The sequence below is a fragment of the Roseateles cavernae genome, from assembly GCF_040187885.1.
GTDB lineage: Bacteria > Pseudomonadota > Gammaproteobacteria > Burkholderiales > Burkholderiaceae_C > Roseateles_E > Roseateles_E cavernae.
The window spans coordinates 383,588-485,852 of the sequence record NZ_JBDPLH010000001.1; the positions used below are offsets into that span (position 1 = coordinate 383,588).

General features: G+C 69.8%; 97 protein-coding genes (1 of these 97 only partly in view). 44 read left to right on the top strand and 53 right to left on the bottom strand.

Annotated elements, in window-relative coordinates; all coding sequences use genetic code 11:
* The 8 genes in view from ABGI63_RS01870 to ABGI63_RS01905 are tightly spaced (at most 38 nt apart) and all read right to left on the bottom strand, a layout consistent with a single transcriptional unit that may run on beyond the window.
* Window positions 1-680, bottom strand: the 5' portion of a protein-coding gene (locus ABGI63_RS01870) for an SDR family NAD(P)-dependent oxidoreductase (protein ID WP_349740764.1). Its footprint begins 52 nt before the window's first position; only the first 680 of its 732 coding nucleotides appear in the window; it begins with the start codon at window positions 678-680; the stop codon falls past the left edge of the window.
* 38 nt (window positions 681-718) lie between these two features.
* Window positions 719-2,191: an amidase gene (locus tag ABGI63_RS01875; RefSeq protein ID WP_349740765.1), complete on the bottom strand. Its 1,473-nt coding sequence runs from the start codon at window positions 2,189-2,191 to the stop codon at window positions 719-721.
* Complete coding sequence (locus ABGI63_RS01880; RefSeq protein ID WP_349740766.1) at window positions 2,188-3,678, bottom strand: ABC transporter substrate-binding protein; 1,491 nt, start codon at window positions 3,676-3,678, stop codon at window positions 2,188-2,190. Before ABGI63_RS01880 ends, ABGI63_RS01875 begins: the two co-directional genes overlap by 4 nt.
* A complete protein-coding gene (locus ABGI63_RS01885; protein ID WP_349740767.1) occupies window positions 3,672-4,736 on the bottom strand; it encodes an ABC transporter ATP-binding protein in 1,065 nt (354 codons plus the stop codon). The genes ABGI63_RS01880 and ABGI63_RS01885 overlap by 7 nt, the downstream gene beginning before the upstream one ends.
* Complete coding sequence (locus tag ABGI63_RS01890; protein WP_349740768.1) at window positions 4,690-5,664, bottom strand: ABC transporter ATP-binding protein; 975 nt, start codon at window positions 5,662-5,664, stop codon at window positions 4,690-4,692. Before ABGI63_RS01890 ends, ABGI63_RS01885 begins: the two co-directional genes overlap by 47 nt.
* A complete protein-coding gene (locus tag ABGI63_RS01895; RefSeq protein WP_349740769.1) occupies window positions 5,664-6,488 on the bottom strand; it encodes an ABC transporter permease in 825 nt (274 codons plus the stop codon). The genes ABGI63_RS01890 and ABGI63_RS01895 overlap by 1 nt, the downstream gene beginning before the upstream one ends.
* Window positions 6,485-7,450, bottom strand: a complete 966-nt coding sequence (locus ABGI63_RS01900; RefSeq protein ID WP_349740770.1) for an ABC transporter permease — start codon at window positions 7,448-7,450, stop codon at window positions 6,485-6,487. Before ABGI63_RS01900 ends, ABGI63_RS01895 begins: the two co-directional genes overlap by 4 nt.
* The gene (locus tag ABGI63_RS01905; RefSeq protein ID WP_349740771.1) at window positions 7,447-8,202 is read right to left on the bottom strand and encodes a GntR family transcriptional regulator; all 756 of its coding nucleotides are present in this window, start codon (window positions 8,200-8,202) and stop codon (window positions 7,447-7,449) included. Before ABGI63_RS01905 ends, ABGI63_RS01900 begins: the two co-directional genes overlap by 4 nt.
* 333 nt (window positions 8,203-8,535) lie before the next feature.
* Here ABGI63_RS01905 and ABGI63_RS01910 point away from each other — a divergent pair, with 333 nt between their 5' ends.
* Entirely contained in the window at window positions 8,536-9,186 is a 651-nt protein-coding gene (locus ABGI63_RS01910) for a PEP-CTERM sorting domain-containing protein (RefSeq protein WP_349740772.1), read from the top strand.
* A gap of 93 nt (window positions 9,187-9,279) precedes the next feature.
* On the opposite strand, the gene ABGI63_RS01915 is transcribed toward ABGI63_RS01910, so the two are convergent.
* A complete protein-coding gene (locus ABGI63_RS01915) occupies window positions 9,280-11,421 on the bottom strand; it encodes an MHFG family PEP-CTERM protein (protein WP_349740773.1) in 2,142 nt (713 codons plus the stop codon).
* A 244-nt stretch (window positions 11,422-11,665) separates the two neighbouring features.
* Window positions 11,666-11,920 (bottom strand): hypothetical protein, encoded by a 255-nt coding sequence (locus ABGI63_RS01920; protein ID WP_349740774.1) that lies wholly within the window; start codon window positions 11,918-11,920, stop codon window positions 11,666-11,668.
* A gap of 107 nt (window positions 11,921-12,027) precedes the next feature.
* On the opposite strand from ABGI63_RS01920, the gene ABGI63_RS01925 reads away from it, so the two are divergent.
* Window positions 12,028-12,948, top strand: a complete 921-nt coding sequence (locus ABGI63_RS01925; protein WP_349740775.1) for a LysR substrate-binding domain-containing protein — start codon at window positions 12,028-12,030, stop codon at window positions 12,946-12,948.
* Here the strand turns inward: ABGI63_RS01925 and ABGI63_RS01930 are convergent.
* A complete protein-coding gene (locus ABGI63_RS01930) occupies window positions 12,869-14,314 on the bottom strand; it encodes a heavy metal sensor histidine kinase (RefSeq protein ID WP_349740776.1) in 1,446 nt (481 codons plus the stop codon). The genes ABGI63_RS01925 and ABGI63_RS01930 overlap by 80 nt on opposite strands.
* On the bottom strand, window positions 14,311-14,991 hold the full coding sequence (locus tag ABGI63_RS01935) for a heavy metal response regulator transcription factor (protein WP_137943824.1): 681 nt from the start codon (window positions 14,989-14,991) through the stop codon (window positions 14,311-14,313). Before ABGI63_RS01935 ends, ABGI63_RS01930 begins: the two co-directional genes overlap by 4 nt.
* Window positions 14,992-15,130: 139 nt before the next feature.
* Between ABGI63_RS01935 and ABGI63_RS01940 the strand changes: the two genes are divergently transcribed.
* Complete coding sequence (locus tag ABGI63_RS01940) at window positions 15,131-15,376, top strand: DUF4148 domain-containing protein (protein ID WP_349740777.1); 246 nt, start codon at window positions 15,131-15,133, stop codon at window positions 15,374-15,376.
* A 4-nt stretch (window positions 15,377-15,380) separates the two neighbouring features.
* Here the strand turns inward: ABGI63_RS01940 and ABGI63_RS01945 are convergent, their stop codons facing one another.
* Together ABGI63_RS01945 and ABGI63_RS01950 are read right to left on the bottom strand one after the other, a co-directional pair.
* Entirely contained in the window at window positions 15,381-21,158 is a 5,778-nt protein-coding gene (locus tag ABGI63_RS01945) for a DUF7379 domain-containing protein (RefSeq protein ID WP_349740778.1), read from the bottom strand.
* A gap of 114 nt (window positions 21,159-21,272) precedes the next feature.
* Complete coding sequence (locus ABGI63_RS01950; RefSeq protein ID WP_137943821.1) at window positions 21,273-21,545, bottom strand: hypothetical protein; 273 nt, start codon at window positions 21,543-21,545, stop codon at window positions 21,273-21,275.
* 112 nt (window positions 21,546-21,657) lie between these two features.
* On the opposite strand from ABGI63_RS01950, the gene ABGI63_RS01955 reads away from it, so the two are divergent.
* Both ABGI63_RS01955 and ABGI63_RS01960 read left to right on the top strand, forming a co-directional pair.
* A complete protein-coding gene (locus ABGI63_RS01955; RefSeq protein ID WP_349740779.1) occupies window positions 21,658-22,380 on the top strand; it encodes a P-loop NTPase family protein in 723 nt (240 codons plus the stop codon).
* 82 nt (window positions 22,381-22,462) lie between these two features.
* Window positions 22,463-22,885 carry a cupin domain-containing protein gene (locus ABGI63_RS01960; RefSeq protein ID WP_349740780.1) on the top strand — a complete coding sequence of 141 codons (423 nt, stop codon included), beginning with the start codon at window positions 22,463-22,465 and terminating at the stop codon, window positions 22,883-22,885.
* A 48-nt stretch (window positions 22,886-22,933) separates the two neighbouring features.
* Here the strand turns inward: ABGI63_RS01960 and ABGI63_RS01965 are convergent, their stop codons facing one another.
* On the bottom strand, window positions 22,934-23,590 hold the full coding sequence (locus ABGI63_RS01965; protein WP_349740781.1) for a glutathione S-transferase: 657 nt from the start codon (window positions 23,588-23,590) through the stop codon (window positions 22,934-22,936).
* Between the two features lie 107 nt (window positions 23,591-23,697).
* On the opposite strand from ABGI63_RS01965, the gene ABGI63_RS01970 reads away from it, so the two are divergent.
* Entirely contained in the window at window positions 23,698-24,888 is a 1,191-nt protein-coding gene (locus tag ABGI63_RS01970) for a polyhydroxyalkanoate depolymerase (protein WP_349740782.1), read from the top strand.
* 13 nt (window positions 24,889-24,901) lie between these two features.
* Here ABGI63_RS01970 and ABGI63_RS01975 read toward each other — a convergent pair whose 3' ends face one another.
* Complete coding sequence (locus tag ABGI63_RS01975; RefSeq protein ID WP_349740783.1) at window positions 24,902-25,642, bottom strand: Crp/Fnr family transcriptional regulator; 741 nt, start codon at window positions 25,640-25,642, stop codon at window positions 24,902-24,904.
* A gap of 169 nt (window positions 25,643-25,811) precedes the next feature.
* Here ABGI63_RS01975 and ABGI63_RS01980 point away from each other — a divergent pair, with 169 nt between their 5' ends.
* Both ABGI63_RS01980 and ABGI63_RS01985 read left to right on the top strand, forming a co-directional pair.
* Complete coding sequence (locus ABGI63_RS01980; protein WP_349740784.1) at window positions 25,812-26,087, top strand: hypothetical protein; 276 nt, start codon at window positions 25,812-25,814, stop codon at window positions 26,085-26,087.
* 79 nt (window positions 26,088-26,166) lie between these two features.
* A complete protein-coding gene (locus ABGI63_RS01985; RefSeq protein WP_349740785.1) occupies window positions 26,167-27,330 on the top strand; it encodes a glycosyltransferase in 1,164 nt (387 codons plus the stop codon).
* 16 nt (window positions 27,331-27,346) lie between these two features.
* Here the strand turns inward: ABGI63_RS01985 and ABGI63_RS01990 are convergent, their stop codons facing one another.
* Genes ABGI63_RS01990 through ABGI63_RS02005 form a run of 4 tightly spaced genes read right to left on the bottom strand, consistent with a single transcriptional unit; the run spans window position 27,347 to window position 30,778 of the window.
* Complete coding sequence (locus ABGI63_RS01990; RefSeq protein ID WP_349740786.1) at window positions 27,347-27,982, bottom strand: YitT family protein; 636 nt, start codon at window positions 27,980-27,982, stop codon at window positions 27,347-27,349.
* A 29-nt stretch (window positions 27,983-28,011) separates the two neighbouring features.
* Window positions 28,012-29,370: an MATE family efflux transporter gene (locus ABGI63_RS01995; RefSeq protein ID WP_349740787.1), complete on the bottom strand. Its 1,359-nt coding sequence runs from the start codon at window positions 29,368-29,370 to the stop codon at window positions 28,012-28,014.
* 58 nt (window positions 29,371-29,428) lie between these two features.
* Window positions 29,429-30,232 (bottom strand): MipA/OmpV family protein, encoded by an 804-nt coding sequence (locus ABGI63_RS02000; RefSeq protein ID WP_349740788.1) that lies wholly within the window; start codon window positions 30,230-30,232, stop codon window positions 29,429-29,431.
* Between the two features lie 9 nt (window positions 30,233-30,241).
* Window positions 30,242-30,778 (bottom strand): peroxiredoxin, encoded by a 537-nt coding sequence (locus ABGI63_RS02005; protein ID WP_349741693.1) that lies wholly within the window; start codon window positions 30,776-30,778, stop codon window positions 30,242-30,244.
* Between the two features lie 75 nt (window positions 30,779-30,853).
* On the opposite strand from ABGI63_RS02005, the gene ABGI63_RS02010 reads away from it, so the two are divergent.
* From ABGI63_RS02010 to ABGI63_RS02040, 7 genes are all read left to right on the top strand, one after another.
* Window positions 30,854-31,357, top strand: a complete 504-nt coding sequence (locus ABGI63_RS02010) for an ureidoglycolate lyase (RefSeq protein WP_349740789.1) — start codon at window positions 30,854-30,856, stop codon at window positions 31,355-31,357.
* 264 nt (window positions 31,358-31,621) lie between these two features.
* On the top strand, window positions 31,622-34,435 hold the full coding sequence (locus ABGI63_RS02015; RefSeq protein ID WP_349740790.1) for a TonB-dependent receptor: 2,814 nt from the start codon (window positions 31,622-31,624) through the stop codon (window positions 34,433-34,435).
* Window positions 34,436-34,563: 128 nt separating this feature from the next.
* Entirely contained in the window at window positions 34,564-35,301 is a 738-nt protein-coding gene (locus tag ABGI63_RS02020) for a GntR family transcriptional regulator (protein WP_349740791.1), read from the top strand.
* A 45-nt stretch (window positions 35,302-35,346) separates the two neighbouring features.
* Window positions 35,347-36,228: an N-acetylmuramic acid 6-phosphate etherase gene (locus ABGI63_RS02025; RefSeq protein ID WP_349740792.1), complete on the top strand. Its 882-nt coding sequence runs from the start codon at window positions 35,347-35,349 to the stop codon at window positions 36,226-36,228.
* Window positions 36,229-36,286: 58 nt separating this feature from the next.
* On the top strand, window positions 36,287-37,573 hold the full coding sequence (locus ABGI63_RS02030) for an AmpG family muropeptide MFS transporter (protein WP_349740793.1): 1,287 nt from the start codon (window positions 36,287-36,289) through the stop codon (window positions 37,571-37,573).
* Window positions 37,570-38,703 (top strand): acyltransferase family protein, encoded by a 1,134-nt coding sequence (locus tag ABGI63_RS02035; RefSeq protein WP_349740794.1) that lies wholly within the window; start codon window positions 37,570-37,572, stop codon window positions 38,701-38,703. The genes ABGI63_RS02030 and ABGI63_RS02035 overlap by 4 nt, the downstream gene beginning before the upstream one ends.
* A gap of 2 nt (window positions 38,704-38,705) precedes the next feature.
* On the top strand, window positions 38,706-40,241 hold the full coding sequence (locus ABGI63_RS02040) for a glycoside hydrolase family 10-like protein (RefSeq protein ID WP_349740795.1): 1,536 nt from the start codon (window positions 38,706-38,708) through the stop codon (window positions 40,239-40,241).
* A 22-nt stretch (window positions 40,242-40,263) separates the two neighbouring features.
* Here the strand turns inward: ABGI63_RS02040 and ABGI63_RS02045 are convergent, their stop codons facing one another.
* The 5 genes from ABGI63_RS02045 to ada form a co-directional block, all read right to left on the bottom strand.
* Window positions 40,264-40,551 (bottom strand): hypothetical protein, encoded by a 288-nt coding sequence (locus ABGI63_RS02045; RefSeq protein WP_349740796.1) that lies wholly within the window; start codon window positions 40,549-40,551, stop codon window positions 40,264-40,266.
* A gap of 91 nt (window positions 40,552-40,642) precedes the next feature.
* Entirely contained in the window at window positions 40,643-41,461 is an 819-nt protein-coding gene (locus ABGI63_RS02050; RefSeq protein WP_349740797.1) for a substrate-binding periplasmic protein, read from the bottom strand.
* 87 nt (window positions 41,462-41,548) lie between these two features.
* The gene (alkB, locus tag ABGI63_RS02055) at window positions 41,549-42,193 is read right to left on the bottom strand and encodes a DNA oxidative demethylase AlkB (protein WP_349740798.1); all 645 of its coding nucleotides are present in this window, start codon (window positions 42,191-42,193) and stop codon (window positions 41,549-41,551) included.
* A complete protein-coding gene (locus ABGI63_RS02060) occupies window positions 42,190-42,885 on the bottom strand; it encodes a 2OG-Fe(II) oxygenase (RefSeq protein WP_349740799.1) in 696 nt (231 codons plus the stop codon). Before ABGI63_RS02060 ends, alkB begins: the two co-directional genes overlap by 4 nt.
* On the bottom strand, window positions 42,882-43,961 hold the full coding sequence (ada, locus tag ABGI63_RS02065; protein ID WP_349740800.1) for a bifunctional DNA-binding transcriptional regulator/O6-methylguanine-DNA methyltransferase Ada: 1,080 nt from the start codon (window positions 43,959-43,961) through the stop codon (window positions 42,882-42,884). Before ada ends, ABGI63_RS02060 begins: the two co-directional genes overlap by 4 nt.
* A gap of 92 nt (window positions 43,962-44,053) precedes the next feature.
* Between ada and ABGI63_RS02070 the strand changes: the two genes are divergently transcribed.
* The 10 genes from ABGI63_RS02070 to ABGI63_RS02115 all read left to right on the top strand — a co-directional run bounded on the left by ABGI63_RS02070 (window position 44,054) and on the right by ABGI63_RS02115 (window position 56,631).
* Window positions 44,054-44,554: a GAF domain-containing protein gene (locus ABGI63_RS02070; RefSeq protein ID WP_349740801.1), complete on the top strand. Its 501-nt coding sequence runs from the start codon at window positions 44,054-44,056 to the stop codon at window positions 44,552-44,554.
* 3 nt (window positions 44,555-44,557) lie between these two features.
* A complete protein-coding gene (locus ABGI63_RS02075) occupies window positions 44,558-44,947 on the top strand; it encodes a hypothetical protein (protein ID WP_349740802.1) in 390 nt (129 codons plus the stop codon).
* Between the two features lie 85 nt (window positions 44,948-45,032).
* Complete coding sequence (locus tag ABGI63_RS02080; RefSeq protein ID WP_349740803.1) at window positions 45,033-45,968, top strand: N-acetylglucosamine kinase; 936 nt, start codon at window positions 45,033-45,035, stop codon at window positions 45,966-45,968.
* Window positions 45,965-46,816 (top strand): N-acetylmuramoyl-L-alanine amidase, encoded by an 852-nt coding sequence (locus tag ABGI63_RS02085; protein ID WP_349740804.1) that lies wholly within the window; start codon window positions 45,965-45,967, stop codon window positions 46,814-46,816. Before ABGI63_RS02080 ends, ABGI63_RS02085 begins: the two co-directional genes overlap by 4 nt.
* Before the next feature lie 174 nt (window positions 46,817-46,990).
* Window positions 46,991-50,020 carry a TonB-dependent receptor gene (locus ABGI63_RS02090; protein WP_349740805.1) on the top strand — a complete coding sequence of 1,010 codons (3,030 nt, stop codon included), beginning with the start codon at window positions 46,991-46,993 and terminating at the stop codon, window positions 50,018-50,020.
* A 220-nt stretch (window positions 50,021-50,240) separates the two neighbouring features.
* Window positions 50,241-51,137, top strand: a complete 897-nt coding sequence (locus tag ABGI63_RS02095; protein WP_349740806.1) for a LysR family transcriptional regulator — start codon at window positions 50,241-50,243, stop codon at window positions 51,135-51,137.
* A gap of 2 nt (window positions 51,138-51,139) precedes the next feature.
* The gene (locus tag ABGI63_RS02100) at window positions 51,140-51,742 is read left to right on the top strand and encodes a M15 family metallopeptidase (protein WP_349741694.1); all 603 of its coding nucleotides are present in this window, start codon (window positions 51,140-51,142) and stop codon (window positions 51,740-51,742) included.
* Between the two features lie 8 nt (window positions 51,743-51,750).
* A complete protein-coding gene (locus ABGI63_RS02105) occupies window positions 51,751-52,800 on the top strand; it encodes a S66 peptidase family protein (protein WP_349740808.1) in 1,050 nt (349 codons plus the stop codon).
* Between the two features lie 71 nt (window positions 52,801-52,871).
* Complete coding sequence (locus ABGI63_RS02110; protein WP_349740809.1) at window positions 52,872-54,758, top strand: ATP-binding protein; 1,887 nt, start codon at window positions 52,872-52,874, stop codon at window positions 54,756-54,758.
* 22 nt (window positions 54,759-54,780) lie between these two features.
* Window positions 54,781-56,631 (top strand): ATP-binding protein, encoded by a 1,851-nt coding sequence (locus tag ABGI63_RS02115; RefSeq protein ID WP_349740810.1) that lies wholly within the window; start codon window positions 54,781-54,783, stop codon window positions 56,629-56,631.
* Window positions 56,632-56,641: 10 nt separating this feature from the next.
* On the opposite strand, the gene dacB is transcribed toward ABGI63_RS02115, so the two are convergent.
* Together dacB and ABGI63_RS02125 are read right to left on the bottom strand one after the other, a co-directional pair.
* Window positions 56,642-58,078 (bottom strand): D-alanyl-D-alanine carboxypeptidase/D-alanyl-D-alanine endopeptidase, encoded by a 1,437-nt coding sequence (dacB, locus tag ABGI63_RS02120; protein ID WP_349740811.1) that lies wholly within the window; start codon window positions 58,076-58,078, stop codon window positions 56,642-56,644.
* 13 nt (window positions 58,079-58,091) lie between these two features.
* Window positions 58,092-59,000, bottom strand: a complete 909-nt coding sequence (locus ABGI63_RS02125) for an ornithine cyclodeaminase family protein (protein ID WP_349740812.1) — start codon at window positions 58,998-59,000, stop codon at window positions 58,092-58,094.
* Between the two features lie 308 nt (window positions 59,001-59,308).
* Here ABGI63_RS02125 and ABGI63_RS02130 point away from each other — a divergent pair, with 308 nt between their 5' ends.
* Window positions 59,309-62,086 carry a TonB-dependent receptor gene (locus ABGI63_RS02130; protein WP_349740813.1) on the top strand — a complete coding sequence of 926 codons (2,778 nt, stop codon included), beginning with the start codon at window positions 59,309-59,311 and terminating at the stop codon, window positions 62,084-62,086.
* A 72-nt stretch (window positions 62,087-62,158) separates the two neighbouring features.
* On the opposite strand, the gene ABGI63_RS02135 is transcribed toward ABGI63_RS02130, so the two are convergent.
* The 6 genes from ABGI63_RS02135 to ABGI63_RS02160 form a co-directional block, all read right to left on the bottom strand.
* A complete protein-coding gene (locus tag ABGI63_RS02135) occupies window positions 62,159-62,545 on the bottom strand; it encodes a hypothetical protein (protein WP_137943779.1) in 387 nt (128 codons plus the stop codon).
* A 92-nt stretch (window positions 62,546-62,637) separates the two neighbouring features.
* A complete protein-coding gene (locus ABGI63_RS02140) occupies window positions 62,638-63,537 on the bottom strand; it encodes a S66 peptidase family protein (protein WP_349740814.1) in 900 nt (299 codons plus the stop codon).
* Window positions 63,534-64,793: a D-amino acid dehydrogenase gene (locus ABGI63_RS02145; protein ID WP_349740815.1), complete on the bottom strand. Its 1,260-nt coding sequence runs from the start codon at window positions 64,791-64,793 to the stop codon at window positions 63,534-63,536. The genes ABGI63_RS02140 and ABGI63_RS02145 overlap by 4 nt, the downstream gene beginning before the upstream one ends.
* A gap of 104 nt (window positions 64,794-64,897) precedes the next feature.
* Complete coding sequence (locus tag ABGI63_RS02150) at window positions 64,898-66,085, bottom strand: amino acid aminotransferase (RefSeq protein ID WP_349740816.1); 1,188 nt, start codon at window positions 66,083-66,085, stop codon at window positions 64,898-64,900.
* A gap of 30 nt (window positions 66,086-66,115) precedes the next feature.
* The gene (locus ABGI63_RS02155; RefSeq protein ID WP_349740817.1) at window positions 66,116-66,859 is read right to left on the bottom strand and encodes a substrate-binding periplasmic protein; all 744 of its coding nucleotides are present in this window, start codon (window positions 66,857-66,859) and stop codon (window positions 66,116-66,118) included.
* A gap of 84 nt (window positions 66,860-66,943) precedes the next feature.
* Window positions 66,944-68,044 carry a DUF2332 domain-containing protein gene (locus tag ABGI63_RS02160; RefSeq protein ID WP_349740818.1) on the bottom strand — a complete coding sequence of 367 codons (1,101 nt, stop codon included), beginning with the start codon at window positions 68,042-68,044 and terminating at the stop codon, window positions 66,944-66,946.
* 57 nt (window positions 68,045-68,101) lie between these two features.
* Here ABGI63_RS02160 and ABGI63_RS02165 point away from each other — a divergent pair, with 57 nt between their 5' ends.
* Entirely contained in the window at window positions 68,102-68,764 is a 663-nt protein-coding gene (locus ABGI63_RS02165; RefSeq protein WP_349740819.1) for a Crp/Fnr family transcriptional regulator, read from the top strand.
* On the opposite strand, the gene ABGI63_RS02170 is transcribed toward ABGI63_RS02165, so the two are convergent.
* Both ABGI63_RS02170 and ABGI63_RS02175 read right to left on the bottom strand, forming a co-directional pair.
* The gene (locus ABGI63_RS02170) at window positions 68,754-69,242 is read right to left on the bottom strand and encodes a glutathione peroxidase (RefSeq protein ID WP_137943773.1); all 489 of its coding nucleotides are present in this window, start codon (window positions 69,240-69,242) and stop codon (window positions 68,754-68,756) included. The genes ABGI63_RS02165 and ABGI63_RS02170 overlap by 11 nt on opposite strands.
* Before the next feature lie 35 nt (window positions 69,243-69,277).
* Window positions 69,278-70,141, bottom strand: a complete 864-nt coding sequence (locus ABGI63_RS02175; RefSeq protein WP_349740820.1) for a DMT family transporter — start codon at window positions 70,139-70,141, stop codon at window positions 69,278-69,280.
* Between the two features lie 227 nt (window positions 70,142-70,368).
* Between ABGI63_RS02175 and ABGI63_RS02180 the strand changes: the two genes are divergently transcribed.
* The gene (locus tag ABGI63_RS02180) at window positions 70,369-71,331 is read left to right on the top strand and encodes a hypothetical protein (protein WP_349740822.1); all 963 of its coding nucleotides are present in this window, start codon (window positions 70,369-70,371) and stop codon (window positions 71,329-71,331) included.
* 45 nt (window positions 71,332-71,376) lie between these two features.
* Here the strand turns inward: ABGI63_RS02180 and lplT are convergent, their stop codons facing one another.
* A complete protein-coding gene (gene lplT / locus ABGI63_RS02185) occupies window positions 71,377-72,642 on the bottom strand; it encodes a lysophospholipid transporter LplT (RefSeq protein WP_137945716.1) in 1,266 nt (421 codons plus the stop codon).
* Between the two features lie 168 nt (window positions 72,643-72,810).
* Between lplT and alr the strand changes: the two genes are divergently transcribed.
* From alr to arfB, 3 genes are read left to right on the top strand one after another with little or no spacing between them, the layout of a single operon-like run.
* The gene (gene alr / locus ABGI63_RS02190; protein WP_349740823.1) at window positions 72,811-73,929 is read left to right on the top strand and encodes an alanine racemase; all 1,119 of its coding nucleotides are present in this window, start codon (window positions 72,811-72,813) and stop codon (window positions 73,927-73,929) included.
* A gap of 5 nt (window positions 73,930-73,934) precedes the next feature.
* Window positions 73,935-74,423 carry an acyl-CoA thioesterase gene (locus ABGI63_RS02195; protein WP_137945714.1) on the top strand — a complete coding sequence of 163 codons (489 nt, stop codon included), beginning with the start codon at window positions 73,935-73,937 and terminating at the stop codon, window positions 74,421-74,423.
* Window positions 74,420-74,824 (top strand): alternative ribosome rescue aminoacyl-tRNA hydrolase ArfB, encoded by a 405-nt coding sequence (arfB, locus tag ABGI63_RS02200; RefSeq protein WP_349741696.1) that lies wholly within the window; start codon window positions 74,420-74,422, stop codon window positions 74,822-74,824. Before ABGI63_RS02195 ends, arfB begins: the two co-directional genes overlap by 4 nt.
* Here the strand turns inward: arfB and ABGI63_RS02205 are convergent.
* Together ABGI63_RS02205 and ABGI63_RS02210 are read right to left on the bottom strand one after the other, a co-directional pair.
* Window positions 74,814-75,704, bottom strand: a complete 891-nt coding sequence (locus ABGI63_RS02205; protein ID WP_349740824.1) for a DMT family transporter — start codon at window positions 75,702-75,704, stop codon at window positions 74,814-74,816. The two genes, arfB and ABGI63_RS02205, sit on opposite strands and share 11 nt — an antisense overlap.
* Window positions 75,705-75,769: 65 nt before the next feature.
* Window positions 75,770-76,402 (bottom strand): LysE family transporter, encoded by a 633-nt coding sequence (locus ABGI63_RS02210; protein ID WP_349740825.1) that lies wholly within the window; start codon window positions 76,400-76,402, stop codon window positions 75,770-75,772.
* Window positions 76,403-76,606: 204 nt separating this feature from the next.
* Between ABGI63_RS02210 and radA the strand changes: the two genes are divergently transcribed.
* A complete protein-coding gene (gene radA, locus ABGI63_RS02215) occupies window positions 76,607-77,983 on the top strand; it encodes a DNA repair protein RadA (RefSeq protein WP_349740826.1) in 1,377 nt (458 codons plus the stop codon).
* On the opposite strand, the gene ABGI63_RS02220 is transcribed toward radA, so the two are convergent.
* The 4 genes from ABGI63_RS02220 to ABGI63_RS02235 all read right to left on the bottom strand — a co-directional run bounded on the left by ABGI63_RS02220 (window position 77,970) and on the right by ABGI63_RS02235 (window position 81,924).
* Window positions 77,970-79,946: a sensor domain-containing diguanylate cyclase gene (locus tag ABGI63_RS02220; RefSeq protein WP_349740827.1), complete on the bottom strand. Its 1,977-nt coding sequence runs from the start codon at window positions 79,944-79,946 to the stop codon at window positions 77,970-77,972. The two genes, radA and ABGI63_RS02220, sit on opposite strands and share 14 nt — an antisense overlap.
* A gap of 17 nt (window positions 79,947-79,963) precedes the next feature.
* Window positions 79,964-80,725, bottom strand: coding sequence for a substrate-binding periplasmic protein (locus ABGI63_RS02225; RefSeq protein WP_349740828.1), 762 nt, complete (start codon window positions 80,723-80,725; stop codon window positions 79,964-79,966).
* An 82-nt stretch (window positions 80,726-80,807) separates the two neighbouring features.
* Entirely contained in the window at window positions 80,808-81,326 is a 519-nt protein-coding gene (locus tag ABGI63_RS02230) for an SRPBCC family protein (protein ID WP_349740829.1), read from the bottom strand.
* Between the two features lies 1 nt (window position 81,327).
* Window positions 81,328-81,924, bottom strand: a complete 597-nt coding sequence (locus ABGI63_RS02235; RefSeq protein WP_349740830.1) for a 3-hydroxyanthranilate 3,4-dioxygenase — start codon at window positions 81,922-81,924, stop codon at window positions 81,328-81,330.
* Between the two features lie 33 nt (window positions 81,925-81,957).
* On the opposite strand from ABGI63_RS02235, the gene ABGI63_RS02240 reads away from it, so the two are divergent.
* Window positions 81,958-82,941 carry a LysR family transcriptional regulator gene (locus tag ABGI63_RS02240; RefSeq protein ID WP_349740831.1) on the top strand — a complete coding sequence of 328 codons (984 nt, stop codon included), beginning with the start codon at window positions 81,958-81,960 and terminating at the stop codon, window positions 82,939-82,941.
* Here ABGI63_RS02240 and ABGI63_RS02245 read toward each other — a convergent pair.
* Genes ABGI63_RS02245 through ABGI63_RS02265 form a run of 5 tightly spaced genes read right to left on the bottom strand, consistent with a single transcriptional unit; the run spans window position 82,910 to window position 88,121 of the window.
* Window positions 82,910-83,701, bottom strand: coding sequence for an aspartate dehydrogenase (locus ABGI63_RS02245; RefSeq protein ID WP_349740832.1), 792 nt, complete (start codon window positions 83,699-83,701; stop codon window positions 82,910-82,912). The genes ABGI63_RS02240 and ABGI63_RS02245 overlap by 32 nt on opposite strands.
* A 17-nt stretch (window positions 83,702-83,718) precedes the next feature.
* Complete coding sequence (locus ABGI63_RS02250; protein ID WP_349740833.1) at window positions 83,719-84,528, bottom strand: FAD binding domain-containing protein; 810 nt, start codon at window positions 84,526-84,528, stop codon at window positions 83,719-83,721.
* Window positions 84,521-85,003: a (2Fe-2S)-binding protein gene (locus ABGI63_RS02255; protein ID WP_349740834.1), complete on the bottom strand. Its 483-nt coding sequence runs from the start codon at window positions 85,001-85,003 to the stop codon at window positions 84,521-84,523. The genes ABGI63_RS02250 and ABGI63_RS02255 overlap by 8 nt, the downstream gene beginning before the upstream one ends.
* 5 nt (window positions 85,004-85,008) lie before the next feature.
* Entirely contained in the window at window positions 85,009-85,968 is a 960-nt protein-coding gene (locus ABGI63_RS02260; protein ID WP_349740835.1) for a dihydrodipicolinate synthase family protein, read from the bottom strand.
* Window positions 85,965-88,121, bottom strand: a complete 2,157-nt coding sequence (locus ABGI63_RS02265; protein ID WP_349740836.1) for a xanthine dehydrogenase family protein molybdopterin-binding subunit — start codon at window positions 88,119-88,121, stop codon at window positions 85,965-85,967. The genes ABGI63_RS02260 and ABGI63_RS02265 overlap by 4 nt, the downstream gene beginning before the upstream one ends.
* A 182-nt stretch (window positions 88,122-88,303) precedes the next feature.
* Here ABGI63_RS02265 and ABGI63_RS02270 point away from each other — a divergent pair, with 182 nt between their 5' ends.
* A complete protein-coding gene (locus tag ABGI63_RS02270; protein ID WP_349740837.1) occupies window positions 88,304-89,431 on the top strand; it encodes a porin in 1,128 nt (375 codons plus the stop codon).
* 26 nt (window positions 89,432-89,457) lie between these two features.
* On the opposite strand, the gene ABGI63_RS02275 is transcribed toward ABGI63_RS02270, so the two are convergent.
* Window positions 89,458-90,207, bottom strand: a complete 750-nt coding sequence (locus ABGI63_RS02275; RefSeq protein ID WP_349740838.1) for a GntR family transcriptional regulator — start codon at window positions 90,205-90,207, stop codon at window positions 89,458-89,460.
* 209 nt (window positions 90,208-90,416) lie between these two features.
* Here ABGI63_RS02275 and ABGI63_RS02280 point away from each other — a divergent pair, with 209 nt between their 5' ends.
* Window positions 90,417-90,890 carry a VOC family protein gene (locus ABGI63_RS02280; protein WP_349740839.1) on the top strand — a complete coding sequence of 158 codons (474 nt, stop codon included), beginning with the start codon at window positions 90,417-90,419 and terminating at the stop codon, window positions 90,888-90,890.
* A gap of 2 nt (window positions 90,891-90,892) precedes the next feature.
* Here the strand turns inward: ABGI63_RS02280 and ABGI63_RS02285 are convergent, their stop codons facing one another.
* The 5 genes from ABGI63_RS02285 to ABGI63_RS02305 all read right to left on the bottom strand — a co-directional run bounded on the left by ABGI63_RS02285 (window position 90,893) and on the right by ABGI63_RS02305 (window position 94,930).
* Window positions 90,893-91,669: a hypothetical protein gene (locus tag ABGI63_RS02285; RefSeq protein WP_349740840.1), complete on the bottom strand. Its 777-nt coding sequence runs from the start codon at window positions 91,667-91,669 to the stop codon at window positions 90,893-90,895.
* A 41-nt stretch (window positions 91,670-91,710) separates the two neighbouring features.
* Window positions 91,711-92,085 (bottom strand): hypothetical protein, encoded by a 375-nt coding sequence (locus ABGI63_RS02290; RefSeq protein ID WP_349740841.1) that lies wholly within the window; start codon window positions 92,083-92,085, stop codon window positions 91,711-91,713.
* A gap of 11 nt (window positions 92,086-92,096) precedes the next feature.
* Window positions 92,097-92,948 (bottom strand): ankyrin repeat domain-containing protein, encoded by an 852-nt coding sequence (locus ABGI63_RS02295; protein WP_349740842.1) that lies wholly within the window; start codon window positions 92,946-92,948, stop codon window positions 92,097-92,099.
* 128 nt (window positions 92,949-93,076) lie between these two features.
* Window positions 93,077-93,601 (bottom strand): hypothetical protein, encoded by a 525-nt coding sequence (locus ABGI63_RS02300; protein WP_349740843.1) that lies wholly within the window; start codon window positions 93,599-93,601, stop codon window positions 93,077-93,079.
* A 342-nt stretch (window positions 93,602-93,943) separates the two neighbouring features.
* On the bottom strand, window positions 93,944-94,930 hold the full coding sequence (locus tag ABGI63_RS02305) for a 2-hydroxyacid dehydrogenase (protein ID WP_349740844.1): 987 nt from the start codon (window positions 94,928-94,930) through the stop codon (window positions 93,944-93,946).
* A 108-nt stretch (window positions 94,931-95,038) separates the two neighbouring features.
* Here ABGI63_RS02305 and ABGI63_RS02310 point away from each other — a divergent pair, with 108 nt between their 5' ends.
* Genes ABGI63_RS02310 through ABGI63_RS02350 form a run of 9 tightly spaced genes read left to right on the top strand, consistent with a single transcriptional unit; the run spans window position 95,039 to window position 102,051 of the window.
* Complete coding sequence (locus ABGI63_RS02310) at window positions 95,039-95,965, top strand: fumarylacetoacetate hydrolase family protein (protein ID WP_349740845.1); 927 nt, start codon at window positions 95,039-95,041, stop codon at window positions 95,963-95,965.
* Window positions 95,966-95,992: 27 nt separating this feature from the next.
* Window positions 95,993-96,994, top strand: a complete 1,002-nt coding sequence (locus ABGI63_RS02315) for an ABC transporter substrate-binding protein (RefSeq protein ID WP_349740846.1) — start codon at window positions 95,993-95,995, stop codon at window positions 96,992-96,994.
* A 31-nt stretch (window positions 96,995-97,025) separates the two neighbouring features.
* Complete coding sequence (locus ABGI63_RS02320) at window positions 97,026-97,610, top strand: VOC family protein (protein ID WP_349740847.1); 585 nt, start codon at window positions 97,026-97,028, stop codon at window positions 97,608-97,610.
* The gene (locus ABGI63_RS02325; RefSeq protein WP_349740848.1) at window positions 97,610-98,365 is read left to right on the top strand and encodes an ABC transporter permease; all 756 of its coding nucleotides are present in this window, start codon (window positions 97,610-97,612) and stop codon (window positions 98,363-98,365) included. Before ABGI63_RS02320 ends, ABGI63_RS02325 begins: the two co-directional genes overlap by 1 nt.
* An 11-nt stretch (window positions 98,366-98,376) precedes the next feature.
* The gene (locus ABGI63_RS02330; RefSeq protein ID WP_349740849.1) at window positions 98,377-99,174 is read left to right on the top strand and encodes an ABC transporter ATP-binding protein; all 798 of its coding nucleotides are present in this window, start codon (window positions 98,377-98,379) and stop codon (window positions 99,172-99,174) included.
* Window positions 99,174-100,145, top strand: a complete 972-nt coding sequence (locus tag ABGI63_RS02335) for an alpha/beta hydrolase (protein WP_349740850.1) — start codon at window positions 99,174-99,176, stop codon at window positions 100,143-100,145. Before ABGI63_RS02330 ends, ABGI63_RS02335 begins: the two co-directional genes overlap by 1 nt.
* Window positions 100,146-100,190: 45 nt before the next feature.
* Complete coding sequence (locus ABGI63_RS02340) at window positions 100,191-101,090, top strand: dihydrodipicolinate synthase family protein (RefSeq protein ID WP_349740851.1); 900 nt, start codon at window positions 100,191-100,193, stop codon at window positions 101,088-101,090.
* Entirely contained in the window at window positions 101,087-101,464 is a 378-nt protein-coding gene (locus ABGI63_RS02345; RefSeq protein WP_349740852.1) for a RidA family protein, read from the top strand. The genes ABGI63_RS02340 and ABGI63_RS02345 overlap by 4 nt, the downstream gene beginning before the upstream one ends.
* The gene (locus ABGI63_RS02350; protein ID WP_349740853.1) at window positions 101,464-102,051 is read left to right on the top strand and encodes a malonic semialdehyde reductase; all 588 of its coding nucleotides are present in this window, start codon (window positions 101,464-101,466) and stop codon (window positions 102,049-102,051) included. Before ABGI63_RS02345 ends, ABGI63_RS02350 begins: the two co-directional genes overlap by 1 nt.
* The last annotated feature ends 214 nt before the right edge of the window (window positions 102,052-102,265 follow it).

Sequence of the window (102,265 nt, forward strand, 5' to 3'; positions counted from 1 at the left end):
GCGACAAAGCTGGCCGCCGGGCTTGAGACGAAGGCCACGACGCGGGCGATCTCCTCGGGCGTGGCCAGGCGCTGCAGCGGGTTGCGCTGCACAACCTTCGCGAACTGATCCGGCTCCTCGCGACGCACCCGGTCCCAGAAGCCATCGACCGCCAGGGTATCGCCAGGCGACACGGTGTTGACGCGCACGCTGGGCAGCAGGCGAGCCGACAGCGACTTCATGTAGTGCGCCAGCGCCGCCTTGGCCGCACCATAGGCCGCCGAGTTGGGCGCCGCCAGCGAGCCGGCCTTGGAGCCGATATAGGTGATGGCCGCATGCGGTGAGCGCTGCAACCAGGGCACGGCGGCCTCGGTGGCCTCCACCGTGGCGCGGATATCGCTGCGTATCGCCTGCTCCCAGTCGCCGCTGAGCGCGCTGACATTGGGCACAAAGATGTCGAAGCCGCCCAGCGAGCCCAGCCAGTCGCGCAGCGCTGGCGTGTCGGTGATATCGAGCGCGCGGGCGCTGACCCGACCGGGCAGGCACTCCAGCGCTCGCAGCGCGGCCTCGATGCGGCCCGGATCACGCGCGCAAAACATCACCTCGCAGCCCTCGGCGGCCAAGGTGCGCACGATGGCCGCGCCTATGCCCGAGGAGCCGCCGGTGACCACAGCCCTCAGGCCTTTGAGTTGCAGATCCATCGTTGTTGAACCCGATCATGCGGCGGTGCCGCGCCTCATCAATACCCCGCCCGTCCCCGATTCGCCATCGGCTTGGAACGGCGGATCAGCGGCACATCGTCGGCCTCATCGTCAGCCAGCGCCTCGGGCGGCTGCGGCCAGTCGCGCTGCGCGGGCCGCATCTGCTCAAAGGCCCGCGCCACTTGCAGCACGCCCAGATCGTCGAAGCGCTGGCCGATGATCTGCAGGCCGATAGGCAGGCCGGACTTGGTGTAACCGCAGTTGATGGACGCAGCCGGCTGCTCGCTCATGTTGTAGGGCAGCGTGAAGGCGATGTGCTCGAAGGGGCGCTGCGGGTCGTTGATCGGGCTGGCCCATTCGGCCGGGAAGGCCGGCACCGGGCTGACCGGCGACAGCACATAGTCATAGGGCTGGCAGGCCGCGACCGCCGCCTCGCGGAAGGCCGCCATCTGGCTGTAGCCGTGGAACAGCTCGGCCGCGCTCAAGCCCCCGCCGGTAGACACCCACTCGCGGATATAGGGCAGGACCAGCACCTGGCGCTCCGGCGGCAGGGCCGAGATGTCCAGCCAGGAGCGCATGCGCCAGAACTTGTCGAGCCCGTCGATCATCGCGCGCGTGCTGAATGCAGGCAGCGGCTGTACCCGGGCGCCGGCGGCCTCGAAGAGCCGTGCGGCGGCCTCGACGGCGGCGCGGGTCTCGGGCTCGACATCCAGGCCCCAGCCGGCGTCCAGCATCAGGCCGATGCGCAGGCCTTTGACATCGCGGTCCAGCTTCATCCAGGCGATGTCCTGGGCGGGCAGGCTCATCGTGTCGCGCCAATCGGGGCGGGACAGCGCGGCCATCATCAGCGCGGAGTCGGTCACCGTGCGCGTCATCGGACCGGCGACGCGGCCGGCGAACGGTGGCTTGATCGGGATGCGGCCCAGGCTGGGCTTCAGCGTGAAGATGCCGCACCAGGAGGCCGGCAGGCGCAGCGAGCCGCCGATATCGGTGCCCAGATGCAGCGGTCCATAGCCGGCCGCCGCCGCCGCTGCCGCACCGGCGCTGGAGCCGCCCGGGTTGCGGTCCAGGTTCCAGGGATTGCGGGTCAGCGGATGAAAGCTCGACAGCCCTGAGCTGAGCATGCCGTAGTCCGGCATCGTGGTCTTGGCCAGCAACACGGCGCCGGCCTCGCGCATGCGGGCCGCCGGCGGCGCGTCGTCGGTGGCCGGGCTCAGCACCGTGGCGGCCGTGCCCAGCGGCATCGGCGTGCCGCGCGTCGCGATGTTTTCCTTCAAGGTCAGCGGCAGGCCGTCCAGCGCCAGCGCCTCGCCCTTCAACCAGCGCGCCTCGGACGCGCGGGCCTGGGCCAGCGCGGCCTCCGGGTCCGGCGCATAGAGCGCGCAGAGCTGCGGCTCCCAGCACCCGATATGGTCCAGCACCGCGTGTGTGACCTCGACCGGCGAGAAGGCGCGGCGGCGGTAGCCGTCCAGCAGCTCGACGGCGCTGAGCGAGAACAGCGGCGCGCTCATTCCCAGCTCAAGGCAGAGATGTCGTTGACGAAGACCGGCATGTCCGTCCACAAGCCCTTGAGCTGACGCTTGGCCACCGTCAGCCAGACCGGCTGGTACAGATAGGCGTTGACCGCGTCCTGCGCCAGCAGGCGCTGCGCCTCGCCCAGCAGCTTGGCGCGCTCGGCCTCGCGCGGCGTGTTGTTGATGCGCTCCAGCAGCTTGGCGAACGCCGGGTTCTCGTAGCCCCAGTAGTAGCCGGGCTTGGCGTAGTTGTTCAGATCAAAGGGCTCGACATGGCTGATCAGGCTCAGGTCGTACTGCTTGTTGGTGTAGACACCCGACAACCACTGCGCCCACTCGACGTTCTCGATCTTCGCGACGATGCCCACCTTGGCCAGCTGGGCCGCAACGACCTCGCCACCCTGGCGCGCATAAGGCGTGGGCGGCAGCTTCAGGCTCAGCTCCAGCGGCGTCGCCACGCCCGCCTCCTTCAGCAGCGCACGGGCCTTGTTGGGGTCGAAGGGGTTGAGGGCTGTCGTGTCCAGATAGCCCAGCGCGCCGGGCACGCAATGGCTGCCGATGGGCACGCCGAAGCCATCGGCGGCCGCCTCGATGATGGACTTGCGGTCCAGCGCGGCGGCGATCGCGCGGCGCACGCGCACATCGTCGAGCGGCTTTTTCTTGTTGTTGATCGCCAGTATGGTCTTGGCCCGCGAGCCGGCCTTGATGACCTGGAAGCGCTTGTCGCTGCTGAACTGGCCCAGGCTGCGCGCTGCGGCCACACGCGGGAAGGCATCGACATCGCCCGACAGCAGGGCCGCCACCTGGGCGGCCGGGTCGCTGATGAAGCGGAAACTGACGCGGCGTATCTTCAGCTGCGGCGCGGCGCGGTAGCCGTCCCAGCGGGTCAGGGTGACGGCCGAGCCCTTGGCCCAGTTCTCCAGCTTGTAGGGACCGGTGCCGACCGGCCGCACGGCATTGCTCTCGGCACTCTTGGGCTCGACGATGATGGCCGTGGCCTGGCCGATCAGGAACAGGAAATCGGGCTCTATGGTCTTCAGGCCGATTACCACGGTGTGCGGATCGGGCGTCGCGATGAAGTCCATCGCGGCGAACAGGCGCTTGTCCTTGTTGACGCTTTTCTCGGCGGCCGCGCGCTCGAAGCTGAACTTCACCGCCGCCGCATCGAAGGGCTCCCCATTCTGGAACTTGATGCCGCGCCTGAGCTTGAAGGTGTAGGTCTTCAGGTCCGGCGAGACCTCCCAGCTCTCGGCCAGCAGCGGGCTGACCTTGCCGTCCGGACCGATCTTGCTCAGGGTCTCGAAGATGTTGTACTGGACGATCTCGGCAATCGCCGAGGCCGCGCCGGCGGTCGGGTCCAGGCCCGGCGGTTCCAGCGTCATTGCCAGCACCAGGCTGTCCTTCCTGGCCTGAGCCTGGACGCCCGCACTCAGCAGCCCCAGCGCGGCCAGACTCGTGGCCAGTATCAATTGCTTCATCAACATCTGGAATCCTCCGCTGCAATCCGGGTTTGCAAAATCCGCTCGGCATGATGGCATGCCGCGCGCTGCCCCGCCCCCAGTTCGCGCAGCGGCGGCGGCTCGGCCATGCAGCGCGGGCTCGCATGCGGGCAGCGCGGCGCGAAGTCGCAGCCGGTGCCAGGTCTTGCCATCGGCTGCGACTGTATCGGCACTACGGCAGGCCTGCCGCGCCGCCGCTGGCCCGTCGGCCGCGCACGCGGCACCGCGTCCAGCAAGGCCTGCGTGTAGGGATGGGCGGCCAGGCGGAACAGCGCCTCGGGGCGGCCCTGCTCCACCACCCGGCCCTGGTAGAGCACGATGAGCTGGTCGCAGACATGGTCGACCACGGCCAGGTCATGGCTGATCAGCAAGTAGGAGAGCCCATAGCGCTCGCGCAAGTCCTGCAGCAGGTTCAGCACCTGGGCCTGCACCGAGACATCGAGCGCGCTGACCGGCTCGTCGGCGATGATCAGCTGCGGCCGCGTCACCAGCGCGCGCGCGATCGCGATGCGCTGGCGCTGGCCGCCGGAGAATTCGTGCGGATACTTGTCCAGATCGGCCTCGCGCAGGCCCACGGCCACGAGGCTGTCGAGCACCCGCTCGCGCTGCTCGGCCGGCCCCGTGGCGGTCAGCGACACCAGGGGTTCGGCGACGATGCGGCCGACCTTGCGGCGCGGGTCCAGCGAGCCATAGGGGTCCTGGAACACCATCTGGAAATCGCGCCGCGCCGCCCTCAGCGCGGCCGGCGGCAGCGCATGCAGGTCCTGCCCCTTCAGCAGGACCCGACCCTGGTCGGGCGTCTCCAGCGCCATCACCGCCCGCGCCAGGGTGCTCTTGCCCGAGCCCGACTCGCCGACCACGCCCAGCGACTGGCCGGCCCGCAGCTCGAAGCTGACGCCGCGCAGCGCCTGCAAGCTCGGCGCCGGCGCGAACAAGCGCTCGCGGGGCAGCCGGTAGTGGCGATGCAGGTTCTCGACCTTCAGCAGCAGCGACGCATCATCGATCACGCAGCGCCTCCTCCAGATGCAGGCAGCTGACCTCATGCCCCGGCTGCGGCATGGCCAGCGCAGGCGGACGCGTGCCTGCGCACTCGGCCGTCGCCAGCCGGCAACGCGCGCTGAAGGGGCAGCCAGCGGGCAGGTCCGCCAGCTCGGGCACGCTGCCGGCAATCGTCTGCAGCCGCGCGCCGCGCGCCGTGCCCAGCCGCGGCCGGGCGGCGAACAGGCCTTGCGTATAGGGATGGCCGATGCGCGCGAACACCGCCGCAGTGGGCCCGCGCTCGACCACGCTGCCGCCATACATCACCAGCATCTGCCGGACGTTTTCGGCGATCACGCCGAGGTCGTGCGAGATCAGGATCAGGCCCATGCCGCGCTCCTCGACCAGCTCGGCCAGCAGGTCCAGGATCTGGCCCTGTATCGTCACGTCCAGCGCGGTGGTCGGTTCGTCGGCGATCAGCAGGTCGGGCTCGCAGGCCAGCGCCATCGCGATGCTCACCCGCTGGCGCTGGCCGCCGGACAGCTCGTGCGGATAGGCCCCGGCACGCCGCCTCGCATCGGGCAGGCCGACGCGGTCCAGCAGGCGCACCGCCTCGTCCAGCGCCGGCGCCGCGCCCCAGCCCCGGTGCAGGCGCAGCGGCTCGGCCACCTGGGCGCCGACACGGTGCAGCGGGTTCAGCGCCGTCATCGGCTCCTGGAACACCATGGCCATGCGGTTGCCGCGCAGCACGCTGCGCTCCCGGTCACTCAGCGCCAGCAAGTCCTGACCCTGGAAGCGGATCGCGCCGCTGACCTGGGCACTCTCGGGCAGCAAGCCCATCAAGGCCAGCGCGGTCAGCGACTTGCCGCAGCCCGATTCGCCGATCAGGCCCAGGGTCTCTCCGCGCCCCAGCTCGAAGCTCAGACCGCGCACCGCCTCGGCCGGGCCGCGCCGGGTCTGCAGCTGCACGCGCAGGTCCTTGACTTCCAGCATCAGCGCGCCCTCGCCAGCTTGGGGTCGAGCAGATCGCGCAGCCCGTCGCCCAAGAGGTTGAGTCCCAGCACGGCCGCCATGATGGCCAGGCCCGGAAAGACCGCCAGCAGCGGCGCCTGGAACATCAGCGTCTGCGCCTCGGCCAGCATGCGACCCCAGCTGGGCTCGGGCGGCTGGGTGCCAAGGCCCAGATAGGACAGCGCGGCCTCGGCCAGTATCGCCAGCGCGAACTGGATGGTCGCCTGCACGATCAGCACCGAGGCGATGTTCGGCAGCACATGCTCGACGCTGATGCGCCAGGCGCCCTTGCCGCAGGCCCGCGCGGCCAGCACATAGTCGCGCGCCCATTGCGCCTTGGCGCTGGCGCGGCTGATGCGGGCAAAGGTCGGGATGTTGTGGATGCCGATCGCGGTGATGGCGTTGACGATGCCGGGACCGAACACCGCCGTCATCATGATGGCCAGCAGGATGGCCGGGAAGGCGAAGCTGAAGTCCGAGAAGCGCATCACCGCCTCCTCGACCCAGCCGCGCCGCGCCGCCGCCCACAGGCCCAGCAGGGTGCCCAGCCCCAAGCCGATGCCCACCGCGATCACGCCGACCAGGATGGAGTTGCGCGCGCCCAGCAGCAGCAGGCTGGCGATGTCGCGGCCCAGCGCGTCGGTACCCAGCCAGTGGGCCGCGCTGGGCGCCTGCAGCTTGGCCGGGATGTCGATCTCGTAGGGCGGCCAGGGGGTCCAGATCAGGGACAGCAGGGCCGCCAGCAGCAGCAGCGCGGTCAGCGCGGCGCCAAGAACAAAGCTGGGGTGTTTCAGCGCGCGCCTCATAGATCCGCCGCCTTGATGCGCGGGTCTATCCAGGCATAGAGCACATCGACGACGAAGTTGACGACGATCACCATGGCCGCCAGCAGCAGCACCGCATTGCGCACGACAATCAGGTCGCGGTTGGCGATGGCCTGGAAGATCAGCCGGCCCAGGCCCGGCAGATAGAACACGTTCTCGACCACGATGGTGCCGGCCAGCAGATTGGCGAACTGCAGGCCCATCACGGTCAGCACCGGAATCATCGCGTTGCGCAAGGCATGGCCCCACAGCGCGCCGCGCCGGCTCAGGCCCTTGGCGCGGGCGCTGCGGACGAAATCCTCGCGCAAGACCTCCAGCATCGCCGAACGCGTGATGCGGGCCAGGATGGCCGCCTGCACCACAGCCAGGGAGACGGCCGGCAGCAGCAGGGCCTGCAGCGCCGGCCAGACCCCACCGCCCTCCTCCGCGCGCCAGCCCGGAAAGCCACCGGCCGGCAGCCATTGCAAATGCACCGCGAACAGCAGGATCAGCAGGATCGCGAACCAGAAATTCGGCACCGCGATGCCCAGCTGGCTCAGGGCCATGGTGCCGACATCGCCGGGCTTGTTGTGGCGCGAGGCCGCATAGACGCCGGCCGACAGCGCGATCACCGTGGTCAGCGCCATCGCGATCAGCGCCAGCGGCACCGTCAGCGCCAGGCGCTCGGCCATCAGCTCGGCCACCGGCGTGCTGTAGGCGTAAGACAGGCCCATATCGCCGCGCAGCAGCAACCCCACCATCCAGGCTCCATAGCGAGTCCAGGCGCTGTCGTTCAGGCCGAGCTTCTCGGCCAGCGCGGCCACCGCCTCGGGCGCGGCGTCCGGCCCCATCAAGAGCTGGGCCGCATTGCCGGGCAACACCTCCAGCACACCGAACACCAGCAAGGAGGCCGCCAGCAGCGTGGCGATCAAGGTCGCGAAGCGCTTGAGCAGGAAAAGACTCATGCCCGGCCGGCCGGCGCTCGCCCGACCACGGCCGGCGGTACGGCGCGGCGCGGCCCGGTCTGCAGCTCGCCCTGCAGCTCGCGCTTCAGGCACAGAATCGTCTCGTGGATATGGGCGCGACCCAGGCGCTCGGCGGCGTCGCCATCGCCTGAGGCAATCGCCGCGACGATGCGCTCATGCTCCTCGATGGCCGGGCCGGCGCGCTCATGGCTGATCAGCACGGCCGGCGCAAACACCTGGGAGGTCTTGCGCACCAGGGCCAGCTGGGCATTGAGAAATTCGTTGTCGGCCAGCGCGATGATGGCCGAGTGGAAGTCCACATTGAAGCGGGTGTAGTCGGCCGGCGACCAGGGCTCCAAAGTGCGGCGCTGGGCCGCGATCATCGGATCGAGCAGCGCGTGCGCGCGCTCGGCACCGCGCTCGGCGGCCTGGCGCGCGGCCAGGCCATCCAGCATCTCGCGCATCGTGTAGGCATCCAGCAGCCGGCGCCGGTCGGCCCGCGCGACGCTGACGCCGCGCACCCCGTCGGCCTCCACCAGGCCCTCGCTCTGCAGCATGCGCAGCGCCTCGCGCAGCGGCGTGCGGCTGACCTTCAGGTCTTCCGACAGCTGCACCTGGCGCAGCAGCTCGCCGGGCGGGTAGAAGCCGGTATAGATGCGCTGGCGCAGCACCCGCGCAACCTCGTCGACCAAGCGCACGCGGCTCTGCCATTCAAACGCTTCCGGGGCATCCCCACCGCTCACAAGATTCATCGACCGCACCGCTGGCTCTGCTTACAACAGCCGCCATTCTGACGCGAGTCGGCCGGCGCTTCGCTCGCGTATTGGACTTTGGATACAAAGTACAGACAGGGGTTTGCCCCAGTTGGCCAGAAAACCAATGGCCATGATGGACGAGCGATCCGCGTGCTGACGTCCGGCAGGCCCGTCGCCCGCTCCCATATTTGTCGATTGACTTTACAAATTCCGACACGCGTCGCCCGAGCAAGTTACAAAGTGATTACAAAACAATGACTTAGAGAAATGGCATCAAGTTTGCTTACCTTGGGTCACCAGTCAGCACAAAGCCAGCCAAGGAGAACAGCCATGAAGTCCCAGGTCCTTTCCAAAGCCCTCAGAGGTCCGCGCTTTGCGCTGGCCACGCTGGGTCTTGCGCTGGCAGCGGCCAGCATGCCCGCCCAGGCCACCCTGACCTTGACGCCCAGCTCGGTCGGCATGATCGGCGTCATGGTGGATCCACCCAAGAATTGCGAGCCGGAATGCGTCTACACGGCGCTGGGCCTGAGCGCCGCCGATGGCGCCCTGTCGCTGCTCTACAAATCGGATGTCTCCGGCGGATCCGGCTTGGGTTCGGACTCCGGCACGTTTGCGAGCAGCTACACAACCACTTTCTCCAACTCGGCTGCAGACCCGGCCGATGCCTTGATCGAATATCTCAGCGGCGCCAGCATCGCTTGCCCGGACTGCTATCTGGCGATCAAGGACGGCAAGCACGAGCCCTCCTACTATTTCTACGATCTCAGCGCCTGGGACGGCATTGAGGACATCTTCCTCGACGGCTTCTGGCCCAACGGTGGCGCCATCTCCCATGTGTCGATCTGGGGTCGCGAGGGTGATGACGGCGGCGGTGGTGGCAGCGGTGGTGGCGGCTCCACCGTGCCGGAGCCGGGCAGCCTGGCCTTGGCCGGTCTGGCACTGCTGGGTGCGGCCGCCAGCCGTCGTCGCAAGCCCGACTGAGCATCCCTACCCGCCAATGCAAAAAACCCGCCTTTCGGCGGGTTTTTTTGACTCCTGAGCCGGCAGGCTTTCAGCCGGCCCGCCCTGTGCCCCTCAGAGGCTGACCTGGATGCTGACGCTGCGGGTATTGCCGGCTGCGTCCTTGGCAGTGGCGCTGATGCTGTGGGCGCCGGCCCTGAGCTTGCGGGTGTTCCAGCTGTAGCTGAGCGCGCCACCCTTGACCGTGGCCACCACCTGGCCGTTGATGGCCAAGGTCTGCGTGATGCCGGCCGCACCGGAGTCATCGGAGGCCTGCACCGTGATACCGACCGTGCCTGACACCTTGGCGCCGTTGGCAGGGTTGCTGATGGTCAGCACCGGTGGCGTGCTGTCGACCACCGCCACGGCCGGCGCGTTCGACACCATGACGGTCAGCGCCGCCGAGGCAGCGCTGTTGCCGGCCGCATCGAAGGCCTGGGCGCTCAGGCTTGCCGAACCGTTGGCCACCTTGCTGGAATCCCAGCTGAAGGCATAGGGCGCGCTGGTGTCGCTGGCCACCAGGCTGCCGTTGGCGCGCAGCTCGACCCGCACGACGCCGATGTTGTCGCTGGCATTGACATCCACCGCCACCAGGCCGCTGACCGTGCTGCCGCCCTGCGGGCTGGCCATCGCAACGGTGGGAGCCTGGGTATCCGGGGCCTGCGCCGCCAGGCTGGCCTGGACCGCCGCCGCCGCATTGACCCTGCCATGGCCGTAGAGCTTGTCGCGGCCGGCCGTGCCCAGATCCAGCGCGGTCGAGTAGAGCAGGCTTTCAATCTGGTCGCTGGCCAGCGAGGGCTTGGCCGCCATCATCAGCCCGACCACGCCGGCCACCACCGGGCTGGACAGCGAGGTGCCCCACCAGGCCTGATAGCCACCGCCGCGGGTGGTGGTCCAGATGTCCTGGCCGGGCGCGGCCAGGGTCACGTAGCTGCCGTAGCTGGACCAGCTGCTGCGCTGGTCGTTGGCATCGGTGGCCGAGACCGTGATCATGGTGGAGCTCGCCCCGGTGGTTTCCTCGATGCCGGTATTGCCGGCCGACACCACCACCAGGCCGCCCTTGCTCTTCATGTACTGGGCGGCGCTGCGCACCGAGGAACTGCCGGTCACGCCGCCATAGCTGATATTGGCCACCCGCGCCCCGTTGTCGGCGGCCCAGATCAGACCCTGAGCCACCGTGCTCCAGTAGGCATAGGCATTGGCGTCGGCGATGCGCACCGGCATCAGCCGGGCCAGGCCGGCCACGGCCGCAACGCCGGTGCCATTGTTCAGCGTCGCCGCCGCCGCGCCGGCGACGGCCGTGCCGTGGCCATGGACATCGGCGGTGTTCGAATTGCCGTCGATCACATTCCAGCCGGCCACCAGGCGCGCGGCCAGGTCAGGGTGGGCGGCGTCGATGCCGGAGTCCAGCACCGCAATCGTGATGCCCGCCCCCTGGCTGCTGTCCCAGGCCTGGGGCACCCCGATCTTGCCAAGATGCCACTGGCTGCCGGCATAGGGATCGTTGACGGCGAAGGCCGGCGCGACGCGCTGGTCCAGCTCGGCAAAGCGCAGCTGCGGATGCTTGCTGAGCAGGGCCTGCACGGCCTTCTCGGACGCATTGCCGGGCAGTTCGACGACATAGAGATCGCTGCGCCCCAGGCGCCGCGCCTTGCCGCCATGCAGGCCGCTGATCTTGCCGAGCTCGCCCTCGGCCAGCCCGGCCCGCGCGCCGACGATCAGGCGGCCGGGCGCATGCTGCGGCACGCCGGCGGCCGGCGGCTGTTCGTTGAGCACCTGCTGCGGGTCCAGACCGGCCAGGGTCGCTTCGGTCGAGAGCCCGGTCCGTGCCACGCGCAGCACATGGCGGCCATTGAGCGTGACCAGCAGGCAGTGGCGTGCCTCGCAAAAGCTCAGCGCCGGCTCCGCCGTCGCCGCGCTCCACTGCGAGCGATCGGGCTGGGCGCAGACCGAGTTGCCGGACATCTGCAAGCCCTGCAGCTCCTGGCCATAGCTCTGGGCGCCGAACACGCCGTCGCGCCGGATCCAGACCAGCTCGTCGAAGCGCTGCCGGTCCATGCGTTGACGCAGCTTGGCGCGGAGCTCGGGCGAGAGATCCTGGAAGCGATCAACCACGCTGGCCACATCGCCATCGAAAGCCTGCTGGGAAGCGGGGTCCCAGGAACAAGTCCCGCTGCTGGCCAGACTGGCGGCCAATGCAATTGCTGTAAGCGCCATGGTGGCTGCTCCGTACAGAACGAGATACCTGCGCGGACTCCATGGCCCGCATCATCGCTCTCGCAAACTCCCTGTTACTGCCGGCCCGGGGTATTCAATCCAGACCGGCGCCCAGCTTAGGGACGGGGCAACACCGGCGTCTGTAAGCCATTGTTGCTTCGCGCTATGCAGTTGACGACTTCGTGCATTAGTGCCCAAAGCGATGGCGCTGGCAAGCGTCGCCCCCGCAATCCGGGGGCGCCGATCAGAGAAAAAAATCGATGCGGTGGCTGGCCAGGTTTTCGTGTGAGACGCGCCGCCGTCCGACGCACCACCAGCCGATATCGCGCAAGCTGCGGGCATCCAGGTCATCGAGCCGCTCGGGCTCGCTGGGCCGGGCGGCGGTACCGAAAAACAGCGCCCACAGCCCTTGCCCCCAGCGGCGCTGAACGCCGGGGGTGGCTGCGGGGGCGGACCGGGCGGGCGAGTCGGGGCAAGCGCTGATGGCAGGGTGAAGCATGGCGGATCTCCTATCGAGTGAGCTCAGGATAGGTCGCCGCATTGGGCAATGGAATTGATTGTTTTTCTCTGATATGGTCGAAATATCTAACCAGCAGAGAGCCCGCCATGGCGCGCCTGCCGCTCAATACCCTGCCGACCTTCCGCGTCATCGCCCAGACCCAGAATCTGCGCGCGGCGGCCGAGACCCTGCATCTGACACACAGTGCGCTGAGCCACCAGCTGCGCGCGCTGGAGACGCAGCTGGGCCATGCGCTGTTCGAGCGGCGCGGCCGCCGCCTGCTGCTCAACAACGCCGGCGAGGCCTTGCTGGCCAGCGTCAACAAGGCCCTGGCCGAGCTGGATCGTGGCGTCAGTGCGGCGGCGGCGGCGGCCGGGCTGCAGGCGCAGAGCCTGCGGCTGTCGGTGCTGCCCTCGTTCGCGCAGCGCTGGCTGCTGCCGCGCATGCAGCGCTGGCGCGCGCGCCATCCGAACCTGGCACTGGAGATCAGCGCGACGGCCCAGCTCAGCGATCTGGGCCGCGAGGGTTTCCATGCCGGCATCCGCCAGGGCCGCGGCCCCTGGCCGGGGCTGGAGGCCGAGGAACTGATCGGCACCGAGGTGCCCTTGGTCGTGGTCGGCTCACCGGCTGCGGCCAAGCGCCTGGGCCTGGGCCGGCGGCGCAGCGCGGCGGACGCCGGTGCGCTCGGCGAGGAGCCGCTGCTGGGCCAGGCCGAGCCCTGGGAGCAATGGTTCACGGCCGCCGGCGTGCAGCGCACGGTCACGCCGGTGGCGCTGTTCAACGATGCCGGCCTGATGCTGCAGGCGGCCGAGCAGGACCTCGGGCTGGCGATCTCGCGCGAGATCCTGGCGATGGACGCGCTGCGCGAGGGCAAGCTGGTGCGGCTCTCGCCGCTGGCCATCCACTATGTGCATGCCAAGCCCTACCACCTGGCCTATCCGCCGGCCCTCAAGACCTGGCCCCCGCTGCTGGCGCTGCGGGACTGGCTGCAGGAGGAACTGCATCGGGGAAGCGCAGCCGGAAGCTGATGTCGCCGGCGGCCGGCTGGACCACCGTCGCACTGCCACCGTGCAGCGTCATGATGGAACGCACGATGGCCAGGCCCAGGCCGCTGGAGCGGGCCGAGTCGGCGCGCGCCGGATCGGCGCGGTAGAAGCGCTCGAACAGCCGGTCCAGCAGCTCGGCCGGCAGCGGCTCGCCGCTGTTGTCGACGCTGAGCTCCCAGGCACCGGTCCGCCGCCGTGCGCCCAGCCGGACCTCGCTGCCGGGCTTCGCATGCTGCACGGCATTGGCCAGCAGATTCGCCAGCGCGCGGCGCAGCAGCATGGTGTCGGCCTGCAGCGGCCCGCTACCGACGACGGCCGTGGCCAGGCGCAGCCCGCGCTCCTCGGCCAGGTCCTGGAAGTAGTCGGCCTGGCGCGCCAGCTCCTCGGCCGGGTCCAGCGCCTGGCGCTGCAGCGCCACCGCGCTGTGCTCGGCGCGGGCCAGGAACAGCATGCTGTCTATCATGCGGTTCAGCCGCTCCAGCTCCTCGATGTTCGAGCCCAGCAGGGCCTGGTACTCCTCGGCGCTGCGCGGGCGCGCCAGCATCACCTGGCTCTGGCCCAGCAGATTGCCGACCGGCGTGCGCAGCTCATGGGCCAGATCGGCGGCGAACTGGTTGACCTGGGCAAAGCCCTGCTCCAGGCGCAGCAGCATCGCGTTGAAGGCGGCGATCAGGCCGCGCATCTCGGCCGGGGCTGCCCGCTCGGACAGCCGGGTCGAGAGCCGCTGCGCGGTGATGCGGCCGGCTTCGCGCGCCAGGCGGCGCAGCGGGGCCAGGCCTTGCCACATCAGCCCCAGCGCCAGCGCGCCGCCCGCGACGGCGAAGAACAGCACGCTGAACCAGATGCGGCGCCGGTAGTCGGCCAGCAGTTCGGCGCGCTCGTTGCAGATGCGGGCCACCATGATCTGCACGGTGCGACCCGAGCCCAGCGGCGACAGCGCCGCCACCGCCGCAGCCGGCACGCCGGCGGCGGTGGTCCAGTAGCGGATGTCAGCCAGTCCCGCCGCGCGACCCAGCGGCACCGGGGCAGGCAGCTGCAGCGGCTCATGGCCGGGGTGGACATCGAGCAGCAGCCGGCCCTGCGTGTCATGGACCCGCACATAGACATTGCTGTCGGCACTCATCGTGTCGCGCAGGTATTGCGGCTGGTCCAGCAGCAGCCGGGGCGCGGCGGTGTGGGCCAGCAGCTGGCGCAACTGGCGCAGATGGCTCAGCAGCTGCAGCTCGTCGCGGCGCTCCAGCTGCTGGGCGAAGGATTGGTAGAGATAGATGCCCAGCGAGCCGCAGCTCAGCGCCACCAGCGCCGCGAACAGCAGACCCAGGCGCCAGCTCAGCGGCAGGCGGCTCATGGGCGCAGCTCGCAGACATAGCCCATGCCGCGCACCGCATGGATCAGCCGGCCCGGCACCGGGTCGTTGATGCGCAGGCGCAGGCGCCGCACCGCGACATCGACGACATTGGTGTCGCTGTCGAAATTCATGTCCCAGACCAGCGAGGCGATCTGGCTGCGCGACAGCACCTCGCCCTGGCGCCGCATCAGCAGATGCAGCAGCGCGAACTCGCGCGCGCTCAGATGCACGCGCTCGCCGGCCCGGGTCACGACGCGGGCCGGCACGTTCAGCAGCAGATCGTCGACGGCCAGCAGCTCCTCCTCGCGCAGCGGCCCGCGCCGCAGCAGCGTGCGGATGCGGGCCAGCAGCTCGGCGAAGGCAAAGGGCTTGACCAGATAGTCGTCGGCGCCCTGCTCCAGGCCCTGGACCCGGTCTTCCAGCGCGTCGCGCGCGGTCAGGAAGATCACCGGCGTGGCCCGCGTGTCGCGGCCCTCGCGCAGCCGGCGCAGCACGCGCCAGCCGTCCATGCCGGGCAGCATCACATCGAGCACGATCAGGTCATAGCCCTGCTGCTGGGCCAGGTGCAGGCCGGTGATGCCGTCGCTCGCGACATCGACCACAAAGCCCGACTCGCCCAGGCCCTTCTTCAGATAGTCGCCCGTCTTGGGCTCGTCTTCGACCACCAGGATGCGCAAGACCTTCTCCTGTTTGCAAGGTCGCCAGCATGCCTGAAGCGCCAGAGCGGCGGATGACAGCTTTGTCATCGCGCCGTCAGCGCCCGGCCAGCGACGTGTTTCTACAGTGAGGTCTCCACTTCATGCAAAGGATCACCCGATGAACAAGCTCACCCTGATCTCCCTGTGCAGCGCCACCCTGCTGCTCGCCGGCCCCGCGCTGGCCGCGCGCGACGCTGGCGAGAAGAGCCGCGAGCAGGTCAAGGCCGAGCTGGCCGAGGCCAGGCTCCAGGGCACGCTGCCGGTCGGCGAGGACGGCCTGACGCCGCGCCAGCGCCACCCCCAGCTCTACCCGGCGCAGACCCGGCTGGCCGCCAAGCAGGACGCGAACAGCACCGCGCGCTGAGCACTCAGCCATCGTGCCGGCGCTCGTGCGCGGCCAGCAGGGCCAGCGCGCGCTCGGCGGTCGCGACCAGCTCGTCCAGTGCCGGCCCATGGTCGCCGCTGCGCTGCGCCACCTGGCCGACGCCCAGGATGGCGCGGAAGCGGTGCTGGATGCTCTCGATCTCGCTGGGCGAGGGCCAGCGCACCAGCGCCGCTTCCAGCAGCTGCAGCGCGCGCTGCAGGTCGGGCCGGGTCGCGCAGCCCGCAGCGTCGGGCGGGGCCGGCGGCGCACTCACGGCGGCCCCGGGCCCGGCCAGCGCGATGCGCAGCAGCTGGCGCGCCACCAGCAGCTCGAAGGTGTTGGTGTAATGCCAGAAACGGGTCGACAGGCCCAGCGACTCGATCTCGTCGAGCAGGTCACGCACCTGGCGCTCCCAGTCGCAGTGCTGCTCCAGCAGCATGTCCACCCCTTGCGGCTCGGTGCCGCCCAGCCGGGCCAGGCCCCAGCACAGCAGCGCGTTGGAGAGGGCGAAGGCGCGCCGGTCGGCGTGGTCGCGGCCGGCCGCATCCTGCAGCCCCTGACCGTTCAGCGGCGCCAGCTTGTCCACATAGCCGGCGGCGAAGAACTGCGCCGCCTCGGCCAGCAGCGCGATGTTCCAGCCCTGCGCCTGACCGGGCACGGGCGCGGCGCGGCGCATCTGCACGCTGCCGCGCAGGCAGCGCCGCTCCGAGGCCGCGCTGGCGGCACCGCCGATGCCGCCGGGCTCGGGCCAGAGCAGCTGCGGGTCGTCGATGGCTTCCAGCCGCTCCAGGATGTCGCGGCCCATGATCTGGGCGCGCTCCTCGCCGAGCCGGGCCAGCGAGTTGACCATCAGCTCGATATGGCGCAGCTGCACCCGCGAGTAGGCGGTGCGGGCGCCCAGCTGCAGCCACTTGACCGCATCGTCGTGCGCGCCCAGCTCGCGGTAAGCCTCGCCAAAGGCGGCGCGCACCCGCGAGCTGTGCAGCCAGGCCCGGCGCAGCGGATCGGCGCGCAGACGCAGCTCCAGCGCCTTGAGCTGGCTCAGCAGCGCCGAGCAGCGCTTGTCACCGGCCACCGCGACCACCTGCAGGATGCGCTCGGACAGCTCCATATGGCTCATGCAGTCCTCGGCACCGCGCAGCCGCGAGGTGCCGTTGAAATCGCCATAGCCGCTGCCGGCCAGGCCCTCCAGCCGCCAGGCCGGGTCGCCATAGCATTGGTAGGCGCCCCAGGTGTTGCTGCCGCCGCCGGGCTGGTAGATGGCCGCTCGGGCGTCGCGCACCGCGCTGCCGAAATCGGCGCCGTCACGCAGCAAGGCGGTGTAGAGCGTCTGGGCGAAGCGCAGGCCGTCGGCATCGTTGACCTGCCAGCCGGCCGCGACCACCGCCTTGGCGCCCATCTTGATGAACTGCAGCGCCAGGCTGGAGGCCAGCAGCGGATAGTTGCGCTGGCCCAGCACCTCGGCCTCGGTGCCGTCGCGGCCGGAATAGCAGCAGTTGATGAAGACGAACTCCGGCACCGGGTCCATCTGCTCGACATCGGCGGCCGCCAGCACCTGCTGGTGGCTCAGCAGCATGCCGGTCTTGCGCAAGGCCTGGCCGGCACCGATGTCCGACACCCATTGGTCGACCACGCCATGGCCGGCCAGATGGACGATGCGGTAGGGCCGCTCCAGCAAGGCGGTGCGCACCCGCTCGAAGGACACCGTCTCGCCCACCAGCTTGTGCACATGCCAGGGCCGGGCATCGCCGCCCAGCCACTCGGCCACGCCCTCGGCCTCGTCCCGGGCGCCGGCCAGCGGCTTGAAGTCCAGCGGCTCGCCGCGCGCATCGCGCCAGCCGGCCGTGCAGGGCGCGCCCACCACCAGGGCCTGCCAGCCGACCAGGCCGGGCGGCGGCAGGCTGCGGAAGTCGTCGGTGACGCGCTGGCGCACCATGCCGGCCTGCACCGCCAGCGGCCGCGCCGGGTCGCCCTGCAGGCCGTCGTCGGGCGGGGTCAGCAGCTCCCAGGGGTAGGTGGCGGTCTTGTCGTCCAGCACCAGCACGGTGTTGTCGAAATTGTTGAGCCGGCCCTTCAGGTTCTGCGGCAGCAACAGCTGGTACAGCACCCGGCCCATCGCCGCCTCTTCCTCGGGGTCGCTGCGGCCGACTGCGCCCTCGTCGCTGACGCGGGCGATGTAGTCGCTCAGGCTGGCCACATCGGAATAGACCCGGGTCGACTCGACCCGGGCGCGCTCGGCGATCAGCTCGAACTTCAGGCCGCCGCCAACATCCTGGCGCACCGCCAGGCGCTGCCAGACGCCCTCGTTGTCGCCCGGCCGAAAGCCGCGCAGGCCGCCGTCGCGGGTCTCCAGCAGCTGGGCCACCCAGAAGGCGCGCTCGCGCCACTCCTCGCGGTTGAGCAGGCGCTTGAGCTCGTAGGCGGCCTCCAGCGCGGCCTGCTCCTCGATCTCGATGATCTCGAGCTCGGCGATCTCGATCTGCCGGCCCAAGGCCTGCTCGTTCTGCACGATCTGGGCGGCGCGCCAGATGCCGTTGAGCACGCCGGCCAGGCTGTCGCGGATGCTGACCGCCTGCACATGGGTGCCGATCAGCAAGGACGAGAGCCGCAGCACCACCTTGCCCTGGGCCGGCACCCAGGGGTCGCGCGTCAGGTGCTCGAAGGCATAGCGCAGCACCGCCCGGGTCACCGTGTCGGCCAGGCTGCCCGGCGTCAGCTCGCCGACCCCGCCCAGGCCGACGACCAGGGCGCCGGGATAGGCGCTGGCGCAGCCCTGCTCGCTGGGCGGGCGCAGATACATCGCGGTGCGGTCGGCGCCGACGAACAGCCGCGTGTCGATCAGGCGCTGCAGCTGGCCGCCCAGCTTCTCGTCCACCCGCTTGCTGCCGCCGGCCAGGCGGTCGTGCTGGTAGTGGCCGACGATCAGCGGGAAGCGCGCGTAGTCGAGGCTGCCATGCACGACCCGCAGCTCCAGGCGCGGCGTCAGCGCGGCGGCCGGCAGGCGCTGCGTCATGCCCAGCACATAGGCCAGCGGGTCCTCGGGCAGGCTGGGCAGGGCCAGCGGATCGGCCGTCACAAAGGCCGGCTCGGCGCCGGCGCGCGCCTGCGGCGGCTGGCGCGACAGCGCACTGCTGCGCCCGTTCTGCAGCAGCTCGAAATAGGCCTTGAACGAGGCCGTGTGGTCGGCCAGATCGCCATGGCTGGCGCGCACATACCAGCAGCGCTCGGCGCTCAGGCAGGAGTCCCAGCCCACCGTGCCGTCGCCCTGCGGCGAGGTCTGCAGCGCCAGGCGCTGGCCCACCCCGCCCTCGCCCAGCAGGGTCAGCCGGCTGGGGGTCTGGCCATGGCCGGCGACGTAGAACACGCCCTCGGTGCGCTCGCTGCCGAGGCGCTCGAACGAGCGCTGCAGCGCGCCGCGCACGGCACGCGCCCGCGCCAGCAAGGCCGGCTCAGGCAGCGGCAGCCCGGCATCGAACTGCTGCAGCGCCTGCCAGGCGGCCGGCTGCAGCAGATCGCCGAATTGCGGGTCGGGCGCCAGCGGCAGCATCTGCAGCAGGCCCTCGAAGCCCGCGCCCCAGCGCGCCAGATCGGCCGCCGTGACCGCACGCGACAGGCCGGCCACCAGCTTGGACAGGCCGTGCTGGCGCAGCAGCAGCTGCAGCGGCGCATAGGAGCCGGCATTGGGCGTGCCCAGCATCAGCAGCCGGCCGCCGCGCCGGCACAGGCGCTGCCAGCGTGCATCGTCGTCCGCCAGCATGCCCTGCGCGTCGACCCGATGGAACAGCGCCGCGCGGGCCACCAGACCGCCCATCGAATGGGACAGCAGATGCAGCGGCAGCTGCTGGGCCTCGGCATGCTGGAGCAGTGCGTCGAGCCGCGCGCCCAGACGCTCGGCGCTGCGCGGTATGGCCTCGCGCCAGTCATAGGCGAAGGCCTGCACATTGAAGTCCTTGGCGGCCGCCACCAGCAGACGCTCATAGGCCAGCGGCGTCAGCCCGGTGGGCTCCAGGCGGCGCGGGCCGGCGAGGTTCAGCGCCGCCAGTGCGCCGTTGACCATCGCGGCCGTCGACAGCCAGACCGCTGCGCCGCCGACCTCGCCGAGCTCGCTGCCCATGATGCCCGGCAAGACCAGCAGGATGGGCTTGCCGCGCTGGGCCGGGTCGCTCAGCGACTCCTGCCACTGCGCGGCGCTGCGGCGCGCCAGCGGGTCGGGCTTGAACGCCTGGAACAGGCCACGGGTGATGGCTTCGTCCTCCCGCAGCGCGCGAAAGCCTTCGTCATGCCCGTCCAGCGCCAGGAACAGCGGCTGGCGCGACAGCGCGGCGCTCTTGAAATAGCTCAGGTGCGTGACCGTCTTGTCGGCCAGGCGCAGGCTCTTGGCATCGGCGCGGGTGAAACCGCCGAACATCGAATGGGTGTGGACGACGAAATCATGGTCGTGCAGACCGTAGAACACATCGCCGACCAGGCTCAGGATGCCGCCCCAGCCCAGGCCCTGGGTGTCGCCGGCGATCACGCGCAGCCGCCCGGGCAGCGCCGGCAGGCCCGGCGCGTTCAGCGCCAGGGTCAGGGCCGAACCGGGCATCATCGCCTCCAGCCCCGGGATGCTGCGGGCATCGGCGCGCGCCGCCACCAGCGCCCGCACAAAGCCGTTGAGCCGCTCATACATGGGCACGCCGTTGCTGCCAAAGGCCAGGCCGACGCTGCGCAGCAGCAGGGACAGGAACAGATCGGTGCGGCGGTCCGCCAGCAGGGTGCCGCGCGAGGGGCTGGCCACCCGCACGAACACGCCCAGCTCCAGCGCCGGCGCGGGGTTCTGCAGCAGGCGTTCCAGCTCGGGACGGTCCGGATGCTCGGGTGCATAGGCCTGCTCGAAGGCGGCGCGGAACCTGGCCTTGTCACCCTGACTCAAGCCCAGCGCCAGCAGATCGCCGACCATGCCACCGCGCGAATGCGAGACCAGATGCAGGCGCTGGCCGGCGCGCAGCGGCGCCAGCGCACGCAGCAGCTCCACCGCATTGCGCAGCGGGCTGACGGTCAGCGTGCGGTGCTCCCAGGCATAGAGCTCGCAGCGCTGCGCCAGCGCCTGGAAGTCGGCCTCGCCCACCGTCTCGCCCTCCCAGAGGCCGGAAAAGCTGCCCGCCGTGCTGGAGGCCGTGCCGTGCAGGAACAGCACGGCATCGCGCGCGCCGCCTGCCGGGGCAGCCTCGGCCGGCTGCCAGCGGCCGGCGCGCCAATGCAGCAGCGCCCCGTTGCGCTCGGGGCCGACACCGTCGAGCTGGGCGGTCTCGAAAGCGCGGCAAAGCTTGGCCGCCACCAGTCGGGCGGCGCCGCTGTCGCTGCTGCCGAACCAGCGGTCCAGCCCGTCGCTGAACAGGGCGCCGAACTGGTAGACCCGGTCCAGGGTGCTGGGCTCGGTCAGGCGGGCCATCGCATAGCTCTGCACCCGGCTCGTGCCGGGCGCGCCGCGGGTCAGGGCGGCAGCGCCGACCAGATCGAAGGGCAGCAGCACCCGGCCGGGCCGGGCGGCCGAGCGCGTCGCGGCCACGCCCCGCTCGTCCAGGCCGGCCAGAAAGGCCTGCGGATCGGTGTGCAGCACCGAGCCGTCGGCCCACTCGACGCTCAGCACATCGGCTGCGGCGAAGTCCTCGGCCGAGAAGTCGCTGGCGCCCTGCGCCGCGCTGCGGCTCGCGCGCGTGATGCTGGCCAGCTCACGCACATGCTCGCGGCTCCAGTAGTCGAACGGCGTCTGGTTGTCGCTGCGGGCAGGCGTATCGCTCATGGCGCGGCTCCTCGGGAAGCAAGCCGACCATACTGAGGCAAAGCTTCGACGCTGAACAGGGCCGCGCGTCCCCTGAACTCAGGAAGCGTTGCGCGGGCCCTTCATCCCGTCAGATCAGGCCAGGCTCTTGCGCAGCAGCTCGGCCACGAGGCCGTTGATGCCCTCGGGGTGGGCGGCGGCGCGCTCGCTCAAGGTCTTGGTCAGCTCGGAGGGCAGCTTGCAGGCAAAGGGCACCAGGCCGGCCGCGGCATCGAGGCGGCGGCGCTCCTTGCGGTCGGGCAGCTGGGCGGCGCCCTGGCCGAAACGTCCGGGCACGGCGGCGCCGCGCATCTGGCCGTCCAGCTTCATCGCCGCGTGGCGTTCGAGGTCGGTCTTCTTCATGCTCATGGTCAGGCCCGCTTACTGCTATGGATAGGAAACAGCCGCGATTGTCCGTCATGCCCGTGTGCGACGGCCTGCCGCACAATCGCCCCACCCTCTGCTCTGCCCGGACCCCACCATGGATGTGCCTACGCTAGACAAGAACCCCAGCTCCAAGATCCACCTGATCGGCGGCGAGAAAGGCGGCGTCGGCAAGTCGCTGCTGGCGCGGGTGCTGGCCCAGCACTTCATCGACCAGCAGCTGCCCTTCATCGGCTTCGACACCGACCGCTCGCATGGCGCGCTGCTGCGCTTTTATGGCGACTATGCCTCGCCGGTGCTGGTCGACCGCTACGAGATGCTGGACCATATCATCGAGCGCGCCGTCGAGCAGCCGGGCACGCGCGTGCTGGTGGACTTGGCGGCGCAGACGCATGAGCCGCTGGTCACCTGGATGGATGATTCGGGCGTGCTGGACATGGCCGATATCTCGGGCTTCTCGCTGAACTACTGGCATGTGATGGACGCCGGCCGCGACTCGGTGGACCTGCTGGCGCGGCTGCTGGACCGCTTCGGCCAGCGCCTGCGCTATGTGCTGGTGCGCAACCAGTTGCGTGGCAATGATTTCTCCCAGTTGGAGAAATCGGGCCAGCTGGAGCGCGCCCAGGGCCTGGGCGCCACGGTGATCGACATCAAGCATCTGCAGGACGCCGTGGTGCAGAAGATCGACGCGCGCAACGCCAGCTTCTGGGCCGCCAAGAACGGCGGCGCCGATGGCCCGAGCCTCGGCTTGATGGAACGCCAGCGCCTGAAGCTGTGGCTGCACCACGCCTATGCGGAGCTGGCGCGGGCCCAGGCCTAGCAAACCTCCGGTCGTTGCCGCACTGGAACGGTAAATGCTTGAGCTTGGGAGTGTCCGTGTTCATGCACCGAAAGGAGCGTTCATGCTGGATCGAAGCGATACCCTGTTCTCGCACGTCAAGCCCACCGACACCGGCTATGTCAGCGGCGGCCTGCGCGACTTCTTCCTCTATCGCGACCTCGGCATCGCCGCGGCCACCCAGGGCCGGGTGATCGCCCATCTGGTCAAGGCCAATATGGCGCCCGAAAAAGGCACGGGCTGGCACCGCCACGAGGCGGACTTCCAGATCGTCATCATGCTCAAGGGCTGGGCCCGCTTCATGTACGAGGACCGCGAAACCCTGGTCGAGGCCGGCGACTGCGTGCACCAGCGCCCCGGCATCCGCCACTATCTGTTCGACTACTCGCCAGACATGGAGTACCTGGAGATCGTCTCGCCGGCGGACTTCAAGTCCATCGACGTGGAGCCGGTCTGCCCGATTCCGGACCCGACGCCCTGGAAGTGAGCACGGCCGCACCAAGGCGGACAGCGGTCCTCGGACGCCGCTTCAGCCTCAGAACTCCGCATCCAGTTCGTCGATCTCGTCGGGCTCGACCCGCGCCGCCCTGACCCACTCCTGCATCGCCGGCAGCGCCATGATCAGCTGGCAGTAGGCGGCGCAGGCCGGATCGAGCTTGACGTCGTAGCTGAGAAAGCGGGTCACGACCGGCGCGAACATCGCGTCGGCGATGCAGGGCTTGGCGCCGAACAGATAGGGGCCGCCATAGGTCTGCAGGCATTCGTTCCAGATCATCACGACGCGGTCGATATCGCTTTGCGCGCGCGACCAGAGCTTGAAGTTCGGGAAATAGGCCTTGATATTCATCGGCAGCGAAGACCGCAGCGCGCTGAAGCCCGAGTGCATCTCGCCGCAGATCGCGCGGCAGTGTGCGCGCGCCGCGATATCGGCCGGCAGCAGGCCGGCCTTGGGCTTGATCTCGTTGAGGTACTCGCCGATGGCCAGCGTGTCCCAGACCTTGACGCCCTCATGTTCCAGGGTTGGCACCCGCATCGACGCCGACAGCAGCAGCATCTCGGCCTTCATCTCCGGATCGTCGGGCGGGATCACGCGCTCGCTGAACTCCAGCTTGGCCAGCCGGGCCATCAGCCAGCCCCGCAAGGCCCAGGCGCCGTAGTTCTTGCTGCTGATCGTCAACACCGCTTTGCTCATTGCCGTCCCCTGCCGCTGTGCACAGGGCGACGCAAGCCCTGTGCCAAGACGCACCGCCTTGGCCCGCTACTTGCTCAAGCTCAAGCAGACTCCGAGAGGCGAGCACCATGCTGTATCAGGCGTATCAACTGCAGTCTGACCTGACGTCGCCGCTGCGCCTGATGGCACAGCAGCTGGCGGCATCGCTGTGGTTGCAGAAGACCGAGAAATCGGCGCTGCGCAGCATTGCCGCCGCCAGCGATGTGATCTCGCGGATGCGGCTGACTCACACGCGCCCGCCTTATGCGATCGCCGATGTCGACGAGTTGCCCCTGCTGAAGCTGCCCTTCGGCACCCTGCTGCATTTCCGCAAGACCGGCCCGGCGCCCGAGACCCGGCCGCGCGTGCTGCTGGTGGCGCCGCTGTCGGGCCACTTCGCCACGCTGCTGCGCGAGACCGCCCGCACCCTGCTGCAGGACCATGATGTCTTCATCACCGACTGGCACAACGCCCGCGATGTCGCGCTGCGCCACGGCGCCTTCAGTCTGGACGACTACATCGACTACATGATGCAGTTCATCGCCGCCATCGGCCCCGACACCCATGTGATCGCGGTCTGCCAGCCCTGCGTGGCCGCGCTGGCCGCCACCGCGCTGATGGCCGAGGACATGCATCCCGCCCAGCCGCGCAGCCTGACACTGATGGCCGGGCCGGTGGACTGCCGTGTCAATCCCACCGAGGTCAACCGCCTGGCGATCAGCAAACCGATCGAGTGGTTCGCGCAGAACCTGCTCAGCCATGTGCCGCTGCCGCACACCGGCTTCGGCCGCCGCGTCTACCCCGGTTTTCTGCAGCTGAGCGCCTTCATGAGCATGAACCCGGAGCGGCACAAGGCCTCGTTCCGCCAGATGTACGAGCATCTGCTGGAGGGCCGGCGCGAGGAGGCCAAGGTGATCCAGGACTTCTACGAGGAGTATCTGGCCGTCAACGACCTGCCCGCCGAGTTCTATCTGGAGACCGTCGAGAAGGTGTTCCAGACCTATGACCTGGCCAAGGGCGAGCTGATGTACCGCGGCCGCCCGGTGCGGCCGGCCGCGATCCGGCGCACCGCGCTGATGACGGTCGAGGGCGAGCGCGACGATATCTGCGCGGTCGGCCAGACCGTCGCCGCGCAGGACCTCTGCCCGAACGTGCGTCCCTATCTGAAGACCCACCACATCCAGACCGGCGTCGGCCACTACGGCGTGTTCAGCGGCCGCAAATGGATGCAGCAGATCTACCCGAGGGTGCGCGAGCATATCCACGCGAGCGCGGGCTGAGGCCGTCCCGCCCTCACACCAGCGGCCGCTGCGGCGGCCGGCCGTCGCCGTAGAGATCGGCAATGCGCGCCAGCGCCTTCACATCGCGCAGATAGAGCCGGCCGCCCTTGATCTGGTGCAGGCCACGGCGCTCGAGCCGGCGCAGCGTGCGGTTGGTGTGGACCAGGGACAGGCCCAGGCCGTCGGCCACATGCTGCTGGGTCAGCGGGAAGGGCACACCATCGGCGCCGCCATCGCGCTGCAGTGCGGCGGCGCGCTTGAACAGCAGGATCAGCAGGCTGGCGATGCGCTCCTCGGCGCTGCGCCGGCCGACCGACAGCAAGGTGTCGTCCACCATCGATTCCTCGTGCGCGGTCAGCCAGGTGATGTTGAAGCCCATCGACGGGCTGCGCCGGTGCAGCTCCCACAGCGCGTCGCGCTGGAACACGCAGAACACCGCCTCGGTCAGGGTCACGACGCCATGGGCGGCGGCGTCGCTCATCTTCTGCTGCACGCCGATGAAGTCGCCGGCAAGCAGGAAGTTCAGGATCTGGCGGCGGCCGTCGCTGAGCGTCTTGAAGCGATAGGCCCAGCCGCTCAGCAGGGTGTAGAGCGGCGCGTCGGTCTGGCCTTCGTCGATCAGGGTCTCGTCGGGGCCCAGGCGCTGCTCGCGCCGCTTCAGCGACTGCACCAGCTCCAGCTCCTCATCGTTATGGCTCAGGAACAGCGGCAGCGGCCGCAAGGGACATTGGCTGCAGGGCAGGACGTCGCTCATTCTTGTTGATCCCTCTCTTGGGGGTACACACCAACCGGGCCGGTGCAACACATCTTTTGACACAGGGCCCGCTGGCACGGGACCCTACATTGCGTTGCGCTGGCCGGATTCTGCTGCATCGGCAGGCCACATCCCAGCATCCACGATTCGCCACCCCGAGGGCCGCCCGATGATCCGACTTGTTCCCGCTCCCGCACCGGCCCAGACCGGCTCCCCGCAGAGCGACGCGCGGCCGCCGCCGGCCGCGCTGGATATCTCGATCGAGGACTGGGATGTGCTGTTCCGCGCGGTGCAGGCCCGCCTCAGCCTGCTGGCAGACACGCCGCCCGGCGGCGCACTCAAGGACGCGATGCTGGACTGCATCCAGGCCCTGGACCAGCTGCGGGCAGCGATGGTGGAGGAGTTTGCGCAGGCCCAGCCCGGCAGCTCGGCCTGCAGCGGCTGAGGTCGGCTCAGGCGGGCTGTCACGGCCCGGTCATTCCCTGCGGCGAGCATGGGCTCAGCCCGGCCGATCCGCAGCGACGATGACGACAACGCTTGACCTGATCTACCTCAACGCCGGCGGCGGCCACCGCGCCGCTGCCCAGGCCCTGGAGGCCGTGATCCGGCAGCAAGGCCGCGCCTGGCAGGTGCGCTGCGTCAATCTGGTCGATATGCTGGACCCGCAGCAGCGCTTCCAGCGCCTCACCGGCATCGCCCCCGAAGACCTCTACAACCTGCGGCTGGCCCGGGGCTGGACCCTGGGTCTGGCGCAGGAGCTGAGGCTGCTGCAGGCGCTGATACGGCTGAGCCACGCGGCCATCGTCAAGCGCCTGCGCCGGCACTGGCAGGACGCGCCGCCCGACCTGGTCGTCTCGCTGATGCCCAATTTCAACCGCGCGCTGGCCGAGGGCCTGGCCGAGGTGATGCCGGGCGCCCCCTTTGTCACCGTGCTGACCGATATGGCCGATCTGCCGCCGCATTTCTGGATCGAGCCCGGCGGCCGCGGCCATCTGGTCTGCGGCACGGCCAAGGCCGTGGCCCAGGCCCGCGCCGCCGGCTACCCGGAGGCACAGATCCACCGCAGCTCGGGCATGCTGATACGGCCCGACTTCTACCGCCCGCTGGCGCTGGACCGCCGCGCCGAGCGGGCCCGCCTCGGGCTCGACCCGGACCGGCCCACCGGCGTGGTGCTGTTCGGCGGCCACGGCTCGATGGCGATGGCCGCGATCGAGCGCCAGCTCCCGGATGTGCAGCTGATCCTGCTGTGCGGCCACAACCAGGCCCTGGCCGAGCAGCTGCGCGGCCAGGCCGGCGCGGCCCCGCGCGCGGTGCTGGAGTTCACCCCCGAGGTGCGGCGCTATCTGCAGCTGGCCGACTTCTTCATCGGCAAGCCCGGCCCCGGCAGCCTCAGCGAGGCGGTCCAGCAAGGCCTGCCCATCGTCACCTTCAGCAATGCCTGGACCCTGCCGCAGGAGCGCTACAACGCCGAGTGGGTGCAGGAGCAGGGTCTGGGCGTGGTCAGCCGCTCGGCGCGCCTGATCCGGCCGGCGGTGCTGGAGCTGCTGGCGCGGCTCGACGAGTTCAAGGCCAATCTGCGCCTGATCGACAACCGCGCCGTGTTCGAGCTGCCCGAGATCCTGGCCGACGTTCTGCAAGCCCGCGCCCAGGCCTGGCAGACGGCGCCGGCACCGCTGCTGGCGGTCTGAGGCGCGTGCGTCCGGTTCACAGCACCGCGTAGCGGCCCGGCTTGTGGTTGACCGCGATGAAGAGATTCATCACGACGGCCGCCAGCACCGAATAGGCGACGCGCGAGGGCTCGACCACGGTCAGCGCCAGCAGCACGATGGCGCAGTCGATGCCCATCTGTACCTTGCCGGCCCGCCAGCCCCTGGCCTGCTGCAGATAGAGTGAGACGATGGTGGCCCCGCCCAGGCTGGCGCGATGCCGGGCCAGGAACAGGCAGCCCGAGCCCAGCAGCAGCCCGCCCAGCACGGCCGCATAAGCCGGGTGCAGGCGCTCGATCGCGAACAGCTGGGGCGACCACTCGGTCAGCGCCGACAGCAGGCTGATCGCGACAAAGGTCTTCAGCGTGAACTCCCGTCCCATGCGCACCCAGGCGAACCAGTAGAACGGGATATTGATCGCGAAGAACAGCTTGCCCAGGCCGATGCCGGTGGCGTAGTGCAGCACAAAGGCCGCGCCGGCCGTGCCACCGGTCAGCAGCCCCACCTGGGCGAACAGGATCAGCGCCAGCGAGACGAAGAGCACGCCGGTGAAGATGGCCTGGGCGTCCTCGAACAGAGTGTGGCTGCGGATGCCGGGGTCGGCATCCGGGGTCGGTGCGGCAGTCGGGTCCATGGCGGAGTTTTGCATGAAGCATGCCAGGCTCAGCCGCTCCGGCCGGCCCGCAGCCGCCGGTGCACGCCGCGCGCATGGGGCACCCAGCCCTGGGTGGCCCAGCGCCGCCACATCAAGAGGCCGCGTATCCATTCGTCGGCCGCATAGGCGATCCAGATGCCCACCAGGCCCAGGCCCATCACCTGGCCCAGCAGCCAGCTGCCGCCGGCCAGCACGATGAGCATCGAGCCGGCACCCACCATCACCGGGTAGCGCGCATCGCCGGCCGCGCGCAGCGCGTTGATGACGACCAGATTGAAGGTGCGGCCCGGCTCCAGGATCACGGTGAGCCACATCAGCGTGGTGCCGGCCGCGATGATGGCCGGGTCGGCGGTGAACAGGCGCAGCAGCCAGGGCGCGGCCAGCGCCGCCGCGGTGGCCACCGCAACGCTGACCACCAGGCCGCGCGCCAGCGCCCGTCGCACCAGGCGATGGGCCGCGTGCAGCTGGCCGGCGCCTATCAAGTGGCCGACCACGATCTCGGCCGCGAAGCCGGTGGCCAGGCCGAACAGCAGCACGAAGTACATCAGCTGCGAGGCATAGGAATGGGTGGCCAGCGCCGTCGCGCCCAGCTGGCCGGCCACCGCGACGCTGACCATGAAGGCCAGCCGGTAGGCGATGTTCTCGGCCGCGCCGGGCAGGCCGATGTGCAGCACCGCCGCCAGCTCGCGGCGCGGCAGCCGCCACCAGTCGCCCCAGGCCGGATGGATGTCCAGCCGCGCGCGCCACAGCCACAGATGCAGACCCAGCGCCAGCGCGCGGCTCAGGACCAGGGCCAGCGCAAAGCCCGGCAGGCCCAGCCAGCCCATCAGCGGGATCGCCAGCGCCAGCTGCACCAGCTGCATGGTCACCAGCACGGCCAGTGTGTCGCGGGTGCGCAGATGGGCGCGCATCACGCTGGCCATCGAGGCGTTCCAGGCATCGAGCAGCAGGGCCGGCGCCAGCGCCATCAGGAAAGGCAGGGCCAGCGGCAGCACCTCGGCCGGCGCATTCATCAGGCGCAGCAGCGGACCGGCGCCGACCAGGGCCGCGCCGCCGGCGATGCCGCCGATCCAGCTGCTGGCGCCCAGGGCCGCACGCGACAGGGCCTGGGCCTGGTCGCGCCGCCCGCCGCCCAGGCTTTGCGTGACCACCACGCTGACGCCGGCGCCGATGATGCGAAACAGGATGAAGAGCGTGGCCGAGACATGGTTGGCCAGCGCGAAGGCGGCACCGGCGGCGTCGGACACGCGCGCGGCCAGCAGGGTGCCGACCATGCCCACCGCAATGCCCAGCAGCAATTCGATGAACAGCGGCCAGGCGAGCGAGAACAGGCGGGGGCGGGCAAGCGGGGCGGCGGGAGTGGACATCGGCGGCGGGAGCGGGCAGCCCGGCATGCTAGCCGCTGCGGCCGGTTACCGGCGGGTTTCAGCGCCAGCGATAGGCCAGCCCCAGCGCGGCCGTGACGCCACGTTCCCGCTCGGTCAGCGGGCTGGCGGCCGCGTCGGCCAGCAGCCGCGACATGCCCAGGCTGGCGAAGGCCACCCAGTGCGGCCCCAGCACGGTGGTCAGCCCCAGGCCGGCATGCAGATCGGTGGCGCCGGCGCCGGGGCGGTACAGCGCCAGCCCGCTGGACTCGGCGGCCTGCGCGCTGATGCCGTAATAGCTGCGCAGATGGCGGCGGTCACCGACATTCAGGCCGACGCCGGCGCTCCATTCGCTGCGCTCGCCCAGCCGGGCCCGGTAGCCCAGGCCCAGCCCCAGCGTCGCGCCGCCACCGCGCCCCATCAGATCCTGCGACAGACCGACCGACAGCGACCACTGCGGGTTCAGCGCATAGCCCGCATACAGCCGGCCGCGCAGCGTTCGCCGGACATCGGGCAGGCCGGCCAGTCGCGGCGAATCGCCGCTGCTGCGGCCGCCATCGACCCGCAGCGCCAGCCCCAGCTTGATGCGCTCACCGCTGATCAGTTCCGCGCTGGCGCCCGAGCCGCCGGCTTCGCCGCCAAAGCCCAGCAGGCCGCCGGCCCGCGAGGTGCTGATGCGAAAACGCCCATGCTGATAGGCCCACAAAGGTCGCAGCCTGGCCTCGCTGTGCCTGGCCCCCGAATACTCGGGCGCGCTGAGCAGCGAGGCGCCGAGCAGAAAGCGCGGCGGCGGGGCCGGCGCCGTCTCGGCCAGCCCGGCCCCGTGCAGCAGCAGCAGGGCCAGCAGGAGCGGGGCACTGGGCATCGCGGTGGCCTACTTGGCGCTGGCCTTCCACTGCTGCGCGGCCTTCAGCATCGCGTCGACATGGCCGTCGGGGCTGAGGCTTGAGAACACCGCACCGATGCGGCCCTCGGGCGTGATCAGGTAGGAGATGCGGTCGGCCGTGCCGGGCAGCAGGCGCAGCGCGGCGTCATAGTCCTTCATCACCTTGCCGCCGGCATCGGCCGCCACCGCGAACTTGCTGCGGCAGGCCTCGACCGAGAACTTCTTCAAGGTCTCGATATCGTCGGTGGAAATGCCGATCACGGTGGCGCCCAGCGCCTTGAAGCGATCACTGGCCTCGGCAAACTGATGCGCCTCTATCGTGCAGCCCCCGGTGAAGGCCTTGGGATAGAAGTACAGCACCACCGGCCCCTTCTTCAACTCGGCCGCCAGGCTGAAGCGAAAGGGCTGGCCGCCGATGGCGGCCTCGGCCGTGAAGTCGGGTGCCGGCGCACCGGTCTTGAGCGCCGCCTGGGCGGCGGGCAGGCCCGCCAGCAGAGCGGCACAGAGGAGCAAGCGGCGGATCATCATGGGGGCCTTCGCAGCGATGACATCAATGCCCTGATGATCGCCGAAATCGGCGCCGGCGCTAGAGTCGTGGCCATGAGCACGCCCCTCCTGCTGACGCCGCAGCCGCTGACCGCCGCCGCCTTCGCCCCGTTCGGCGAGGTGATCGCCACCGACGCGGCCGCCCGGCACTTCCCCATCAACGGCGGCACCACCGAGCGCTATCACGACCTCGCGCAGCTGCAGCCCGGCCCCGAGGGCCGGCTGATCCTCAGCATCTTCCGCGGCCAGCCGCGCGCCCTGCCCGCGACGCTGACCCTGATGGAGCGCCACCCGCTGGGCTCGCAGGCCTTCGTCCCGTTGTCCGGCCGGCCCTATCTGGTTGTCGTGGCAAGACCTGGCACCGCGCCACGGGCCGAGGACCTGCACTGCTTTGCGGCCCGGGCCGATCAAGGCATCAACTACGCGCCGGGCGTCTGGCACCACCCCTTGCTGGCACTGCAGGCGCCGAGCGATTTCCTAGTGATCGACCGGGCCGGGCCGGGCGGCAATTGCGATGAATGCGAGCTGGTACCAGCCGCCCTCATTCCAGACTGCTGACGCCGCAGAGCCATGGCGCCCGTGCGCGCCAGACCGGCAGGCATTGGCATAGATTTTCATTTCATTGGTATCCAAAATAGATACCTTTAAACACCACGTTTCACTGAAATTCCTGCTAATTCAATGATTCATTGAACAATCATTCCAAGATCTTCTAGTGGTTTTCATGGGGTGGATTGCACTTTGGTATAGAAAAAGGTCTACTAACGTTGCGGCAACAAGGTCCAGACATGCAGGCGCCGCGCCATCCAGGAGACCGAAACGATGAAGAGCTTCCCCCTCACCCAGATCGCCAGCGCCGTGTCGCTGGCCTTGCTGCCCGCCCTGGCATTGGCCCAGCAGGCCGCCCCCACATCGGACACCGAGACCGGCAAGAACCAGCAGCTTGAACAGGTCGTCGTGACCGGCATCCGCGCCTCGATCCAGAAGTCGATCGACACCAAGCGCATGGCCGACACCAATATCGAGGTGGTCTCGGCCGAGGACGTGGGCAAGATGCCCGACAAGAACATCGCCGACGCACTGTCCCGCCTGCCTGGCGTGAACGTGCAGTTCGGCGGCGCGCTGGCGATGGACGAGGCCGAGCGCGTCGCGATCCGCGGCACCAGCCCCAACCTGAACCTGGTGACGGTCAACGGCCATGCGCTGAGCTCGGGCGACTGGCACGTCGGCGACCAGGGCAGCAGCGGCCGCTCGGTCGGCTTCGGCCTGCTGCCCTCGCAGCTGATCGGCCAGTCCATCGTCTACAAGACCCAGCGTGCCGACCTGACCGAGGGCGGCATCTCGGGCAGCGTGGACATCCTGCTGCGCAAGCCGCTGGACTTCAAGCAGCGCCTGAGCGGCGAGCTGGCGGTCGGTGCCGTCTACGCGGACTTGCCCGGCAAGACCGACCCGCAGCTCAGCGGCCTGATCTCCTGGAAGAACGAGAGCAACACCTTCGGCGTGCTGCTGCAGGCCTACAAGGAAGACCGCCACCTGCGCCGCGACGGCGAGGAGACCTTCAGCTACGGCGTGATCACGCCCGCCCAGGCGGCCGCCTCGGGCAACCCCGAGCTGGCCGGCAAGCGCATGCCCGGCAGCATCAACAACGCGATGTTCGAGGGCGTGCGCGAGCGCACCGGCTTCTCGACCGTGCTGCAGTTCAAGCCCAGCGACAAGCTGGAGGCCTCGCTGAGCGGCTTCCGCAGCGTGCTGAAGGCCGACAACTACAACACCTCCGGCTTCGCGCTGCCGACCGGGCTGGTGGGGGCCGGCTGGCTGATCAAGGACGCCAAGATCGACGGCAACGTCATCAGCAGCGCGCGCCTGGAGCGCCCGGCCAATGCCCCGGCCGCCCAGCGCGTGATCGGTTTCGAGTACGACAAGATCCTGCGCGACGGCGCCGAGTCGCTGAGCTCCTTCTACGACTTCGACCTGAAATTCACGCCCACCGACAAGCTGACCCTGCGCAGCCGCATTGGCACCACCAAGGGCCAGGGCGAGACCAAGCAGCAGCCGCAGCTGACCTTCGGCCTGATCAACCCGAATATGAGCTACAGCATCGACGCGTCCAAGGGCACCAGCTGGACGATGCTGAACGCGGCCAACCAGCCCATCGACATGGGCAATGTGTCGAACTTCGTGATGATGAGCAACACCGCAGCCGCGGTGGTGTCCAAGGACAAGGAGGACTACCTGCACCTGGACGCCGAGTACGCGGTGGGCGGCTCGCTGATCACCAACCTGAAGTGGGGCCTGCGCAGCGCCAAGCACAAGCGCAGCTATGACGTCATCGGCGCCCGCTGGAACGCCACCGATCAGGGCGTGGCCTTCATCTCCGTCACCGGCGGCCAGCTGGTGGACAACATCATCCCGCCGGGCACCTTCCCGCCGCCGGCCGGCGCCTACCCCTCGGACTGGGCCTCGGGCGTCAAGGCCCAGCTGCCGCAGGGCCTGTTCCGCTACAGCGCCGAGCAGCTGCGCGCCTTCGGCGCCCAATACATGAACTGGGATCCGGTACTGAACCGCTCGCTGACCAGCGGCTACGCGGTCGACGAGAAGAACGACGCGCTGTACTTCATGGGCGAGTTCGAGTTGAGCCCGCAGATCAGCGGCAACGCCGGCCTGCGCCATGTCAGCACCACGGTGGACTCGCTGTCCTACCAGGCGCTGACCCAGTGCGTGGCCTTGCAGCCCTGCGCCGTGCCCGGCGCCATCGTCGGCTCCAAGCTCGGCACCTATCTGCCGCGCCTGACCAGCACCAAGCATTCGGCGATCCTGCCGAGCATGAACCTGCGCTGGGACCTGCGCAGCGACCTGATCGCGCGCGCCTCGGCCTCGCGCTCGCTGGGTCGCCCGAACTACAACGAGCTGGCCGGCGCCGTCTCGCTGAACGACACCCTGCTGACCGGTACCAGCGGCAACCCGCAGCTCAAGCCCGTGCTGTCCACGAATATGGACGCCACCCTGTCTTGGTACTTCGCGCCGCGTGCCGTGCTGTCGGGCGGCCTGTTCACGCAGCGGCTGCAGAACTACGTCAAGGCCGGGACCTCGGCGATCGAGTACTTCAACATCAGCCAGGGCAAGAACACGACGTACACCGTGACCTCGCGCGTCGGCGTCAAGGCCAAGCTGCAGGGCGCCGAGGCCGCGCTGGAGATGCCGATCGCCGGCGGCTTCGGCTTCGGCGTCAACGCCACCTATATCGACTCCGAGGACAAGGACGGCGTCGAGATGCTGGGCACCTCGAAGTGGACCTACAACCTGCGCGGCTTCTACGAGGACGACAAGCTCTCCGCCAGCCTGGCCTGGAACTACCGCACCGACTACAGCTTCGGCTTCGTCGGCAACGGCACCAATGTCCAGCCGACCACGCCGGCCGGTGTCGTCACCACCTACAACGGCTTGCGCTACTACAAGGGCTCCGGCTCGCTGTCGGCCTCGCTGGGTTATCGCATCAACAAGGACATCAGCATCCACCTGGACGGCAACAACCTGCTGAACCCGGTGCGCCACACCTATGACCTCAGCGAGAACGCCCCCGGCTACTGGCATGAAAGCGGCCGCCAGTTCTACCTGAACCTGCGCATGAAATTCTGACGTCCGACATCAGTCGCAACCAAAGCGTCGGAATCCTGGCGGGGCCTCGCGCCCCGCCCCTTTTCTCCTACGATGTCCGGACCCGGCCGCTTCCGTCGCGGCTTCCTCTCCCCTCATCAAGACCCGCCATGGACCGCGCCCAGAAACGCCAGCAGATCAAGCAGCAACTGCTGGCCATGATCAAAAGCAATGCCAACGGCGGCCGCCTTCCGCCCGAGCGCGAGCTCAGCGAGCGCTTCGCGGTCGCGCGTGAAACCCTCCGACGCATCCTGCGCGAGCTGGAGCAGGATGGCGTGCTGGAGCGCAAGCAGGGCGCCGGCACCTTTGTATCCGGCCAGCCGGTGCTCAAGCAGCCGCAGCTGCGCTCGTTTTCCGAGGAGATGCGCGAGCGCGGCCTGACCCCGTCCAGCGAGATCCTGTCGTGCCGGCGCGTGGCGGCCGGGGCCAAGCTGGCGAGCCGGCTCAAGCTGATTCCGGGCTCGTCGGTCATGGAACTCAGGCGCCTGCGCATGGCCAACGACGAACCGATGGCACTGGAAACCACCTATCTGGTGCCGAGCCAGCTGCAAACGCTGGAACCGGCCGAGCTGACCCGGCACTCGCTCTACGAGCTGCTGGCTCAGCGCTTCGACATCCATGTCCGCTCGGCCATGCAGCAGGTGCAGGCCACCGTGCTGTCCGAGGAGGAGGCCGATCTGCTCGAAGTGCCGGCCTTTTCACCCTCGCTGCTGGTGGAGCGCCTGACGCTGGGTGACAGCGGCGAGATCATCGAGTTCGCCAAGAGCCTCTATCGCGCCGACCGCTACCGCTTCGAGCTGCAAGTGCGCCGCCCCCCGACGGCCGCCGACCCGGAGCCTGCCACCTGACCCGGCACCCGGCCACCAGAGTTACCGCCTCAGCCAAGAAGTCCCATGCTCAAGACAGAAACCCCCAACAGCGACCATTCCGACCTCGACCTCTATGACAACGCCCGGCTGCTGCAGGTGCTGGCGGACGATCAGCTGCAGGCCGTCGCCGCGCTGCGCGCCGCACTGCCGGCGCTGCAGCAGGCGGTCGAGGCCGCGCTGCCGCGCATCCAGGCCGGCGGGCGGCTGATCTATGCCGGCGCCGGCACCTCGGGGCGGCTGGGCGTGCTGGACAGCGTCGAGCTGGGCCCCACCTTCTCGTGGCCACGCGAACGCGCCCTGGCCCTGATCGCCGGCGGCGAGTCGGCGATGTTTGTCGCGGTCGAGGGCGCCGAGGACGACGAAGCCCAGGGCGAGCGCGATCTGCAGGGCCTGGCCCTGGGCCCGAACGATGTGCTGCTGGCGCTGGCCGCCTCGGGCGGCACGCCCTATGTGCTGGGCGCTCTTCGGGCCGCGCGCGCGGCCGGTGCGCTGAGCCTGGGCTTTGCCAACAACGCGGGTGCGCCGGTGCTGGCGGCGGCGGAGATCGCCATCCTGCTCGACACCGGGCCCGAGGTGATCTCCGGGTCAACCCGGCTGAAGGCCGGCAGCGCGCAGAAGATGGCGCTGAACACCTTCTCCAGCGCGCTGATGGTCAGGCTGAACAAGGTCTACGGCAATCTGATGGTCGATCTGCGCGCCAGCAATATCAAGCTGATCAAGCGCGCGGTGGCGCTGACGATGCAGGCCAGCGGGGTCGACGAAAAGGCAGCCCGGGCGGTGCTGGAACAGTGCGGTTTCCATGTCAAGGTGGCCGTGGTGGCGCTGCGCCGCGGCTGCAGCGTCGACGAGGCCCGCGCGGCACTGGCGCGCCACCAGGACAGCGTGCGCCAGGCCCTGGCGGGCTGAGCCCGTCATTGCGCCGAGAATGGCGACGCCACCAGCTCCCCACGCCCCCGCCCCGCGCATGAACAGCCACCCGCAAGACCCGACCCCACGCAGCCCCTGGACCTGGATCCCGACGCTGTACTTCGGCCAGGGCCTGCCCTATGTCGTCGTGATGACCCTGTCGGTCATCATGTACAAGAACCTCGAGGTCTCCAACACCGAGATCGCGCTCTACACCAGCTGGCTCTACCTGCCCTGGGTGATCAAGCCGCTGTGGTCGCCGCTGATCGAGCTGTTCGGCACCAAGCGGGTGTGGATCGTCGCGCTGCAGTTCGCGGTGGGCGCCTCGCTGGCCCTGGTGGCCTTGACGATACCGGCCGAGCGCTTCTTCCAGCTGACCCTGGCGATGTTCTGGCTGATGGCCTTCTCCTCGGCCTCGCACGACATCGCCGCCGACGGCTTCTACATGCTGGCGCTGAAGCAACACCAGCAGGCCGCCTTCGTCGGCGTGCGCTCGACCTTCTACCGCATCGCCAACATCGGCGGCCAGGGCGGCCTGGTCTATCTGGCCGGCGAGCTGCAGGAGCGCACCGGCAGCATGCAGACCGCCTGGAGCCTGGTGTTCGGCGTGCTGTGCGGCCTGTTCCTGCTGATGGGGGCCTATCACGCGCTGATGCTGCCGCGCCCGGCCAGCGACCAGCGCGCCGCGCCCCAGCATGACTGGGTCGGCGAGTTCTTCCGCGTCTTTGCCGAGTTCTTCCGCAAGCCCGGCATCTGGGTCATCCTGGCCTTTTTGCTGTTCTACCGCTTCCCCGAGGCCCAGTTGCTGAAGCTGGCCACGCCCTTTCTGCTCGACAAGCCCGAGCTCGGCGGCCTGGGCCTGAGCAATAAGGAGGTCGGCATCGCCTACGGCACGGTCGGCCTGACCGCGCTGACCCTGGGCGGCCTGGCCGGCGGCTGGGTGATCTCGAAGATCGGCCTGAAGCGCGCGCTGTGGCCGCTGATCCTGAGCATGCATGTGCCCAATATCGCCTTCCTGGCGCTGGCGCTGGCGCAGCCGGGCAATCTCTGGCTGATCAGCACGGCCCTGGCGGTCGAGCAGTTCGGCTACGGCCTGGGCTTCACCGCCTACCTGATGTACATGATCCTGGTGGCCGACGGCCCGCACAAGACGGCCCATTACGCGATCTGCACCGGCTTCATGGCCCTGGGCATGATGCTGCCGGGCATGTGGAGCGGCTGGCTGCAGGACCAGATCGGCTATCTGAACTTCTTCATCTGGGTGCTGGTCGCCACGCTGCCCTCGTTCGCGGTCGCGGCGCTGGTGAAGATCCCGGCGGACTTCGGCAGGAAGGTCGACGAATGAGCGCCGGCCGGCTGCTGTCCCTGGATGCGTTCCGGGGCTTCACGATCGCCGCGATGCTGCTGGTCAACAATCCCGGCGACTGGGGCCATCTCTACGGCCCGCTGGCCCATGCCAGCTGGCATGGCTGGACCTTCACCGACTGGATCTTCCCCTTCTTCGTCTTCATCAGCGGCATCGCGATGACGATCAGCCTGGGCCGCCGCGCGCAGCAGGGCGCCGACAAGCCGGCCCTGCTGGCCCAGACCGCGCGTCGCGCCTTCGTCATCATCCTCATCGGCCTGCTGCTGAACCTGATTCCCAGCTTCAATCTCGCCGAGCTGCGCATCCCCGGCGTGCTGCAGCGCCTGGGCCTGTGCACCCTGCTGGCCGCGCCCATCGTGCTGTGGTGCGGCTGGCGCGGCCAGCTGGCCTGGGCCCTGGGCCTGCTGGCGGCCTACAGCCTGGTGATGCTGCTGCTGCCGGTGCCCGGGCCTGACGGTATCTGGCGCGCCGGCTCGCTGCAGCCTGGCGAGGATGTCGGCGCCTGGCTGGACCGGCTGCTGATGGACGGTCATCTTTGGAAGCAAAGCCGGACCTGGGACCCCGAGGGCCTGCTGTCCACCGTGCCGGCCGTGGCCAGCCAGCTCTTCGGCGTGCTGGCCGGCCATCTGCTGGCGGCCCGGCGCGATCCGGGCGAGAAGGCGATGTGGTTGATGGTGTCGGGTCTTGCCGGGCTGTGGCTGGGCCAGCTGCTCGATGCCTGGCTGATGCCGATCAACAAAAGCCTGTGGACCCCGTCCTATGTGTTCGCGATGGCCGGCTGGGCCCATCTGATGTTCGGCCTGTGCTACTGGCTGCTCGATGCGATGCCGCTGCCGCTGCTGCGCGCACGCATCGCCCGGCTGGCCCATCCGCTGATCGTCTTCGGCATGAACGCGCTGTTCCTGTTCGCGCTCTCGGGCCTGCTCGCCAAGCTGCTGGGCTTTCTCCAATGGCAGGGCCGCTCGCTGAAGGCGCTGATCTATGCGCCGATCCAGGCCCTCGGGCTGGCGCCGGTCAATGCCTCCTTGCTGTTTGCGCTGCTGTTCCTGAGCCTGATGTATGGCATCGCCTGGCTGATGTGGCGCCAGCAATGGTTTGTGAAAGTCTGAACATGCTCACTCGTCGTACCGTTCTCGCCAGCGCCGCCGCACTGGCCGCCTGCTCCTCGAACCCGCCCCTGCCGGCCGGGCCGCGGCTGCGCGCCGCGCCCGAGCTGCTGGCACAGGCGCCGGCCGCGCCGCGCGAGTTCCGCGCCGCCTGGGTCGCCACCGTGGCCAATATCGACTGGCCCAGCAAGCCGGGCCTGAGCGCCGCCCAGCAGCAAGCCGAGATGCACGCCATGCTGGACCGCGCCGCCGCGCTGAAGCTCAATGCGGTGATCCTGCAGATCCGCACCAGCGCCGATGCGCTGTACGAGTCGGCGCTGGAGCCGTGGAGCGAATACCTGACGGGCGTGCAAGGCCGGTCGCCGGGCTATGACCCACTGGCGCTGTGGATAGACCAGGCCCACCAGCGTGGCCTGGAGCTGCACGCCTGGTTCAATCCCTTCCGGGCACGCCAGAACGGCGCGAAGTCGGCCCATGCGGCCAGCCATCTGAGCCAGACCCAGCCGCAGTGGGTCAAGCGCTATGGCGAGCAGCTCTGGATCGACCCGGGCGAGCCGGCCGCCGCCGAGCACACGCTGGCGGTGTTCCGGGATGTGCTGCAGCGCTACGAGGTCGACGGCATCCATATCGACGACTATTTCTACCCCTATCCGATTCCCCTGCCCGGCAGCGACCCCGCCGCCAAGCTCGAGCTGGACTTTCCGGACGACCCCGCCTGGCAGCGCTACAGCCAGGCCGGCGGCACCTTGGCCCGCCATGACTGGCGGCGCAAGAACGTCGACGACCTGATAGCGCGCCTGCACGGCATGATCCGCGCGACCAAGCCCTGGGTGCGTTTCGGCATCAGCCCCTTCGGGCTTGGCAAGCCGGCGCTGCGCCCCGAGGGCATTGCCGGCTTCAGCCAGTACGACAAGCTCTATGCCGATGTCGAGCACTGGCTGGAGCGCGGCTGGCTGGACTATCTGGTGCCCCAGCTCTATTGGCCGATGGCGCAGAAGGCGCAGGCCTTTGTGCCGCTGCTGGACTACTGGCATGGCCAGAACCCGCACCAGCGCCATGTCTGGCCCGGCCTGTTCACCAGCAAGATCACCGACAAGGCCGACAGCTGGCCGGTGGCCGAGATCCTCGGCCAGATCGAGCAGGTGCGCACACGCTATCCCGGCAGCGGCCATGCCCACTTCAGCATGATCGCGCTGCAGCAGAACCGCCGCGGACTGGCCGACGCGCTGGCCGCCGGCCCCTATGCACAGGAGGCGCTGCCGCCGGCCTGCCCCTGGCTGGAGTCGGATGCGCCGAGCGCGCCGCTGCTCAGCCTGGTGGGGCTGGACGAGCAGACGCTGCGCCTGGCCGTCCAGCCCGGCCCTGGCAAGCCGGTGGTCCGCCATGCGCTGTGGCTGCGCTACCGGGACCAGGGCTGGCGCTTGCGCCTCATCAGCGGCAACGAGCTGAGCCTGCCGCGCGCAGGCCTGCTGGGCCTGGTGATCTCAGCCATAGACCGGGTCGGCAACGAGAGCCCGCGGCTGGCACTGGCGCTGGACTGAGCGCCCTCAGGCTCTCAGGCTCTCAAGCGAAGGTATCGACCAGCCCGCCTATCGTGCCGCCCCGCGCGGTGTGAAACCACAGCAGCGGCCCGAGCTCGACACTGATGCGCAGCTGCTCGTCGGCATACAGCGTCATGCTGCCCCGGCTGTAGGCCGGTGTGCTGGAACTCTTGATCGGCTGCGGCGCGCCCCCCAGCGGCTGATAGTCATGCGCCAGCGCGTCCTTGGCCCGCTGGCGATGCTGCTGCAAGGGGTCGACGGCGAAGGCCGAGGTCTGGACGGGATAACGGTAAATGTCGCCGGCACGCAAGCAGACGCTCCTCCATCGATGCAAGAAAACCCGGTCAAGACTCCGGGCCCAGCACCGACAGGCGACCGCCGTGCGGCAAAACTTAAATCGCTCAGCGGCCCGAGAACTGCGCCAGTTCGGCGCGCCGCAGCGCCTCCAGCCGGCCGGCCGCGATCAGCGTGTCCAGCGCCTGCTGCAGCGCCGCCACCAGGGCCGGCTCGCTGTTCTTGCTGATCAGCAGCCACAGCGGCGCGCTGAGCGCCTGGATCTGCAGCACCGGCTCGAAGTCCTCCGTCCGCAGGCCCGCCTCATGGACCCGGTAGGCAAAGCTGACATCGGGATGGGCGAAGAAGTCGATGCGCTGCAGCTGGGCCTTGCGCAGGTTCAGCGCATTCGTGCGCACCGGATCGATCACGCTGTTGTCCGGGGGCTGGCCCACCCCTTGGGCGCGCAGCCATTCCTGGAAGTTGGACTGGTCCTGCACGCCGAAGCGCAGGCCGCGCCCCTTCAGCTCGGCCAATGTACGCACCGGCGGCGCACCCGCCGTGCGCAGCCGGTACAGCCAGAGCTGATAGGGCGAGACCTCGCGCAGCCAGCGGTAGGCCTCGGCGCGATCGGGCGTGCGGGCGACGCTGAGCACCAGCACATTCGGTTCGGTCTGGGCCTGGGCCAGGGCCCGCTTCAGCGGCAGGAACTGCAGCGGCTGGGCCGCCAGGGCATGGTTGCGGCCGGCGCGCTGCACCACCTCCTGCACAAAGGCATGGACATAGCCGGCCGGCACACCGCCCGGCAGCTCGTACTGCAGCGGCGGGAAGCTGTCGGCCAGCAGCTTCAGCACGGTCGGCTCGGCTGCGGCGGACAAGCCGGGCAGGATCACGCCCACCAGGCTCAGCCCCAGGCCCATCACACGGCAGGCGCGACGCAACAGCATTCCGGAGTCCCTCCCTTGAGCGATCAAACCGCGCCCCCGGGGACATCGAGGCGTCGGGCCACTGTGATGATAGTGGCTGCGGCGCGCTCAGCCAGCCTTGCGCAAGGTCAGATTGATGCGTTGTTCTCCCCACAAGGGATGGCTGCCCGGTTGCAGCGCCGCAACGCCGTGATAGCGCAGCCGCGCCGGCCCGCCCCAGACCACCACATCGCCATCGCGCAGCGCCAGCCGCAGGCAAGGATCGGCGCGCCGCAGGCCGCCGAACAGGAACAGCGCCGGCAGGCCCAGCGAGATCGAGACGATGGGCTGGCCCAGGTCGCGCTCGTTCTTGTCCTGGTGCAGCGACAGCGCGGTGCCCGGCTGGTAGCGGTTGACCAGGCAGGCGTCGGGCACGAAGCCGGCAAAGCCGGCCGCCGCCGCCGCCTCGCCGGCCAGCCGGCAAAGCCGCTCATCCAGCGCCGGCCAGGGCCGGCCGCTGTCGGGGTCCAGCGCGGCATAGCGGTAGCCGCGCTCGTCGCTGACCCAGCCCAGCGGCCCGCAATTGCTCATCGCCACCGCCATGCGCCGCCCGCCGGGCGTCAGCCAGCGGCGCGGCGGTGCGGCCGCATACACCTGCTCGACCACCGCCCGCAGCTCGCAGGCCTGCGCCAGCGCGAAGCCGGGCAGCAGGCAGGCGCCGGGGGCCAGCTCTTGCCGCTGGCCGGGCTCGGGCGCGAACAGCTCGGCGTTCATGTCGCGTCGTGGAAGATCAGGCCCAGGGTATGGCGCCGGCCGGCGCGCAGCCGGCTGACGCCGTGCCGCATCGCGACCCGGTAGACCCCGCGCGTGCCGCTGACCGGCCGCTGGTTGACGGCGAACAGCACCGCATCGCCGCGCCGTTGCAACGGCACCACCTCGGGGCGCGACTGCAGACGCGGGCGCTGCTCGGTCAGCACGAACTCGCCGCCCTCGAAATCCTCGCCCGGCTGCGACAGCAGCACCGCGATCTGCAGCGGGAAGACCTGCTCGCCATACAGATCCTGGTGCAGGCAGTTGTAGTCGCCCTCGCGGTAGCGCAGCAGCAGCGGCGTCGGCCGCAGCTGGCCGGCCGCATGGCAGCGCGCGATGAACTCGGCATGGCTAGTCGGGAACCGGGGCCCCAGCCCCAGGGCCTGCTGCCAGCGGTTCGCGATCGTCGCCAGCTTCGGATAGACCGTGGCGCGCAGCGCGGCCACCGGCTCCGGCAGCGGGTAGGCGAAATACTGGTACTCGCCCTGGCCATAGCCATGGCGCTGCATCACGACCTTGCTGCGGAACAGCTCGGGCCGTTCGTAAAGCGCGATCAGCTCGGCGCAGCGCTCGGCGCTGAGGAATCCCGGCAGCAGCGCATTGCCGCGCTCGTCCAGCGCCCGTTCGGCGGCGGCCCAGTCGATGGCCGGCCTCATCGCTTGGCCTCGCGGGCCAGCAGCTCGCGCTTGCGCTCGACGCCCCAGCGATAGCCGCCCGGGCTGCCGTCCTGGCGCAGCACGCGGTGGCAGGGGATGGCCACGGCCAGGGTGTTGGCCGCGCAGGCCGAGGCCACCGCACGCACCGCACGCGGCGCACCGATGCGCTGGGCGATCTCGCTATAGCTGGCACTGCCGCCCGGCGGGATCTCGCGCAGCGCCTGCCAGACGCGCTGCTGAAAAGCCGTGCCGCGCACGTCGAGCGGCAGGTCCAGGCCCAGGCCGGGCGCTTCGACAAAGCCGACCACCCGCGCCACCAGCTGCTCGAAGCCGGCATCGCCGCCGATCAGGCGGGCCTTGGGAAAGCGGTCCTGCAGCTCGCGCAGCAGGACCTCGGCATCGTCGCCCAGGCTGATCGCGCACAGGCCGCGCTCGCTCTGCGCCACCAGGATCGCACCCAGCGCGCACTGGCCCAGCGCGAAACGGATCTCGGCCGCCGCGCCGCCGTCGCGGTAGCGCCGCGGCGCCATGCCCAGCAGCGCGTCGGCCTGGGCATAGAAGCGGCTGCTGGCGCCGTAGCCGGCGCCGTAGAGCGCGTCGGTCACGCTGCCGTACTCCTGCAGCAGCTCGCGCAGCCGCCTGGCCTTGTGGGCATCGGCATAGGCCTTGGGCGTCAGGCCGGTCTGGGCCTTGAACAGGCGGTGCAGATGGTGCGGGCTCAAGGCCACACGCTCGGCCAGCGCGTCGAGGCTGGGCGGGTTCGGCGCCTGCTCGATGAAGCGGCACAGCCCGGCCACCAGCGCGGCCTGGCGCTGGGCCAGCGGCGGCTGATCGGGCTTGCAGCGCCGGCAGGGGCGGAAGCCGGCGGCCTCGGCCTCGGCCGCCGTGGCATGAAAGGCGATGTTCTCGGGCCGCGCCGGCCGCGCCGCGCAGGAGGGCTTGCAATAGACGCCTGTGGTCCGGACGGAATAGAAGAACTGCCCGTCCGCCGCCGCATCGCGCGTGCGCAGCGCAGTCCAGCGCGGGTCGTCCAGCGCGGCCAGGGCCCGGGTTTCGGTCTTGCTGCTCATATTCATCATCGATCTCCGTTGCATGATGACCGAAATCTAGGCCAGCTCGCTCGGGCCGGCATCCCGCTGCTTGCTTTTGAATTCGCTACAGTCGGCCCATGCAAGCCGCCCCCATCCCTGCCAACGACGCCGAGCGCCTGCAGGCGCTGCGCGAGCTGCTGATCCTGGACACGCCGCCGGAGCAGCGCTTCGACCGGCTCGTCGCCTTCGCGCAGGCCGAGTTCGAGGTCGCGACCGTGCTGATCAGCCTGGTCGACGCGAACCGCCAGTGGTTCAAGGCCAAGGTCGGGCTGGAGGCCTGCGAGACCGGCCGCGACATCTCCTTCTGCGGCCACGCCATCCTGCAGCCCGACATCTTCGTGATCGAGGACGCGATGGCCGACCCCCGCTTTGCCGACAACCCGCTGGTGACCGGCCCGCCCTTCATCCGCTTCTATGCCGGCGCCCCGCTGGAGCCGCGCCCGGGTCTGCGCGTCGGCACGCTATGCCTGCTGGACCCACGCCCGCGCGCGCTGGACCGTGCCGATCTGGCCATCCTCGGCTCGCTGCGCGACCTGGTGCAGGCCGAGCTGCTGGGCCTGCGGCCGCTGGAGGACTGAGCGATGGCGAGCGCACGCAAGCAGCTGTTGCTGGTAGATCCGCACTCGCTGTTCCGCCGCACCGTGGCGATGGTGGCGCGCGAACTCGACCTCGCCGATGTGCACGAGGCCAGCAGCATCGAGCTGGCGCAGCGCCAGCTCGAGGAGCGCCGCTACGACGCGCTGCTGCTCGACATCAGCGACGGCCTGGCCAGCCTCAGCCTGATTCAGAGCCTGCGCCAGGGCACGCTGCGCAGCAGCGCCGACCTGCCGGTGGCGCTGACGGCCGAGGCGGTCGATGCCGGCACGCTGGGCCTGTTCAAGCCGCTGGGCATCCGCCGCGTGATGCTGAAGCCCTTCAAGGTCAAGACCGCGCTGGAGGTGGTGACCGCGCTGACGGGGCCCGGGCATTGACCGCGGTTATGCCCGCTGCGCGCATTGACATTGGCGAGCCGGCGGCCGCGCCCCTAAGCTGAGCCGCCCACACTTCGTCCGACGCATGCCTGTTGTTCCGCTAGACACTCCCCGCGATGCCCGGCTCGGCCTGGGTCTGGACGCCGGCGGCACCCAGACCCGCTGGGCGCTGTCCGATGCAGCCGGGCGCTGCCTGGCCGAAGGCCATGTGGCCGGCCTCAGCGGCCTGCAGCTGGCCAGCGTCGAGGGCCGGGTGGCGCTGGCGCAGACCGCCCACCAGCTGGCCTTCGCGACCCTGGCCCACGGCCGGCCCAGCGGCCTGTACGCCGGCATCACCGGCCTGGGCGAGGCAGACGGCCCGGCCGCCGCCCAGCTGAAGGACATCCTGTCCCAGGCGCTGGGGCTGAAGCCGGCCGCGATGGTCTGCGGCAGCGATATGGACATCGCCTACCGCAGCGCCTTCGAGCCCGGCCAGGGCTATCTGCTCTATGCCGGCACCGGCGCGATCGCCGCCTTCATCGACGCGCAGGGCCGCATGCAGCGGGCCGGCGGCCGCGGCGCGCTGCTGGGCGACGAGGGCAGCGGCTTCTGGATCGCCCGCGAGGCGCTGGCCGGCGTCTGGCGGCGCGAGGACGAGGCGCCCGGCAGCTGGCAGGACTCGGCGCTGGCGTGTGCGCTGTTCGAGGCCATAGGTGGCAGCGACTGGGCCCTGACCCGCCAGTTCATCTACGGCGGCGAGCGCGGCACGATAGGCCGGCTGGCGCTGGCCGTGGCCGCCGCCGCCGAGCGCGATGCGGACGCGCGCGCGCTGCTGCGGCGCGCCGGCGGCGAGCTGGCCCGGCTGGCGCTGGCCCTGCTGCGCCGCTACGGGCCGCGCCCGGTGGTGGCCGCCGGCCGCGCGCTGCAGCTCCATCCCCTGATCATCGAAGGGCTGCGCGCAGCGCTGCCCGAGCCCATTGCACTCAGCGTGCAAGATCTGCAACCTCACCACACCGCCGCCCGGCTGGCCGCCCGTCTATGAAAAACACCTTGCTCGTTCTCGCCAGCACTCTGCTGCTCGGCGCCTGCGCCACTGGCCCCAAGAGCCTGCACATCGACACCAGCCACACCTCGCAGAACCAGGACAGCCGCGCCCTCTTCCTGGTGCTGCACTACACGGTGCTGGACTACGAGAAGTCGCTGCGGGTGCTGACCACCGGTGGCCAGGTCAGCAGCCACTATCTGGTGCGCGACGAGCCGCCGACGATCTACCGCCTGGTCGACGAGAACCGCCGCGCCTGGCATGCAGGCCCGAGCTTCTGGGCCGGCCACAGCAATCTGAACGCCAGCTCGATCGGCATCGAGATCGTCAACCCCGGCTACAAGGACACGCCCGAGGGCCGCGTCTACGCGCCGTTCTCGCAGCCGCAGATCGACGCGGTCATCAAGCTCAGCCAGGACATCGTCGCGCGCCACGGCATCAAGCCCGAGCGCGTGATCGGCCATGCCGACATCGCACCGGGCCGCAAGCAGGACCCGGGCCCGATGTTCCCCTGGAAGCAGCTCCACCAGGCCGGCCTGATCGCCTGGCCCGACGCCGCCCAGGTGGCGGCCAAGATCAGCGGCTATGCCGCGCTGCTGCCCGACACCGCCTGGGCCCAGGACAAGCTGGCCCGCATCGGCTACAACGTGCCGCGCCACGGCGAGCTCGACGAGCTGACCAAGCAGACCCTGGTCACCTTCCAGATGAAGTACCGCTCGACGCTCTACGACGGCGTGCTCGACGCCGAAACCGCCGCGCTGCTGGACACCGCGACAGCACCCGGCGGCATGCGCATGGCCGCCACCCCGCTCGAAGGGCCGCCCCAGCCCTACACCTCGCGCTGGTGAACATCGGCCCATAACACCGAGGCATGCAACACCGCCAACAAGGAATTGTTGTGCGGCGGCGCCGCTGACCATGATTCATGCGCCAGCAACAGTTCGCGTGTAGCGGGGGCACAGCCGCCCTCCCGGCCCGGATGCTGGTCGCAGAACCAAACGTCCGAACCGGGGAGCCTTCGCATGACCTTCACACCCACCCAGATTGCCCAAGCCGTGGCCCTGAGCCTGCTGCTGGGCAGCCCGCTGATCGCGGCCGCGCAGACGCCGGACAGCACGGAAACCACCGAGCAGCGCAAGGCACGCGAGGCCGCCGAGGAGAAGCTCAAGGCCCAGCAGCTCGGCACCGTGACCATCACCGGCATCCGCGCCTCGGTCGAGCAGGCGATCAATCTGAAGCGCATGGCGTCCAGCAATGTCGAGGTGATCACCGCCGTCGACGTGGGCAAGATGCCCGACAAGAATCTGGCCGACTCGTTGCAGCGCCTGGTCGGGGTCGCGGTGCGTAGCGACTATGACGAGGCCGAGAAGGTCTCGATGCGCGGCACCAATGCCGATATGAGCCTGATCCTGTTCAACGGCCACACGGTCAGCGGCGGCGACTGGTATGTGGCCGACCAGCTGTCCAGCTCGCGCAGCACCTCGCTGAGCCTGATGCCCTCGTCGGTGCTGAACCAGGCCACCGTCTACAAGACCTCGCAGGCCAATATCGTCGACGGCGGCCTGGCCGGCACCATCGATGTGACGACGCGCAAGCCGCTGGACGAGAAGTCCCGCTTCGGCGGTGTCGCCAGCGCCGGCGCGGTCTATGCCGACCTGCCCGGCAAGACCAGCCCCCAGCTCAACGCCAGCTTCAACTGGAAGAACGAGGCCAACAACTTCGGCGTGATCGGACAGGTCTTCAAGGAGAAACGCCACATCCGCCGCGATACCGCCTCGCGCTTCGCCTACGGCACCAGCAGCGGCTGGGGCGAGATCAACACCGCGACAATGAAGGGCATCACCGATGCATCGCTGGCCGGCACCGGCTACAAGGCGGCGGACCTGAACGGCGTGCGCCTGCCGGGCTCGATGTCCAGCGAGTTCGTCGAGGGCGTGCGCGACCGCAGCGGCGGCATGCTGGCGCTGCAGGCCCGCCCGACCCAGAACCTGGATATCGGGCTGACGGGCTTCTACTCGTCGATGAAAGCCAACAACTTCGGCCGCCTGAACTCGGGCGCGATGTACAGCATGCTGCTGGGCAAGGCCGACTCGGTCGGCGCTACCGGCGCTGCGGCCGCCAACACCAATTCCAATGGCCAGCAGGTGTTCGCGCAGATCCGTAACCCGGTGATCGTCGAGCAGACGACGATGTACGGCCACAAGCTGCGCGTGCTGAAGAGCGCCGACATCGTCTTTGCCGACGGCACCAGCCCGCAGTACATCGGCAATTCCGAGGCCTTCTACCGCGACGGCGCGACGGCCAGCAGCGGCTTCCTCGATCTGGACGCCAAGTGGCAGCTCAGCAAGGACCTGGTGGTCAAGGGCCTGTTCAGCACCACCCGGGGTGTCGGCGAGACCCAGCTCGACCAGGGCCTGACCTATGCGCGCTACGGCACCGGCGTGTCCTATGCGCTGGGCAAGGTCGACGAGGCGCCGTTCGTCCAGTACCACGGCGCCGGCGCCAATCTTCCGGTTCTCAATGCCGATGGCAGTGGCTACAAGCTGGTCGGGCGTGCCGCCTCCAGTACCAAGACGGTGGACAGCGAGCAGAGCTTGGCGATCGACGCCGAGTACACCCAGGACAGCGGCATGTTCACCAGCCTGGCCTTTGGCGCCCGCCATGCCGAGCACAAGCGCGACCTGCGCCGCTGGGCCCCGACCTTCCGCAGCGCCGCGCTGGCCGGCCCCGACCCCTCGCTGGCGGTCGGCTATCCCGGCAATTTCGGCCAGGAGCTGGGCGGCGGCAACTGGGACCGCAGCGGCTTCTACTTCCCGAAGGACGTGCTGACCGGCTTCATGGCCTCGCAGTTCAAGGCCACGACGCCCGAGTTCGAGCGCCGCGTCGCCTCCGAGATCGAGATGCGCGAGAAGCAGAGTGCGCTCTATCTGATGCAGAACCTGGAGGGCCCGAACAGCCGCTGGTCCGGCAATGTCGGTCTGCGCCTGGTGCGCACCACGGTGGACGCGCAGATCGTCACGCCGCTGCCGGCCGGCACCTGCGCCAAGATCGAACCCGGCAAGCCGGCCACGCCCTGCGCGGCCTTCCCCGGCGCGATCAACACGGCCGGCGACGGCAGCACCTTCTTCGACGGCGCGACCTTCAATCCGGCCCAGGGCACCGTCTATTACAAGGTGCCCAGCCACAAGCAGTTCGACCATCTGCTGCCCAGCATGAATCTGCGCTATGAACTGAGCCCTCGCCTGATCGGCCGGCTGGGACTGAGCCGCACGATAGGCCGGCAGAACTACAACGTCTATGGCTCCGGTTTCAGCGGCCAGAGCTGCGGGCCCGCCGGCTGCACCGTCACCGGCCCGAACCCGAACCTGGCGCCGCTGACGGCCAACAACACCGATGTCTCGCTGGCCTGGTACTTCGCCAAGCGCTCGATCCTGGCGGTCAACCTGTTCAGCTCGCGCATGCAGGGTTACCCGAAAACCGGCTCGGTGCGCCAGGACAGCACGGTGGATCTGGTCGACCCGGTAGACAACCGCGTCAAGACCTATTTCATCAACACCGCCTCGCAGCAGAAGGCACGTATCCACGGCATAGAGATCAGCTACGAGCAGCCGATCGGCGCCGGCTTCGGCTTCAGCGCCAATGCCAGCAGCGCCAGCACCAAGGTGCAGGACGGCCGGCCCATGGTCGGCGCCTCCAAGTACGCGGCCAATCTGGGCGGCTACTTCGAGAACGATGTGTTCAGTGCCCGTCTGGTCTACAACTACCGCAGCGAGTACGTGTCCAGCTCGACCGCGCCCTCGCCCACTGCCAACAGCCAGGGCCAGAGCGTGATCAACGGCGTCGCGATGCCGACCGCGCCGACCATGGCCGCGCCGGTCTCCAATCTCGCGTTCTCGATGAACTACAACATCAGCGATGCGCTGCAACTTTCGTTCAACGCCACCAATCTGCTGAACCCGGTACGTGCCACCTACCGCTACAGCGAGGCCGAACAGCAGAAGGTGGATGCCAGCGGCCGCCAGTACTACCTCGAGGCGCGCTACAAGTTCTGAGGCAGGGTCAGGCTTGAAGCGCCGGGCAGGTCACCGACCTGCCTTTTTCATGGCCGTGCGGGCTGCGCCCGGCAGCGGATAACCAAAAGTTATATTCTGTCCAGCCCTATTCAGTTGCGAGCGTCGGCACGCTCTCCGACCATTGCTCCCGCGCCATGAAGCCCTCCCCGTCCCTCGCCCGCCCCTTGAACCGCTGCTGTCAGCACGCACGGGCCTGACCATGCGGCTGCGCCATATCGAGGTCTTCCACGCGGTGATGCAGGCCGGCACGATCAGCGGCGCCGCCCAGCTGCTGCATATCTCGCAGCCGGCCGTCACCAAGGTGCTGCAGCACTGCGAGCTGCAGCTGGGCATGGCCTTGTTCGACCGCGTGCGCGGCAAGCTCTATCCGACCCCGGAGGCCGAGCGCCTGTTCGTCGAGATCGACAAGCTCAACCGCGACCTCGTGGCGATCCGCCGCCTGGCCGCCAATCTGCGCAGCGGCGAGTCCGAGCAGGTGCGACTGGTCGCGACGCCGACCCTGGGCGCCTCGGTGATCCCGGCGGCAATGACGCATTGGTGCCGCGCCTACCCGGCCGGCCATTGCACGCTGGCCACCAACCACACGCGGGAAATCGTCTCGGCCCTGCTGCTGGGTGAGGCCGATCTGGCGCTGTCGCTACAGGACCCGCGCCACCCCGGCATCAAGACCGAGGTGCTGGCCAGCGGGCCGATGATCGCGCTGTGTCCCGTCGGCTCGCCCGAGGCGGCCGAGGACGGGCCGCTGCCGCTGGAGCAGATCCGCACCGAGCTGGTGGCGCTGCCGGCCGAGGACCCGCTGGGCAATGTGGTGATGAATGCCTGCGAGGCCCTGGGCCTGCAGCCGGTCAGCCGGCTGACGGTGCAGACCTACCAGCTGGCGCGCTCCCTGGTCGAGGCCGGCGTCGGCATGAGCATCGTCGACCCCTTCACCGCCGCCAGCGCCGACCGCAGCCGCGTGCGCCTGCGTCCGCTGGCCCCGGCTATTCCCGTGCAGCTCTATCTGCTGACCGCCGCCAACGCGCCGCTGGCGCAGAGCGCGCGCCGCCTCGTCAAGTACCTGGGCGAGGCCGCCAAACAGAACTTGGAAAGCCTGTGACGATGATTCCCTGCGAGAACGTGCCGGGCCACCCCGACTTCCGCGCGCTGCTGAGCATTCCCGGCATCGAGGTGGACCTGCGCTACGCCACGCGCGACAACTTCGTCGGCCGCAATGTCTATGGCGGGCTGGACTGCAGCTATCTGCGCCGCGAGGCCGCCGATGCGCTGGAGCGCGCCGCCGCCTGGCTGGCCGCCCACCGCCCCGGCTACCGGCTGCGGGTGCTGGACGCGCTGCGGCCGCAGCGGGTGCAGGAAGTCTTGTGGGCCGAGCTGCAGGGCACACCGCTGACCCTGTATCTGGCCAACCCCGAGCGCGGCTCCATCCACAGCTTCGGCATGGCGGTCGATGCAACCCTGCTGGACCCGCAGGGTCAGGAGGTCGATATGGGCTCGGGCTTCGACGAGATGGCGCTGACCTCGCACCCCGACCACGAGGCCGAGCATCTGGCGCGCGGCCTGCTGAGCGCCGCCCAGCTGACCGAGCGCGGCTGGCTGCGCGCGGCGATGCGCGAGGCCGGTTTCCAGGGCATCGCCACCGAATGGTGGCATTTCGACTTCGGCGACCGGGTCGCGGTGCGCCGCGACCTGCCGCGCGTTCTTTGAGGCAAGACATGACCCTGCCACGGCGCCAGTTTGCTCAGTCGCTGATCGCCGGCGCAGGACTGGCTACAGCCCCAGTACTGGCCCCGGCACTGCCCCAGGCCCGTCGCCCCGCGATCTACGCCAAGCGCCTGCAGCCCGGCGACACCATGGCCCTGGTCAGCCCGGCCAACGCCACTTACGAGCGCGAGCCCATCGCCATTGCCACCGAGGCCTTGCAAGCGCTGGGCTTCAAGGTCAGGCACGGTGCCCATCTGCGCGGCCGCTACGGCCAGTTCGGCGGCAGCGACGCGCAGCGCGCCGAGGACATCAACACCCTGTTCGCCGACCCGCAGGTGGCCGGCATTCTCGCGATGACCGGCGGCTCCGGCTGCAACCGCATCGTCGACCGGCTGGACTATGCGCTGATCGCGCGCCAGCCCAAGTTCTTCGGCGGCTTCTCGGACCTGACCAGCCTGGTCAACGCGATCCATCAGCGCAGCGGCCTGGTGACCTTTCATGCGCCGGTGGCGGGGTCGGAATGGAATGCCTTCAGCGTCGCGCACTTCCGCGCGCTGGTGATGGACGCCGAGGCCCCGCTGCTGAAAAACCCGACCGGCGAGCGCGGCGACCATCTGGTGCAGACCCAGGACCGCATCACGACCCTGCGCGGCGGCCGCGCGCGCGGCCCTCTGGTCGGCGGCAATCTGGCGGTGCTGGCCTCGCTGGTCGGCACCCCCTACTTCCCCGACTGCCGCGGCGCCATCCTCTTCCTCGAAGAGATCAACGAATACATCTACCGGGTCGACCGCATGCTGTCGACCCTGCGCCTGGCCGGCGTGCTGGAGCAGCTGGCCGGCATCGTGATCGGCAAGTTCACCAAATGCGAACCCGGCGACGGCTTCGGCACGCTGACCTTGGACGAGGTCTTCGACGACTATTTCCTGCCGCTGAAGGTGCCGGTCTATCGCGGCGCGATGATCGGCCACATCAAGCGCAAGTTCACGATACCGGTCGGCGCCGACGCCGAGATCGACGCCGACGCCGGCACACTGCAGATCCTGAGGCCGGTGGTGACCTAGGGTCTGCCTCAGCCAACGGCCCGGCGCAATGGCGCAGAATCGACCTGAGCTCCAGCATCACGAACAGGTCCATGTCCGAGCGCAGTGCCAGCCCCTCATCGCCCGAGGCCCGCGCGCGCTGGCTGCAAGGCCAGCGCGAGGCCTATCTGGCCGAGCCCTGCGCCGCTGATGTGCTGATCGAGCCGGCGCGCGCCTTGCTCGATCAGGTGCTGGCCGAGGGGCCCAGCGACTTCGCGGTCGATCTGGCCCAGCACCTGGCCGAGATGCTGGGCGAGCTGTGGCGCTCGGAGCAGATCGAGGCGGTGCTCGATCCGGTGCTGCCCTGGCTGCTGGCCGGCCATGGCTCGCTGAGCAGCCGCGTCGCGGCGCTGTCGCTGCGCTGCCGCATGCATCTGCGCTTTGGCCGCCTGAGCGAGGCGCTGGCCCTGCTGGAGCCGCTGACGGCGCTCAGCGAGGCCAGCCCGCAGCCGGCCGACCAGGCGCACCGCGCCCGCGTGCTGGGCCAGGCCCTGTCGGCCCAGCGCGAATGGCGGCGCGCGATCGCCTGCATGCGCGAGGCCTTGCGGCTGGCGGCCAGCGGCGGCGATGGCGGGCGCTGGGTGGATCTGCTGGTGTCGATCTCGGTGGCGCACCGCGCTTTAGGTGAGCCCGAGGCCCAGCTGGCGGCGCTGCGCGAGGGCGCGCAGATGGCGATGGCGCAGCGGCGCTGGATCGCGGCGGTCAACAGCTGGTCCGGTGTGGCCGAGGAGAGCCTGGCCCGCGAGGACGAGGCGGCCGCCGAGGCCGCGCTGCTGGAGGGCCGGCGCTGCCTGGCGCTGGCCGGCCCCGGGGCCGAACGCATCGTCAAGGAGCTGCTGGCGGCCGAGGCCTTGCTGGCGGCCCGGCGCGGCGAGTTCGCACGCGCGGTCGAGCTGATGCAGCAGGTGGTGGCGCAGAGCCGGCAATGGTCGATGCGGCGTCAGGTGGCGCGGCGCATCCGCCAGACCGTGCCCTGGCTGCTGCAGGACGGCCGGGCCGCGGCAGCCTGCGCGGCGCTGGAGCAGGCCCACGCGTTGGAGCTGGAGGAGGTCAGCGAGGCCGGCCGCCAGGACGCCGCCGCCCAGCTGCAGCGCGCCGAGCTGGCCCATGCGCGCAGCCAGCAGGCCCATAGCGAGACCCATGCGCTGGAGCTGGAGGCCAAGAACGGCGCGCTGGAGCAGGCGCTGGCGCTGCAGCGCGAGCTGCAGGCCGAGCTGCTGGAGGCCGGCAAGCTGGCCAGCCTGGGCCAGCTGCTGGCCGGCATGGCGCATGAGCTGAACACCCCGCTGGGCACCGCGCTGACCGCGCTGAGCACGGCCGCCGACCTGAGCCGCGCGCTGGGCAGCTGCGTGGCCGGCGGGGCCGTGTCGCGCAGCCGTTTCCTCAGCGATCTGCACAGCTGCGAGCAGGGCGCCGAGCTGGCACGGCGCAATATCGAACAGGCCCTGGCCCTGGTGCAGGCCTACCAGGCGGCCGGCCAGGCCCCCGATCTGCCGCGCCGCCTGCGCCTGGACACGCTGGTGCGCTCGGCCTGGGAGCGGGCGCTGAGCCCCGGCACCCGGCTGTGCCTGGAGCTGGACGCGGCGCTGGAGCTGCACACCCATGCCGAGGCCCTGGGCGAGGTGCTGGTGCAGCTGTTCCAGAACGTCGAGCGCCATGCCTATGCGCCCGGTGCGCCGGGCCATGTGCGGGTGCAGGCCGGCGTGCGCGAGGGGCAGGCGCGGCTGCTGGTGCAGGACCAGGGCGCCGGCATCGCGCCGGAGTTGCTGCCGCGCGTCTTCGATCCCTATGTGTCCAGCCAGTTCGGCCGCGGGCGCAGCGGCCTGGGCCTGTTCATCGCGCAGGCGGCCGTGATGCAGCGCCTGCGCGGCCGCATCCGCGTCGAGAGCCGGCCGCGCCAGGGCTGCCGCTTCGAGATCGAGTGGCCGGTGTCTGCCTGAGCTGCAGGCAGAATCACTCGACATGAGCCCTGCAGACTCCCTCTCCGACTGGCTGGCGCAGCAGCGACCGCGCTATCTGGCCCAGCCCACGCTGGCGTCCGAGCTGGTGGAGCCGGCGCTGCAGTATTTCGCGGCGCTGCCGCCCGAGCCGGCCAGCGCGGCCGGGGTCGATCTGGCGCTGCTGCTGGTGGAGCTGCTGACCGAGACCATGCGCTATCCGGAGCTGGACGCCTTGGTCGCCAGCGCCCTGCCCTGGGCCGAGGCCCTGGGCGACCGGGCGGCACAGAGCACGCTGCAGGTGGCGCTGGGCCGCAGCCATGTGCGCGGCGGCCGCTTCGAGCCGGGCCTGCAGGCGCTGGAGCGCGGCATGGGTCTGGCGCGCGCCGATGGCAGCCCCGCCCTGCTGGCCCAGGCCCTGATGCAGCTGGGCTTTGCGCTGCAGCGCCTGCAGCAGTTCGAGCGCTCGATCGCGGTGCGCCGCGAGGCGATCGCGCTGTGCCGCGCCAGCGGCGATGCCGGCCCCTGGGCGCAGATGTTTGTCGGCATCGCGCAGTGCGAGCGCGCGCTGGGCCGGCCGGCGGCGGCGCTGGCCGCGCTGGACGAGGGCGTGGCCGTCAATGCCGCGCAGCAGCGCTGGGGCGCGGCGGCCAATGCCTTGTCCGGCGTGATCGAGGAGAAGGTCGCGCTGGGCCAGCTGGAGGCGGCCGCCGCCGATCTGGCGCGCGGCTTCGACTATGTGGCCCGCGGCGGCGACAAGGTCTCGATGGCGCGCACCGAGATGCGCTGCGCCGAGGGCGTCTGGCTGGCGGCCAGCGGCCGGACCGAGGCGGCGGTGCAGGCCTTGCAGGAGGTGCTGGCGCATTACGAACAGCGCCATGCGCTGCCGCAGATCTCGCGCCGGCTCAAGCAGCTGGCGCCGCTGCTGGCCCGGCTGGGTCGGGTCGACGAGGCCCTGGCCGCGCAGGCGCGCGCCTACGAGCTGCAGCTGGACGATGTGCGCGAGGCCGCCCGACAAGACCTGACCCTGCATCACCAGCGCCTGCAGCTGGAGCATGCCCAGGCCGAACGACTCAGCGCCGAGCAGCATGCGGCCGCCCAGGCCGAAGGCATGCGGCGCCTGCAGGCGCTGCAGCAGCGCCTGGTCGAGGCCGGCAAGCTGGCCAGCCTGGGTGCCCTGGTGGCCGGTGTGGCCCATGAGCTGAACACCCCGCTGGGCTCGGCGCTGACGGCCGCCAGCACCGCCGCCGAGCAGCTGCAGCAGCTGGCCGGCGACAGCGCGGCCGGCCGGCTGACGCGCAGCCAGTTCGAGCGCCTGCTGCAGCAATGCCAGCAGTCCTGCGCGCTGGTGACGCGCAGCCTGGAGCGCACCATCGCCCTGCTGTCCAGCTACGGCAAGCTCAGGGTCGATGCGGAGCCGCGCCAGCCGGTGCAGCTGGCGGCGCTGCTGCAGTCGATCTGGCAACGCGGCCGGGCCGAGGATGGCGAGGAGGCGCTGCAGCTGCGGCTGGACTTCGACCCCGACCTGCGCGCCATGGTCGCGCCCGAGGCCCTGGGCGAGGTGCTGACCCAGCTCTTCGACAACGCCCGCCAGCACGCCTACGGCGGCGGGCCCGGCGAGCTGCGGGTCGAGATCGACGCCGCCGCCGGGACACTGCAGCGCCTGCGCGTGCGTGATGCCGGCGCCGGCATCGCGCCCGAGCTGCTGCTGCGCATCTTCGACCCCTATGTCTCCAGCCAGTTCGGCCGCGGCCGCAGCGGCCTGGGTCTGTTCATCGCCTATGTGACCTGCAGCCAGCGCCTCGGGGCACGGCTGAGCGTGGACAGCGAACCGGGCCGTGGCAGCTGCTTCGAGATCGAGTGGGCGCCCGCCTGAGCCGCCGCGCTCAGCGCCGCGCCAGCCACTCGATCAGCGCATCCAGCACCGGCCGCCCCTTGGCTGCGGCTTGCTCGTCGTTCAGCAAGGCCACCACCACCCACAGCCGGCCGCGAGCATCAGGCAGATAGCCGGCCAGCGCCATCGCATTGCGCAAGGTGCCGGTCTTCAGGCGTGCCCGGCCCTCGGCCGGCCCGCCCTTGAAGCGCCGCGCCAAGGTGCCGTCGACGCCGGCCACCGGCAGGCTCACCAGCAGCTCGGGGCCATGGCGGCCGCGCTGGGCCGCTTGCAGCAGGGCCGCCAGCTGGGCCGGCGTGATGCGCTCGCTGCGCGACAGGCCGGAGCCGTTGTCCAGCACCAGGCCCTGGTCGGCAATGCCCTGCTCGGCGAACCAGGCCCGCACCACGCGCTCGGCCGCCACCGCCGTGGGCTCGCCGGGCGCCGCTGCGGCCGCACCCAGGCGCAGATAGGTCAGCCGGGTCAGCGCGTTGTCCGAGCGCTTCATCATCGGAAACAGGTCCTCGATCAGCGGCCGGCCCTGGTGGCTGGCCAGCACGACGGCGCCGGCCGGCGTCGCGGCCTCGCGGTCCGGGCCCTCGATCACGCCGCCCAGCTCGCGCCAGAGCTGGCGCAGGGACTGCGCCGCCAGCCATTGGCGGTCGACCAGATTGAGATCGGGCGCGACGCGGCAGTGCTTGGGAAAGGCACCGCGCAGGAAGACGACCTCGCCGCCCGCATCGCGGCCGAGCTCGGGCACCCGCCAGTCGCGCTCCCAGTCCTTGCAGGACCGCTCATTGAGCGTCAGCCGGCTGGTGTCGACCCGCATGCCGGGCCAGGCCGGGAACAGCCGGGCCTGCACCCGCTCGCCGTCGGACTGCAGCAGGTAGCGCAGCAGCTGGCCGTTCAGGTTCAGCGCATCGGGGATCACGTTGTAGGGGAACTCGGGCGCCTCGTCGAAGGGCGCGGCACCCAGGTCCGCACGCGCCGGATGGAAGAGCTGGCGGTCCACCACCAGGCCGCCCTGGATCTCGCGCACGCCCTGCTCGCGCAACTGGCGCAGCATCAGCCCCAGCGCCCCCCAGTCGAGGTCGCTGTCGGCGCCACCGCGCAGATACAGCGGGCCGGCCAGCCGCTCGCCCTGCGGCGCGGCCTCGGCCAGCAGCTCGCTGCGACCACGGCTGTGCGGGCCCAGCCGGTCCAGCGCGACGATGGCCGTCACCAGCTTCATCGCCGAGCCGGGTTGCATGGAGCGATCCGGCTGCAAGCGCAGGCCCTGCTCCGGCGCGTCGAGCGCAAAGGCCACGACGCCCAGCGCGCTCTCGGGCATGCCGGCAGCGTCCAGCGCCGTCCTGACCTCGGTGGGCAGCGCCGGCGCGGCGGGCTCCAGGCTGGCGCAGCCGGCCAGGCTCAGCGCAGCGAGCAGCAGGCTCAGGGATATCTTCCACATCGTCGCGGCCTCCTCAGCCGGTCGTCAGGGACTGATGGACCAGGCGTGCCAGCGCCACGTCTTCCAGCCCGATGCCCACGCTCTTGTAGACGGTGATGGCCTGCGGGTCGTGCGGTCGCGGCGCGGCCAGCAGGCTGCCCAGCTCGATCAGGCGCTCGGGCGCGATCACGCCGGGTGCGGCGCGCACCAGCTCGCCGGCCTCGGCCCGGGCGGCCGGCAGCCACTCGACCACGATGGCCGCCGCTCGCGCCAGCAAGGTGTCGTCCAGCTCGCGCGCCGCCGGCTTGCTCGAACCGACCGCCGCGACCAGGGCGCCGGGCCGCACCAGGGCGCCGTCAAACAGCGGCTCGCTGGCGCGGGTGCAGGTGACGATGACATCGCCCTGGGCGGCGGCGCTGGCGGCATCGACAAGCTCGGCCCCGAGCTCGGCGGCAAAGGCCTCGCCACCGCTGCGCGCGCACACCAGCACGCGCTCGAACCGGCGCAGCCCGCGCAAGGCCTGGGCATGGGCGCGCGCCTGGATGCCGGCGCCGAACAGGGCCAGCACCCGGGCGTCGGGCGCGGCCAGCGCGTCGACCGCCAGCGCCGTGGTGGCCGCCGTGCGCAGCCGGGTCAGCTCATTGGCCTCCAGCGTGGCCAGCGGCGCGCCGCTGGCGCTGTCGAACAGCGTGATGACGAACTGGAACTGGCCGTTGTGGGTCGAGTAGACCTTGGTGCCCAGCACATCGCCCTGCACAGCGCCCATCGCGCTGACCATCAGCGCCGCGCCATCGGCGGCACTGGCACCGGCTCGGCCGCGCGCCAAGACGGCGGCCCGGCCTTCGGCCAGTTGGACAAAGGCCTGGCGCAGCGCCGCGTGGACGGCGGCGGCCGGGGCCAGGCTCAAGGCCTGAGCGACCTGGGCTTCGGTGATCAGCAGCATGGGTGGGCTCGATGGATTCAGCAGCCCGCCGACTTTATCGGCACCGCGCGCCCCGGGACGCCGCCTGCTCATAACTTATTGCGCCCCCACCCGAGCCGGCAGGAATGGCCCGGCAGACGCGACAATCCCGGCCCGCATTCCAACAGGTTATATGCGGGCGACAAGCATTCATCGGGGCCCGCGCAACAAACAGGTGCCAGCCCTATGGTGGCAAACCCGGGGTGTGCTTGATCATGAATGCAGTCAGCAATCCATCCATCGTTCGGGGGCGCTCCAGCAGCGCCGCACAAGTCAAAAAAGGAGTAACCGTGAAACTGAAGAAACTCGCGCGCAGTCTTGCGCTGATCGGTATCGGCGCCCAATTCGTTGGCATGGCTTGGGCGCAAGGGGCGTCCGAAGTCCAGAAGGTGGAGCGCGTCGAGATCACGGGCTCCAGCATCAAGCGCATCGCCAGCGAGGGCGCGCTGCCGGTACAGGTCATCAGCAAGGAAGACATCCAGCGCGCCGGCATCTCCAGTGCCGAGCAGCTGATGGAGTCGCTGGCGATCAGTGGCACCGGTCTGGACAATATGACCTCCCAGGTCGGCATCATGTCGACCGCCGAACGCGGCAACAACGGCGCCGCCAGCGCCAATCTGCGCGGTCTGGGCGCCGGCAGCACCCTGGTGCTGCTGAACGGCCGCCGCACCTCGGTGCACGGCCTGAAGGGCGGCGCGGTGGATCTGAACTCGATCCCGATGGCGGCGGTCGAGCGCGTTGAAATCCTGACCGATGGCGCCTCCGCGATCTACGGCACCGATGCGATCGGCGGCGTCATCAACTTCATCCTGCGCCGCAACTACAGCGGCGCCGAGGTCCGCATGTTCACCGACCTGCCCACCGAGGGCGGTGGCAGCATCACCACGGTGTCTCTGCTGGGCGGCAAGGGCGATCTGCAGAAGGACCGCTACAACATCCTGGTCAACCTGTCCTTCGACGACCAGGACAAGCTGATGCCGGGCCAGCGCAACTTCGTCAACGGCTATCAGCCGGCTCGCGGCATCGCGCCCGAGACCGTCGGCACGCCCTTCGCATCCCAGGTGGTCGGCACCGGCAGCGCGCTCCAGAACTTCACGCTGGCCGGCAGCGGTGCCAACAACAAGAACACCGCCAACCTGCTGAGCCTGCAGGGCAACTGCGATAGCGGACCGGGCATGATGCAGTACCGCGCCGATCTGTGGACCAGCAATGTCGGCCGTACCCATGGCTGCACCTACGACTACAACGGCGCGGCGGTGCTGATCCAACCGGTGCAGCGGCAGAATCTGGTGTCGCGCGCGATGTTTGCGATCAACGACGAGACCACGGCGATTCTGGAATTCGTCAACTCCCGCACCACCTCGCGCAAGTCCTTCGAGCCGGTGCAGATCAACAACTCCACGCTGGCCTTCCGCAATTCGAATGGTGGCAAGGGCGCCTACTACCCGGTGAACGGCCCCTACTACCAGGATCTGACCGGCCTGGTGCCAGGCTTCGACAAGACCAAGGGCATTGCCTATGCCTGGCGTTGCGTGGAGTGCGGTGACCGCATCATCGAGACCGAATCCGAGGCCAGTCGTCTGCTGATCGGCTTGGAGGGCAGCCTGAAAGGCTGGGACTACAAGCTGGGTGTCTCCACCGCCGAGAGCGAAGCCAAGTCCCAGTTGGCCGGTGGCTATATGTTCTTCGACAAGCTCGCCGCAGCCATGGCGTCCGGCAAGCTCAATCCCTGGCTGAAACCCGGCCAGACCCAGACGCCCGAGGCCATGGCCCTGCTGGCCGGCGCATCGGCCACCGGCACCACCTTGTACGGCGGCAAGTCCAAGCTGAGCCAGGTCGACGGCACCATCACCGGCGATCTGTTCACGCTGCCGGCCGGTCCGGTGGGCGCGGCCTTCGGTTTTGACCTGCGCCGCGAAACCTACAACTTCAACGGCAGTGCCGACCTGATCTCGAATGTGTTCCTGGCGCCGGGCGATGGCTCGATCAAGCCAGGCAAGCGCGACATCAAGGCCTTGTTTGCAGAGCTCGCGATCCCGATTTTCAAGAACCTGGAAGCGACCATCGCGGTCCGTCACGACGAGTACAGCGACTTCGGCGGCACCACCAACCCGAAGTTCGCGCTGCGCTACCAGCCCTTGAAGTCGCTGATGTTCCGCAGCTCCTACACCGAGGGCTTCCGCGCGCCCAGCTTCAACCAGCTGAACAGCCCGACCCTGGAATCCCAGACCACCAGCGACCGGGTCGACCCGGTGATGTGCCCGGCCAACCCGGGCAACCCGCTGTACTGCACACCCAAGCGTTATGCAGTGTTTGCGGGCGGCAATCCCGATCTGCAGCCCGAGACCGCCAAGATGGCGACCTTCGGCGTGGTCTTCGAACCCACCGACTGGATCACCGCCAGCGCCGACTTCTGGAAGGTCGAACGCGTCGGCCGCATCCTGGCCTTGACCGACACCCAGGTGCTGGACAACCCAAGCCAGTTCCCCGGCAGCTTTGGGCGCGCGCCCGATGGCAGCCTTGTGGCCATCCGTGCAGGCCTGATCAACGCCGCCGGCGACATCGCCCAGGGCGTCGATCTGGCCCTGACCTTGCGCGGCGCGCTGGCCGGCGGCCGTGTGACCGGGCGCATCGGCGGCACCTATATGGACAGCTACAAGACGCGCACGCTGGAGAGCCAGCCCTATGTGGACATGGTCGGCAAGTTCAGCAGCCGCGATCTGTATATGCGCTGGAAGCACAACGCCAGCCTCAGCTACACCCGCGGCCCCTGGAGCGGCACGGTGTCGCAGACCTACTCCGATGGCTACGAGGACGATGTCTCGGGTCGCACCATGCCCTCGACCTTCAACCCCAAGGTCAAGGCCTACCTGCGCCACAACCTCTCGACCAGCTACGAGGGCTTCAAGAACACGACGATCACGCTGGGTATCAAGAATCTGTTCAACCGCGATCCCTCGTTCTCGGCTCACCACCCCGACAATGTCGCGGGCGCGGGCTGGGACGCGCGCGTCGGCGACCCGCGTGGCCGCGCACTGACGGCCGCGATCAGCCACAAGTTCTTCTGATCACGGGCCCGGCGACGGCCGGGCATCGAGCGAGAAGCCCTCACGGCGCAAGCGGTGAGGGCTTTTTTCCCCTCAGTTCGCCAAGCTGATCGTCGAGCCCACCACGCCCTCGGCATTCAGGATCTCCAGCTGGTCGCCCTGGCGGCGCACGGTGAAGCAGCCTTCCTTGCCCTCGCGCATCTTGCGCCAGATCGTGCAGTAGCCCTTGTCGTCGAGGCGCCAGGTGCCGCTGTCATTGCCGCCCGGATAGAAGAGCTGCATCGTGCCGTCGGCGCGCATCTCCCATTGGGTGACTACGCCGCTGGCCTTGATGGTCGAGCGGTGCTTCTTGCCGACCAGGGTCTGCTGGATCTCCTGCGGCGTTAGCAGTCCGTCCTGGGCCCAGCAGACCGGCGCAAATAGCGGGGCGAACAGCGCTGCGGCCAGTCCGAGCGCACGTGTGGGATGGTGGGGCAGCATGGCGATCTCCCGGACATCAATGGGACAAGGCTGCCATTCTTGCGGCCGGGCGGCCGGCCGCCATCCCCAGAACAGCGTAGCGCGCGGCCCGCTCAGAGCAGGGTCAGGCAGCCTGCCGCGACATCCATCTCGACCTGCAAGCCCAGCGGCAAGGCGATATGCGGACGGCAATGGCCCGAGGGCCAGCCGGCCAGCATCGGTTTGCCCAGCGGGCTCAGCAGATCGGCCAGCACCGCGTCGGGCGATTCGGCGTCGCTGAAGCTGCCGATCAGGAAGCCGGCCGCCGCGTCGAGCACACCGGCTTGGCGCAGCTGCACCAGCAGGCGGTCGACCCGGTACGGCGCCTCGCCGACATCTTCGATGAACAGGATCGCGCCCTCGGCGCGCGGCGCCCAGGGTGTGCCGAGCAGGGCCGCGAAGACCGCCAGATTGCCGCCGATCAGGCGGCCCGCCGCGCGCTCACCCTGGTTCAGGCCATGGACCGGCAGGGCCGGTGCGATCTGCTCGCCGGCGCTGAAGCCCCGATGCAGCAGGCTGAACAAGGCATGGGCGTCAGCGCTCGCGTCGGCGTCGAGCAGGTTGGAGGCGGGCATCGGCGCATGCAGGCCCGGCAGCCCCAGCCCGTCGCGCAGCCCGTGCAAGGCGGTGATGTCGCTGAAGCCGATCAGCAGCTTGGGGTGACGGCGCAGCAGGTCGGTGTCGATCCGCTCCAGCAGCCGCGCGCAGCCATAGCCGCCGCGCAGCGCCAGCACCGCGTCGACCTCGGGGTCGGCGAAGGCGGCATGCAGATCGGCCAGGCGCTGCGCGTCGCTGGCGGCCAAATAGTCCAGATGCGTGGGGCCGGCGCAGCCGGGAAACAGCTTGGCCTTGAAGCCATGGGCGGCCAGCAGGGCCGGCACCTGCTCCAGGCTGCCCGGGGCGGGCGGGCCGGCCGGCGCGATCAGGCCCAGCGTCGCGCCGAAAGGCAGCGCGGGGATCAGCCGAGCGCTCATGCCGGCAGCCGCAGGCCGTCCAGCGCGATCGGGCTGGGCCGGCCGGAGATCAGCTCGGCCAGGATGCGGGCCGAACCGAAGGAGAAGGTGAAGCCCAAGGCGCCATGGCCGACATTGAGCCAGAGATTGCGCACCGGGCTGGCGCCCAGGATGGGCGCGCCGCTGGGCGTGGCCGGGCGCAGGCCGGCCCAGGTGCTGGCGGCCTCGTAGTCGGCAGCCAGCGGGAACATCGCCCGCACCGCGCGCTGCAAGGAGGCGATGCGCTGCGGATCGATGCGGGCATCGTTGCCAACCAGGTCCACCATGGCCGCCACGCGCAGCTGCTCACCGATGCGGGCGTACAGCACCTTGCGCTCGAAGTCGGTCACGCTGACCTCGGGCGGGCGATGCTGGGCGCCGATCGGCGCGGTCAGGCTGTAGCCCTTCAGCGGATAGATCGGCAGGTTCAGGCCGGCACTCTTGCCCAGGCCGCGGCTGTGCAGGCCGGCGGCCAGCACAAAGGCATCGGCCGGCAGCTCGCCGGCATCGGTCTGCAGCGCCACCGCCCGGCCTTGCGAGAGCACAAAGCCCTGGGCCTGCGCCCGCACGACGCCTTGGAACTGGCCATGCCGAGCCAGGCGCTCGGCCAGCTGCAGGCACAGCCGGTGGCAGTCGGCCACGGCCTCGCCCTCGGTGAAGATGCCACCGGCCAGCTGGGCATCGCCGTCGGCCAGCGCCGGCTCCAGCGCCACGCATTCCTCGTGGCTCAGTGCCCGCTCGGCCGCGTCACCATGAGCGCGCACGCGCGCGGCCACCCGTGCGAATTCATCGGGCTTGCGGTAGACCACCAGCTTGCCGGGCGCACGCAGCGCGATGTCGTCGGCGTCGAGGCGGGCGCTGCGATGCAGCTCGGCGAACGCGGCCTGGCTCAGCGCGCCGAGCTCCAGCAGCCGCGCCGTCGTGCGGCGGTTCACCGGGCCGCGGCAGGCGCGCAGGAATTGCAGCATCCAGGCCCATTGATGCCAGCGCAACTCGGGCTTGAAGCGCAGCGGCCCGTCGGCATCGAGCAGCCAGCGCAGCGCCTTCAGCGGCACGCCCTCGTCGGCCAGCGGCGAGACATAGCGGTAGCTGAGCTGGCCGCCGTTGGCACGGCTGGCCCCTGAGGCCAGCGCGGCTTCGCGCTCCAGCAGTGTGACCTTATGGCCGCGCTCGGCCAGGGCCCAGGCGGTCGTCAAGCCGACCACCCCGCCCCCGATCACCACAATATATTGACTCATCCCGACTCTTGGACACTGATCTGCCGGCAGAGTAAGGACAAGCCGGGCTCAGGACCAATGAAAGCGCGAGCGCCGCCTATAACCTGGCCACATGTGGCCCGGCGTCAGCCGAGCACGGCGGCCATCGCCACGGCCGTGGCCTCGACATTCTTGCTGTTGAGCCCGGCCACGCACATGCGGCCCGAGCGCACCAGATAGACGGCGAACTCGTTCTTCAGTCGGTCCACCTGCTCGGCCGACAGGCCGGTGTAGCTGAACATGCCGCGCTGGGTCAGGAAGTAGTCGAAATTGCGGCCCGGCTGCTTGGCGCTGAGCACCTCGAACAGGCTGTTGCGCATCGCCATGATGCGCTGGCGCATCTCGGCCACCTCGCCCTCCCACAGCGTCCGCAGCGTCGCATCGCTGAGCACGCGGGCCACGATCTGGCCGCCGTGCAGCGGCGGGTTCGAGTAGTTGCGGCGGATCATGAATTTCAGCTGGCCCAGCACGTTGACGGCCTGGGCCGCGTCGGGGCAGACCACGCTCAGCGCGCCGCAGCGCTCGCCATACAAGCTCATGCTCTTGGAGAAGCTGTTGGCGACGAAGAAGGACAGGCCGGCGTCGGCCATCGCGCGGATCGCGAAGGCGTCTTCCTCGATGCCCTCGCCATAGCCCTGGTAGGCCAGGTCCAGGAAGGGCAGTAGCTCGCGCTCGGCCAGCACCGGGATCAGCTCGTCCCACTGCAAGGGGGTCAGGTCGACGCCAGTCGGGTTGTGGCAGCAGGCGTGCAGCAGCACGACACTGTGCTTGGGCAGCGCACGGATGGCTTCGAGCATGTCGGCGAAGCGCACACCGCCGGTCTTGGCGTCGTAATAGGGATAGGTCTTGACCGCTATGCCCGAGCCTTCGAACACCGCGCGGTGGTTGTCCCAGGTCGGATCGGAGACATAGATGGCGCTGTCGGGGAAGTAGCGCTTGATGAAATCGGCGCCGACCTTCAGGCCGCCGCTGGAGCCCACGCTCTGGATCGTCACCGTGCGTGCGCGCACCGGATGGTGCTCGCCGAACAGCAGGGCCTGCACCGCGCTGCGGAAATTGGCCGCGCCCTCCATCGGCAGATAGGGCCTGGCCCCGGCCTCGGCCACCACGGCCAGCTCGGCGCGACGCACCGAGTCCAGCATCGGGATGCGGCCGTCGTCATCGAAGTAGATGCCGATCGACAAATTGATCTTGCCCGCGCGCTCGTCCTTCTGGAAGGCTTCGTTGAGGCTCAGGATGGGGTCGCCTGCGTAGGCGTCGACGTGCTTGAACATGGTGTGCAACTCCAATCGGGACAGCCGGCATTATGGGCCGGCCCGCAGGCCGTAGCGCTCCAGGATGCGGCGCCAGGCGCCGTCCTCGCGCATCGCCAGGAAGGCGCGCTCCAGTTCGGCCTGGCGGGCCAGCCAGGGCGAGGCCCGCGCCAGCACCACATGGGGCGGCTCGCCGGCGAGCAGCCAGGGCTGTTTGATCAGGCCCAGCCCGGTTTCGCGCAGCAGCAGATCGCCCTCGCGCTCCGGCGCCACCGCGATGTCGAGCCGGCCGCGCGCCACCATCTCCAGCGCCGCCCGGTAGTCGTTGACCTCCTGGCGCTGCAAGCGGGTATCGGCATCGAAGGCGCGGCCGTAGCGCTTGCCGCGATGCACGGCAATGCTGCGGCCGCCCAAGTCGTCCAGGCTGCGCACCGGCGCGGCATCGGGCCGGGTGTAGAAGGCCTTGTCCTCGCTGGGCAGCACGATGCGGGTGTAGCTGAGAAAGAGCTCGCGCTCCGGCGTGCGCAGCGGGCCCAGCATCAGATCGGCCTCGCCCTGCTCCATCAGCTTGAAGGCCCGTGCCGACGGCACCTCGGCATAGCTGACACGCCAGCCCAGGCGGCGCGCCGCCTCGTTCATCAGATCGTAGTAAAGCCCGGTCGCCCCACCCTCGGCAAAGATGCGGAACGGCGGATCGGCGCTGCCCACCACACGCAGCAGCGCCGGCTGGGCCTGCAAGGCCGGCAGCAAGAGCAGCGCACTCAACAGCAGACAACAGTGACGGCGGACTCGCATCGTGGCGGGTGGATCTCCCTGACGATCCAGCATACAGGCCGGAGTCTGCTTTGCCGGCGCGCGCCACTGACAACTCTTACAGGGTCACCCGCGAATCGGTGGGGCCAGCCAGCGCAGCCAGCGACCGTGCGGATGCGAGCAGGCCAGCGCCGCCTGGCACAGGGCGCCGGCGGCCCATTGCAGGGTCCACAAGGTGTCGCTGGCTCCGCAAGCCGCCGGCAGCGCCAGCCCCGGCGGGCGCAACGGCGCGGCCTCGGCGCTGAGCCAGATCAGGCCGCGCTCGCGCAGCAGGTGCTTGACCTCGGCGCGATGCCGGGCCAGCGCTGCGCTATCGAAATAGCTCAGCACCCAGCTGTTGAACAGCACCGGCTGCACGCCGCTCGGCAGGCCGTCCAGCCAGGGCTCGATCTCGGCCAGGCAGTCCTCGGCCCGGCGCAGCGGATGGGCGGCCGTGCGCGCCAGCACCAGGGCCTGATCGAGCCGGCGCGCGCGCTCGCGGTCATGCGGCCACAGGCAGGCGCGCAGCCAGCGCACCGCAGCCTCGTCCCGCACATCGATGGGCGCCGGGTCCAGGCCCAAGCGGCTGTGCAGCCGCCAGGGCTTTAGCGGCGGCGGCGCTGCATCACCGAGCCAGTCGCAGCCGATGGTCGGCCGCTCGGCGGCCGCCGGCGCGCCGAGCGCAAAGCCGCCGTAGTCATAGCGGTAGGCGTCGACGCCCAGATTCAGCCCGGCGCTGCAGCCGAAGTCCAGCAGGGCCAGGTCTTGCCGGCCGCTCAGCGCGCTGATGTGCTGCAGCGCCGGCCACAGCACCGCGCAGCGACCGATCTCGTTGGTCTGGGTGCTGCGCGAGCGCAGCTGCGCGACCAGCGCCGACCGCTGCCGGCGCACGAAGTCCAGCAGCCGGACCGGCAGCTCGGCATCGGGCAGGCGGGTGCCGCCGACGCTGGGGTAGTAGGCGGCCAGCCCATGATCCGCGCCAGAGAGAATCCGTTCGTGCAGCGCCGCCAGCAGCAGATTGGGCCGGCGCTGCGTGGCCGGCGCCTCGGCCATCAGGGCCAGCAGCTCGGGCGAATCGGCGACGCTACGGCAGATCGCCACATAGAGCGGGTCCTGCGGGCATTCGACCTCGGCGAAGTGACGGTACTGAGCCGCCCATTGATCCAGTGTCTGGCTTTCTTCATTCATGACGCAAGCCTAAGGCCGGGCCGCCGCGATCAATGTCGGGTACCCGACAATTGGGCCATGTCAGACGATCTGCCGACCCTGCTGCGCGCCAACTTCCCGGCGCTGACGCTGAGCGCCCTCCCGTGCTCGAGACTGAACAGCCTGGTCACCGAGCGCAGGCTGGCGCACGGCCGCAGCCTGTTCGTCCAGGGCCAGTCGACCGCCGCCTTCTATGGCCTGGCCGAGGGCGAGATCGAGACCCGCTTCACCGCAGCCGATGGCACGATCTCGGTGCTGGAACATGTGCAGCCGCCCCAGCTCTTCGGCCTCGCCGCCTTCGCCACCGGCCGGCCCTCGGCCTACGAGGCGCTGGCACGCCGGCCCAGCCGGCTATGGGTGTTCGGCCCGCAGGCCTATCGGCTCCTGATGGATGAGGTGCCGGGTTTTGCCCGCGCCCTGCTCAGCGAGTTCGCCCAGCGCTACGCCGGCACCCTGGGTCTGCTGGAGGCCTCGCGCCACCGCAGTGCGGCCCAGCGCTTCGGCCTGGCCCTGGCCCAGCTGGCGCGGGAGCGTGCCGACGGCCCGCCCGATGCCGACGGCTGGCAGGCCATCGCCGCTACCCAGGCCGATCTGGCCGCACTGGCCAGTCTGTCGCGCCAGACCGTCAACGCGCTGCTGCGCGAGGCGGTGGCCGAGGGGCGGCTGCGCAGCGGCTACCGGCGCCTGTGGCTCAGATCTTGAGCGCCGCCTCGATGTCCTCGCGCAGCTTCTCGGGCGCGTCATTGGGCGCGTAGCGCTTGATCACCTGGCCGTCGCGGCCGACCAGAAACTTGGTGAAGTTCCATTTGATCGCCTCGGTGCCGAGGATGCCGGGCTTCTCTCCCTTCAGCCATTTCCACAAGGGGTGGGCCTCGGCGCCATTGACCTTGATCTTGGCCATCATCGGGAAGCTGACGCCGTAGTTGAGCTCGCAGAAGGAGGCGATCTCCTCGTTGCTGCCGGGATCCTGGCCGCCGAACTCGTTGCTGGGGAAGCCGACCACGACCAGGCCGCGTGCCGCATAGTCTTCCCAGAGCCGCTCCAGCCCGGCGAACTGCGGCGTGAAACCGCAGGCGCTGGCGGTGTTGACGATCAGCAGCACCTTGCCGCGCTGGCTGGCCAGATCGGCCGGTTCGCCCTTGATGGACAGGGCCTGGAAGTCGTAGACGGTCTGGCTCATGGCGGTCTCCTCGGGTCTGGGCGCCAGATGCTAGCTCAATGGCCGCTGTTGCGCTCAAGCGCCGCCAGCACGGCGGCCGCGACGATGCAGGCGCCGCCGATGGCGGTCTTCAGGTCCAGGCTGCCGCCGCCCAGCCAGAGCGCCGAGATGGCCGCCGCCGGCACCTCGACCAGCATCACGATGGCCGTCACATTGGCCGGCAGCCGCCCGGCCCCGTACTGCAGCGCCAGGTTCGAGAAGAAGAACAGCACGGCCATGCCGGTCAGCGGCAGCAGCCAGATCCAGCCCGGCAGGCTGGGCCAGGGCACCAGGCCTTGGGCCCCCATCAGCAGCGCCGCCGAACCGGCCACCAGCACGCCGCCGCTGAACATCGCCAGCGCCCGGGCATGGGCGCCCCGGTGTGATTCGCGCTTGAGCATCACATTGTTCAGCGCGAAGGTGAAGCCGCCCAGCACGCCCAGCCAGTCGGCCAGGCCGGAGGGCAGCGGGAAACCGCCCGCCTCGGGCGCCAGCACCACGGCCGCCCCGCCCAGCGCCAGCGCCATGCGCAGCAGGGCCAGCGCGGTCAGCCGTTCGCCCAGGATCAGCCGCGCCAGCAGCACGGCCCACAGCGGCATCAGATAGAACAGCAGCACCACCCGCACCACATCGCCCAGCGCCACGCCCCAGTTGAAGGCGGTATTGGTGGCGCCGGCGGCCAGCATGATCAGCCACAGCGAGGGGGTGCCGAGGAACTCGCGCCAGGCACGGCCGGCGCTCAGGCTGATGACGCCCAGCGAGATCAGATAGAGCGTCACCGTGGCCCACAAGGGGTGCAGGCCGGCGGCCTGGAACTGCCGGAACGGCCACCAGGAAAGCCCCCAGATCAGGGCATTGAAGATCAGCGCGAGGTAGGCCAAGTGAACAGAAGCGGCTAGGGGTAGGCAAGCCCGGTTGGCTGGCCGCAACATCCTGGCCCAAAGCACGGGGAAAACTCTGCAAATTGCTGGCTAGACGGTGCGCCGCCAGCCAACAATGCCCAGGGTTTATAGCATGGCGAAATGCCGGCCCTAGGCCTTCCAATCGGCGGGCGCACGCGGGTCGCCCCGGCGCGCCGGCACCAACACTATCTATGGGAGAACAGCTCTTGGATCATCTGGCCTGCTTCACGCCGGGGGACTTGCGGTCGAACCCGGCGCCCACACTGGACGGCTATCGCTGGCGTTTGCTGGCGCAGGGGGACTCCTGGTTCTCGAACGCCGCCGCCAAGCTGGATGCCCATGCCAATCTGCTGCAGGAACTGGTCTTCAAGCAGCCGGCGGCGGCCGTCAACTGCGCCGGCCAGGGCGAGGGCCTGGCCCATCTGGTCGATCTGCAGGCCCAGCCCGATTTCGTGCGGCTGCTGACCGGCGCCGACGCGCCGGCCTGGGACGGCGTGCTGCTGTCGGTGGGCGGCAATGACCTGATCGCCGCCGCCCGCGTGCTGGCCCACCCCGAGACCCGCCCCGGGCAAGACCCGACCCCGGCGGCCGAGCTGACCCCGCTGCAGCTGCGCCTGCTGCGCCACCAGACCGAGTGGGGCCCGCCCTCGCACGGCGTGGCGCGCTATTTCTCGGAGCCGGGCTGGCAGACGCTGGCGGCCTATCTGAGCGCCAATCTGCGCCATCTGCTGAGCCTGCGCGACCAGGGGCCGGCCGCCGGCAAGCCGGTCTTCATGCACTGCTATGCGGTGCCGATGCCGCGTCCGGCCGGCACCGAGGGCGCCGGGCCCTGGCTGTACCCGGCCTTCAAGGCCTACAACATCCCCAGTGCCGACTGGGCGGCAGTCAGCCGCCTGATGGTGATGCATCTGGCCCAGCTGCTGAAGGGCCTGGCGGCCGATACGGCGGCCTACCCGGGCCTGCATGTGTTCGACTCCACCGCCGTGCCGCTGGCCCTGGCCACGCCCGGCAGTGCCGGCATCAGCGGCGACTGGCACAACGAGATCCACCTGAACCACAGCGGCAGCTTCAAGATCGCGCGGGCCTGGTCGGAGCATATCGAGGCGGTGCTGGACCGCGCGGGTCTGCCGCTGCCGCGCAGCCCGGCCCAGTCCCGGGCTCGCTCCTGAGCCAGTTCTAGGTATCCGGTCGTCGGCAGACGGCCGGGCCTGGCCTCAGTGGCAGTCGCTGCGCGCCAGCTTCAGCAGGCGTTCCAGTTCCTCGGGGTGGCGCAGGCAGTTGTTGTGGTGCCAGCGCTTGATCAGCCACATCGTGCCGGCGACGACGATGCCGAAGATCGTGATCGCGCCGAAGGCCGACATGCCGAACTTGGTCATGCCGGTGTAGAGCGCGCCCAGGCCCAGGATGCAGGCCTGCTCGTTGAAGTTCTGCACCGCGATCGAGCGGCCCGCGCCCATCAGGTTGTGGCCGCGATGCTGCAGCAGCGCATTCATCGGCACGACCAGGAAGCCGCCGATGCCGCCCAGCACGATCAGAAAGGGTGCGGCCACCCAGACATTGCTGATCACATTCATCAAGATCACCAGCAATCCCATCGCGATGCCCAGCGGGATCACCGCGGTGGCGCGCTCCAGCCGCATATACATCGAGGCGACGACGGCACCGACCGCCGTGCCTATCGCGACCACGCCGACCAGGCTGGAGGCCTGGGTCGTGCCATAGCCCAGCGCGGCGGCGGCCCAGGCCAGCACGATGTAGCGAAGATTGCCGGAAACGCCCCAGAACAGCGTCGTCGTGGCCAGCGAAATCTGACCCAGCTTGTCCTGCCAGAGGCGGGAATTGCAGTTGGCGAAATCGCGCACCAGGCCCAGCGGCCCCAGACCCACCGGCTGCAGCGGCGCGTCGGTGCGCGGGATGCGCAGATTGAACAGGGCCGCGATCACATACAGCCCGACCAGGCTGGCGATCGCCGCCTGCGGCGCGCTGTGGATGCCGGGCAGGCCGAGGCTCAGCAGCCAGGCCGAGGCATGCGGGCCGACCAGCTGCCCGCCCAGCAGCACGCCCAGGATGATGGAGGCAATCGTCAGCCCCTCGATCCAGCCATTGGCCTTGACCAGCTGGGAGGGTGGCAGCAGCTCGGTCAGGATGCCGTACTTGGCCGGCGAGTAGGCCGCCGCACCCAGGCCGACGATGGCATAGGCCATCAGCGGATGGCTGCCGAACAGCATCATCAGGCAGCCGACGACCTTGATGCTGTTCGAGTAGAACATCACCTTGCCCTTGGGCACCGCGTCGGCAAAGGCACCGACAAAGGGCGCCAGGATCACATAGAACAGCGCAAACATCGGCACCAGGGCGGCGCGCTGCCACTCCGGCTCGCCCGAGGTGCGCAGCAGTTCCACGGCGGCGACGAACAGCGCGTTATCAGCCAGCGAGCTGAAGAACTGCGCCGACATGATGGTGTAGAAACCTTTTTTCATCTGCCCGTGAGTGAACTGCGTAGAAATGCTGCGGGAACTGGGGCCAGCCTGGCCCCCGGAAGCAAAGTTTCACAAATGGGCAAGAGCGCGGCTTTATAGCATGCACCCCTTTTGGGGGACAGCGGGCCTGCACCATCGGCGTGCCGGGGCGATGCCACAATTCGGCCCATGCCGCGTCCTATCGAAGCCCTGATCCATGTCCCCGCCCTGGCCCACAACCTCGCCCGCGCCCGCGCCTGCGCGCCGGACGCCAAGGTCTGGGCCGTCGTCAAGGCCAATGCCTATGGCCACGGCCTGGCCGCGGCCTATGAGGGCCTGCGCGGCGCCGACGGCTTCGCGCTGCTGGATCTTGCCGAGGCCCAGACCCTGCGCGAGCTGGGCTGGCGCGGTCCCATCCTGCTGCTGGAAGGCTGCTTCGAGACCCGCGATCTGGAGCTGTGCTCGCGGCTCAAGCTCTGGCATGCGGTGCACTGCGAGCAGCAGATCGACTGGCTGGCGATGCACAAGACCCATGAGCCGCACCGCGTCTTCCTGAAGATGAACAGCGGCATGAACCGCCTGGGCTTCACCCCCAGCGCCTTGCGTGCCGCCTGGAACCGGCTCAACGCCCTGCCCCAGGTCGACGAGATCTCGCTGATGACGCATTTCTCCGACGCCGATGCGAATCGCCTGGGCGGCGACGGCATCGCCCACCAACTGGCGGCCTTCGACGCCGTCGCGGCCGACCTGCCCGGCGAGCGCTCGGTCAGCAACAGCGCCGCCACCTTGCGCCACACGGCCCGGGTGCGCAGCGACTGGGTGCGCGCCGGCGTGATGAGCTATGGCGGCGTGCCGGACTACCCCGAGCACGACGCCGCCCACTGGGACCTGCGCCCGGCGATGACGCTGCGTTCCAAGATCATCGCCATCCAGAACCTGCAGCCCGGCGACACGGTCGGCTACGGCAGCAGCTTCACCGCCGCGCGGCCGATGCGCATCGGCATCGTCGCCTGCGGCTATGCCGACGGCTATCCGCGCCACTGCCCCAGCGGCACGCCCATCCTGGTCGGGGGCCAGCGCACGAGCACGGTGGGCCGGGTCTCGATGGACATGCTGGCGGTCGACCTGAGCGAGCTGCCAAACCCCGATTCGGCCGGTTTCGGCAGCGAGGTGACGCTGTGGGGCTGCGGCCCCAAGGGCGCGGTGCTGGCGATCGACGAGGTGGCCAAGGCCGGCGGCACGATAGGCTACGAGCTGATGTGTGCGCTGGCACGAAGAGTGCCTGTGACGATTCAACATATGGAGTGAATCAGATGGACATGCCCGCACATCAACTCAGCATGACGGTCCTGATGACGCCGGACATGGCCAATTTCTCCGGCAATGTGCATGGCGGCACCATCCTGAAGCTCCTGGACCAGGCCGCCTATGCCTGCGCCAGCCGCTATGCCGGCCGCTATGTCGTGACCCTGTCGGTCGACCAGGTGATGTTCCGCCAGCCCATCCATGTCGGCGAGCTGGTGACCTTTCTGGCCTCGGTCAACTTCACCGGCAGTTCCTCGATGGAGATCGGCATCAAGGTGGTGGCCGAGAACATCCGCAGCCAGATCGTGCGCCATGCCAACAGCTGCTTCTTCACGATGGTGGCGGTCGACGACGCCGGCAAGCCGGCCAAGGTGCCGCCGCTGAAGCCGGTGACGCCGGACGAATGCCGGCGCTTCGCCTCGGCCCAGCTGCGCCGCGAACTGCGCCAGGAGCTGGAGCAGCGCTTCCAGCAGATCCGTCAGCCGGGGGCTTGTTGAAACTCGACTGGCAGCCACAGCCCTGGGAACTGGAGCTCAGCTTCATCCGCGCCCAGGGGGCCGGCGGCCAGAACGTCAACAAGGTCTCCAGCGCCGTCCATCTGCGCTTCGACATCCAGCGCTCCAGCCTGCCGGTGCTGATCAAGGAACGGCTGCTGCACTTAAGCGACCAGCGCATCAGCGGCGAGGGCGTGGTCGTGATCAAGGCCCAGGAGCACCGCAGCCAGGAGATGAACCGTGCCGACGCGATCGAGCGCCTGGTCGCCCTGGTGCAGAGCGTGGCCCACACGCCGAAGGCACGCCGCGCCACCAAGCCGACCTATGGTTCGCAGCAGCGCCGGCTGCAGGGCAAGTCGCTGCGTTCGGGCATCAAGGCCGGGCGGGGCCGGGTCACCGAGTAGCGACGCGCGTCGCGAAGTACAGGCTAACCAGGCTCAGCCCCATGCCGGCCAGCGACATCGCCGTCGGCTGCCAGCCCTCGAAGACCGCCGAGATCAGCAGCGCGATCACCGGGATCACGACCCCGGTCAGCGCCGCCCGCGCCGGCCCTTGCGCCTGGGCCAGCTTGAAATACAGCACGAAGGCGAGCACCGAGCCGAACACCGCCAGATAGAGCAGGGACAGCAGATAGGCCGGTCGGGTGTCGAACTGCAGGCCGGCCCCGCTGCCCAGCGACAGCGCCAGCAGGAAGAGCGCGCCATAGCCCATGCTCCAGGCCAGGATGGGCACCAGGGGCAGCTGGCGCCGGGTCAGGGTCAGGGTCAGCACATTGCCTATGCAGGCGCACAGCACCGCCAGCAGGCCCAGGCCCAGACCGAGCGCCGCCGTCGGCCGCGCGCCGGTGGCGGCGATCTCGGGCCAGAAGATCAGCACCACGCCCAGCACCCCGCCGCTGGACGCGAGCAGAAAGCGCCGCGTCACCGTCTGGCCGAAGAACAGCCGGCCCGACAGCGCATTGCCGAACACCATCAGCGAGAACAGCACGGCCACCAGGCCGCTGGGGATGTGGCGCTCGGCCTCGTAGACCGACCAGTAATTGCCGCTGTACTGCACGATGCCGGTGGCCGCCATCAAGAGATGGGCCGAGGCCGGCAGGCCCAGGCTCTCGCCGCGCCAGCGCGCCAGGGCCACCAGCAACAGGGCCGCCAGCGCAAATCGCCAGGCCACCGAGTTCAGCACCGGCACCGGCGAGGCCAGCTGGTAGAGGATCACATGCCAGGTGCTGGCCCAGATCAGCGTGGGAATCCAGAACAGCCAGCGTTGCTGCGCGATGGTGGGCATCAAAAAATCGGGCCGCCCGATTGCCAAGGCGCCGGCGGCCCGCCTTCAAAGATAGGGGAAGGGGTTCAAGCCACGCGCTTGAAGGTTGCCAACAAGGCGCCGGCGGCGATGAAGAGCGAGCCGAAGGTCTTGTTGAGCAGCTTCAGATGGGCTTCGGAGCGCAGCGCCGCCAGCACCTTGGCGGCCAGCACCGTGTAGCCGGCCATCACGACCAGGTCGGTGAAGCACAGCGTCGCGGCGATCACCAGGTATTGCGGCGCCAGACTGCGGCCCAGATCCAGGAACTGCGGCACGACGGCGAGCAGAAAGACCGTGCCCTTGGGATTCACCGCATTGATGGCCCAGCCACGCAGCACCAGGCGGCCGCGCGTCGTCACTGCGGCGCCCTCGGCATCGGCCGCCACCATGGGCTTGGCCGGCGCGCGCCATTGCTGCACGCCCAGAAACACCAGATAAGCCACGCCCAGCCATTTGACGATGGCAAAGCCCATCGACGAGGCCGCGATCAGCGCGCCCAGGCCGGCGCCGACGACGACGATCTGGGTCAGGATGCCCAGCACCAGGCCGAAGGTCATGAAGTAGCCGCGTTTGAAGCCATGGTTCAGCCCCGCGCTCATCGCCGCGATCGCCCCCGCACCGGGCGACAGGCTGATCGCCCAGGACGCCGCAAAAAAAGCCAGCCACACCGACAAGTCCATCACCACTGCTCCTGAACGCAAGACGGCGGGCTCATCGCCCGCCGCAGGCAAGCTTTGTAGCACGGGCGGGCCCGCAAGCGTTGTCGCGGGCTTTAGCGTCGTGCGGCAAACGAGCGCAAACCGGGCCAATCTTCCATCGCTTGGAAGATCTGCAGGCCCGCGCCTGGCGGCCAGACGGCCTCAAGCGCCAGCGACAATCCCCCCATGGCCAAAGACAAAACCATCTTCACCTGCTCCGACTGCGGCGGCACCAGCGCCAAATGGCTGGGCAAATGCCCGGCTTGCGGGGCCTGGAATACCTTGATCGAAGGCCCGGCCGAAATCGGCGGCAGCGGCGGCAAGAACCGCTTCCAGGCCCTGGCCAAGAGCCAGCCGGTGGCCACGCTCAGCGAGATCGAGGCCAGCGACTTCGAGCGCACCCCCACCGGCCAGGAGGAGCTGGACCGGGTGCTGGGCGGCGGCATCGTGGCCGGCGGCGTGGTGCTGATCGGCGGCGACCCGGGCATCGGCAAGTCCACCCTGCTGCTGCAGGCGATCGACGATCTGTCGACCCGGTTGCCGGTGCTGTATGTCACCGGTGAGGAATCCGGAGCCCAGATCGCGATGCGCTCGCGCCGGCTGGGCCTGGCCGGCGCCAAGGTGCGGGTGCTGGCCGAGATCAGCCTGGAGAAGATACTGGCGACCATCGAGGTCGAGCAGCCGGCGTTCTGCGTGATCGATTCGATCCAGACCGTCTACTCCGAGCACCTCAGCTCGGCGCCCGGCTCGGTGGCCCAGGTGCGCGAATGCGCGGCCCATCTGACCCGCACGGCCAAGGCCAGCGGCTGCGCGATGGTGCTGGTGGGCCATGTCACCAAGGAGGGCGCGCTGGCCGGGCCGCGGGTGCTGGAGCACATCGTCGACACGGTGCTGTATTTCGAGGGCGACACCCACAGCAGCTTCCGCCTGGTGCGCGCGATCAAGAACCGCTTCGGCGCGGTCAACGAGATCGGCGTGTTCGCGATGACGGACAAGGGGCTCAAGGGCGTGGCCAACCCCAGCGCGATCTTTCTGTCCACCCATGGCGAGCCGGTGCCGGGCAGCTGCGTGCTGGTGACGCTGGAGGGCACCAGGCCCATGCTGGTCGAGCTGCAGGCCCTGGTCGACAGCGGCGGGCCGAGCCCGCGACGCCTGAGCGTCGGCCTGGACCGTGACCGGCTGGCAATGCTGCTGGCCGTCTTGCACCGCCATGCCGGCGTCGCGACCATGGACCAGGATGTGTTCGTCAACGCGGTCGGCGGCGTGCGCATCAGCGAGCCGGCGGCCGATCTGGCCGTGCTCCTGGCGATCCAGAGCTCGCTGCGCGGGCGGCCGCTGCCCAAGGGCTTCATCGCCTTTGGCGAGGTCGGGCTGGCCGGCGAGGTGCGGCCGGCGCCGCGCGGCCAGGAGCGGCTCAAGGAGGCGGCCAAGCTGGGCTTCAGCGTCGCCGTCGTGCCCAAGGCCAATATGCCAAAGGGATCGCCGAAGAAGGATCTCGAGGGGCTGACCGTGCATGCGGTCGAGCGCATCGAGGACGCGATGGATCTGGTCAGGGGGCTTTGAACTCGCCCGGCGAGCGGGCCTCGCCGCCCATCAGGCGCCGGCCGGCGCGCTTGTTGCGGTACATCGAGTCGTCGGCCGCCTTGGTCAGGCTCAGTTCGTCCTGACCGTCCTCGGGGTAAAGCGCCAGGCCCAGCGAGCAGGTGATCTCGATGTGCAGGCCGTTCAGCTCCATCGGCAGCGCCACCTGGTTGAAGATCTTGTCGGCCACCAGCTGGGCGGTCTCACGCGTCACCGGGCCGGTCAGCAGCACGACGAACTCGTCGCCGCCGATGCGGCCCACCGTGTCGGTCTCGCGCACCGAGCTCTTGATGCGGCGCGCCACGGTCTGCAGCAGCTGGTCGCCCACCGCATGGCCGAACTGGTCATTGATGGGTTTGAAGCGGTCCAGGTCCAGCAGGATCAGGCCCAGGTTCTCGTTGTAGCGGCGCGAATTGGCCAGCGCGAAATGCATGCGCTCGTCGAAATGGGCGCGATTGGCCAGCTCGGTCAGCGGGTCGTGCAGGGCCATGAAGCGCAGCCGCTCCTCGGACTGGCGGCGCGCATTGATGTCGGACAGCGTGCCGATGATGCGCAGCGGCCGGCCCTGCTCGCCGCGCTCGACCACGGTGGCGCGCGCCAGCACCCAGTTCCAGCCGCCGCTGCCACCGGCCACCCGGTACTCGCTGACCAGGCTGGGGCTGTGCCCATCCAGGCAGCGCTGCAGCTCGGACTGCAGGCGCGGCAGATCCTCGGGATGGGTGCAGGCCAGCAGCTGCGACAGATTCGGCTCGCCCTGGCCGGGCCGCAGCCCCATGATGGTCTTCCAGCGCGCCGAGCTGCTGATGCTGCCGTCGGCGGTGTGCAGATCCCAGACGCCGTCGCCGGCGCCTTCCAGCGCGAAGGCCCAGCGCTGCTCGCTCTCGCGCAGCGCCCGGGTCATGCGTTCGGCCAACGCCAGCGCGCGGCCCCGCGAGGTGGCCAGCAACCAGGCCAGCAACGACAGCAGCCCCGACAGGCCGGCGCCGGCCAGCAAGACGGCTTCGGTGCCGAGCGCGCCGCGCAGGCTGGCAAAACGCGGCTGGGCCTGCAGGCTCACCGTCCAGGTGTGGCCGCCCACCACCAGAAACTCCTGGGCCTGCAGCAGCGGCCGGACGGGCTCGTCCGCGCTCGCCAGCACCGAGCGGTACAGCAGCCGGTCCGCGGCCAGCTCCTGGCCGTCGTACAGCGTCAGCCGCAGGCCGGGCGGCAGCTCGCCGTAGAGGCTGGCCATCAGCTCCTGCACCAGCACCGGCGCCACCACCCAGCCGCGCAGCCGCTCGCGCCGCTGCGTCACCGAGACCGGCGGCTCATTGCCGCGGTAGATCGGCAAGGCCATCAGGAAGCCGGCCGGGTTGCCGGTCTGCGGGCCAGGCAGGGCCAGCTTGGTCGACAGCGCCAGCCGGCCGGAGTCGCGCGCCGCCTCCAGCACCTCGGCCAGCAGCGGCTCGGCCAGCAGATCACGCCCCAACATCAGCTGGTTGCGCGCGACGCCGGGCTCGATCTGCACCACCGGGGCATGGCGCGGGCGCTGGCCCTCGGGCCAAACCCGGAAGGCCTCGTTGCCGGCCAGGCGCTGCTGGCGCAGCAGCTCGGGCAGCTCGGTGGCATCGACCAGCAAGGCCAGGCCCAGGCCCTGCAGCCCGGCATAGTCAGCCCCCAGCGGCAAGGCATCGACATAGCGGCGCAGCGCTGCCGCATCGGTCTGCGGATAGGCCTCAACAAAACCGCGCAGCCCCTGCAGCAGATGCTCATGGGCCGCCATGCGCTGCTCGACGCGCTGACCGACATCGCGCAGGCTGGCATCGAAGGCGGCGCGCAGCTGCCGCTCCTCGTGGCGGCACTGCTGCTGCCAGACCAGCAGACTCAGGCCCAGGCCAGCGGCCAGCACCAGCCACGGCAAGCCGCGCCAGCGCAAACCCATGGCCTGTGGACCGATTGTGCTCAAGGTGTGGACCCTCGATGTCAGAACCGAACCATAGCCCTTGCCAGCTCGGCTTTGAAATATTTCTCAAATATGCGCTGCACCGAGCCGTCGCGCCGCATCTCGTCGACCAGGGCCCGCCAGTGGCCCTGCTCGGCCTCGGACAGGCTGGCGCGCGACATGATCAGCCCGTGCGGCACCGGTGGATCGCCGAATTCGATGATCTGGCTCAGCTCGCGGATGCGCTCCGACTCCAGCGTCGGGTAGTCGAAGGGCTCGACGATCATGGCCTGGATCTGATTGGCCTGCAAGGCCTTGAACAGCGGCGCCAGGCCTGCGGACAGGGTCAGGCCTTGCCGGGCATCGACCAGATCGACCAGGCGATTCGCACTGGCGCTGTAGCGGAAGCTGCGGATCACGCCCAGCTTCAGCCGGGGGTTGCGCTCGAAGTCCTCCAGCCGCGCGACCTGGGCATCGCGGCGCACCAGCAGGTAGTACTTGTTGGAGAAATACCAGGCGAAGGCGGCAAATTTCTCGCGTTCGGCGTTGCTGATGCCCGACAGGCTGAAGTCCAGCGCGCCCGATTCGATCAGCTGCCAGATGCGTGCGCGTGGCAGCAGCGAGACATGGAAGCGGCAGCCGCTGCGCCGCGCCAGCTCGTCGGCGATGTCCTTGTCTATGCCTTCGCCGGTCTCGGCCGAATAGAGCAGGCCGTGGTCATGCAGGGCCAGGCTCAGCGGGCGCGAACAGTCGGGCCCGGCCTGCGCCAGGCCCAGGCAGCCGGCCAGCACGAGCAGCAGCATCCAGCGCTTTTTCTGACGATACACAACGGCCTCCCGCCGCAGCCCAGACGGGGCCAAGAATACGGCAAGCCGGGTTACCGGCCTAGAACAGCCGGCCGCGCAGCCAGCGCAACAAACGGGCCCACAGTCCGATGCTGGTGGGCGCAGGGATCGCGACCGGCGCCGCCAGCTGGGCCTCGAAGCGGCCGAAGAACTCGCCGATGATCTTCTGCGCGGCGGCCTCGATCACGCGCGAGCCGATCTGGGCCAGCTTGCCGCCGATCTGCACCTGGGCCTCGTAGCTGAGCAGGGTCTGGTCCGGGCCTTGCGGCGTCAGCCGCACGCTGGCCGTGCCCTTGCTGAAGCCGGCCGGGCCGGCCTGGCCCTCGAAGCTGAGCCGGTAGCCGTACGGCGCCTCGATGTCAGCAAAGCTGAGGCGGCCGGTGAAGCGCGCCCGCACCGGGCCCAGCGCTGCGGCGACCACGGCCTCCAGCTGCTCGGGCGCGCTGCGCCGCAGACTCTCACAGCCGGGGATGCTGGCCTGCAGCACCGCATCGTCGTTCAGCGCCGCCCAGGCCGCGGCCTGGCCGCAGCGCAGCAGTTTCTCGTTCTTGATCAGCATCTCAGGGCAGGTCCTTGGAAAGGGGCACGGCGGCGTGGCCATGCGTGGCGGCCAGCACCGCATGCCAGTCACGCCAGGCGCGGCCGGGGTGGGTTTCGCCGCAGCCCGGGCAGCGGCGCTGCTCGGCCGGGGTGTCGTAGAAGGCCTGGTAGACCATGGGCAAGTCCTTGACGATGCTTTGCAGCTGCACTTCGCGGCGCAGCACCAGGCTGCCGCAATGGGCGCAGGTCCACTCGAAAGCGTCGATCACGCCCTCGGCGCGCTGGCGCTCGATCACCAGGCAGACGCTGCCGGCCTCGGGTCGCTGCGGCGAGTGGCGCACATGGGGCGGCAGCAGAAAGATGTCGCCCTCGCGCAGATCGACGCGCTGGTACTGGCCGCGCTCCCACAGCAGCAGATGGGCCGTGCCCTTGAGCTGGTAGAAGAACTCCTCCTGCGGGTCGTCGTGGAAATCGGTGCGCTGGTTAGGGCCGCCGACCACGGTGCAGATGAAATCGGCGTCCTGCCAGATCTGCTGATTGCCCACCGGGGGCTTCAGCTCGGCCGCGTGCGCGGCGATCCAGCGCTGCAGATTCAGCGGGGGTCCAAATTTAAGCATTTAGAAAAGTCTCCATCTATGATCCGGCCGCCCATGTCGAACGACCTTCCCAACTCGGCCGCCCACAAGCTGCGGCCCGCCAATGTGTCGCTGAAGCAGCTGCGCGGCTTTGCCGCCGTCGCACGCGAGGGCAGTTTCACCCGCGCGGCCCAGCAGCTGTTCCTGAGCCAGTCGGCGCTGTCGGCCTTGATACGCGCGCTGGAGGCCGAGCTGGGCCTGCGCCTCTTGGACCGCACGACGCGCCGGCTGGAGCTGACCGAGGCCGGCCACGAGCTGGTGCCCACCGTCGAGCGGGTGCTGGCCGACCTCGACCACGCCGCCCATGACCTGCGCGCGGTGGCCGAGGCGCGCCGCGGCCGGGTGCGCCTGGGCACGACGCCGCTGCTGGCCGCCAGCATGATGCCCGAGCTGATGCAGAGCTTCCAGGCCGCCCATCCCGGCATCGCGCTGAGCCTGCTGGACGCCAGCGCCGACCAGCTGGTCGGCCAGCTGCGCCTGGGCGAGCTGGACCTGGCGCTGGCCACCTTCGACGACGCGGCCGAGCCCGATCTGCAGTTCGAGCCGCTGCTGGCCGATCCCATGGTGCTGGTCTGCGCCGCCGGCCACGCGCTGGCCGGCGCCAGGCAGCTGCGCTGGGCCGATCTGCTGGACCAGCCGCTGCTCTTGATCAAGCCCGGCAGCGGGCTGCGCGCCCTGGTCGAGCAGAGCTTTGCGCCGCTGGGCGGCTGCCCGCGGCCGGCCCAGGAAGTGGCCCATATCAGCACCGCGATGGCGATGGCCGCCGCCGGCCTGGGTGTGGCCATCCTGCCGGCCTATGCGCTGAAGGCCGGTGGCGCGGCGCCGCAGGGTCTGGTCGGCGTGCCGCTGATCGAGCCGCAGGTGCTGCGCCAGCTGAGCCTGGCGCAGCTGAAGCAGCGCTCGCTGTCGCCTGCGGCGCGCGCCATGGTCGAGCATCTGAGGACGCATCTGCAGGCTCCGGTCGCGGTCAAACGCTCACGGCGGCGCGCCGCGCCATGATGGTGCGCAGCGCCGAGTAAGGCGTCACCAGCGAGGTCTTGGGGTTGTCGGGCGAGGGCAGGTTCTGCACCTGCAGGCTGATACGGCCGACCCGGCTGTGCGCCTCGATCTCATGCACATTGCCGCTGGCCTGCGGGTCGGCGATCAGCTCGACCCGGGTCTGATCCAGGCCCAGCGTGCACAGGGCCAGGGTGGCGGCCACATTGGCATTCTTCGGATACTGGCGCGCCGCCTCGCGGGCCGTGCCGCGGAAGAACACAGTCGGCTCGCGCACCGCAGCCAGGTCCAGCAAGGCCTCGGCCGGCGTGTCGCGCCAGGCCTGCGGCGGCTTGCGCGAGCGGTAGCAGACGCTGTCCAGACCGGCCAGCCGCGCCGCCTGCAGCCAGTCCAGCCCGGCCAGCGCGCCCGAGGGCAGCAAGACCTGACGCCCCTCGGCGCCGGCCTTGCGCTGCAGCGCCTCCAGCAGGGCCGCGTCGGACAGCGCGCCGACCGAGACGATCAAGAGATCGGCCCCGGCCTCCAGGCAGGCCTCGCCATGGCTGCGCACCGCCTCGTGGCCGGCGGCCTCGACCACCAGCTGCGAGCCCAGGGCCAGCAGCGCTTCGATCTCGGTCAGCACCGGCACGGCCAGGCCCGCGCCCTCCTCCGCATGGCGGCACAGCACGCCCACCAGCTCGACCCCGGCGGCCGGCCCCAGGGCCAGCAGCTCGGCGGCGATCACGCGGCCTATCGCCCCGTGGCCGATCAGGGCCACTCTCATTGCTTTGTTGTCTTGCGTCACCTTGCCATCTCCAGGGCTTGATGCACCACACGGCGGGCCAGCACGGCCGCCAGATGGGCGCGGTAGTCGGAGCCGGCATGCAGATCGCCGGCCATCAGGTCTTGATCGACGCGCAAGCCCTGCAGCGCGGCCGGCTCGAAGCGGCGCGCCAGCGCGGCCTCGAAGGCCGGCAGGCGCTGCACGCCCTGGGTCGTGCCGCTGACGGCGACGCGCACCGCGCCATCGTCCAGCTGGGCCACGGCCACGCCCACCAGCGCGAAGCGCGAGGCCGGCTGCTCGATCTTCAGATAGGCAAAACGCCGCGGCCGGCGCAGGCCCAGGCCGCACAGCAGCTCGTCCGGCGCCAGCGCGGTGCCGAAGAAGCCGGTGAAGAAATCATCGGCGGCGAGCTCGCGCCGGTCGGTCACAAAGCCCGCGTCCAGCGCCAGCAGCCCGGCCGGCCAGCAGGCGGCCGGATCGGCATTGGCCACCGAGCCGCCCACCGTGCCCATCGCCCGCACCTGGGCATCGGCGATATGGCCGGCCAGGGTGGCAAGACCCGGCACCCAGGCGCGCAGCGCTGCCGACGCGGCCAGCTCGCGATGGGTCTGCATCGCGCCCAGCTGCAAGCGGCCGCCCTGCTCGCGGCTCTCGCGCAGCGCCGCGATGCCGCCCAGGTCGATCAGCCGCGCCGGCGCCATCAGGCCCAGCTTCATCGCCGCCAAGAGGCTTTGCCCGCCGGCCAGCAGCTTGGCATCGACGCCGTCGCGCAGCAGGGCCAGCACCTCGGCCACCGAGCCGGGACGGCAGTACTCGAAGTCATGCATGGCCCGCACCCTCGCGCATCACCGTCAGGCCCTCGCAGACCGCAGAGACGATGCCCTCGTAGCCGGTGCAGCGGCACAGATTGCCGGCCAGCGCCGCGCTGACGGGGCCGGGCTCGGCCGGCACGTCCTCCTGCGCCATCGCGCAGGCCCGCATCAGCATGCCCGGCGTGCAGAAGCCGCATTGCAGGCCATGGTGCTTGGAGAAAGCCCGTTGCAAGGGATGCCAGCCACCCGCAGGCGCCAGGCCCTCGACCGTCTGCACCGCAGCGCCGGCCGCCTGCAAGGCCAGCAAATTGCAGGCCTTGACCGCGCGGCCGTCCAGCAGCACGGTGCAGGCCCCGCACTGCGCGGTGTCGCAGCCGCGATGGCTGCCGCTCAGGCCCAGCCGCTCGCGCAGCAGGTCCAGCAGCAAGGTATTGGCCGGCAGGTCCAGGTCCTGCGCCTGGCCGTTGACGGTGAGCGTGAGGCGCGGCATCGCGCTCAGTCCAGCTTCAGGCCGCTGAGGGCGAACTGCTCCCGGATCCGGGCCTTCTCGGCCTCGGTCAGCGGCAAGAGCGGCCGGCGCACCGGTCCGCCGACGCGGCCCAGCAGCTCCAGCCAGTATTTGCTGTGCGCCTGCGGCTTGCCCTTGGGCTTGCAGGCCTTGAAGGCCTGGCGCGCCGACTCCAGGCTGTCGCGCACCACCCTGGCTTCCTTGAACCTGCCCTCGAAGGCCAGGCGGGTGTAATCGTTGATGCGCTGGTCGGCGCCGGTCTGCAGCAGCAGGGGCGGGGTCGAGCACAGGTACAGGCGCCAGCCCAGCTCCTCGATATTGTCCAGCCACTCCTCCTCCGAGGCGGTGCTGACCTGGATCTGGTCGCCGACCAGGCGGCTCAGCTCCACATACATCTCGCGCGGCACGCTGTACTTGATCGCGACGATATTGGGCAGCTGGGCGATGCGGGCGCAGAGCTCGGGGCTCATCAGGTAGCCGCAATCGGGGTGGTTCCACATCGCGATGCCGATGTCCAGCTGCTCGCTGATATGGCGGTAGTACTCGTAGATGGTCTCGTCGGTATCGGCGCCGAAATGCAGCACCGGGCTGTGCACGACGATCCAGTCGGCCCCCACCGCCTGGGCATGGCGGCCCAGCGCCAGCACCGTGTCCAGATTGGTGTCGGAGCAGGACATCACAGTGCGCGAACCCAGGGCTGCGGCCTCCTCGGCGGCGATCTCGAAGCTGCGCTTGCGCTCGGCCAGCGACATAGCGAAGAATTCGCCCTGCTTGCCGCAGACGAACAGCCCGCCGAGCTTCAGCCCCCCCATCCAGTGGCGCAGATTGGCGCGGAACCCCTCTTCGTCGACGGCGCCGCTGGCATCGAAAGGTGTCAGGGTCGCGGCCCAGACGCCGTTGAAATGCGCCTTGGCATAGGCCTTGGCGTCCTGCTTGCTGTAGTTCATCGCTTGCTTTCCGTGTTGTCTTGTTGAAGGGCCCGCCACAGGCGCTCGGCCGTCAGCGGAAAGTCGAGTTGCGGGCGGCCGCCCAGCGGCCGCAGCGCGTCATGCGCGGCGTTCAGCAGCGCGGCCGGCGCGCCGATGCAGCCGGCCTCGCCGACCCCCTTGGCACCCAGCGCATTGGCGGCGCTGCGGGTAGGCAGGCTGGCGAGCCGCAGGCGCGCCGGCATGTCGTCGGCGCGCGGCAGCGCGTAGTCCATCAGCGAGCCGCTCAGAAGCTGCCCCTGCTCGTCATAGACCAGGCGCTCCATCAGGCCCTGGCCCAGGCCCTGGGCCAGGCCGCCGATCAGCTGTCCATGGACCAGGGCCGGCGCGACCACCTGGCCGGCATCGTCGACCCAGACCAGGTCCTCGATGCGGGGCTGGCCGGTCTCGCGATCGATGGCCAGCGCCAGCATCACGCAGCCGGCCGCCCAGGCCTCGTGCGCGACCTCGTGCACCAGATCCACCGTGTGCGGCAATGCCGCGCCAGCGGCCAGCTCGGCACGCAGCTGCTGGGCCGCCTTCAGCACCGCGCTGCCGCCGATGGCCGTGCTGCGGCTGGCCAGCGCACCGATGCCCACCGGGCAGGCGGCGGTGTCGCCATGGACCACCGTGATATCGGCGCTCGCGCAGCCCAGCGCCTCGGCGGCGATCAGCGCATAGCTGGTCTCGCGGCCCTGGCCCTGGGCCGTGGCGCCGGTGGCCAGCAGATAGCGGCCATCGGCCCGGGCCGTCAGGCGCACGCTCTCGAAGCCCTGGCCGCAGGGCTCGACATAGAGGGCGATGCCCAGGCCCAGCAGCTCGCCGGCCGCGCGGCGGCGCGCCTGCTCGGCGCGGCGCTCTTCGTAGCCGAACAGCTCGGCGGCGCGGCGCAGCAGGGCCGGCAGATCGCAAGCATCGAGGCGCTGGCCATTGGGCCAGTCGGTGGGCAGCTGCTGCGGCGCCCAGCAGTTGCGCAGGCGCAGCGCCAGCGGGTCCAGGCCCGCACCGGCGGCGGCCTCGTCGATCAGCCGCTCCATCAGGATGGCCGCCTCGGGCCGGCCGGCACCGCGGTAGATGCCCACCGCGGCGGCGTTCGACAAGCGGCCCTCGCCCCGCACCGCCTGCACCGGCACGCGGTAGGGCCCGGGCAGGATGCGACAGGCATTGCGCAGCGGCGCGGCCGCGCTATAGGGCAGCCAGTGGCCCAGCGCAAAGCGCAGATCGGCCTGCAGCGCGGCGAGGTGGCCGTCGGCGTCCAGCCACAGCCGGCCCTGCAGCCGCGCGGCCCGGCCATGGGTGGCCGACAGCAGGTCCTCGCCACGGGTGGACTGCCACAGCAGCGGCCGGCCCAGCCGGCGCGCGGCCCAGGCCAGCATCAGGTCTTCCGGGAACACCGAGGCCTTGCCGCCGAAAGCGCCGCCGACATCGGGCGCCACGACGCGCACCTGCTCCAGCGCCAGGCCCAGCGCCAGCGCCAGGTCCTCGCGGGCGCGGCTGGGGGTCTGGGTCGACAGCCAGGCCTGCAGGCCCCGGCCGTCCCAGCTCAGGAGCGCGGCGCGCGGCTCCATCGGCGCCGGTGCGACCCGGGGCAAGGCGATCTGCGCCTCGGCCGCTGGCGGGCTCTCGGGCAGGCGGCCCACGGCGAACTCGCTGCGCAGCGCGACGTTGTCGGGCAGGCCGGGATAGAGGGCGGGCGCGCCTTCGCTCTGGTGGTCCAGAACCGGGGCCAGGTCTTGATAGTCGGCCCAGACCAGATCGGCCGCCGCCTGGGCCTGGGCCCGGCTCTCGGCCAGCACCAGGGCCACGGGCGCACCGACCGCCAGCACCCGGTCGGCCGGCACCAGCTCGGCCTCGGGCAGGGTCATGCCGGCCAGCAGGCGGTTGACGCGGGGCTGGCGCAGGCCGGCGAAATCGGCCGGGCCCAGCACCGCCAGCACGCCCGGCTGGGCCCGCGCCTCGGCCATCTCCAGGCCCAGCAGCCGCGCATGGGCATGGGGGCTGCGCACAAAGACCGCGTGGGCTTGGCCGGGCAGGCGGATATCGCCGACAAAACGCCCGCGCCCGCTCAGCAGGGCCGGGTCTTCGACGCGCAGAAAGCCGGCGGCGTCGGGGTTGGCGGCTTGTTCGGTAGGCATGGGGGCGATTGGACACAGGGCCGAGCAGCAAGACAAACGCAAAATATTTGTTGATTCAGTGGTTTTGTTTCTGGATCGATTGCAGCACCGGAACGCAAAGGAGTTCGGATAATTTGGATACTTAATAAGTATTGTGTATACATGACATCATTGAAGCATCCCATCACAACGAGGCCGATGTCATGAAGAAGACTGTTCCGACCCCCGCGTCGCGCAAGACCAGCCGGCTGGCCGCACTGTTGGCTGTGGCCACGCTGGGCGCTGGCGGCGCCGCCTTGGCCCAGGCCGAGGGCAGCGCGGTCAGCATCTACGGCTTTCTGAAGGTGGATGCCGAGATCGTCAGCGGCGGCAGCAACGGCAGCCTGAAGCGCCTGGCCAACAATCTCTCGGTGCTGGGCTTTCGCGCCCGCGAGGATCTGGGCGGCGGCCTCAGCGTCTGGGCCCAGATCGAGACCAATGTGCGGGCCGACACCGGCGAGGGCCCCTGGGGCGGCCGCAACACCGGCATCGGGCTGAAGGGCAGCCTGGGCGAGCTGGTGCTGGGCCAATGGGAGACGCCGCTGCGCTTTGTCTCGATCTATGCGGTCGACCCCTTCACGGCCGGCATCTTTGCCTCCAACAGCCTGATAGGCAACGGCTTCGCGACCGCGGCCAATGGCGCGGCGGCCGCCTCCTTCGACCGCCGCCAGCCCAATCTGATCCAGTACTGGAGCCCCAGCATCCAGGGCTTCAGCGCCCGGCTGGCCTGGGCGCCCAGCGAGGAGAAGACCGACAAGACCGCGCCCGAGCTGTTCTCAGGCCTGCTCAGCTACAGCCAGGGCCCCCTCTATGCCGCCTATGGCTACGAGCTGCATCGCGAGTATTTCGGCCCCGGCAGCGCCGACAGCGCCCACCGCGTCGGCATCGCCTATTCATTCGGACCGACGCGGCTGCGCGGCAGCTGGGAGCGGCTGCGCTACGAGCCGGCGCCGGGCCAGCAACTCAGCCGCTCGGCCTGGCAGCTGGCCCTGACCCACCAGCTCGGCGCCAGCGGCAGCCTGCGCGCCTCCTATGTGCGGGCCGGGCGCTCCAGCGGCAATGCCAGCGCGGCCATCGGCGGCATCGCGCGGCCGGGCAGCGACTCGGGCGCCAGCCAGGTGTCGCTGGGCTATGGCCACACCCTGTCCAAGCGCACCGAACTGTGGGCCGCCTACACCCGCATCAGCAACGGCGCCGACGCCCTCTACAACCTGTCGGCCAACAGCCTGGCCGGGCTGCAGGCCGGCCAGGATCCGCAGGGCCTGGGCCTGGGCATCACGCACCGCTTCTGAGGGCGGTGCCGATGCCTGGTGGCGGCTCAGGCGGCGGTCTTGCGCGGCCGGCCGCGCGTCGCGGCCTTGGCGGCCGGCTTGGCGGTAGCGGCACGGCGCGGGCGCGCGGCCGGCGCTGCCGCCGCCTCGCCGGCCTGCTGCTCGCGCAGCAGCTCCAGCACATTGATGGAGAGACGGGCCGTGTGGTTGCGCATCGCCTCGTAGGAGGCCTCGGCGTTCGACGCGACGATGGCCGCGATCACCGCCTGGTGCTCGTCGTGCGAGACGGTCAGCCGGCGTTCGACCTTTTTCTGCGCGGCACGGAACGGCGCCAGCCGCTCGCGCAGGCTGTCGAGCACGCCGGTCAGCGTGCGGTTCTGCGCGCCGGCGCCGATCAGCTGGTGGAACTGGTGGTTCAGCTCCAGATAGCCGGCCTCGTCGCCGCGCGCCACGCAGTCCTCGCTCTGCTGCTGCAGCATCTGCAGCTGCTTCTTCTGCACCGCGCTCATGCGCTCGGCGCTGATGCGGCAGCACAGCGCCTCCAGCTCCACCATGGCCTCCAGCATGTCGGACAGATCGCTCAGCCCGATGCTGCGCACGATGCCGCCCTTGCGCGGCTGCAGATCGATCAGGCCGCGCGCGGCCAGCTCGCGCAGCGCCTCGCGGATCGGCGTGCGCGAGACCTGGAAGCGCTCGGCCAGCACCAGCTCCTCGAGCTTCTGGCCCGGCGGCAGTTTGCCGCTGACGATGTCCTCGGTCAGGCTGCGGCAGATGGCGGCGGATGCGTTGTTGGCCATGCGTGATCAATCCCCGGGTGCGGGCTGCGCCAGCCCTTGTTCGTAGCGCCAGGCCAGGCGCGCGCGCAAGACCTGGCCCCGGCGATTTTAGCTGCGCCAGACACAAGACAGCCTTGTTTTGCGCTTATTGAATACACATTAATTATCATGTATACATATAATCTTGATCACCCGAACCACTGACTTACCCATCCACAGGAGACCCTCTCATGGCTAATGGCAAGCTGCGCCACATCGCGATCTCGGTGCCCGACCCCTGGGCCGTCGCACCCTTCTACATCGAGTCCTTCGGCCTGAAGAAGGTCGGCGAGACCGATTCCTCGCTGGCCCGCGGCATTTATCTGAGCGACGGCACCGTGACGATCGCGCTGCTGAAGTACAAGACCGACGAGGCCGCCGGCGAGCGCGGCCGCGACTATGTGGGCCTGCACCACATCGGCTTCTGGGTCGACGAGATCAAGCAGGCCCGCGCCGAGTGCGAGGCCGCCGGCGGCACTTACTACATGGGCGAGGTGCCGGTGAAGGGCAACAGCTTCTACGAGGTCAAGTACCGCGACCCGAACGGCGTCATCATCGACCTGACCGACCACGGCTGGGGCGGCGCCTCCAAGGACGGCGGCGCCCAGCCCGACGGCCCGGCGCTGCGGCATCCGGAATTGAAGGCCGAGCGCAGCGGGCTCTGAGCTCAGCTGCGAACCTCCAGATCGAAGGCCAGCAGCTTCCACTGGCCTTGTTCCAGCACATAGCGCTGCTCGAAGTCCACACGGCTTTTCTGCAGCTGGTAGTGCCCGGGCAGCACCAGCACGCCCTGGGCGTCGACGCGCGCGGCCTCGATCTGGGGCTCGTGTTTGTTCAGCACGGTCAGGTCGCCGATGTCGAACAGCGGGCGGTAGGCCTCGTCGAGCTTGGCGACGCTGAACTGCCGCTGCCACGTTTGCGAGATATTGCGGTGAAAACGCGCCATGCTGCGCTCGCGGGTCGAGACGGTGAACTCGTGCATCGCCAGCTTGACCATCTCGGCCTTGGCGCGCTCATCGGGCAAGGCGGGCTGCGGGGTCGTGGCGTCGGCGATGCCGGCCGGGTCGCGCCCGATGGCCTGGATGCGCCAGGCATCGCCTTCCTTGACCAGCGTGATGCTGACCGGGATGGTGGCGCCGCTCGCCGCCTCCAGCGTGCCGCGCAGCTCACCGCGCGCGCCGCTGACCTTGCGCTCCGACCAGCTGGTGCCGGCAATATCGTTCATGCCTTGGCCGCGCAGCTGGCGCGTCAGGCCTTCTTCACCGAGGCTGTCGCGCAGCTCGCGGGCCAGCAGCGCGCGTGCGCCGGCCATGTCCTGCTGGCGTGCGGCGCTGAAGAACTGGTCGGCAGTGCCGGCCAGGCCGGCGGTCAGATAGAGGCCGGCGCCAACCGCCACGGCGGCCAGGCCCAGCAGGGCGACGGCGATCTTTTTCCAGGGTTTCATGGCAAGACTCCTTGCTTCAGAGGGTGGGGGGTGCCGATGGCTCAGGGGGCGTCCTCGCCATCGGCGGCGAACTCGAGGAAGCGGTACTGGCCGTCCACACGGCCGAAATAGAAGGCGTAGGGCCGGCAGAACACGACCCGGCGATCGCCGCCATCCGGCAGCGCCGCTTGCCTGGCTAGGCAGCGGCGCTGGGCGTCGGCAAAAAGCAGCCGGGGCATATCGCGCTGGAAACCGGCACGGTCCAACGCGCGGCCCTCGAACAGAAAGGGCAGCCGGGTCAGCCCGGCCAGGGCCGGGCCGTCCTGGGCGCCGACGGCAGCACGGAAGCGGGCATGAAAACCGGCAAAGTCCTCGGCCCACAGCGGCCGCCAGACCAGCGCCAGCAGCAGCACGAGCAGGAGTCGTGGCTGTCTCATCACGGGCCGCCTCACCACAGGCCCAGCCAACGCGGCTTCGTCACCGCCTCCAGGCGGGCCACGGCGCGTTTGTGGGTCTGCAGGTTCCAGGCCGTGGCCTCGGCGCGCTGGCGCGCCAGATCCAGCGGGCGCGCCCCGACGGCGAGAGGCTCGCCCGGCCCGAAGGCGCGCGACATGATGGGAGCCCGGTATCGGTAGGGTGCCGTGGTGCGCAGCTGCGGGTCGGCCCCCTGCGCCAGCAACCAGTCGATGCCGCGCACGCTGTCATGGAGCGCGGCAAAGTGCAGCGGCGTGAGACCGCCCTGGTTGCGCACATTCACCCCGGCCACCAGCAGGCGCGGGTGGAACACCGTGTGGAGGGGCACGTTGCCGCGCGGGTCGGTGGCCAGCGGATCGGCACCGCCGTCCAGCAAGGCTTCCACCACGGCATCGCCGGCCATATGGATGGGCTGCCGACCCTCGGCATCCAGCGCATCGATGCGGGCCCCGCGGGCGATCAGCAACCGGGCGCACGGCCCGCAGCCGAAGCGGGCCGCAAAGTGCAGAGTGGTTTCGGCATCGTCGCTGGTGCGCGCGTTGGGGTCCAGACCCGCGTCCAGCAGGCGCTGCAAGGTCGGTTCGCCCGCACCGAGGTGTATCGCCTTGTGCAGCACGGTGGCGCCGCCCATCGGGTCGATCGGATAGGGCTTGCCGCTGCGCTGCTGCCGCGCGATCAGCTGCTCCAGCCCCGTCAGGCTATCAGCGGCAAAGACGGCTTTGAAGGCCTCCATGCCATCGTCCTGCGCCCACAGCGCGCCGGCCATCGAGCCCAGCAGCAGCGCAATGGCGTGGCGCCGAAGCAGCGCGGACAGGGGGATGCTCATCAGGGCCTCTCGGGTCGACGCGCCGGACCGGCGCACGAGAGGCAGTGTCAGAAACGCAGGTATCGGCCGCGCTTCGCGCCGCGTATCGCTGTGTTTCTTATGTTGTCAGGGCACGGGCCCTCACGGCATCAGGCGCCGCGCGCGGCGCGGCCGGCGTCGAGCTGGGCGCGCAGCTCCGCGACCTCGGCGGCCAGGTTGTCGCGCGCGGTGACCGCGCCGACCAGCTCCATCTCGGCGGCCAGGCGCGCATCGGACTCGCCCGCCGCGCTCGCCAGCTGGCGCTCGAGCTGGCGGCGCAGCTCGGCGAGCTGGGCGTCCTTGCCCTCGATGGCCAGCTGATCCTTGGCCTTGCCGACCAGGGCGTTGGAGGCGATATCGCGGGCATGGCGCAGCTCCACCGTCAGCCGCTCGATGCTGGCATCGCGCTCCGCCAGCTGGGCCAAGGCCTGCTCGTTCGACTGCCGCAGTGCGGCCAGCTCGCCCTCTGTTTGCGCCAGACTGTCACGCAGCGGCACGGCCGCGTTCTCGGCCAGCTGCCGGGCCCAGCCGCTCAGCGCGGCGGTGATCGACGCTGGGACAACAAGGTCCGTGCCCAGCGTCGCCTCGGCTGCAGCAGCGGCAACATCGCTGGCGGTGGTTTCTTGGCCTGACATATCGATTTCCGGTGAAGTTGCGGGCTGGCCCATGGACAGCAAGGGCGACCGCCCGGGCAGGTTTCTTTAATGCAACAGGCATTGTCAGGCACGGCAAATCCTCCACCCAAACTAAGGCCTGCCAGCGCCTGGTCGAGAACGCGGTCATGCAGATGTCGGCGAAGAAATTCGCCGCGCCGGCTGGCTGCTTGACCAGGGATGTGCCACGGGCGATCAGGACAGGCATCGGGACCTTCAGCTTCAGGGTCGCGGACTTGCTCGCGCTCATCGCCTCGCGGGTGCGCGGCTTGCCCAACCGGCCTGCTTTTGCAGCACGACGCATCATCCAAGTATCAAAGCCCCTCAAGCAGGCACGGCGCTCGGCAGCGCCCGGCCCGCGAAGAAGGCCTGCAGATTCCCGATCACGTTGTCCACCTGGGCACGCTGGGCGGCCGGCGAGCGGCCCGAGACATGGGGGGTCAGCAGCACCCGGGGCGAGGCGGCCAGCGTGGCCGGCACGGCGGGCTCGCTCTCCAGCACATCGAGCCCGGCGCCGGCGATCTCGCCGGCCTCCAGCGCCGCGATCAGCGCGGCGGTGTCGAGCACCGAGCCACGCGCGATATTGACCAGATAGCCGGCGGGGCCGAGCGCGCGCAGCACCTCGCGACCGACCAGATGGCGGGTGGCCGGGCCGCCGGGACAGGCCAGCACCAGGAAGTCGGACTCGGCGGCCAGGGTCGTCAGCGCGGCCACATGGCGATAGGGCAGCTCGGCGCGCGGCGTGCGCGCGGTGTAGGCGATCTGCATATCGAAAGCCTGGGCGCGGCGCGCGATCTGCTGGCCGATATGGCCCAGGCCCAGCAGGCCCAGCCGGGCGCCGTTCAGGGTCGGGCGGGCGGCGCGGCTGAGCTCCCAGTCGCCGCGCTTGACGGCCGCGTCCAGCCCGACGAAGCCGCGCGCCAGCGCCAGCATCAGGCCCAGCGCATGGTCGGCCACGGTGGCGTTGTTGACACCCGGTGCGTGCGTGACCGCGATGCCGCGCGCGCGCGCCGCCGCCAGGTCGATGTTCTCGTAGCCGGCGCCGAAGCTGGCGATCAGGCCCAGCGCCGGCAGCCGCGCCATCGCGGCCGCGCTCAGGCCGGTGCTGCCATTGCTGAGCACCGCGCGCAGCCGGCCCAGCCGCGCCTCGCCCAGGCGCGCGCCCAGTGCGCCGAGGGCCTCGACATCGCGCAGGCCGGCCGGCTCGTAGATCAGCGCATAGCGCGCGTCCAGCGCCGCCAGCGCCTCGGGCTGCAGGGGGATCAGGACCAGCAGCGGCTCGCGGTCAGGCTGGGCATCGTTCATGGTCATCGCATCGCTTTCGTGTAGGTGACTTCCCGGAGTCGTCGCTTGAATGGCTTGTTATGTATACATGTGAATGATATTGTATTCACAACAACAAACAGAGGACCACCACCGATGCACAACAACTGGTACGCCATCGCCTCCTACGAGCAGGGTTCCGGCCCGCGCGCCGCCCTGGTGCTGGACGAGCAGCTTTACGACGCCGCCTCACTGGGCGCCGAGGCCAACCCGCTGCTGCTGGGCAGCCAGCATGTGATCACGCAATGGGAGCAGCAGCGCGCCGCGGTCGATGCACTGGCGCTGCGCCTGCATGCCGAGCGCGCCGCCGGCCGCGCGCGGCCGCTGCACGCCGGCAGCTACAAGCTGCTGGTGCCCTACCAGCCGGGCCGCATCTTCGGCGCCGCATCGAACTACTACGAGCATGCGGCCGAGATGGGCACCCAGCTGATCGCGCGCAGCGAGAGCGCCCCCTATTGCTTCATGAAGGCCGAGAGCAGCGTGATCGCCACCGAGGAGGATGTGGTCAAGCCGGCCACGACGCACAAGCTCGACTGGGAGGTGGAGCTGGGCGTGATCATCGGCCGCAGCTGCCGCCATGTCTCGGTCGAGCAGGCTCATGAGGTGATCGCCGGCTACACGGTATTCAACGACATCAGCGCGCGCGACCTGAACCGCCGCAGCGACTATCCCTTCACCCACGACTGGTTCCGCGGCAAGAGCTTCGACACCTTCGGACCGATGGGCCCCTGGGTGGTGCCGGCACAATGCATCGCCGAGCCGCAGAAGCTGCGCATGCGGCTGGCCGTCAACGACGAGCTGATGCAGAACGACACGGCCGAGGGCATGATCTTCAATATCGCCGAGCAGATCGCCTATCTGTCGTCGATGCTGACCTTGCGCCCCGGCGACCTGATCGCCACCGGCACGCCGACCGGCGTCGGCATGGGCCAGGGCAGGTTTCTGCAACCCGGCGATGTGATGACGGCCAGCATCGAGCAGATCGGCACCCTGCGCAACCGCGTCGTCGCGGCCGCGCTCTGAACCTCCCACCCCAGCCAAGGAAGCCCCATGCCCTCTTCCATCACCGTCCTGCGCGGCCTCGCCCTCGCGCTGGCCTGCGCTGCAGGCGGCGCGCTTGCGCAAGACAAGGTCAAGTTCAACCTGGCCTGGCTGCCCCAGGGCAGCACCGGCGGCGTGCTGGTGGCCGCCGCCAAGGGCTATTACGCCGAGGCCGGCCTCGAGGTGCAGGCCCAGCGCGGCTACGGCGGCCAGCGCACCGTCAACGAGATCGACCAGGGCCTGTTCGAGTTCGGCTACGGCGACCCGATCAGCGTGATGCTGAACCGCGCCAACGGCGGCAAGACCGTGATGGTGGGCGCGATCAACACGGTGTGGCCGGCGGCGCTGTGCTATTTGCAGGACGGCAAGCGCAAGCCGCTGCGCAGCATGGCCGATCTGAAGGGCCTGAGCCTGGGCGGCGGCGCGGCCTCGCCGCTGCAGAACATCGTGCCGGCCTGGCTGGCCGCCAACGGCCTGCCGGCCGACCATCTGAAGCTGCTGCGCCTGGACCCCACCGTGATCAACCCCTCCTTTCTGCAGGGCAAGATCGACCTGGCCGAATGCTGGGAGGGCGCCAACAAGCCGCTGCTGGAATCGCTGGTGGCGCGCGAGGGCAAGAAGCTCGGCGCCCTGCCCTACCGCGACTTCAATCTGAACATCTACGGCAACGGCCTCGTCACCAGCGAGAAGCTGATCGAGAGCAATCCGGATCTGGTCCGGCGCTTCGTCAAGGCCACCTACCGCGGCTATGAGCTGATGCGCAAGAACCCCGAGGAGGCGGCCGACCTGATCGTCGCCGGCAACAAGCTGCTGAACCGCGACATCCTGCTGCAGCAGATCAAGGAAACCACGGCCATCATCAGCGACCCGGCGGCCGACAACAAGAAGCCCGGCTATATCCGCGCCGACCGCATGCATGGCACGGTGGAGTTCGCGAAGAAGGCCTTCAATGTGACGGCCGCCGTGCGCGGCGCCGAGATCTACACCAACCGCTTCGTCATCGGCGACTGAAGCGCGCAGACCCAAGCAGGAGCAGACAAGCATGGAGACAAGAGCAAGCCTGAGACCGCGCCGCCTCGGCCACATCGTGCTGATGGTGCGCGACATCCACGCCTCGGTGCGCTTCTACACCGAGGTGATGGGGCTGACCGTGTCGGACTGGATCAGCGACCAGATGGTGTTCCTGCGCGCCAGCAGCGACCACCACGACCTGGCGCTGTCGCAGATCCCCAAGGACTCGGCGGCGCTGCACGATCTGCCGCGCTACGACCGCCCCGGGGTCGAGCATTTCTCCTATCTGGTCGACGATATGGCCGAGATGGAGCGCTCTGTGGCCGTGCTGCAGGCCCATGGCGTCGAGATCGTGCGCGGCATCGGCAAGCACGGGCCCGGCGAGAACCTGTTCCTGGTCTTCAAGGACCCGGACGGCAACAACGTCGAGCTCTATTGCGAGATGACCCAGATCACGGCCGAGCGGCCCTACGAGGCCAGGGTCTGGGAACGCAATATCGAATCGTTCGACCAGTTCCGCTTCGAGCGCTTTGTTGTGCCGCCGCCGGCCGCCGTGGTCGCGGCCAAGCAGGGTGGCGCGAAGGCCGGCACGGGCGATGACGGGGGCGAGGCCTGATGAACGCGATGCTGAAGCGCTGGCTCGAGACCCTGCTGTTCTGGGGCCTGCTGGCCCTGCTGTGGGAATTCGGCGTCGGCTGGCTGGGCATACGCCGCTACCTGCTGCCGCCGCTGTCCGATGTGCTGCTGGCCGGCTGGAACGCGCGCGGCGCCTTGCTGGAGAACACCTGGGTGACCCTGCTGGAGGTGCTGGTGGGCTTTGCGGCGGCGGTGCTGGGCGGCGTGCTGCTGGGGGTGCTGATCCATCTGAGCGGTTTCGCCCGCCGCACCCTCTATCCGCTGATCACCGCGCTGCAAAGCATGCCCAAGATCGCGCTGGCGCCGCTGATGATCGTCTGGTTCGGCTATGGCTTCGGCTCCAAGGTGGCGGCCACCTTTCTGTTCGCTTTCTTCCCCATCGTGATCGCGACCCTGGGCGGCATGCAGAACGTGGCCATCAATCTGGACGAGCATTTCCGCGCGCTGGGCGCCTCGCGCCTGGACACCTTCTGGCGGCTGCAGGTGCCGGCGGCACTGCCGGCCTTTGTCGACGGCATCAAGATCGCGATGCCGCTGGCGGTGATCGGCGCCATCGTCGGCGAGTTCATCGGCGCCGAGCAGGGCCTGGGCCATCTGATGACCATGGCCACCGCGAATGCGCAGACCGATCTGATGTTTGCCGCCATCCTGACCATCACCGCGCTGGCCGTGCTGCTGTATGCCGCGGTCGAGCGCCTGGCCAAGGCCGTCTGGTGGCGTGGCATCTCTTTCTAAGGTGAGCCCTGATGTTGCATCAAGTCCTTCCCAAGCCGGTGGCCGCGCCCAGCCTTCCGGCGATCAGCGCGCGGGCCGTGCTGAAGACCTTTGCCGGCAAGCACGAGGTCAAGGCGCTGGAGGCGGTGGATCTGGAGATCCGGCCCCATGAGTTCGTCTCGATACTCGGCCCCAGCGGCTGCGGCAAGAGCACGCTGCTGCGCATCGTCGCCGGGCTGACGCCTTACGAGGGCGGCGAGGTGCTGGTGAACCAGCGGCCGGTCAAGGGGCCCAGCCCCGAGATCGGCGTGGTGTTCCAGAGCAGCAATATGCTGCCCTGGCTGACCGTGGGCCAGAACATCGCGCTGGGCGCCAAGCTGCGCAAGATCCCCGAGGCCCAGGCCGCGCCCAAGATCGCCGAGCTGATCGCGATGCTGGGGCTCAAGGGCTTCGAGAACAACCACCCGCACCAGCTCAGCGGCGGCATGCGCCAGCGCGCCGCCATCGGCCAGATCCTCGCGCTGGACCCGCAGATCCTGCTGATGGACGAGCCCTTCGGCGCACTCGATGCGCTGACCCGCGACAAGCTCAATGTCGAGCTGCTGCGCATCTGGCAGGAGCAGCGCCAGACCGTGCTGCTGGTGACGCACAGCATCTCCGAGGCGGTGTTCCTGTCAGACCGGGTGCTGGTGATGTCGGGCCGGCCCGGCAAGGTGGTGCGCGAGGTCACGATCGATCTGCCGCGCCCGCGCCGGCCCGAGACGATCAAGCAGCACCCGCGCTATGCCGAGTACATGGCCGAGCTGTCGCAGCTGATGGGCGTTTATTGATGGAGCCCCCACGCTCACTTTGTTCGCTGCCCCCCGAGGGGGCGCTCAACGCCTTGGGGCGGCCCGGCGGCGTTGATCTCCAACCGCTGCTGCGCGAGATCGGCCCGCGCTGGGCCGAGGACATCAACAAGCACCGCGCCCAGATCGTCGAGGCCTATACGCCGCTGCTGGCCGCGAACCCGCTGCCGGGGCTGGAAGTCACGCGCGACATCGCCTACGGCGCGCATGCGCGCCAGCGCCTCGACATCTATCAGGGCCGCGAGGCCCGGAGCGCCGACGCGCGCCTGCCCATCATGGTCTTCGTCCACGGCGGCGCCTTCCTGCGCGGGCAGAAGGACAGCAATGCGCAGGTCTATGGCAATGTGGCGCGCTTCTTCGCGCGCCACGGCTTTGTCGGCGTCAATATCGAATACCGGCTGGCGCCCGAGGCGCCGTTCCCGGCCGGCGCGCAAGACCTGGCCCTGGCGCTGGACTGGCTGCGCGCCAACGCGGCCGGCTTTGGCGGCGACGCGCAGCGCATGCTGCTGATCGGCCATTCGGCCGGCGGCGCCCATGTGGCCAGCCTGCTCGTCGACCCGCGCCTGCAGCCGCTGGCCGGACCGGTGGCCGGCGCGGTGCTGATCAGCGCGCGGCTGCGCGCCGATCAGCGCGCCGACAACCCGAACGCGGCCGGCGTGCGCGCCTATTTCGGCACGGACGAGAGTCGCTACGAGGCCGATTCGCCGGTCAGCCATGCCGCGCATCTGCAAGTGCCGCTGCTGCTGGCCGTGGCCCAGCACGAGAACCCCTGGCTCGATGTCTATGCGATGGAGTTCGCCCACCGCGTCGGCCTCGCACAGGGCCGCAGCCCGCAGCTGGTCTGGGTACCTGAGCACAACCACACCTCCATCGTCACCCATCTCGACAGCGGCATCGGCGACGACGGCTTCGGCCAGCGCCTCTTGAGCTTCGCGCGCGGCCTGAGCCCCTAGCCGGCGCCCGACCACCCTTCCCTTTTTCCTGCTGGAGTTCTGCCCATGGTCAACGATGTCCTGACCGGCGCGTTCGCGCCCGTCGTCACCCCCTTCCTGTCCGATGGCCGGCCCGATGTGGACCGCTTCATCGCCCATTGCCGCTGGCTGCTGGCGCAGGGCGCGGGGTTGGCGCCCTTTGGCACCAATAGCGAGGCCAACTCGATGAGCGCCCTCGAACGCATGGCCTTGCTGGACGCGCTGATCGATGCCGGCCTGCCGCCGGCCCGCATGCTGCCCGGCACCGGCGCCTGCTCGGCCCCCGAAGCCGCCCAGCTGTCGCGCCATGCGGTGCAGCGCGGCTGCGCCGGCGTGCTGATGCTGCCGCCCTTCTTCTACAAAGGCATCAGCGACCATGGCCTTTACGCCTTCTACGCCGAGGTGATCGCGCGCATCGCCGATCCGCGCCTGCGCCTGTACCTGTATCACATCCCCGCGCTGTCGGGCGTGCCGATCAGCCATGGCGTGATCGAGCGCCTGCTGCGCGACTTCCCCGGCATCGTCGTCGGCATCAAGGACAGCTCGGGCGACTGGGACAATCTGCGCACGATGCTGGAGCGCTTTCCCGAGCTGGCGATTTTCCCGGCCTCGGAGAGCTTCATCTCGCGCACCCGGCCGCTGGGCGCGCGCGGCTGCATCTCGGCCACGGTCAATATCAACCCGGGCCCGATCAGCCGGCTGGTCGAGCAGTGGGACCGCCCCGAGGGTCAGGTCTTGCAGGCCGGTGTCGACAGGGTGCGCCAGATCGCCCAGGCCCGGCCGATGATTGCCGCGCTGAAGGAGGTGCTGGCGGAGGGCCTGGGCGAGCCGGGCTGGCGCCGTGTACGTGCACCGCTGGTGGGCCTGGCGCCCGAGGCCGCGCAGGCCCTGCATGCCGAGCTGGCCGAGGCCGGCTTCAAGCTGTGAAGGCCGCCGCCGGCATCGCGCCGCTGGGCAACTATCCGGCGCTGCGGCGGCGCGGCCCCTGGCTGTTCGTCTCGGGCATGAGCGCACGCCAGGCCGACGGCTCGGTGCCCGGCGATGCGGCCCGCCAGACCCGGCTGGTGATCGAGAAGATCCGCGCGGCGCTGGCGGCCGAGGGCGCCGATCTCTCGCACTGCGTCAGCCTGAGCTGCTATCTGGTCGACATGGCCGACTTCGCCGCCTACAACGCCGCCTACGCCGAGTTCTTCCCCGACCTCAGCGGCCCGGCCCGCACCACGGTGGCGGTGCACCAGCTGCCGCATCCGGATATGCGTGTTGAAATCACCGCCACCGCCTGTTTGCTGGAGGACTGCTGATGCCCAGACTCGATGACGCCGCGCTGGACCTGCTGTTCCGCAACGCGCGCAGCCACAACGCCTGGCTGGACAAGCCGGTCAGCGCAGCCCAGCTGCATGAGCTCTACGAGCTGATGAAGCTGGGGCCCACCAGTTCCAACGGCTCGCCGGCCCGCCTGGTCTTCGTCAACAGTGCGGCGGCCAAGGCTCGGCTGGTGCCGTTGATGGCGCCCGGCAACCAGGCCAAGGTGCAGGCGGCACCGGTGAGCGTGCTGATAGCCTACGACAAGCGCTTTCACGAGCGGCTGCCCCAGCTGTTCCCGCACAACCCGGGCGCCGCCGCGCCGTTCGCAGCCAACCCGGCGCTGGCCGAGGCCACCGCCTTTCGCAACAGCAGCCTGCAAGGCGCCTACCTGATACTGGCGGCGCGCGCGCTGGGGCTGGACTGCGGACCGATGTCGGGCTTCGACGCGGCCGGCGTCAACCGCGAGTTCTTCGGCGGCGAGGTGGTGGTGAATTTCATCTGCTGCCTGGGCTATGGGGATGCGGCGGGCTTGTTTGCGCGGCATCCGCGCCTCGACTTCGATACGGCCTGCCAGTTGCTGTGAGGTGATGGGGTTGGCGCTGGATCAGGCCGCCTGGGTGTCCTGATCCGGCACCGGCGTTCGCGTTTCGGTGAAAAAGCCCAGCGCCTGTTGCCGAGAGTAGCGGGTGAGTGGCTCAGCGAGGTAAAGGAGGAGGGCCGGCACGGCCCGGGGGACAGGAGCGGAGCCACTCACCCGCTGCTCTCGGCCCCCCCCCCCCCCCCCCCCCCCCCCCCCC

Coding starts and splice junctions, on each gene's coding strand:
- ABGI63_RS01875 (WP_349740765.1), bottom strand. CDS start 2,191: ATGAGCGCGCCGCTGTTCTCGCTCAGCGCCGTCGAGCTGCTGGACGGC.
- ABGI63_RS01880 (WP_349740766.1), bottom strand. CDS start 3,678: ATGTTGATGAAGCAATTGATACTGGCCACGAGTCTGGCCGCGCTGGGG.
- ABGI63_RS01885 (WP_349740767.1), bottom strand. CDS start 4,736: ATGAGGTCAGCTGCCTGCATCTGGAGGAGGCGCTGCGTGATCGATGAT.
- ABGI63_RS01890 (WP_349740768.1), bottom strand. CDS start 5,664: ATGCTGGAAGTCAAGGACCTGCGCGTGCAGCTGCAGACCCGGCGCGGC.
- ABGI63_RS01895 (WP_349740769.1), bottom strand. CDS start 6,488: ATGAGGCGCGCGCTGAAACACCCCAGCTTTGTTCTTGGCGCCGCGCTG.
- ABGI63_RS01900 (WP_349740770.1), bottom strand. CDS start 7,450: ATGAGTCTTTTCCTGCTCAAGCGCTTCGCGACCTTGATCGCCACGCTG.
- ABGI63_RS01905 (WP_349740771.1), bottom strand. CDS start 8,202: ATGAATCTTGTGAGCGGTGGGGATGCCCCGGAAGCGTTTGAATGGCAG.
- ABGI63_RS01910 (WP_349740772.1), top strand. CDS start 8,536: ATGAAGTCCCAGGTCCTTTCCAAAGCCCTCAGAGGTCCGCGCTTTGCG.
- ABGI63_RS01915 (WP_349740773.1), bottom strand. CDS start 11,421: ATGGCGCTTACAGCAATTGCATTGGCCGCCAGTCTGGCCAGCAGCGGG.
- ABGI63_RS01920 (WP_349740774.1), bottom strand. CDS start 11,920: ATGCTTCACCCTGCCATCAGCGCTTGCCCCGACTCGCCCGCCCGGTCC.
- ABGI63_RS01925 (WP_349740775.1), top strand. CDS start 12,028: ATGGCGCGCCTGCCGCTCAATACCCTGCCGACCTTCCGCGTCATCGCC.
- ABGI63_RS01930 (WP_349740776.1), bottom strand. CDS start 14,314: ATGAGCCGCCTGCCGCTGAGCTGGCGCCTGGGTCTGCTGTTCGCGGCG.
- ABGI63_RS01940 (WP_349740777.1), top strand. CDS start 15,131: ATGAACAAGCTCACCCTGATCTCCCTGTGCAGCGCCACCCTGCTGCTC.
- ABGI63_RS01945 (WP_349740778.1), bottom strand. CDS start 21,158: ATGAGCGATACGCCTGCCCGCAGCGACAACCAGACGCCGTTCGACTAC.
- ABGI63_RS01950 (WP_137943821.1), bottom strand. CDS start 21,545: ATGAGCATGAAGAAGACCGACCTCGAACGCCACGCGGCGATGAAGCTG.
- ABGI63_RS01955 (WP_349740779.1), top strand. CDS start 21,658: ATGGATGTGCCTACGCTAGACAAGAACCCCAGCTCCAAGATCCACCTG.
- ABGI63_RS01960 (WP_349740780.1), top strand. CDS start 22,463: ATGCTGGATCGAAGCGATACCCTGTTCTCGCACGTCAAGCCCACCGAC.
- ABGI63_RS01965 (WP_349740781.1), bottom strand. CDS start 23,590: ATGAGCAAAGCGGTGTTGACGATCAGCAGCAAGAACTACGGCGCCTGG.
- ABGI63_RS01970 (WP_349740782.1), top strand. CDS start 23,698: ATGCTGTATCAGGCGTATCAACTGCAGTCTGACCTGACGTCGCCGCTG.
- ABGI63_RS01975 (WP_349740783.1), bottom strand. CDS start 25,642: ATGAGCGACGTCCTGCCCTGCAGCCAATGTCCCTTGCGGCCGCTGCCG.
- ABGI63_RS01980 (WP_349740784.1), top strand. CDS start 25,812: ATGATCCGACTTGTTCCCGCTCCCGCACCGGCCCAGACCGGCTCCCCG.
- ABGI63_RS01985 (WP_349740785.1), top strand. CDS start 26,167: ATGACGACAACGCTTGACCTGATCTACCTCAACGCCGGCGGCGGCCAC.
- ABGI63_RS01990 (WP_349740786.1), bottom strand. CDS start 27,982: ATGGACCCGACTGCCGCACCGACCCCGGATGCCGACCCCGGCATCCGC.
- ABGI63_RS01995 (WP_349740787.1), bottom strand. CDS start 29,370: ATGTCCACTCCCGCCGCCCCGCTTGCCCGCCCCCGCCTGTTCTCGCTC.
- ABGI63_RS02000 (WP_349740788.1), bottom strand. CDS start 30,232: ATGCCCAGTGCCCCGCTCCTGCTGGCCCTGCTGCTGCTGCACGGGGCC.
- ABGI63_RS02005 (WP_349741693.1), bottom strand. CDS start 30,778: ATGATCCGCCGCTTGCTCCTCTGTGCCGCTCTGCTGGCGGGCCTGCCC.
- ABGI63_RS02010 (WP_349740789.1), top strand. CDS start 30,854: ATGAGCACGCCCCTCCTGCTGACGCCGCAGCCGCTGACCGCCGCCGCC.
- ABGI63_RS02015 (WP_349740790.1), top strand. CDS start 31,622: ATGAAGAGCTTCCCCCTCACCCAGATCGCCAGCGCCGTGTCGCTGGCC.
- ABGI63_RS02020 (WP_349740791.1), top strand. CDS start 34,564: ATGGACCGCGCCCAGAAACGCCAGCAGATCAAGCAGCAACTGCTGGCC.
- ABGI63_RS02025 (WP_349740792.1), top strand. CDS start 35,347: ATGCTCAAGACAGAAACCCCCAACAGCGACCATTCCGACCTCGACCTC.
- ABGI63_RS02030 (WP_349740793.1), top strand. CDS start 36,287: ATGAACAGCCACCCGCAAGACCCGACCCCACGCAGCCCCTGGACCTGG.
- ABGI63_RS02035 (WP_349740794.1), top strand. CDS start 37,570: ATGAGCGCCGGCCGGCTGCTGTCCCTGGATGCGTTCCGGGGCTTCACG.
- ABGI63_RS02040 (WP_349740795.1), top strand. CDS start 38,706: ATGCTCACTCGTCGTACCGTTCTCGCCAGCGCCGCCGCACTGGCCGCC.
- ABGI63_RS02050 (WP_349740797.1), bottom strand. CDS start 41,461: ATGCTGTTGCGTCGCGCCTGCCGTGTGATGGGCCTGGGGCTGAGCCTG.
- alkB (WP_349740798.1), bottom strand. CDS start 42,193: ATGAACGCCGAGCTGTTCGCGCCCGAGCCCGGCCAGCGGCAAGAGCTG.
- ABGI63_RS02060 (WP_349740799.1), bottom strand. CDS start 42,885: ATGAGGCCGGCCATCGACTGGGCCGCCGCCGAACGGGCGCTGGACGAG.
- ada (WP_349740800.1), bottom strand. CDS start 43,961: ATGAATATGAGCAGCAAGACCGAAACCCGGGCCCTGGCCGCGCTGGAC.
- ABGI63_RS02070 (WP_349740801.1), top strand. CDS start 44,054: ATGCAAGCCGCCCCCATCCCTGCCAACGACGCCGAGCGCCTGCAGGCG.
- ABGI63_RS02075 (WP_349740802.1), top strand. CDS start 44,558: ATGGCGAGCGCACGCAAGCAGCTGTTGCTGGTAGATCCGCACTCGCTG.
- ABGI63_RS02080 (WP_349740803.1), top strand. CDS start 45,033: ATGCCTGTTGTTCCGCTAGACACTCCCCGCGATGCCCGGCTCGGCCTG.
- ABGI63_RS02085 (WP_349740804.1), top strand. CDS start 45,965: ATGAAAAACACCTTGCTCGTTCTCGCCAGCACTCTGCTGCTCGGCGCC.
- ABGI63_RS02090 (WP_349740805.1), top strand. CDS start 46,991: ATGACCTTCACACCCACCCAGATTGCCCAAGCCGTGGCCCTGAGCCTG.
- ABGI63_RS02095 (WP_349740806.1), top strand. CDS start 50,241: ATGCGGCTGCGCCATATCGAGGTCTTCCACGCGGTGATGCAGGCCGGC.
- ABGI63_RS02100 (WP_349741694.1), top strand. CDS start 51,140: ATGATTCCCTGCGAGAACGTGCCGGGCCACCCCGACTTCCGCGCGCTG.
- ABGI63_RS02105 (WP_349740808.1), top strand. CDS start 51,751: ATGACCCTGCCACGGCGCCAGTTTGCTCAGTCGCTGATCGCCGGCGCA.
- ABGI63_RS02110 (WP_349740809.1), top strand. CDS start 52,872: ATGTCCGAGCGCAGTGCCAGCCCCTCATCGCCCGAGGCCCGCGCGCGC.
- ABGI63_RS02115 (WP_349740810.1), top strand. CDS start 54,781: ATGAGCCCTGCAGACTCCCTCTCCGACTGGCTGGCGCAGCAGCGACCG.
- dacB (WP_349740811.1), bottom strand. CDS start 58,078: ATGTGGAAGATATCCCTGAGCCTGCTGCTCGCTGCGCTGAGCCTGGCC.
- ABGI63_RS02125 (WP_349740812.1), bottom strand. CDS start 59,000: ATGCTGCTGATCACCGAAGCCCAGGTCGCTCAGGCCTTGAGCCTGGCC.
- ABGI63_RS02135 (WP_137943779.1), bottom strand. CDS start 62,545: ATGCTGCCCCACCATCCCACACGTGCGCTCGGACTGGCCGCAGCGCTG.
- ABGI63_RS02140 (WP_349740814.1), bottom strand. CDS start 63,537: ATGAGCGCTCGGCTGATCCCCGCGCTGCCTTTCGGCGCGACGCTGGGC.
- ABGI63_RS02145 (WP_349740815.1), bottom strand. CDS start 64,793: ATGAGTCAATATATTGTGGTGATCGGGGGCGGGGTGGTCGGCTTGACG.
- ABGI63_RS02150 (WP_349740816.1), bottom strand. CDS start 66,085: ATGTTCAAGCACGTCGACGCCTACGCAGGCGACCCCATCCTGAGCCTC.
- ABGI63_RS02155 (WP_349740817.1), bottom strand. CDS start 66,859: ATGCGAGTCCGCCGTCACTGTTGTCTGCTGTTGAGTGCGCTGCTCTTG.
- ABGI63_RS02160 (WP_349740818.1), bottom strand. CDS start 68,044: ATGAATGAAGAAAGCCAGACACTGGATCAATGGGCGGCTCAGTACCGT.
- ABGI63_RS02165 (WP_349740819.1), top strand. CDS start 68,102: ATGTCAGACGATCTGCCGACCCTGCTGCGCGCCAACTTCCCGGCGCTG.
- ABGI63_RS02170 (WP_137943773.1), bottom strand. CDS start 69,242: ATGAGCCAGACCGTCTACGACTTCCAGGCCCTGTCCATCAAGGGCGAA.
- lplT (WP_137945716.1), bottom strand. CDS start 72,642: ATGAAAAAAGGTTTCTACACCATCATGTCGGCGCAGTTCTTCAGCTCG.
- alr (WP_349740823.1), top strand. CDS start 72,811: ATGCCGCGTCCTATCGAAGCCCTGATCCATGTCCCCGCCCTGGCCCAC.
- ABGI63_RS02195 (WP_137945714.1), top strand. CDS start 73,935: ATGGACATGCCCGCACATCAACTCAGCATGACGGTCCTGATGACGCCG.
- ABGI63_RS02205 (WP_349740824.1), bottom strand. CDS start 75,704: ATGCCCACCATCGCGCAGCAACGCTGGCTGTTCTGGATTCCCACGCTG.
- ABGI63_RS02210 (WP_349740825.1), bottom strand. CDS start 76,402: ATGGACTTGTCGGTGTGGCTGGCTTTTTTTGCGGCGTCCTGGGCGATC.
- radA (WP_349740826.1), top strand. CDS start 76,607: ATGGCCAAAGACAAAACCATCTTCACCTGCTCCGACTGCGGCGGCACC.
- ABGI63_RS02225 (WP_349740828.1), bottom strand. CDS start 80,725: ATGCTGCTGCTCGTGCTGGCCGGCTGCCTGGGCCTGGCGCAGGCCGGG.
- ABGI63_RS02230 (WP_349740829.1), bottom strand. CDS start 81,326: ATGCTGATCAAGAACGAGAAACTGCTGCGCTGCGGCCAGGCCGCGGCC.
- ABGI63_RS02235 (WP_349740830.1), bottom strand. CDS start 81,924: ATGCTTAAATTTGGACCCCCGCTGAATCTGCAGCGCTGGATCGCCGCG.
- ABGI63_RS02240 (WP_349740831.1), top strand. CDS start 81,958: ATGTCGAACGACCTTCCCAACTCGGCCGCCCACAAGCTGCGGCCCGCC.
- ABGI63_RS02245 (WP_349740832.1), bottom strand. CDS start 83,701: ATGAGAGTGGCCCTGATCGGCCACGGGGCGATAGGCCGCGTGATCGCC.
- ABGI63_RS02250 (WP_349740833.1), bottom strand. CDS start 84,528: ATGCATGACTTCGAGTACTGCCGTCCCGGCTCGGTGGCCGAGGTGCTG.
- ABGI63_RS02255 (WP_349740834.1), bottom strand. CDS start 85,003: ATGCCGCGCCTCACGCTCACCGTCAACGGCCAGGCGCAGGACCTGGAC.
- ABGI63_RS02260 (WP_349740835.1), bottom strand. CDS start 85,968: ATGAACTACAGCAAGCAGGACGCCAAGGCCTATGCCAAGGCGCATTTC.
- ABGI63_RS02265 (WP_349740836.1), bottom strand. CDS start 88,121: ATGCCTACCGAACAAGCCGCCAACCCCGACGCCGCCGGCTTTCTGCGC.
- ABGI63_RS02270 (WP_349740837.1), top strand. CDS start 88,304: ATGAAGAAGACTGTTCCGACCCCCGCGTCGCGCAAGACCAGCCGGCTG.
- ABGI63_RS02275 (WP_349740838.1), bottom strand. CDS start 90,207: ATGGCCAACAACGCATCCGCCGCCATCTGCCGCAGCCTGACCGAGGAC.
- ABGI63_RS02280 (WP_349740839.1), top strand. CDS start 90,417: ATGGCTAATGGCAAGCTGCGCCACATCGCGATCTCGGTGCCCGACCCC.
- ABGI63_RS02285 (WP_349740840.1), bottom strand. CDS start 91,669: ATGAAACCCTGGAAAAAGATCGCCGTCGCCCTGCTGGGCCTGGCCGCC.
- ABGI63_RS02290 (WP_349740841.1), bottom strand. CDS start 92,085: ATGAGACAGCCACGACTCCTGCTCGTGCTGCTGCTGGCGCTGGTCTGG.
- ABGI63_RS02295 (WP_349740842.1), bottom strand. CDS start 92,948: ATGAGCATCCCCCTGTCCGCGCTGCTTCGGCGCCACGCCATTGCGCTG.
- ABGI63_RS02300 (WP_349740843.1), bottom strand. CDS start 93,601: ATGTCAGGCCAAGAAACCACCGCCAGCGATGTTGCCGCTGCTGCAGCC.
- ABGI63_RS02305 (WP_349740844.1), bottom strand. CDS start 94,930: ATGACCATGAACGATGCCCAGCCTGACCGCGAGCCGCTGCTGGTCCTG.
- ABGI63_RS02310 (WP_349740845.1), top strand. CDS start 95,039: ATGCACAACAACTGGTACGCCATCGCCTCCTACGAGCAGGGTTCCGGC.
- ABGI63_RS02315 (WP_349740846.1), top strand. CDS start 95,993: ATGCCCTCTTCCATCACCGTCCTGCGCGGCCTCGCCCTCGCGCTGGCC.
- ABGI63_RS02320 (WP_349740847.1), top strand. CDS start 97,026: ATGGAGACAAGAGCAAGCCTGAGACCGCGCCGCCTCGGCCACATCGTG.
- ABGI63_RS02325 (WP_349740848.1), top strand. CDS start 97,610: ATGAACGCGATGCTGAAGCGCTGGCTCGAGACCCTGCTGTTCTGGGGC.
- ABGI63_RS02330 (WP_349740849.1), top strand. CDS start 98,377: ATGTTGCATCAAGTCCTTCCCAAGCCGGTGGCCGCGCCCAGCCTTCCG.
- ABGI63_RS02335 (WP_349740850.1), top strand. CDS start 99,174: ATGGAGCCCCCACGCTCACTTTGTTCGCTGCCCCCCGAGGGGGCGCTC.
- ABGI63_RS02340 (WP_349740851.1), top strand. CDS start 100,191: ATGGTCAACGATGTCCTGACCGGCGCGTTCGCGCCCGTCGTCACCCCC.
- ABGI63_RS02350 (WP_349740853.1), top strand. CDS start 101,464: ATGCCCAGACTCGATGACGCCGCGCTGGACCTGCTGTTCCGCAACGCG.